This is a genomic window from Ureibacillus thermosphaericus (assembly GCF_012396605.1).
Taxonomy (GTDB): Bacteria; Bacillota; Bacilli; order Bacillales_A; family Planococcaceae; genus Ureibacillus; species Ureibacillus thermosphaericus.
The window spans coordinates 1-103,874 of the sequence record NZ_JAAXPW010000006.1 but is presented as its reverse complement, the minus strand read 5'-3'; the positions used below and the strand labels follow the sequence as shown (position 1 = coordinate 103,874).

The 103,874-nt window shown below is 36.4% G+C and carries 128 protein-coding genes, 1 tRNA gene, 1 riboswitch and 2 other annotated features; of the genes, 114 read left to right on the top strand and 15 right to left on the bottom strand.

Annotation, left to right across the window (positions count from 1 at the left end; all coding sequences use genetic code 11):
• Positions 1 to 245 precede the first annotated feature (245 nt).
• The 15 genes from hflK to HF990_RS04370 all read left to right on the top strand — a co-directional run bounded on the left by hflK (position 246) and on the right by HF990_RS04370 (position 15,822).
• The gene (gene hflK, locus HF990_RS04440; protein ID WP_184656213.1) at positions 246 to 1,214 is read left to right on the top strand and encodes an FtsH protease activity modulator HflK; all 969 of its coding nucleotides are present in this window, start codon (positions 246 to 248) and stop codon (positions 1,212 to 1,214) included.
• Positions 1,211 to 2,260 (top strand): protease modulator HflC, encoded by a 1,050-nt coding sequence (gene hflC, locus HF990_RS04435; RefSeq protein ID WP_016837137.1) that lies wholly within the window; start codon positions 1,211 to 1,213, stop codon positions 2,258 to 2,260. Before hflK ends, hflC begins: the two co-directional genes overlap by 4 nt.
• Before the next feature lie 112 nt (positions 2,261 to 2,372).
• Positions 2,373 to 2,795: a hypothetical protein gene (locus tag HF990_RS04430; RefSeq protein ID WP_016837138.1), complete on the top strand. Its 423-nt coding sequence runs from the start codon at positions 2,373 to 2,375 to the stop codon at positions 2,793 to 2,795.
• Between the two features lie 133 nt (positions 2,796 to 2,928).
• Complete coding sequence (polA, locus tag HF990_RS04425) at positions 2,929 to 5,556, top strand: DNA polymerase I (RefSeq protein ID WP_168412068.1); 2,628 nt, start codon at positions 2,929 to 2,931, stop codon at positions 5,554 to 5,556.
• 15 nt (positions 5,557 to 5,571) lie between these two features.
• Positions 5,572 to 6,444, top strand: a complete 873-nt coding sequence (gene mutM, locus HF990_RS04420; protein WP_016837140.1) for a bifunctional DNA-formamidopyrimidine glycosylase/DNA-(apurinic or apyrimidinic site) lyase — start codon at positions 5,572 to 5,574, stop codon at positions 6,442 to 6,444.
• Between the two features lie 13 nt (positions 6,445 to 6,457).
• Positions 6,458 to 7,054, top strand: a complete 597-nt coding sequence (coaE, locus tag HF990_RS04415) for a dephospho-CoA kinase (protein ID WP_016837141.1) — start codon at positions 6,458 to 6,460, stop codon at positions 7,052 to 7,054.
• Positions 7,055 to 7,341: 287 nt separating this feature from the next.
• On the top strand, positions 7,342 to 8,361 hold the full coding sequence (locus HF990_RS04410; protein ID WP_016837142.1) for a glyceraldehyde-3-phosphate dehydrogenase: 1,020 nt from the start codon (positions 7,342 to 7,344) through the stop codon (positions 8,359 to 8,361).
• A gap of 318 nt (positions 8,362 to 8,679) precedes the next feature.
• Positions 8,680 to 9,144 carry a transcriptional regulator NrdR gene (nrdR, locus tag HF990_RS04405; protein WP_016837143.1) on the top strand — a complete coding sequence of 155 codons (465 nt, stop codon included), beginning with the start codon at positions 8,680 to 8,682 and terminating at the stop codon, positions 9,142 to 9,144.
• 19 nt (positions 9,145 to 9,163) lie between these two features.
• Positions 9,164 to 10,534 carry a replication initiation and membrane attachment family protein gene (locus HF990_RS04400; protein WP_016837144.1) on the top strand — a complete coding sequence of 457 codons (1,371 nt, stop codon included), beginning with the start codon at positions 9,164 to 9,166 and terminating at the stop codon, positions 10,532 to 10,534.
• A 10-nt stretch (positions 10,535 to 10,544) separates the two neighbouring features.
• Entirely contained in the window at positions 10,545 to 11,480 is a 936-nt protein-coding gene (gene dnaI, locus HF990_RS04395; protein ID WP_026018972.1) for a primosomal protein DnaI, read from the top strand.
• A gap of 413 nt (positions 11,481 to 11,893) precedes the next feature.
• A complete protein-coding gene (thrS, locus tag HF990_RS04390; protein WP_016837146.1) occupies positions 11,894 to 13,825 on the top strand; it encodes a threonine--tRNA ligase in 1,932 nt (643 codons plus the stop codon).
• 248 nt (positions 13,826 to 14,073) lie between these two features.
• Positions 14,074 to 14,220 (top strand) — a sequence feature (ribosomal protein L20 leader region).
• A gap of 92 nt (positions 14,221 to 14,312) precedes the next feature.
• Positions 14,313 to 14,816: a translation initiation factor IF-3 gene (infC, locus tag HF990_RS04385; RefSeq protein WP_016837147.1), complete on the top strand. Its 504-nt coding sequence runs from the start codon at positions 14,313 to 14,315 to the stop codon at positions 14,814 to 14,816.
• Positions 14,817 to 14,848: 32 nt separating this feature from the next.
• Complete coding sequence (rpmI, locus tag HF990_RS04380; RefSeq protein ID WP_016837148.1) at positions 14,849 to 15,049, top strand: 50S ribosomal protein L35; 201 nt, start codon at positions 14,849 to 14,851, stop codon at positions 15,047 to 15,049.
• 53 nt (positions 15,050 to 15,102) lie between these two features.
• Positions 15,103 to 15,462 carry a 50S ribosomal protein L20 gene (rplT, locus tag HF990_RS04375; protein WP_016837149.1) on the top strand — a complete coding sequence of 120 codons (360 nt, stop codon included), beginning with the start codon at positions 15,103 to 15,105 and terminating at the stop codon, positions 15,460 to 15,462.
• 90 nt (positions 15,463 to 15,552) lie between these two features.
• Complete coding sequence (locus HF990_RS04370) at positions 15,553 to 15,822, top strand: DUF1294 domain-containing protein (RefSeq protein ID WP_016837150.1); 270 nt, start codon at positions 15,553 to 15,555, stop codon at positions 15,820 to 15,822.
• A 187-nt stretch (positions 15,823 to 16,009) separates the two neighbouring features.
• Here the strand turns inward: HF990_RS04370 and HF990_RS04365 are convergent, their stop codons facing one another.
• Positions 16,010 to 16,393 (bottom strand): sigma-w pathway protein ysdB, encoded by a 384-nt coding sequence (locus HF990_RS04365; protein ID WP_168412067.1) that lies wholly within the window; start codon positions 16,391 to 16,393, stop codon positions 16,010 to 16,012.
• A 92-nt stretch (positions 16,394 to 16,485) separates the two neighbouring features.
• Between HF990_RS04365 and HF990_RS04360 the strand changes: the two genes are divergently transcribed.
• The 3 genes from HF990_RS04360 (at position 16,486) to argF (ending at position 19,323) form a co-directional block, all read left to right on the top strand.
• A complete protein-coding gene (locus HF990_RS04360; protein ID WP_016837153.1) occupies positions 16,486 to 16,968 on the top strand; it encodes a dUTP diphosphatase in 483 nt (160 codons plus the stop codon).
• A gap of 11 nt (positions 16,969 to 16,979) precedes the next feature.
• Positions 16,980 to 18,068, top strand: coding sequence for a M42 family metallopeptidase (locus tag HF990_RS04355; protein WP_026018973.1), 1,089 nt, complete (start codon positions 16,980 to 16,982; stop codon positions 18,066 to 18,068).
• Between the two features lie 289 nt (positions 18,069 to 18,357).
• Positions 18,358 to 19,323, top strand: a complete 966-nt coding sequence (gene argF, locus HF990_RS04350; RefSeq protein ID WP_016837158.1) for an ornithine carbamoyltransferase — start codon at positions 18,358 to 18,360, stop codon at positions 19,321 to 19,323.
• Positions 19,324 to 19,626: 303 nt separating this feature from the next.
• Here the strand turns inward: argF and HF990_RS04345 are convergent, their stop codons facing one another.
• Positions 19,627 to 20,739 carry an S-layer homology domain-containing protein gene (locus HF990_RS04345; RefSeq protein WP_168412066.1) on the bottom strand — a complete coding sequence of 371 codons (1,113 nt, stop codon included), beginning with the start codon at positions 20,737 to 20,739 and terminating at the stop codon, positions 19,627 to 19,629.
• Between the two features lie 198 nt (positions 20,740 to 20,937).
• On the opposite strand from HF990_RS04345, the gene HF990_RS04340 reads away from it, so the two are divergent.
• Positions 20,938 to 21,360 carry a MarR family winged helix-turn-helix transcriptional regulator gene (locus tag HF990_RS04340; protein ID WP_016837162.1) on the top strand — a complete coding sequence of 141 codons (423 nt, stop codon included), beginning with the start codon at positions 20,938 to 20,940 and terminating at the stop codon, positions 21,358 to 21,360.
• 32 nt (positions 21,361 to 21,392) lie between these two features.
• Here the strand turns inward: HF990_RS04340 and sspI are convergent, their stop codons facing one another.
• The 4 genes from sspI to nadB all read right to left on the bottom strand — a co-directional run bounded on the left by sspI (position 21,393) and on the right by nadB (position 25,227).
• Positions 21,393 to 21,602: a small acid-soluble spore protein SspI gene (sspI, locus tag HF990_RS04335; RefSeq protein ID WP_016837164.1), complete on the bottom strand. Its 210-nt coding sequence runs from the start codon at positions 21,600 to 21,602 to the stop codon at positions 21,393 to 21,395.
• 130 nt (positions 21,603 to 21,732) lie between these two features.
• The gene (gene nadA, locus HF990_RS04330; protein ID WP_016837166.1) at positions 21,733 to 22,836 is read right to left on the bottom strand and encodes a quinolinate synthase NadA; all 1,104 of its coding nucleotides are present in this window, start codon (positions 22,834 to 22,836) and stop codon (positions 21,733 to 21,735) included.
• Positions 22,836 to 23,681 carry a carboxylating nicotinate-nucleotide diphosphorylase gene (gene nadC / locus HF990_RS04325; protein WP_016837168.1) on the bottom strand — a complete coding sequence of 282 codons (846 nt, stop codon included), beginning with the start codon at positions 23,679 to 23,681 and terminating at the stop codon, positions 22,836 to 22,838. The genes nadA and nadC overlap by 1 nt, the downstream gene beginning before the upstream one ends.
• Positions 23,638 to 25,227, bottom strand: a complete 1,590-nt coding sequence (gene nadB / locus HF990_RS04320) for an L-aspartate oxidase (protein WP_016837170.1) — start codon at positions 25,225 to 25,227, stop codon at positions 23,638 to 23,640. The genes nadC and nadB overlap by 44 nt, the downstream gene beginning before the upstream one ends.
• A gap of 136 nt (positions 25,228 to 25,363) precedes the next feature.
• On the opposite strand from nadB, the gene HF990_RS04315 reads away from it, so the two are divergent.
• The 6 genes from HF990_RS04315 (at position 25,364) to HF990_RS04290 (ending at position 33,679) form a co-directional block, all read left to right on the top strand.
• Entirely contained in the window at positions 25,364 to 26,476 is a 1,113-nt protein-coding gene (locus tag HF990_RS04315; protein WP_016837172.1) for a cysteine desulfurase family protein, read from the top strand.
• Positions 26,477 to 26,496: 20 nt separating this feature from the next.
• A complete protein-coding gene (locus tag HF990_RS04310) occupies positions 26,497 to 27,258 on the top strand; it encodes a TrmH family RNA methyltransferase (RefSeq protein ID WP_168412065.1) in 762 nt (253 codons plus the stop codon).
• A 147-nt stretch (positions 27,259 to 27,405) separates the two neighbouring features.
• Positions 27,406 to 27,634: a binding site (T-box leader), on the top strand.
• Between the two features lie 122 nt (positions 27,635 to 27,756).
• Complete coding sequence (gene pheS / locus HF990_RS04305) at positions 27,757 to 28,794, top strand: phenylalanine--tRNA ligase subunit alpha (protein ID WP_168412064.1); 1,038 nt, start codon at positions 27,757 to 27,759, stop codon at positions 28,792 to 28,794.
• 12 nt (positions 28,795 to 28,806) lie between these two features.
• The gene (gene pheT / locus HF990_RS04300; RefSeq protein ID WP_168412063.1) at positions 28,807 to 31,212 is read left to right on the top strand and encodes a phenylalanine--tRNA ligase subunit beta; all 2,406 of its coding nucleotides are present in this window, start codon (positions 28,807 to 28,809) and stop codon (positions 31,210 to 31,212) included.
• A gap of 151 nt (positions 31,213 to 31,363) precedes the next feature.
• Positions 31,364 to 32,254: a UTP--glucose-1-phosphate uridylyltransferase GalU gene (gene galU / locus HF990_RS04295; RefSeq protein WP_016837176.1), complete on the top strand. Its 891-nt coding sequence runs from the start codon at positions 31,364 to 31,366 to the stop codon at positions 32,252 to 32,254.
• 138 nt (positions 32,255 to 32,392) lie between these two features.
• The gene (locus HF990_RS04290; RefSeq protein ID WP_016837177.1) at positions 32,393 to 33,679 is read left to right on the top strand and encodes a glucose-6-phosphate isomerase; all 1,287 of its coding nucleotides are present in this window, start codon (positions 32,393 to 32,395) and stop codon (positions 33,677 to 33,679) included.
• Between the two features lie 6 nt (positions 33,680 to 33,685).
• Here the strand turns inward: HF990_RS04290 and HF990_RS04285 are convergent, their stop codons facing one another.
• Entirely contained in the window at positions 33,686 to 34,147 is a 462-nt protein-coding gene (locus HF990_RS04285) for a hypothetical protein (RefSeq protein ID WP_126434509.1), read from the bottom strand.
• Positions 34,148 to 34,275: 128 nt separating this feature from the next.
• Here HF990_RS04285 and HF990_RS04280 point away from each other — a divergent pair, with 128 nt between their 5' ends.
• Entirely contained in the window at positions 34,276 to 34,815 is a 540-nt protein-coding gene (locus HF990_RS04280; protein WP_016837179.1) for a hydrolase, read from the top strand.
• Between the two features lie 126 nt (positions 34,816 to 34,941).
• Here the strand turns inward: HF990_RS04280 and HF990_RS04275 are convergent, their stop codons facing one another.
• Positions 34,942 to 35,127 carry a hypothetical protein gene (locus HF990_RS04275; RefSeq protein ID WP_016837180.1) on the bottom strand — a complete coding sequence of 62 codons (186 nt, stop codon included), beginning with the start codon at positions 35,125 to 35,127 and terminating at the stop codon, positions 34,942 to 34,944.
• A gap of 313 nt (positions 35,128 to 35,440) precedes the next feature.
• Here HF990_RS04275 and HF990_RS04270 point away from each other — a divergent pair, with 313 nt between their 5' ends.
• The 3 genes from HF990_RS04270 to HF990_RS04260 all read left to right on the top strand — a co-directional run bounded on the left by HF990_RS04270 (position 35,441) and on the right by HF990_RS04260 (position 38,278).
• The gene (locus HF990_RS04270; protein WP_016837181.1) at positions 35,441 to 35,656 is read left to right on the top strand and encodes a hypothetical protein; all 216 of its coding nucleotides are present in this window, start codon (positions 35,441 to 35,443) and stop codon (positions 35,654 to 35,656) included.
• Between the two features lie 268 nt (positions 35,657 to 35,924).
• Positions 35,925 to 36,533, top strand: a complete 609-nt coding sequence (gene safA / locus HF990_RS04265; protein WP_096551448.1) for a SafA/ExsA family spore coat assembly protein — start codon at positions 35,925 to 35,927, stop codon at positions 36,531 to 36,533.
• A 242-nt stretch (positions 36,534 to 36,775) separates the two neighbouring features.
• Positions 36,776 to 38,278, top strand: coding sequence for an ATP-binding protein (locus HF990_RS04260; RefSeq protein ID WP_016837183.1), 1,503 nt, complete (start codon positions 36,776 to 36,778; stop codon positions 38,276 to 38,278).
• A gap of 94 nt (positions 38,279 to 38,372) precedes the next feature.
• Here the strand turns inward: HF990_RS04260 and rnhC are convergent, their stop codons facing one another.
• A complete protein-coding gene (rnhC, locus tag HF990_RS04255; RefSeq protein ID WP_016837184.1) occupies positions 38,373 to 39,317 on the bottom strand; it encodes a ribonuclease HIII in 945 nt (314 codons plus the stop codon).
• 204 nt (positions 39,318 to 39,521) lie between these two features.
• Between rnhC and zapA the strand changes: the two genes are divergently transcribed.
• From zapA to HF990_RS04190, 13 genes are all read left to right on the top strand, one after another.
• On the top strand, positions 39,522 to 39,782 hold the full coding sequence (gene zapA, locus HF990_RS04250; RefSeq protein WP_016837185.1) for a cell division protein ZapA: 261 nt from the start codon (positions 39,522 to 39,524) through the stop codon (positions 39,780 to 39,782).
• Positions 39,783 to 39,787: 5 nt separating this feature from the next.
• Entirely contained in the window at positions 39,788 to 40,330 is a 543-nt protein-coding gene (locus tag HF990_RS04245; protein ID WP_016837186.1) for a CvpA family protein, read from the top strand.
• An 88-nt stretch (positions 40,331 to 40,418) separates the two neighbouring features.
• Positions 40,419 to 42,128, top strand: a complete 1,710-nt coding sequence (polX, locus tag HF990_RS04240; RefSeq protein ID WP_168412062.1) for a DNA polymerase/3'-5' exonuclease PolX — start codon at positions 40,419 to 40,421, stop codon at positions 42,126 to 42,128.
• Positions 42,129 to 42,155: 27 nt separating this feature from the next.
• The gene (locus HF990_RS04235) at positions 42,156 to 44,522 is read left to right on the top strand and encodes an endonuclease MutS2 (protein ID WP_016837188.1); all 2,367 of its coding nucleotides are present in this window, start codon (positions 42,156 to 42,158) and stop codon (positions 44,520 to 44,522) included.
• 5 nt (positions 44,523 to 44,527) lie between these two features.
• Complete coding sequence (locus HF990_RS04230; protein ID WP_026018975.1) at positions 44,528 to 44,947, top strand: DUF350 domain-containing protein; 420 nt, start codon at positions 44,528 to 44,530, stop codon at positions 44,945 to 44,947.
• 384 nt (positions 44,948 to 45,331) lie between these two features.
• Entirely contained in the window at positions 45,332 to 47,023 is a 1,692-nt protein-coding gene (locus HF990_RS04225; protein WP_168412061.1) for a long-chain-fatty-acid--CoA ligase, read from the top strand.
• 93 nt (positions 47,024 to 47,116) lie between these two features.
• Positions 47,117 to 47,701 (top strand): TetR/AcrR family transcriptional regulator, encoded by a 585-nt coding sequence (locus tag HF990_RS04220; protein ID WP_016837191.1) that lies wholly within the window; start codon positions 47,117 to 47,119, stop codon positions 47,699 to 47,701.
• A 13-nt stretch (positions 47,702 to 47,714) separates the two neighbouring features.
• Positions 47,715 to 48,485 (top strand): enoyl-CoA hydratase, encoded by a 771-nt coding sequence (locus tag HF990_RS04215; protein WP_016837192.1) that lies wholly within the window; start codon positions 47,715 to 47,717, stop codon positions 48,483 to 48,485.
• 19 nt (positions 48,486 to 48,504) lie between these two features.
• Positions 48,505 to 49,278 carry an electron transfer flavoprotein subunit beta/FixA family protein gene (locus HF990_RS04210; protein ID WP_016837193.1) on the top strand — a complete coding sequence of 258 codons (774 nt, stop codon included), beginning with the start codon at positions 48,505 to 48,507 and terminating at the stop codon, positions 49,276 to 49,278.
• A 73-nt stretch (positions 49,279 to 49,351) separates the two neighbouring features.
• The gene (locus HF990_RS04205; protein ID WP_096551436.1) at positions 49,352 to 50,329 is read left to right on the top strand and encodes an electron transfer flavoprotein subunit alpha/FixB family protein; all 978 of its coding nucleotides are present in this window, start codon (positions 49,352 to 49,354) and stop codon (positions 50,327 to 50,329) included.
• Between the two features lie 193 nt (positions 50,330 to 50,522).
• The gene (gene trxA / locus HF990_RS04200) at positions 50,523 to 50,837 is read left to right on the top strand and encodes a thioredoxin (protein WP_016837195.1); all 315 of its coding nucleotides are present in this window, start codon (positions 50,523 to 50,525) and stop codon (positions 50,835 to 50,837) included.
• Positions 50,838 to 50,984: 147 nt separating this feature from the next.
• Positions 50,985 to 52,772, top strand: a complete 1,788-nt coding sequence (uvrC, locus tag HF990_RS04195) for an excinuclease ABC subunit UvrC (RefSeq protein ID WP_016837196.1) — start codon at positions 50,985 to 50,987, stop codon at positions 52,770 to 52,772.
• A gap of 37 nt (positions 52,773 to 52,809) precedes the next feature.
• A riboswitch (Lysine riboswitch) is annotated at positions 52,810 to 52,994 on the top strand.
• 121 nt (positions 52,995 to 53,115) lie between these two features.
• Positions 53,116 to 54,342, top strand: coding sequence for an aspartate kinase (locus HF990_RS04190; protein ID WP_016837197.1), 1,227 nt, complete (start codon positions 53,116 to 53,118; stop codon positions 54,340 to 54,342).
• A 20-nt stretch (positions 54,343 to 54,362) separates the two neighbouring features.
• Here HF990_RS04190 and HF990_RS04185 read toward each other — a convergent pair whose 3' ends face one another.
• The gene (locus tag HF990_RS04185) at positions 54,363 to 54,779 is read right to left on the bottom strand and encodes a YslB family protein (RefSeq protein WP_016837198.1); all 417 of its coding nucleotides are present in this window, start codon (positions 54,777 to 54,779) and stop codon (positions 54,363 to 54,365) included.
• A 293-nt stretch (positions 54,780 to 55,072) separates the two neighbouring features.
• Here HF990_RS04185 and HF990_RS04180 point away from each other — a divergent pair, with 293 nt between their 5' ends.
• From HF990_RS04180 to HF990_RS04130, 11 genes are all read left to right on the top strand, one after another.
• On the top strand, positions 55,073 to 55,684 hold the full coding sequence (locus HF990_RS04180) for a succinate dehydrogenase cytochrome b558 subunit (RefSeq protein WP_016837199.1): 612 nt from the start codon (positions 55,073 to 55,075) through the stop codon (positions 55,682 to 55,684).
• A 50-nt stretch (positions 55,685 to 55,734) separates the two neighbouring features.
• Positions 55,735 to 57,495: a succinate dehydrogenase flavoprotein subunit gene (gene sdhA, locus HF990_RS04175; RefSeq protein WP_016837200.1), complete on the top strand. Its 1,761-nt coding sequence runs from the start codon at positions 55,735 to 55,737 to the stop codon at positions 57,493 to 57,495.
• Positions 57,496 to 57,497: 2 nt separating this feature from the next.
• Complete coding sequence (gene sdhB, locus HF990_RS04170) at positions 57,498 to 58,280, top strand: succinate dehydrogenase iron-sulfur subunit (protein ID WP_016837201.1); 783 nt, start codon at positions 57,498 to 57,500, stop codon at positions 58,278 to 58,280.
• A gap of 261 nt (positions 58,281 to 58,541) precedes the next feature.
• Complete coding sequence (locus tag HF990_RS04165; protein WP_016837202.1) at positions 58,542 to 58,988, top strand: acyl-CoA thioesterase; 447 nt, start codon at positions 58,542 to 58,544, stop codon at positions 58,986 to 58,988.
• Between the two features lie 71 nt (positions 58,989 to 59,059).
• Positions 59,060 to 59,281, top strand: coding sequence for a helix-turn-helix domain-containing protein (locus tag HF990_RS04160; protein ID WP_016837203.1), 222 nt, complete (start codon positions 59,060 to 59,062; stop codon positions 59,279 to 59,281).
• 297 nt (positions 59,282 to 59,578) lie between these two features.
• On the top strand, positions 59,579 to 60,373 hold the full coding sequence (gene racE, locus HF990_RS04155; RefSeq protein ID WP_016837204.1) for a glutamate racemase: 795 nt from the start codon (positions 59,579 to 59,581) through the stop codon (positions 60,371 to 60,373).
• Between the two features lie 261 nt (positions 60,374 to 60,634).
• Positions 60,635 to 61,393, top strand: a complete 759-nt coding sequence (rph, locus tag HF990_RS04150; protein ID WP_016837205.1) for a ribonuclease PH — start codon at positions 60,635 to 60,637, stop codon at positions 61,391 to 61,393.
• The gene (locus tag HF990_RS04145; protein WP_026018976.1) at positions 61,393 to 61,986 is read left to right on the top strand and encodes an XTP/dITP diphosphatase; all 594 of its coding nucleotides are present in this window, start codon (positions 61,393 to 61,395) and stop codon (positions 61,984 to 61,986) included. Before rph ends, HF990_RS04145 begins: the two co-directional genes overlap by 1 nt.
• 93 nt (positions 61,987 to 62,079) lie before the next feature.
• On the top strand, positions 62,080 to 62,409 hold the full coding sequence (locus tag HF990_RS04140) for a zinc ribbon domain-containing protein YjdM (RefSeq protein ID WP_016837207.1): 330 nt from the start codon (positions 62,080 to 62,082) through the stop codon (positions 62,407 to 62,409).
• Positions 62,410 to 62,661: 252 nt separating this feature from the next.
• Positions 62,662 to 63,171: a metallophosphoesterase gene (locus tag HF990_RS04135; RefSeq protein ID WP_016837208.1), complete on the top strand. Its 510-nt coding sequence runs from the start codon at positions 62,662 to 62,664 to the stop codon at positions 63,169 to 63,171.
• 103 nt (positions 63,172 to 63,274) lie between these two features.
• Positions 63,275 to 63,348: transfer RNA gene (locus HF990_RS04130), tRNA-Arg, on the top strand.
• Between the two features lie 95 nt (positions 63,349 to 63,443).
• Here HF990_RS04130 and HF990_RS04125 read toward each other — a convergent pair.
• The gene (locus HF990_RS04125; RefSeq protein WP_168412060.1) at positions 63,444 to 64,652 is read right to left on the bottom strand and encodes a tyrosine-type recombinase/integrase; all 1,209 of its coding nucleotides are present in this window, start codon (positions 64,650 to 64,652) and stop codon (positions 63,444 to 63,446) included.
• 41 nt (positions 64,653 to 64,693) lie between these two features.
• Positions 64,694 to 65,122: an ImmA/IrrE family metallo-endopeptidase gene (locus HF990_RS04120; RefSeq protein ID WP_168412059.1), complete on the bottom strand. Its 429-nt coding sequence runs from the start codon at positions 65,120 to 65,122 to the stop codon at positions 64,694 to 64,696.
• 60 nt (positions 65,123 to 65,182) lie between these two features.
• On the opposite strand from HF990_RS04120, the gene HF990_RS04115 reads away from it, so the two are divergent.
• Positions 65,183 to 65,377: a PGDYG domain-containing protein gene (locus tag HF990_RS04115; RefSeq protein ID WP_168412058.1), complete on the top strand. Its 195-nt coding sequence runs from the start codon at positions 65,183 to 65,185 to the stop codon at positions 65,375 to 65,377.
• Here HF990_RS04115 and HF990_RS04110 read toward each other — a convergent pair.
• The 3 genes from HF990_RS04110 to HF990_RS04100 are packed head-to-tail and all read right to left on the bottom strand — an operon-like array spanning position 65,374 to position 66,675.
• Entirely contained in the window at positions 65,374 to 65,775 is a 402-nt protein-coding gene (locus HF990_RS04110; RefSeq protein WP_168412057.1) for a TIR domain-containing protein, read from the bottom strand. The genes HF990_RS04115 and HF990_RS04110 overlap by 4 nt on opposite strands.
• A complete protein-coding gene (locus tag HF990_RS04105; protein ID WP_210730749.1) occupies positions 65,776 to 66,234 on the bottom strand; it encodes a DUF4231 domain-containing protein in 459 nt (152 codons plus the stop codon).
• 3 nt (positions 66,235 to 66,237) lie between these two features.
• The gene (locus HF990_RS04100; protein WP_168412056.1) at positions 66,238 to 66,675 is read right to left on the bottom strand and encodes a helix-turn-helix domain-containing protein; all 438 of its coding nucleotides are present in this window, start codon (positions 66,673 to 66,675) and stop codon (positions 66,238 to 66,240) included.
• Between the two features lie 174 nt (positions 66,676 to 66,849).
• On the opposite strand from HF990_RS04100, the gene HF990_RS04095 reads away from it, so the two are divergent.
• From HF990_RS04095 to HF990_RS03800, 60 genes are all read left to right on the top strand, one after another.
• Positions 66,850 to 67,083 carry a helix-turn-helix domain-containing protein gene (locus HF990_RS04095; protein ID WP_168412055.1) on the top strand — a complete coding sequence of 78 codons (234 nt, stop codon included), beginning with the start codon at positions 66,850 to 66,852 and terminating at the stop codon, positions 67,081 to 67,083.
• 10 nt (positions 67,084 to 67,093) lie between these two features.
• Positions 67,094 to 67,840 carry a phage antirepressor KilAC domain-containing protein gene (locus HF990_RS04090; protein ID WP_168412054.1) on the top strand — a complete coding sequence of 249 codons (747 nt, stop codon included), beginning with the start codon at positions 67,094 to 67,096 and terminating at the stop codon, positions 67,838 to 67,840.
• A gap of 125 nt (positions 67,841 to 67,965) precedes the next feature.
• A complete protein-coding gene (locus tag HF990_RS04085; protein ID WP_168412053.1) occupies positions 67,966 to 68,343 on the top strand; it encodes a hypothetical protein in 378 nt (125 codons plus the stop codon).
• 104 nt (positions 68,344 to 68,447) lie between these two features.
• The gene (locus tag HF990_RS04080) at positions 68,448 to 68,735 is read left to right on the top strand and encodes a helix-turn-helix domain-containing protein (protein WP_168412052.1); all 288 of its coding nucleotides are present in this window, start codon (positions 68,448 to 68,450) and stop codon (positions 68,733 to 68,735) included.
• Entirely contained in the window at positions 68,726 to 68,986 is a 261-nt protein-coding gene (locus HF990_RS04075) for a hypothetical protein (RefSeq protein ID WP_168412051.1), read from the top strand. The genes HF990_RS04080 and HF990_RS04075 overlap by 10 nt, the downstream gene beginning before the upstream one ends.
• A gap of 472 nt (positions 68,987 to 69,458) precedes the next feature.
• Complete coding sequence (locus HF990_RS04070; RefSeq protein WP_168412050.1) at positions 69,459 to 69,662, top strand: hypothetical protein; 204 nt, start codon at positions 69,459 to 69,461, stop codon at positions 69,660 to 69,662.
• 75 nt (positions 69,663 to 69,737) lie between these two features.
• On the top strand, positions 69,738 to 70,670 hold the full coding sequence (locus HF990_RS04065; protein WP_168412049.1) for a YqaJ viral recombinase family nuclease: 933 nt from the start codon (positions 69,738 to 69,740) through the stop codon (positions 70,668 to 70,670).
• A gap of 2 nt (positions 70,671 to 70,672) precedes the next feature.
• On the top strand, positions 70,673 to 71,518 hold the full coding sequence (recT, locus tag HF990_RS04060; RefSeq protein WP_168412048.1) for a recombination protein RecT: 846 nt from the start codon (positions 70,673 to 70,675) through the stop codon (positions 71,516 to 71,518).
• 47 nt (positions 71,519 to 71,565) lie between these two features.
• The gene (locus HF990_RS04055; RefSeq protein WP_168412047.1) at positions 71,566 to 72,471 is read left to right on the top strand and encodes a DnaD domain protein; all 906 of its coding nucleotides are present in this window, start codon (positions 71,566 to 71,568) and stop codon (positions 72,469 to 72,471) included.
• The gene (locus HF990_RS04050) at positions 72,356 to 73,228 is read left to right on the top strand and encodes a DnaA ATPase domain-containing protein (RefSeq protein WP_247595826.1); all 873 of its coding nucleotides are present in this window, start codon (positions 72,356 to 72,358) and stop codon (positions 73,226 to 73,228) included. Before HF990_RS04055 ends, HF990_RS04050 begins: the two co-directional genes overlap by 116 nt.
• A 5-nt stretch (positions 73,229 to 73,233) precedes the next feature.
• Positions 73,234 to 73,530, top strand: a complete 297-nt coding sequence (locus HF990_RS04045) for a hypothetical protein (protein WP_168412046.1) — start codon at positions 73,234 to 73,236, stop codon at positions 73,528 to 73,530.
• Positions 73,523 to 73,825 carry a hypothetical protein gene (locus tag HF990_RS04040; protein ID WP_168412045.1) on the top strand — a complete coding sequence of 101 codons (303 nt, stop codon included), beginning with the start codon at positions 73,523 to 73,525 and terminating at the stop codon, positions 73,823 to 73,825. Before HF990_RS04045 ends, HF990_RS04040 begins: the two co-directional genes overlap by 8 nt.
• Positions 73,822 to 74,022, top strand: coding sequence for a hypothetical protein (locus HF990_RS04035; RefSeq protein WP_168412044.1), 201 nt, complete (start codon positions 73,822 to 73,824; stop codon positions 74,020 to 74,022). The genes HF990_RS04040 and HF990_RS04035 overlap by 4 nt, the downstream gene beginning before the upstream one ends.
• Before the next feature lie 21 nt (positions 74,023 to 74,043).
• Positions 74,044 to 74,190 (top strand): hypothetical protein, encoded by a 147-nt coding sequence (locus HF990_RS04030; RefSeq protein WP_168412043.1) that lies wholly within the window; start codon positions 74,044 to 74,046, stop codon positions 74,188 to 74,190.
• A 222-nt stretch (positions 74,191 to 74,412) separates the two neighbouring features.
• Positions 74,413 to 74,862 (top strand): YopX family protein, encoded by a 450-nt coding sequence (locus HF990_RS04025; RefSeq protein WP_168412042.1) that lies wholly within the window; start codon positions 74,413 to 74,415, stop codon positions 74,860 to 74,862.
• Entirely contained in the window at positions 74,856 to 75,284 is a 429-nt protein-coding gene (locus HF990_RS04020; protein ID WP_168412041.1) for a YopX family protein, read from the top strand. Before HF990_RS04025 ends, HF990_RS04020 begins: the two co-directional genes overlap by 7 nt.
• A 97-nt stretch (positions 75,285 to 75,381) precedes the next feature.
• Entirely contained in the window at positions 75,382 to 75,849 is a 468-nt protein-coding gene (locus HF990_RS04015; protein WP_168412040.1) for a single-stranded DNA-binding protein, read from the top strand.
• A gap of 13 nt (positions 75,850 to 75,862) precedes the next feature.
• Positions 75,863 to 76,075 (top strand): hypothetical protein, encoded by a 213-nt coding sequence (locus tag HF990_RS04010; protein ID WP_168412039.1) that lies wholly within the window; start codon positions 75,863 to 75,865, stop codon positions 76,073 to 76,075.
• On the top strand, positions 76,053 to 76,664 hold the full coding sequence (locus tag HF990_RS04005) for a dUTP diphosphatase (protein WP_168412038.1): 612 nt from the start codon (positions 76,053 to 76,055) through the stop codon (positions 76,662 to 76,664). Before HF990_RS04010 ends, HF990_RS04005 begins: the two co-directional genes overlap by 23 nt.
• A gap of 13 nt (positions 76,665 to 76,677) precedes the next feature.
• Complete coding sequence (locus tag HF990_RS04000) at positions 76,678 to 77,466, top strand: hypothetical protein (protein WP_168412037.1); 789 nt, start codon at positions 76,678 to 76,680, stop codon at positions 77,464 to 77,466.
• Between the two features lie 76 nt (positions 77,467 to 77,542).
• Positions 77,543 to 77,962 (top strand): DUF1064 domain-containing protein, encoded by a 420-nt coding sequence (locus HF990_RS03995; RefSeq protein WP_168412036.1) that lies wholly within the window; start codon positions 77,543 to 77,545, stop codon positions 77,960 to 77,962.
• Positions 77,963 to 78,163, top strand: coding sequence for a hypothetical protein (locus HF990_RS03990; RefSeq protein WP_168412035.1), 201 nt, complete (start codon positions 77,963 to 77,965; stop codon positions 78,161 to 78,163).
• 42 nt (positions 78,164 to 78,205) lie between these two features.
• Positions 78,206 to 78,409 carry a hypothetical protein gene (locus tag HF990_RS03985; RefSeq protein ID WP_210730748.1) on the top strand — a complete coding sequence of 68 codons (204 nt, stop codon included), beginning with the start codon at positions 78,206 to 78,208 and terminating at the stop codon, positions 78,407 to 78,409.
• 45 nt (positions 78,410 to 78,454) lie between these two features.
• On the top strand, positions 78,455 to 78,871 hold the full coding sequence (locus HF990_RS03980; RefSeq protein WP_168412034.1) for a hypothetical protein: 417 nt from the start codon (positions 78,455 to 78,457) through the stop codon (positions 78,869 to 78,871).
• 51 nt (positions 78,872 to 78,922) lie between these two features.
• Entirely contained in the window at positions 78,923 to 79,099 is a 177-nt protein-coding gene (locus tag HF990_RS03975) for a hypothetical protein (protein ID WP_168412033.1), read from the top strand.
• A gap of 92 nt (positions 79,100 to 79,191) precedes the next feature.
• Positions 79,192 to 79,599 (top strand): helix-turn-helix transcriptional regulator, encoded by a 408-nt coding sequence (locus HF990_RS03970; protein WP_168412032.1) that lies wholly within the window; start codon positions 79,192 to 79,194, stop codon positions 79,597 to 79,599.
• 32 nt (positions 79,600 to 79,631) lie between these two features.
• The gene (locus HF990_RS03965; RefSeq protein WP_168412031.1) at positions 79,632 to 79,973 is read left to right on the top strand and encodes a hypothetical protein; all 342 of its coding nucleotides are present in this window, start codon (positions 79,632 to 79,634) and stop codon (positions 79,971 to 79,973) included.
• Positions 79,974 to 80,041: 68 nt separating this feature from the next.
• Positions 80,042 to 80,248 carry a hypothetical protein gene (locus HF990_RS03960; protein ID WP_168412030.1) on the top strand — a complete coding sequence of 69 codons (207 nt, stop codon included), beginning with the start codon at positions 80,042 to 80,044 and terminating at the stop codon, positions 80,246 to 80,248.
• Between the two features lie 50 nt (positions 80,249 to 80,298).
• Entirely contained in the window at positions 80,299 to 80,460 is a 162-nt protein-coding gene (locus HF990_RS03955) for a hypothetical protein (RefSeq protein ID WP_168412029.1), read from the top strand.
• 323 nt (positions 80,461 to 80,783) lie between these two features.
• Positions 80,784 to 80,942 (top strand): hypothetical protein, encoded by a 159-nt coding sequence (locus HF990_RS03950; protein ID WP_168412028.1) that lies wholly within the window; start codon positions 80,784 to 80,786, stop codon positions 80,940 to 80,942.
• Between the two features lie 32 nt (positions 80,943 to 80,974).
• Positions 80,975 to 81,418 carry a terminase small subunit gene (locus HF990_RS03945; RefSeq protein ID WP_247595824.1) on the top strand — a complete coding sequence of 148 codons (444 nt, stop codon included), beginning with the start codon at positions 80,975 to 80,977 and terminating at the stop codon, positions 81,416 to 81,418.
• Complete coding sequence (locus HF990_RS03940) at positions 81,415 to 82,686, top strand: PBSX family phage terminase large subunit (RefSeq protein ID WP_168412026.1); 1,272 nt, start codon at positions 81,415 to 81,417, stop codon at positions 82,684 to 82,686. The genes HF990_RS03945 and HF990_RS03940 overlap by 4 nt, the downstream gene beginning before the upstream one ends.
• 12 nt (positions 82,687 to 82,698) lie before the next feature.
• Positions 82,699 to 84,129 carry a phage portal protein gene (locus HF990_RS03935; RefSeq protein WP_168412025.1) on the top strand — a complete coding sequence of 477 codons (1,431 nt, stop codon included), beginning with the start codon at positions 82,699 to 82,701 and terminating at the stop codon, positions 84,127 to 84,129.
• Complete coding sequence (locus HF990_RS03930; protein ID WP_168412024.1) at positions 84,116 to 85,144, top strand: minor capsid protein; 1,029 nt, start codon at positions 84,116 to 84,118, stop codon at positions 85,142 to 85,144. The genes HF990_RS03935 and HF990_RS03930 overlap by 14 nt, the downstream gene beginning before the upstream one ends.
• Before the next feature lie 129 nt (positions 85,145 to 85,273).
• Positions 85,274 to 85,918 (top strand): phage scaffolding protein, encoded by a 645-nt coding sequence (locus HF990_RS03925; RefSeq protein ID WP_168412023.1) that lies wholly within the window; start codon positions 85,274 to 85,276, stop codon positions 85,916 to 85,918.
• 24 nt (positions 85,919 to 85,942) lie between these two features.
• The gene (locus tag HF990_RS03920; protein WP_168412022.1) at positions 85,943 to 86,914 is read left to right on the top strand and encodes a major capsid protein; all 972 of its coding nucleotides are present in this window, start codon (positions 85,943 to 85,945) and stop codon (positions 86,912 to 86,914) included.
• 50 nt (positions 86,915 to 86,964) lie between these two features.
• Positions 86,965 to 87,108 (top strand): hypothetical protein, encoded by a 144-nt coding sequence (locus HF990_RS03915; protein ID WP_168412021.1) that lies wholly within the window; start codon positions 86,965 to 86,967, stop codon positions 87,106 to 87,108.
• 5 nt (positions 87,109 to 87,113) lie between these two features.
• On the top strand, positions 87,114 to 87,497 hold the full coding sequence (locus HF990_RS03910) for a hypothetical protein (protein WP_168412020.1): 384 nt from the start codon (positions 87,114 to 87,116) through the stop codon (positions 87,495 to 87,497).
• The gene (locus HF990_RS03905; protein ID WP_168412019.1) at positions 87,491 to 87,853 is read left to right on the top strand and encodes a hypothetical protein; all 363 of its coding nucleotides are present in this window, start codon (positions 87,491 to 87,493) and stop codon (positions 87,851 to 87,853) included. Before HF990_RS03910 ends, HF990_RS03905 begins: the two co-directional genes overlap by 7 nt.
• Entirely contained in the window at positions 87,853 to 88,284 is a 432-nt protein-coding gene (locus tag HF990_RS03900; protein ID WP_168412018.1) for an HK97 gp10 family phage protein, read from the top strand. Before HF990_RS03905 ends, HF990_RS03900 begins: the two co-directional genes overlap by 1 nt.
• Positions 88,274 to 88,696 carry a phage tail terminator family protein gene (locus tag HF990_RS03895; protein WP_168412017.1) on the top strand — a complete coding sequence of 141 codons (423 nt, stop codon included), beginning with the start codon at positions 88,274 to 88,276 and terminating at the stop codon, positions 88,694 to 88,696. The genes HF990_RS03900 and HF990_RS03895 overlap by 11 nt, the downstream gene beginning before the upstream one ends.
• 6 nt (positions 88,697 to 88,702) lie before the next feature.
• Positions 88,703 to 88,906 carry a hypothetical protein gene (locus tag HF990_RS03890; RefSeq protein WP_168412016.1) on the top strand — a complete coding sequence of 68 codons (204 nt, stop codon included), beginning with the start codon at positions 88,703 to 88,705 and terminating at the stop codon, positions 88,904 to 88,906.
• Positions 88,906 to 90,219, top strand: a complete 1,314-nt coding sequence (locus tag HF990_RS03885; RefSeq protein WP_168412015.1) for a phage tail sheath family protein — start codon at positions 88,906 to 88,908, stop codon at positions 90,217 to 90,219. Before HF990_RS03890 ends, HF990_RS03885 begins: the two co-directional genes overlap by 1 nt.
• A 14-nt stretch (positions 90,220 to 90,233) precedes the next feature.
• Positions 90,234 to 90,752 (top strand): phage tail tube protein, encoded by a 519-nt coding sequence (locus tag HF990_RS03880; RefSeq protein ID WP_168412014.1) that lies wholly within the window; start codon positions 90,234 to 90,236, stop codon positions 90,750 to 90,752.
• A gap of 60 nt (positions 90,753 to 90,812) precedes the next feature.
• A complete protein-coding gene (locus HF990_RS03875) occupies positions 90,813 to 91,241 on the top strand; it encodes a phage tail assembly chaperone (protein ID WP_168412013.1) in 429 nt (142 codons plus the stop codon).
• A gap of 246 nt (positions 91,242 to 91,487) precedes the next feature.
• Positions 91,488 to 91,859 (top strand): hypothetical protein, encoded by a 372-nt coding sequence (locus HF990_RS03870; protein WP_168412012.1) that lies wholly within the window; start codon positions 91,488 to 91,490, stop codon positions 91,857 to 91,859.
• 313 nt (positions 91,860 to 92,172) lie between these two features.
• On the top strand, positions 92,173 to 94,305 hold the full coding sequence (locus tag HF990_RS03865; RefSeq protein ID WP_168412011.1) for a tape measure protein: 2,133 nt from the start codon (positions 92,173 to 92,175) through the stop codon (positions 94,303 to 94,305).
• A 6-nt stretch (positions 94,306 to 94,311) separates the two neighbouring features.
• Positions 94,312 to 94,971, top strand: coding sequence for a LysM peptidoglycan-binding domain-containing protein (locus HF990_RS03860; RefSeq protein ID WP_168412010.1), 660 nt, complete (start codon positions 94,312 to 94,314; stop codon positions 94,969 to 94,971).
• Positions 94,964 to 95,926: an XkdQ/YqbQ family protein gene (locus tag HF990_RS03855; protein ID WP_168412009.1), complete on the top strand. Its 963-nt coding sequence runs from the start codon at positions 94,964 to 94,966 to the stop codon at positions 95,924 to 95,926. Before HF990_RS03860 ends, HF990_RS03855 begins: the two co-directional genes overlap by 8 nt.
• Positions 95,919 to 96,236, top strand: coding sequence for a DUF2577 domain-containing protein (locus tag HF990_RS03850; protein WP_210730747.1), 318 nt, complete (start codon positions 95,919 to 95,921; stop codon positions 96,234 to 96,236). Before HF990_RS03855 ends, HF990_RS03850 begins: the two co-directional genes overlap by 8 nt.
• A 4-nt stretch (positions 96,237 to 96,240) precedes the next feature.
• The gene (locus tag HF990_RS03845; RefSeq protein WP_168412008.1) at positions 96,241 to 96,642 is read left to right on the top strand and encodes a DUF2634 domain-containing protein; all 402 of its coding nucleotides are present in this window, start codon (positions 96,241 to 96,243) and stop codon (positions 96,640 to 96,642) included.
• Positions 96,642 to 97,727 carry a baseplate J/gp47 family protein gene (locus HF990_RS03840; protein ID WP_168412007.1) on the top strand — a complete coding sequence of 362 codons (1,086 nt, stop codon included), beginning with the start codon at positions 96,642 to 96,644 and terminating at the stop codon, positions 97,725 to 97,727. Before HF990_RS03845 ends, HF990_RS03840 begins: the two co-directional genes overlap by 1 nt.
• Complete coding sequence (locus HF990_RS03835; RefSeq protein ID WP_168412006.1) at positions 97,720 to 98,268, top strand: putative phage tail protein; 549 nt, start codon at positions 97,720 to 97,722, stop codon at positions 98,266 to 98,268. Before HF990_RS03840 ends, HF990_RS03835 begins: the two co-directional genes overlap by 8 nt.
• Positions 98,268 to 99,752, top strand: coding sequence for a glycosyl hydrolase family 28-related protein (locus HF990_RS03830; protein WP_168412005.1), 1,485 nt, complete (start codon positions 98,268 to 98,270; stop codon positions 99,750 to 99,752). The genes HF990_RS03835 and HF990_RS03830 overlap by 1 nt, the downstream gene beginning before the upstream one ends.
• Positions 99,753 to 99,875: 123 nt before the next feature.
• Positions 99,876 to 100,388 carry a Panacea domain-containing protein gene (locus tag HF990_RS03825; RefSeq protein WP_168412004.1) on the top strand — a complete coding sequence of 171 codons (513 nt, stop codon included), beginning with the start codon at positions 99,876 to 99,878 and terminating at the stop codon, positions 100,386 to 100,388.
• The gene (locus HF990_RS03820) at positions 100,345 to 100,779 is read left to right on the top strand and encodes a type II toxin-antitoxin system PemK/MazF family toxin (RefSeq protein ID WP_168412003.1); all 435 of its coding nucleotides are present in this window, start codon (positions 100,345 to 100,347) and stop codon (positions 100,777 to 100,779) included. The genes HF990_RS03825 and HF990_RS03820 overlap by 44 nt, the downstream gene beginning before the upstream one ends.
• A 101-nt stretch (positions 100,780 to 100,880) precedes the next feature.
• Positions 100,881 to 101,189 carry a hypothetical protein gene (locus HF990_RS03815; protein WP_168412002.1) on the top strand — a complete coding sequence of 103 codons (309 nt, stop codon included), beginning with the start codon at positions 100,881 to 100,883 and terminating at the stop codon, positions 101,187 to 101,189.
• Positions 101,179 to 101,433 carry a phage holin gene (locus HF990_RS03810; protein ID WP_168412001.1) on the top strand — a complete coding sequence of 85 codons (255 nt, stop codon included), beginning with the start codon at positions 101,179 to 101,181 and terminating at the stop codon, positions 101,431 to 101,433. The genes HF990_RS03815 and HF990_RS03810 overlap by 11 nt, the downstream gene beginning before the upstream one ends.
• A complete protein-coding gene (locus tag HF990_RS03805) occupies positions 101,433 to 102,095 on the top strand; it encodes a M15 family metallopeptidase (RefSeq protein WP_168412000.1) in 663 nt (220 codons plus the stop codon). The genes HF990_RS03810 and HF990_RS03805 overlap by 1 nt, the downstream gene beginning before the upstream one ends.
• Positions 102,096 to 102,293: 198 nt before the next feature.
• Positions 102,294 to 102,971 (top strand): DUF3800 domain-containing protein, encoded by a 678-nt coding sequence (locus HF990_RS03800; RefSeq protein WP_168411999.1) that lies wholly within the window; start codon positions 102,294 to 102,296, stop codon positions 102,969 to 102,971.
• Positions 102,972 to 103,874 lie beyond the last annotated feature (903 nt).

The following is a 103,874-nucleotide window of genomic DNA, read 5'->3' as shown; positions in this document are numbered from 1 at the left end:
AGAGAACAGCTATTCACGGAAGTTATAAAGACTTGCGTCAATCATCTTAATTGAACCGCCGTATACGGAACCGTACGTACGGTGGTGTGAGAGGACGGGAGTTAATCGCTCCCTCCTACTCGATTAACTTATATTAATAATAAGACAATAATTTTATTAATTTTTTTCATTTATGTGAAACTTTATTTGTAAATGTTACGTAAATTAGCTAACGTAATTTTAGAAAAGAAAGAGAGGGAGAGATTATGAGTGTAAAAAGAGCGTTGCTTACAACAGGGCTAGCAATTATTTCAATTATAGGTATTATTGCGATATTTACTACTTGGTATACGGTCGATGAATCAGAGCAAGCCGTTGTTATCACGTTTGGACAAGCAACAGAAACCATTACAGATGCCGGTTTGCATTTTAAATTGCCATGGCCAGTACAAAAAGTAGAAATTCTTTCGAAAGAAACATACAGCTTACAGTTCGGTTATAAGACGACAAAAGATGGAGAAATAGTAACAAAAGATAGCGAAACGAAAATGATTACTGGGGATGAAAATATTGTGCTCACCGATTTAGTTGTACAATATAAGATTTCTGATCCAGTGAAGTATTTATTCCAATCCGAAGACCCTAAACAGCTTCTACATCATGCTACTTCAAGTGCGATTCGTTCCATTATTGGAAGTTCAACAATTGATGAAGCATTGACGGATGGACGTGCAGATATCGAGCAAAAAACAAGGGACTTACTAGTATCTGTCATGGAAGATTACGATATCGGCGTGACGATCTTGGCAGTGAAACTAAAAGACGTCGAATTGCCGAATGCGGAGGTTCGTGCTGCCTTCACAGCTGTAACGGATGCCCGCGAAACGAAAAATACTAAAATTAACGAAGCAAAAAAATATGAAAACCAAAAAATTAGCGAAGCTCAAGGGGAAAAAGATGCAATCATTTCCCGTGCCGAAGGGGAAAAAATAGCACGTATTCAACAGGCGGAAGGGGACGTAGCCCTTTTCAATAAACTTTATAATGCATATGTTGGTAACCGAGAAATTACACGCCAACGACTTGTGTTAGAAACATTAGAGGAAGTATTACCGGGTGCGCAAATTTACATTATGAACGATAACGGAGAAACATTAAAATATTTGCCGCTACAACCTCAAACTGTACAACAAAATACAGAAAAAGAGCGTAAAGAAGGAGGCGGTAGTCAATGAGCAACAATTACTATGACGGGGATTTAGAAAAGTTCATCCGCAACCTTTTTGGAAAGAAAAATAAGGAAAAGAAAAATAAAGAAGCGAACCATATTCCAAATGTTGAAATCATTAATAAAAAGCCATCATTTAATCCGAAAAAATATGGAAAGCTAGCAATCATACTTACCGTAATAGTAGCAGTCATTGCAATTTTATTAGCAAATTTATATATTGTGAAAGAGAATGAATATAAAGTCGTTCGCCAATTTGGTGAAGTCATTAAATATCAGGATCAGCCGGGACTTTATATGAAAATTCCATTTATTCAAAGTGTCACTACATTACCGAAAAACTTAATGATCCATAACATGTCTGAAGAAGAAATCAATACGTTGGATAAAAAACGAATCATTATTGACAACTATGCGGTTTGGCGTGTGACAGATCCAAAATCTTTAATTACGAATGCGAGATCCTTAGTCAATGCAGAAGCGCGCATGGAAGAGTTCATTTATTCGGTGTTGCGCACGGAACTTGGACAAATCAATTACGATGATATTATTAATGATGAAAATTCTGATCGGGGCAGCCTTTCAGAAAAAATTACAACGAAAGTAAACGAATTATTGCAAACGGACAACTATGGAATAGAAGTTGTAGACGTTCGCATTCGCCGTACTGACTTACCAGAGGAAAACGAAGAGTCTGTTTATAAACGAATGATTTCTGATCGAGAATCGATCGCTCAAAAGTATTTATCTGAAGGGGATGCAGAAAAAAATCGTATCGTGGCAAATACCGATCGACGAGTGCAAGAAATGATTTCGACAGCCAAAAAAGAAGCTGCTTTGATTATCGCTGAAGGGGAAGCAGAAGCTGCAAGAATCTATAACGAAGCTTTCTCAAAAGATCCGGAATTTTATCAATTATATCGGACATTAGAAACTTATAAGAAAACGATTGGTGATGATACAGTTATTATTATTCCTTCAGATTCACCTTACGCCAAAATATTATCGGGCTACATTGAAAATAATGAGTTAGTAAATGGATTAAATGAATAATGGATTAGGGAAATTTTATTCCTTTGAGTGTATTAGCAATAATTACAACTTTATCAACCTATTAGCCTCATTATATAATACTATACAGTAATAATAGAATTGAGGCGAAAGGATGTACCGTTTAAATAAATGGATTCAAAACACATTGCTTGCTGTAATGATGGCATGCAGTATGACAGCATTATATTTTTCAACACCTTACGCTTTATTAAAAATTAAATTATTTCATATCCCTGTTTTATTTATCATTATCTTCATCTTCTCTATCATTATTGCGGAAGATGTTCGAAATAGTTTTAAGAAAGTGTTCCGTTTTAACAATCGTGATAATAAACGCTCCATCTGGCAAGTGGGAGTTGGCATGATCTTTTACTTTACTCAAGTAGGGATTGTGGAAGTATTTTTCCGTTCTTGGATGGAGCCTGAATTAGGTGGCATGCCCCTTTATCTTGTGATTGCCTTCTTGAATGCCTTTATCATGACAGTTATTTATGAAGAAATATTTTATTTCGAAGAAATGAATCAAACGAATTAAAATGATCGCAAACTAAATAAAAGTTAAGAAAAAAACACGTATTTGTCGTATTTCGGCAAATACGTGTTTTATAATGGGATTAACTGTGTAAAAGTAATGGAAGATGATTTATACGTTGAAGGAGTGCAAATGAGTGGGGAAAGAGAAATTATTATTACTAGATGGAAATAGTTTAGCCTACCGAGCATTTTTTGCATTACCCCTATTATCGAATGATAATGGGATTCATACAAATGCGGTTTATGGCTTTACAACGATGCTTCAAAAAATTTTAGAAGAAGAACAACCGACGAAGATGCTCGTTGCATTTGATGCTGGAAAAACGACGTTCCGCCATCAAACTTTTGAAGAATATAAAGGCGGGCGTCAAAAAACGCCGCCGGAATTATCTGAACAATTTCCGTATTTACAAAAGTTAATTGACGCTTATCGCATCAAAAGATACGAACTAGAAATGTATGAAGCCGATGACATCATTGGTACGCTAGCTCGACAAGCGGAAAAGGAAAACATCGATGTTGTCATTGTTTCGGGTGATAAGGACTTAACACAACTCGCTACAGAGAAAGTAAAAGTTTATGTTACTCGAAAAGGAATGACAGATATTGAACAATATACACCAGAACATATTCAGGAAAAATATGGACTATCTCCAATACAAATTATCGATATGAAAGGTCTTATGGGAGATGCATCTGATAATATTCCGGGAGTTCCTGGCATTGGAGAAAAGACGGCTATTAAATTGTTAAAGGAATATGGAACAATCGAAAATTTATATGAACAAATCGATGAAATGAAACAATCAAAAATGAAAGAAAAGCTTATCGCAAATGAAGAGCAAGCGAAAATGAGCAAACAATTGGCGACAATTAATACAAATGCACCAATTGAAATTTCTCTTAATGATTTAAATTATCCAGGTCCAGATCAGGAAGCGGTTCTTGAAGTATGGAAAGAGTTACAATTTAAATCGTTAATCGAAAAATCAGATTTTGAAATTGAAGAAAAAGAAACAGCTACCCTTTCATTTAAAATCGTTCGTGAAATTGCGGAAGATCTTTTTACTGATACGATGGCTGTTCATGTTGAGCTGGAAAATGAGCATTATCATACATGTAATATATTAGGTTTTGGCTTTACAGATGGTTCAAATACCTTTTTCGTTCCAACAGAAGTTTTGCAAAAGAGCGAAAGATTAAAATCTTACTTTGAAGATGAAACGAAGAAAAAATATATGTCGGATTTAAAAGCTGCGCAATGTATATTAAAACGTCATGGCATCAATTTGCGAGGCGTGGAATTCGACTTGCTACTTGCATCTTATATTGTCAATCCTGCCATTTCAGGTGATGATGTAGCCACATTGGCAAAGGAATTTGGCTATACAGATGTGCGTTCCAACGAAGCTGTTTACGGAAAAGGGGCAAAATGGGCATTACCAAGTGAAGAAGTTCTTGCTGAACATGTTTGCCGAAAAGCATTTGCGATTTGGAGCTGTAAGGAACGGGTATCAAATAAGTTAAAAGAAAATGAACAGTTTGATTTGTACCATGATTTAGAATTACCTTTGGCTGTTATTTTAGGAAAGATGGAAAGCGAAGGAATTAAAGTTAATATTTCTACCCTTGAAACTATGGGACAAGAATTAGAAGATAAAATCGCGAAGCTTGAAACAGAAATTTATGAGTTGGCTGGTGAAACATTTAATATTAATTCACCAAAGCAGTTGGGAGTAATTTTATTCGAAAAATTAGGATTGCCGGTCATAAAGAAAACGAAAACAGGTTACTCCACGGCAGCGGATGTACTTGAAAAACTAAAGTCGGAACATCAAATTGTTCAGTTGATTTTAGAATATAGAACTCTTGCGAAATTACAATCCACTTATATTGAAGGATTAATCAAAGAAGTTCATCCAAAAGACAGCAAAGTTCATACTCGTTTTATGCAAGCATTAACATCAACAGGAAGGCTTTCTTCTACAGATCCGAACTTGCAAAACATACCGATTCGTTTAGAAGAGGGAAGAAAAATACGGAAAGCATTCGTACCTTCCCATGATGGATGGCTGCTATTTAGCGCCGATTACTCACAAATTGAATTGCGCGTGCTTGCACATATGTCGAAGGATAAAAATTTAGTGGAAGCTTTCAATCAAGGGATGGATATTCACACACGAACAGCAATGGAAGTATTTCATGTATCCCAAGACGACGTTACTTCTAATATGCGAAGAGCGGCAAAAGCGGTTAACTTCGGAATTATTTATGGAATCAGCGATTATGGACTATCCCAAAACCTCGATATTTCAAGAAAAGAAGCTGGAGAATTTATCGAAAAGTATTTTGAAAGTTTTCCAGGGGTAAAAGAATATATGGATAACATCGTGCAAGAAGCAAAATTGAAAGGTTATGTAACAACGATCTTAAACCGCCGACGTTATTTACCTGATATTACGAGCAAAAACTTTAATTTAAGAAGTTTTGCAGAGCGCACAGCAATGAATACGCCAATTCAAGGTAGTGCGGCAGATATCATTAAAAAGGCGATGCTTGATATTGATGCAAGATTGAATTCAGAAGGATTACAAGCGAAACTGCTTTTGCAAGTACATGATGAATTGATTTTTGAAGCACCGAAAGAAGAAATAGAAAAGTTAGAAAAAATTGTACCAGAAGTGATGGAAAGTGCCATTTTACTTGATGTGCCATTAAAAGTGGACATCTCTTATGGTGAAACATGGTACGATGCAAAATAATAAGGAAGTGAAGACATGCCTGAATTACCAGAAGTGGAAGGTGTTGTTCGGGCGCTATCCCCGAAAATAGAAGGTAAGACAATTTTAGAAGTTGCCCTATCTAAAACGGTTTGTGATGCTCATCAACAAGGAAAACAATGCATAGTGAAAAATATGGAGCCAAGGGAATTTGAAGAACAGATGCGCGGCATGACAATCAAAAAGGTGCTTCGCCGCGCCAAATATATCTTTATTGATTTAGAAAAAAATAATACACCATATCTTTTCGTTAATCATTTAGGAATGACTGGTGCTTGGTTTATTGTTCAGAACGAAAATGAAATTTTAGAAGAAAAGTTTCGAAATCATATTCATGCCACATTTCAACTATCTACTGGTGAGTTGCTCATATTTTCAGATATTCGTAGATTTGGCGAATTGAGATTGCTAAATACAATTGATGAGCACCCACCTCTTTTACAAATGGCTCCTGAACCTTTTGATGAAATTGCATTAAACTACTTTTTAGAAAAATGTGAGCTTACTAAATATAAAAACAAACCGATAAAGGAAGTCATTATGGATGGGCAAGTGATTTCCGGCTGCGGCAATATTTATGCAACGGAAGCGCTTTTTCGAGTAGGCATACATCCTGCGAGAAAGGCTGGGCGAATCAGTATAATGCGGAAAATCGCATTATTTGAAGAGATTCAGAAAATTTTACTTGAAAGTATTGAAAGGGGAGGCTCAACAATCTCTGATTATCGCAATATCAATGGCGAAGCAGGCGGGATGCAGCATCGATTGAAAATGTATGGTAAAAAGGTTTGTCCAGCATGTAATGCAAGTACGAAATCGATGATTATCGGAGGAAGAACAAGCGTTTATTGTCCAAAATGTCAACGTTAAAAGGGTGTTATATATGATTATTGGTTTAACTGGAAGTATCGCAAGTGGAAAAAGTACAGTAAGCAACATGTTAAAAGAATATGGATTGCCAATAGTTGATGCAGATGTGGTGGCTCGTCTCGTAGTGGAACCTGGCAGCGAAACGTTAAAGAGAATTGTTGAAGCTTTTGGAGAAGAGGTACTAACAGAGACGGGAGAATTAAATAGGCAAAAGCTAGGATCCATTATCTTCAATGATGAAGAAAAACGTCAAACGTTAAATGGCATTATTCATCCTGCTATTCGGAAAGAAATGTTGCGACAGCGGGATGAATATATCGCTAATGGTGAAAAAACCGTCATTATGGACATTCCATTATTATTTGAAAGTAAACTTCAACATTTTGTTGATAAAATTTTAGTCGTGACGGTATCGGAAGATGTACAATTGGAAAGATTAATGAAAAGAAATCAATTAACTGCGGAAGATGCAAAAGCCCGCATTCGTTCTCAGCTGCCATTAGCAGTGAAGGAACAAGGAGCCGATGCGGTTATAAATAATAATGGAACAATTGAAGAGACGCGAAAACAATTAGAGCATATATTGAAAGAATGGGGAGTTCTTTCTTAAGCTTTACATCGATTGATGATCAAATTATTGATTTCTAAACATTGTGTGAAGTGAATTTTTTCCATTTCATTCACGTAATGAAAACAGCAATCGATGGAAAAGTTAGACTTTAAGCGGTAATTTTAAACAATTTTCTCATAGTAATACCATTTTCCCTTTAATCATTTATTTTTCTGAAAATAATAACTTTTTTATTATTAGAATTATTGGTACACCTTTTATAATAATGTGCTATACTAATTGAGAAATAGTAAACATAATTGAAGTAAAACGGGAGGCTTATATTAATGACAGTTTCTATTGCAATTAACGGCTTTGGACGAATTGGCCGCATGGTGTTCCGACAAGCGATTGTTCAAGAGGATTTAAATATAGTGGCAGTTAATGCTAGCTATCCTGCAAAAACATTAGCACATATGGTTAAGTATGACACAATTCATGGACATTTTGATGGAACTGTAGAGTATGAGGAAGATGCTTTAATCGTCAACGGTAAACGTGTTCAATTAATTGCTGAACGCGATCCTGCAAAATTACCGTGGAAAGAACTTGGAGTAGACTTAGTTATCGAAGCAACAGGTAAATTCAATGATCGCGAAAAAGCAGCTCTTCATTTAGAAGCAGGTGCAAAAAAAGTAATTTTAACAGCGCCAGGTAAAAACGAAGACGTAACAATTGTAATGGGTGTTAATGATGATGTATTAGACGTGTCAAAACACCACATCATTTCAAATGCATCTTGTACAACAAACTGCTTAGCTCCGGTTGTAAAAGTGTTGCATGAACAATTTGGTATTGAAAACGGTTTAATGACAACAGTTCACGCATATACAAATGACCAAAAAAATCTAGACAACATGCATAAAGATTTACGCCGTGCTCGTGCATGTGGTCAAAGCATTATTCCAACTACGACTGGTGCAGCAAAAGCATTAAGTAAAGTAATTCCTGAAATGGAAGGAAAAATCCATGGTTTAGCTCTTCGTGTACCAACTCCAAATGTTTCATTAGTAGACTTAGTAGTCGACTTAAAACAAGATGTAACAGCTGAACAAGTAAACGAAGCTTTCAGAAAAGCAAGTGAAGGTTCATTAAAAGGTATCCTAAACTATAGCGAAGAACCACTTGTATCTGTTGATTACAATACAACAACATATTCATCTACTATTGATGCACAATTAACAATGGTAATGGGTACAAGAAAAGTTAAAGTAATGGCTTGGTACGATAATGAATGGGGTTACTCTGCACGCGTAGTTGATTTAACGAAAAAAGTTGTAAAAGCACTTGAAGCGGTAACTGCATAATAAATAGTTGATAAAGTGTAGACATCGTCTGACAACGACTTTGTCTACACTTTTTTATATAATCTGTAGTTATGTAATATCACTTGTAAAAATAATCTTTCATTACTATTTATATACAAAACTCCCGAAAAATATGCATTGAAAGTGCTAGCAATCATTCTAATGAAATTCATTATAAATAACCTCGATTTTTGGTTGGAAGTATATTAAAATGAAAACCTATCATCTTCTATTAGAGATTATGTACTAGGAAAAGTGTTACTTCCTATGTTTATTTGATATAATAATGATAAATATACTAGACAGGGAGAAATTTTTATGAGATGTCCAAGTTGTTATTACAATGGAACGCGTGTCATAGATTCCAGACCCGTTGATGATAATAAAGAGATACGTAGACGTCGTGAATGCGAATCTTGCGGTTTCCGATTCACTACTTTTGAAAAAATAGAAGAAACGCCATTAATTGTAGTGAAAAAAGATGGGTCCAGGGAAGAATTTAGCCGAGAAAAAGTGTTAAGAGGGCTAATTCGCGCTTGCGAAAAACGTCCAGTATCATTAGAACAACTTGAACAAATCGTCTTTTCTATTGAAAAAGAATTAAGAAGACTAGGAAATTCGGAAGTAAGTTCTGTAGATGTTGGAGAAATGGTAATGGATGAGCTTGCAAAGGTGGATGAAGTGGCTTATGTTCGTTTTGCATCTGTTTACAGACAATTCAAAGATATTAATGTATTTATGCAAGAGTTAACAGAATTATTGAATCGACAGCCAAAAAAGTAGTTATAGGGGGAAAGCAAAATTGGTTCATTTATATAAAGAGCTTCAACCGAAGGATCATTTTGACATTATTCTCCCTCATTCTCTATCTTCCCATGAACGACAACTATTAACGCTTTTCTATCAGCCACTTACTGGTCCGGAACCCATTAGCTTATATTTAACTTTATGGGCAGAAGGTGAAGATGCTCATAGGGAAACTTTAAATCATTATTATTTAATGAATGTGTTAGATATGCCGATTGGTAAAGTGTTTCAAGCCCGTATTTCATTAGAAGCAATCGGTTTATTAAGAACATATCGAAAAGAAGAAGGAGAAAATCGTTTCTTTATATATGAATTAGTGCGTCCTCTTGATGCAGAGACATTTTTTCAAGATCCGTTATTATCAATGTTTCTTTTCAGTAAAATTGGAGAACAAGCATACCGTAAACTTCGGAAACGATTCATCAAGCGAATGAACATGGATTCTTTTAAAGAAGTATCAAGAACATTTATGGATGTGTACAAACCCATTCATACGAATGTTCCCCAAGAATTCATCGAACCCAACCTAGAAACAAAAAATCGCAATTATCCATTCTATTATGAACAATTTGATTTTGCTTTATTGCAAGCTGGGTTATCGGAACAATTGATTCCTACCAGTGTATTTACAATTGAAGTAAAAGAATGGATTGCAAAGATAGCCTTCCTCTATCAATTCTCTCCACTTGATATGCAGAAGGTTGTTATTTTAGCGATTGATGATGAAATGCGAATTTCGTTAGATAGATTAAAAAAAGCTGCATCAGATTATTATAAATTAACGATTTCTAAAGAAGTGCCGAAACTTGAAAAAACTTTTGAAATGAAACCGCAAGAAATACAAAATCAGCCTTTAACGAAAGAACAAGAGTTAATTGATTACCTTGAAACGACCCCACCCGTTCAAGTGTTAAGAGACATTAATAACGGAAAAGAGCCAGTACCATCTTCTGTCGAAATAGCAGAAGATTTAATATTGAAACATGGCATGCCCGTCGGAGTTGTCAATGTATTGCTTGAATATGTTATGCTAACTACAGACATGAAATTACCACGCAAATATGTTGAACGAATTGCGGACCATTGGATGAGGAAAAATGTTCGAACGGCGAAGGAAGCAATGGAACTTGCTCGCACAGAACGGGATCAATATAATAAGTGGAAGCAAGAAAACGAAGAGAAAAAGTCTTCTGCTTTAAACTATAGAAAACAGCCATACAGAAATATAAGGGAAGAAAAGATACCAGAATGGTTCTATAAACGAAACGAACCTCGGAAAGAGGAAGAACAGTCCACAAAACAAAAAATTAACTTTGAAGAAGAACGTAAAAAAATATTGCAAAAACTTGGAGTTGTAGACGGGTAGGTGACCAACCATCGAATCGATCAAAAAATCTTTAAATAAAGTGCAAATTCCATCCTTTCAAGAGAGATACAATGCCATCCGAAATCAAATTTTAGAACATCCGAACGTTCAAAAATTTTTAGCAGAACATGATGATGTGGTTAATAAAGAGATGGTTGAACGCAGTTTAGCAAAGCTATATGAATATATTAGCCAAACGAGCGAATGTTGCAACTGCGGTTCGACAGAAAAATGCACTAATTATTTAAAAGGGTTTGTTCCAAAACTGTATATCACTCAAAATTCCATAGATGTTGAATATGAACGATGCAAACAAAAAATCATTGAGGATGAACGCAGAGAAATTGAATCGATGATTTCAAGCATGTACATGCCAAAAGATGTATTATCTGCAACATTGAAAGATTTAGAAATTGATGATGAATCGCGGGTTGAAATACTTAATTATGCAGCTGATTTTGTTGCTCATATCAAAAATTCAGGGGAATTACCGAAAAAAGGGTTTTACTTGTATGGAGAGTTTGGTGTTGGGAAATCCTTTGTACTAGGTGCGATTGCCAACGAACTCGCAAGTTTAAAAGTCCCGTCAGTTCTTGTATTTGTACCTGAATTTTTAAGGGAATTAAAAAATTCCATCCACGATCAAACACTTCAGGAGAAAGTGGATTATGTGAAACAAGCTCCAGTGTTGATGCTCGATGATATTGGTGCAGAATCATTAACAAGCTGGGCGAGGGATGAAATCTTAGGATCCATTTTACATTATCGAATGAGTGAGCAACTACCAACCTTTATTACATCGAATTTAGATTATAAACAATTGGAAATTCATCTAGCAGAAACTTCTCGTGGTGAGATGGATGTAGTGAAAGCGGCAAGAATTATGGAGCGAATTAAAGCCGTGACGTTTCCTATTCGAATGACAGGAAGAAATAGGAGACTTTAAAAAGCTTTGTCTATTTCGATAGTTGCATTTCTAAAAAACTCAGCGTATACTTTCATTATGATGATGAAAAATATTTTGCGGTGAAGAGGACACGAAGTTTGTGAAACGGCTTATAGAGAGGGAAACCTAGGCTGGAAGTTTCCTAGTACGACGCAACACTTTACTACCTCGGAGCATTAGCGGGGAACAATCCGCTAACGTTTTCGGTACGTTACACCGACCTAGAGCTTCGTCTGAAATTTTATTTCGGAAGGAAGAAGGGTGGAACCACGAGCGATCGCGTCGTCCCTTTATTGGGATGGCGTTTTTTTATTTTAGGTTTCAACTGTTTAGCTTTATTAATTTTTGATTTCTATGAATACAGAATAGCTAAAAATTTTGCATCAAAAAATATAGTAAAGGAGAATTTGAGTATGTCTGAAGTGATTCAATTAACATTTCCAGACGGTGCTGTAAAGGAGTTTCCTAAAGGAACTTCTACTGATGATGTGGCAGCTTCCATCAGCCCAGGATTACGTAAAAAAGCGTTAGCAGGTAAAATCAATGGTAAGTTATTAGATTTAAAAACACCAATTGAGGAAGATGGTGCAATTGAAATCATTACACCAGAACATGAAGATGCATTAGAAATATTGCGCCACTCTACTGCTCATTTAACAGCTCAAGCAGTAAAACGTTTATTCCCTGGTGTGAAACTTGGGATTGGTCCTGTAATTGAAGGTGGGTTTTACTACGATATCGACTCACCAACACCAATTTCTGCAGATGATCTTCCAAAAATAGAAAAAGAAATGAAAAAAATCATTTCTGAAAACCTTGAGATCGTACGTAAAAACGTTACTCGCGAAGAAGCGCGCAAAATTTATGAAGAAATCGGCGATGAATATAAATTGGAATTACTTGATGCGATTCCAGAAGGGGAACAAGTCTCTATATACTATCAAGGGGAATTTTTCGATCTTTGCCGTGGAGTGCACGTTCCATCTACAGGCAAATTAAAAGAGTTTAAATTGCTTTCTTTAGCTGGAGCATATTGGCGTGGCGATTCTAACAACAAAATGCTTCAACGTATTTACGGCACAGCATTCTTCAATAAAGAAGATTTAAAACAACACTTACAAATGCTTGAAGAGGCAAGAGAACGAGATCACCGTAAAATTGGTAAGGAACTTGAGCTATTTACTTTATCTCAAACTGTAGGTCAAGGGTTACCAATTTGGTTGCCAAATGGGGCAACAATTCGTCGTATCATCGAACGCTATATTGTTGATAAAGAAATCAGTCTTGGATATCAACATGTATATACTCCAGTGCTAGGTTCTAAAAGTTTATATGAAACATCTGGACATTGGCATCACTATTCTGAAGATATGTTCCCTCCAATGGAAATGGATAACGAAACACTTGTGCTTCGTCCAATGAACTGTCCACACCATATGATGGTGTACAAGAACAGCATGCACTCTTACCGTGAGTTGCCGATTCGAATTGCCGAACTTGGTATGATGCACCGTTATGAAGCATCTGGTGGTTTATCTGGATTACAACGTGTGCGCGGAATGACGTTGAATGATGCCCATATCTTCGTTCGTCCAGACCAAATTAAAGATGAGTTTAAACGAGTAGTTAACTTAATTTTAGATGTTTATAAAGATTTCGATATTAAAGATTATCGTTTCCGCTTATCTTACCGTGATCCAGAAGATACAGAAAAGTATTATGACGACGATGAAATGTGGGAACGTGCTCAAAGCATGTTAAAAGAAGCAATGGATGACCTAGGCCTTGAATATTTTGAAGCGGAAGGCGAAGCGGCATTCTATGGTCCTAAATTGGACGTACAAGTTAAAACTGCTATTGGTAAAGAAGAAACATTATCAACTGTGCAACTTGACTTCTTGCAACCAGAGCGCTTTGATTTAACATATATCGGAGAAGATGGAGAAAAACATCGTCCAGTTGTAATTCATCGTGGTATTGTATCGACAATGGAACGCTTTGTTGCATTCTTAATTGAAGAGTATAAAGGTGCGTTCCCAACTTGGTTGGCACCAGTTCAAGCAGTAGTGATACCTGTATCAAACGAAGTGCATTTTGATTATGCAAAACAAGTGGAAGAAACACTTCGTAAAGCTGGTATTCGCGTAGAATTGGATGTTCGTGAAGAAAAGTTAGGATATAAAATCCGTGAAGCACAAATGAAGAAAATCCCTTACATGTTGGTATTAGGAGATAAAGAAGTGGAAGCGAATGCGGTAAATATTCGCAGATATGGATCTAAAGATTCCGAAACAGTTTCATTCGAACAATTCCTTGAAGATATCAAAAAGGACGCAAGAGTGTAAACGGGATACAAAAATGATTTGTATTTTTGATTAGTGTGGAAGATGCCCGGAGCTTAGCAAAGGGCATCTTGATTTTTTAAAATACTTTAGTTTATAATTCTAATCATTGCACGATAGCTAGTATTCGTTAAAGAATTTTAGATTTTAAAGTTTTCTATTTTTTTTCTTTCAAAGGAATGTATTGATAAAAAACTTGACATTCTAAAATATGAATGTTACGATAACAAAGGTTAAGAATACAAGTTTGTGGTTGAAAGTAGAGGCTGCCCGCTTCTCACCTGTTTCGACGCTTCAAGCAGTTGGCAGGTTTGGAATACATGAAAAATGAATACGCTCTTTTTGCGTATTTTTCGGCGGGCGGACATCTTCTGAAATGTCCGTCTTTTTTTATGGACATAACAGAATCAACAGCGACGTTCAACCAGGGATGTTTCCAAACCGTGTATTCGCGACACAACCTTGGAGGTGGATTTTTATTAGCAAAGACATGTACGTCAACGAAGGGATACGTGCACGTGAACTTCGTGTAATTGATCAAAACGGTGAACAATTAGGAATTAAATCCCGTAATGAAGCGTTAGAAATGGCTGCTCGTGTAAACTTGGATCTTGTCCTAGTAGCACCACAAGCGAAGCCACCTGTCGCTCGTATTATGGACTATGGCAAGTTTAAATTTGAGCAGCAAAAGAAAGAGCGCGAGATTCGCAAAAATCAAAAAGTCATCCACATGAAAGAGGTACGTTTAAGCCCAACAATTGATGAGCATGACTTCCAAACAAAACTTCGAAACGCAATCAAGTTCCTTCAAAAAGGAGATAAAGTAAAATGTACGTTGCGTTTCAAAGGTCGCGCAATTACGCATACAGATATTGGTCAGCGGGTATTAGATCGTTTTGCTGAAGAATGTGCAGAATATGCAACAGTAGAACAAAAGCCGAAATTAGAAGGCCGAAGCATGTTTTTAGTACTTGCACCAAAAAATGAAAAATAATGATTACGAAATAAGGTTTAGGAGGAAATACTATGCCAAAAATGAAAACTCATCGTGGCGCTGCTAAGCGTTTCAAAAGAACGGGTACAGGTAAATTTAAATTTGACCGTGCTTACGGTAGCCACTTAGCTGCAAACAAAACGACAAAACAAAAACGTCAACTGCGTAAAGCTAAAGTGATGACTGCAGGTGACTACAAACGCATTAAAACTTTACTTGCGTACAAAAAATAATTGAACGTTATATAAAAATTTAATTTACGAGAGAATAGCAGGAGGTAATTAATATGCCACGCGTAAAAGGTGGAACAGTAACGCGCAAGCGTCGTAAAAAAGTATTAAAATTAGCTAAAGGTTATTTCGGTTCAAAACACACTTTATATAGAACAGCAAATCAAGCGGTAATGAAATCCGGTTTATACGCATACCGTGACCGCCGTCAGAAAAAACGCGATTTCCGTAAATTATGGATTACTCGTATCAACGCAGCTGCTCGTCAAAACGGCCTTTCTTACAGCCGTTTAATGTACGGTTTAAAACAAGCTGGTATCGAAGTAAACCGCAAAATGTTAGCTGACTTGGCAGTAAACGATGCACAAGCGTTTGCTCAACTTGCTGAAGAAGCGAAAAAAGCAATTGCGAAATAAGAAATTGACTCATTTTTTCACGAATTTAAACAACAACTTTAAAGGCTGGTAGGACATCCTATCAGTCTTTTTCTATTAGGAGAAGCGCATATGAATGAAATTCTTATTGTTTACATGATGATTCTATCAGCGATTTGTTTTACATTGATGGGGATTGATAAATCAAAAGCGAGAAAAAAGAAGTGGCGTATTTCAGAAAGAACATTATTGTTCGTTGCAATCATCGGTGGTGCTTGTGGTGGGCTAATCGGGATGTATCTATTCCGCCATAAAACGAAACACTCAGTATTTGCATTTGGATTGCCATTTTTGTCTGCAATACAGATTATATTAATCATGTATATAAATCGTTCATTCTAATTTGATGGAGTATGTTGTGATGATCCACTTCGCTCTTTAAAGAATTAAACGGCTTAAGCCCATAAAGATTTAGAGCTCAAGCCGCTTATTTTTCAAATGATTCACTCAACAGAGAGTTTACTAATATTATTTGGACAAGCCCCCTGTCCATCAACGAACAATTAAAACATTATTTAGAGGATGATTATTATTCTTCTTTCATCAATTTTTCAATAGGATTTTTCCAATTGATTTTCGCTTTAGGATAATTCATTAAAATTTCCTTCTCTAAAAATTTGAAATCATCTTTCGTCATACCGTGAAGTTTCATTGGATCATGCACCCAGACGAAAATCGAAACAACTTCAAAGGCATCTTCGGTTGTCCCTAAATATTTTTCACCTTCAAATAATGCCCCTTTATAAGAAATAAAGAAGTTTTTTCGTACATTTTTTACATCGTCATAAAAATAAAATTGCCCCTTTTCATAGGCTTCATCTAATTTCCTTTTTGGATCTGTTAAGTAGCGAACAGCTTTATAAAATAAATAGATAATGAGGACAATAACTATAATGCGCAAAAGAAAACCCATAAAAGTTCCCCCTTGTATAAAAGGTATCATATCCTATACGATTAGGATAGATATATAGTTTCATTTTTTATAGAAAATGAGGGATAAAATTAATGGAATTTAAAGAACTGTTTAATATGCAAGCACAACTGGATTCATTTATTCAAAAAAATCAGCAAATCAACCGTGATGTGTTTTTAGAAAAAGGATTGGCGCTAACAATTGAACTAGCAGAGTTAGCAAATGAAACTCGCTGTTTTAAATATTGGAGCACGAAAGGACCTTCTGAACGAGAAGTGATATTAGAGGAATTTGTAGATTCTATTCATTTTCTGCTTTCATTAGGAAATGAGAAAGGCTATCGATTAGATGCTTGGCCGGAAATTAAGAAAAAGGAAAACTTAACGACGTGGTTTTTACAAACACAAGATGTAATATTATCATTTATTCATAATCCGACAGAGGATAATTACTTGCAAGTGTGGAAATATTATGGAGTGCTTGCCTATAATTTAGGTTTCACATTGGATGATATTATCCAAGCATACATTGCTAAAAACGAGAAAAATTACGAGCGGCAACGCAATGGATATTAAGGAGGATATTCATAATGAATTTGGATCAAACTCTGCAAATGTTGAAAGATTTGACTGATGCAAACGGCATCCCAGGAAATGAAAAAGCGCCGAGAGCAGTAATGAAAAAATATATCGAACCGTTTGCTGATAAGATTGAGTATGACAATTTAGGAAGCTTAATTGCTGAAAAATGTGGCGATGAAAAAGGCCCAAAAATTATGATTGCCGGTCACCTAGATGAAGTCGGCTTCATGGTGTCTCAAATTGATGAAAAGGGGTTTATTAAATTTCAAACTGTAGGCGGCTGGTGGGCTCATGTTATGCTTTCTCAGCGGGTAACGATTACAACTCGTTCAGGAGAAGAAATCATTGGCGTAATCGGTTCAAAACCGCCACATATCCTGCCTCAAGAACAAAGAAAGAAAACTGTAGATATAAAAGACATGTTTATCGATGTTGGTGCATCTTCAAAAGAGGAAGCGGAAAGCTGGGGAATACGACCTGGTGACATGATTACCCCTTATTTTGAATTCAATGTGATGAAAAACGAAAAATTGTTACTCGCAAAAGCTTGGGATAACCGAATTGGTTGTGCCATTGCCATCGAAGTGTTGAAACGATTACAAAATGAAAAACATCCAAATATCGTGTATGGTGTCGGCAATGTACAAGAAGAAGTAGGTTTAAGAGGTGCGAAAACGTCCACGTTTAAAATCCAACCGGATATTGGCTTTGCAGTAGATGTTGGAATTGCTGGTGATACGCCGGGGATTACTGCAAAAGAATCGACATCGAAGCTAGGAGCAGGGCCGCAAATCGTTATTTACGATGCTTCGATGGTATCGCATAAAGGATTACGGGATTTTGTAATAGATGTTGCAGAAGAGAACAAGATTCCATATCAATTTGAAACGATGCCTGGTGGTGGAACGGATGGCGGTTCTATTCATTTAACTGGAAGCGGCGTACCAACCCTTTCCATTGGCGTTGCTACTCGTTATATTCATTCCCATGCATCCATTTTGCATCGGGATGATTTTGAAAATGCAGTAAAATTAATGGTCGAAATTGTAAAGCGGCTTGATTGGGATGCGGTGAATAAAATTAAATTTGATTGAGAGGATTAAACATCCTCTCTTTTTTTATTGGCATTTAGAACGCTTGAAGTTATCTTTATGCATAACATATACTATTATGAATAGAATGGAATGGACATCATTTTAATTTGTACGCATAAATATTAATTAAAATCAAAAATAAACTCGTTTTAGTTGAATTTTTATTCGTTTTGATTGAATATTCCTTCGATTGACAAAAAGATTAAAATATAATAAAAATACACTTGATTTAATAAATATGCAATTGTATAATGAATACAACCAAACGTTAAAGGAGCGGTAAGAATCAATGAAACTGTTGGAAGAAGTGCAGCTAAAGCCCGTTTCTAGTTTAAAGGGCAAAGATTTATTGACGCTGCTTGATTATACAAGTGAAGAAGTGCAAGAACTAATTAGTCTTGCAATAAAAATGAAAAAGGTAACGAAAAACGGAAGATGTCCAAAACTATTAGATGGAAAAATAATCGGAATGATTTTTGAGAAGAATTCAACTCGTACTCGTATTTCCTTTGAAGTAGGAATGCATCAATTGGGTGGAAAAGCGATTTTCTTACATGCAAGAGATATGCAACTTGGTCGTGGTGAACCAATTTCTGATACTGGCCTTGTGCTTTCAGGATATTTAGATGGCATTATGATACGTGCAAATTCCCATAAGATGGTAGAGGAGTTAGCTGAATACTCTACAATTCCTGTGATTAATGGATTAACGGATCTTTATCATCCATGTCAAGCATTGGCAGATATTGAAACAATCGTTGAAAATAAAGGAAAATTAAAAGGTTTAAAAACAGCTTATGTTGGCGATGGAAATAATGTTGCCCATTCGCTGGTAGTTGCAGCTGCCCATGTTGGAATGGATATTGTGGTTGCAACTCCTAAAGGGTATGAGCCAGATGAAATCATCATGAAGAAGGCTCAAGCGATTGCAGAGAAAAATGGCAGCACGGTTGTCGTAACAAATGATCCAATTGAAGCTGTGAAAGATGCAGATGTAATCTATACAGATGTATGGACTAGTATGGGGCAGGAAGAGGAAGCGGCTCAGAGATTAATAGACTTTAAAGGTTATCAAATCAATGAGGAACTTGTTGCTCATGCAAAACCTGACTTTATGTTCTTACATTGTTTGCCAGCTCATCGCGAAGAAGAAGTGGCAACATCAGTAATCGATGGACCAAATTCATACGTCTTCGAGCAAGCAGAAAACCGATTACACGCACAAAAAGCAGTGCTATTATCTCTATTAGCATAATAAGAACAGAAGAAAATATGTTGTAGCTCTGCCCCGAAAGCGCAAGCGGTAGGGGCAAGCAGAAAACCGATTACACGCACAAAAAGCAGTATTGTTATCTCTTTTAGCATAATGAAAATAGAAGAGAATCTGCTATAGCTCTGCCCCGAAAGCGGCAGAGGAAACTTTTATCTCTACTACTATGCAGATTAAAACATGTTTTCACTCGATGTGGATTTCTAGGTGGAATGAAGCATCGATATAAATAAAAGATACAAGGCAATCCAGGAGGCGCTGGATTGCCTTTTTACATGAAGGAATATTTTATTTAGAAGACCGTTTCTTTAAATCAATTAATTGATAAACAATCGCATTTGTTTGCAAATCTTTCGTACAAATGTGGCCTAATTCTTTCGAATAATAATATTGGTAACCATCGGAACTAACAATTTCCATTACAGGATGAAAGGTTCCAGCAGGTGTTGTGATTTTTTCCGACATGCTGGTTACGACATAGGTTACTGGTTGATACTCATCCTTAAATGAATAAGACCAACTCGTTCCAAGTTTTACTGGATACGGAATATGAAAATCTGTGATAATTTCTTCATTTTCTAAGTAACCAGTAAAAGTGAAGCCTTTTTTATCGATGCGATTTACATAATGGATGTATTGATTGTTTTCGTCGGAAACTTGCCACCAATCCCCTAGTTCGTCAGATGAAAGATACGAAAAATATTCTCGAGCGGTATAGCCCTCATTTAATTCATATATGTACTGGTACTGTTTATTGTACCCAAATCCACTTGAAACAGGAATAAAATCAGGTTCAATAATCCGAGACATAAAAGTGGAAAAGTGAGCGCGAGTAAGAGGTTGAGAAGGCTTAAAAGTGCCATCTTCGAATCCCGTTGTAATGTTATTTGCAGCTAATATTTTGATTGCTTGATAGAATGTATGGTTTTTGGAAACATCTTTAAACTCTTGGTTTGTTGTACCTTTTAAATGAAATGCATTAACTAATACTTGAGCCATTTCACCGCGCGTAATGGGTTCAAAGGGTCTAAAAGTATCTCCTTTTGGAAAAATTCCTTCATCCACGACTGCTGCGATGGCCTTATAAGTAACTTCATCGATTTTTCCTAAATCTTGAAATCCTGGAGCTGGTCGATTCTCTACATTAAGATTTAATGCTCTTGTAATCATTAATGCAACTTGGGAATTTGTAACATTGTTAGAAGGTTTAAAGGTTTGATCTTGATAACCTTTAATAATTCCTGAATCCGCAAGAAATTCAATTTCGAATATTGACGGATGGCTTTCAGGAACATCTTTAAAAGTAGCAGCATCTCCATGATTTACTTTTACGCAAAAAATTAACATACAAATGATAAAACTACTCCATAGCCATTGTTTCCAATTGTAATGTACTCCCACTTCACTTTCCCTCCTTCAATACTAGTTTGGATAAACTTATGAAATAATGATATTTTTACTAATTCTCATACTAGTATAAACGCTCTCTTTTTTTTGGTAAATGACGAATTAGAACTATTCAGGTATGATAGTAGTATTAACAATTGAATAATAAATTCATTATTGATATAGTTGCTAGTCTACAAAGGGGTGAGATGATTGAATGATCATAAGGGAGAATTGTTGTTTGATTTAATTAATGGGAAATGGATGTTATTGAAAAAAATAAAGAAAGGAAAATGGCAAGATATTAGTGATATTTACATAACAAATTCAGAATTTGCTATTTTATCAATAGTTTATAAGGATAAGCCATTAATTTCTCATGTAGCGAAACAAGTTCATTTTACAAGGCAAGCAACCCATAAATTTATCAAACAATTAGAGCAAAAAGGTTTGGTGGAAACGAATAAAGCGAACTTGAGAGATAAATATATTGAACTGACACCTTCGGGAGAAGCTTGCTATGAAAAATATATCGCTTTAAAAAAAGAATTGGAGAATATCATTGCAGAACATATAGGGGAAGAACAACTAAAAAGCTTGAAGGAAATTTTAAAAATGGAATGGGGGTTATATTAAATAAGGGCATGGAGAATCCATTCTCCAGCCCTTTAATTTTGAAATGCTTTTGATAATGTTTCGGTAAACTTTGCATGCTCTTCTTCAGTAGAAGTTTGCCACCACTTTTCTAAAAAGACACCAAGTCCTGGAAGTAGGTGCTCATCTCCTCGAGCGATTGCATCTTGAATTGTTTCCTGAAAATCTTGTGGGTTGTCTCCTTTAACATTTGCTGTAATGGCTTCTCTTATTTGAAAGTTCATACCATTCGCCTCCTCGAGTAGTAGTTTGTTACCACTCGATGAAATTATGCGTCATTTTCAATAACTCCTTGGAGAAACTTTTTTGGAGTAAAGTTCTTCTTAGCGCAACTTGCGTAATGTGTATGTGATTTTATGCTAATTGAAGCATACGGTTTAATGACAACAATGCTTCTTCCGTTGTTTCTCGGTCCACTTTAATGACATTTCCTTGTTCACCATTTTCAATCATTTCAAGCGCCCAAAGGAAATGTGGCAAATCGATACGGTTCATTGTTAGGCAAGGGCACATATTTTCATTGAGTGAGATGATGTGCTTGTCGGGATGCTCAGCAATAATTCGTTTCACTAAGTTCATTTCCGTTCCGATTGCCCAACTCGAGCCAGCAGGAGCATTTTTGATGGTTTCTACGATATATTTAGTAGAACCTGAAAGGTCTGCTGCTTGTACTACTTCAAAAGAACATTCTGGATGAACAATGACTGTCATTTCAGGATAGTTTTCTCGAACTTCTTGAACATTCTCCACTGTAAATCCTTGATGAACAGAACAATAACCATCCCATAAAATCACTTTTATGTCTTGGACATTGCCTTCATACTTGAATTCTCCAGAAATCGGATTCCATACAGCCATTTGTTCTAAAGGGATTCCTAATTCGTAGGCTGTATTTCTTCCTAAATGTTGGTCTGGTAAGAAAAAGATTCGCTCTTTTTGCGTAAGTGCCCACTCCACCATTTTTTTGGCGTTGGATGAAGTGACACAAGCACCGCCATTCCGCCCGGTGAATGCTTTTATCGCAGCAGTTGAGTTGACATATGTTAATGGGATAATTGTATCGCCGAAAAGGGCTGTTAACTTCTCCCATGCTTCTTCCGTTTGATAAATATTTGCCATATCTGCCATGGAACAACCTGCACGCATATCAGGCAAGTAAACAATTTGCTCATCGGTTGTTAACATATCAGCTGTTTCAGCCATGAAGTGCACACCGCAAAATACAATATGTTTAGCTTGTTTATTTTTAGCAGCTACTTGCGCCAATTGCAAAGAGTCGCCTATTGCATCAGCAAATTGGATTACTTCATCTTTTTGATAATGATGTGCAGGGATAAATAATTGATCACCTAATTTTTCCTTTATTTCACGAACTCTCTTTTCCATTTCATCACGAGACAAGCGACGATATTTTTCAGGCAACATACCTTGAGTTGGAAGTGTGCAAATTGTTGACATTATTCAACATCCTTTCTTTTTACTAATGCACTAATATCTAAAGCGTTAACCGAATGGGTAAGGGAGCCGAGGGAAATCCATTCTACGCCAGATTCTGCGTACTTTCGCAAATTGTCTAACGTAATGCCCCCAGAAGCTTCCGTTGTTATATGTTTTGGAACAAGCGGCAACCATTGTTTAATTTCTTCAGGAGTTCGATTATCAAACATGATAATATCCGCACCAGCTTCAATTGCTTCTAACAATTGTTCTTTCGTTTCAATTTCCACTTCGATTTTTACCGTATGACCAATTTTTGATTTAGCTAATTGTACGGCCTTTGAAATGCTTCCAGCGAAAGCAATGTGATTGTCTTTTAACATAATGCAATCGTATAAGCCGCTTCGGTGGTTATATGCACCGCCTGTCCGCACAGCGTATTTATCGAGCATTCTTAGACCTGGCATCGTTTTTCTGGTATCACATATTTTTGCATTTGTTCCTTTAGTTAATTCAACAGCTTTTCTTGCGTTCGTTGCGATGCCGCTCATCCGTTGAATTAAATTTAAAATGACCCGTTCTCCGCTAAGCAAACTTTGTAAAGAACCCTCTATGATAGCGATTTGATCCCCCTTATGAACTTCATCCCCATCTTCTTTCAGCAAGGTGATGTTAAGGAAAGGGTCGAGCAACTTAAATCCGGTTTCGATTATCGTAGCTCCACAAAAGATTCCGTCCTCCTTTGCATAAAAAGTAAAAGATCCTTGATCTATACGGGAAAAGATGGTTTCGCTTGATAAGTCACCGTCTCCGATATCTTCATTAAAAAACTGTTTCAATATTTCTTGTAATTTGATTTTGTTCATAAAGTCCGTCCCTCACATGTAATTTTCCTTGTTTGAAGATAATCCACTTATTTTGCCAATCCTCATTAATTGATGGAAAGTCATTACGAATATGGGAGCCACGAGATTCTTCTCTAGTAAATGCTCCTTGAACAATTAAAGAGGCGGTAATATGCATAAATAACTGTTCAATCGTTCGTCTGTCTAATGCATCAAAATTGACATTTGCAAATTCCTCATAGGCAGGCAACTGTTCAATTAAATCCGTTAACGCTTTTTTTTCTCTTACGATGCCAGCCTTTAGGAACATTTCTTTTTGTAAGACACTAGGTTGCATTAATTTTGGGATGTTGGACGATTTATTGTCAATTTTTCGAATCGTATAGTTGTTTTGACGGCTGCCGTTATTTAGCAAATGTTCTGCCATCAATTTTCCAAAGGTAATACATTCTAACAATGAATTGCTGGCTAGTCGATTTGCTCCATGGACACCCGTACAAGCGGCTTCACCAATGGCAAGAAGTCTTGGGATATTAGTCCGGCCGTAAACGTCGCTGACGATGCCTCCCATAAGAAAGTGGCTTCCCGGTGCAATGGGTATGCGCTGATTCGATAAATCAATCCCTATCACTTTGCAAATATTAGTAATCGTAGGAAACTTTTCTTCAAAGTGCTCGATGTTCGAAATGTCGATATAAACTTCATGGCCATTTGTACGATGTTTATACATTTCGTAAGCGGTAATATGTCTTGGAGCTAAATCCGCAAGTGGATGAACTCTTTCCATAATTCGATTTCCATTTTCATCAACAAAATAACCGCCTGCTCCTCGAACTGCTTCAGAAACAAGTCCATGCGTTTTTCCATCCAAATAAATTAAGCTTGGATGGAATTGAATAAATTCCATATCAGCGATTTCGGCTCCTGCAAGGTAAGAAAGGGCAATCCCATCACCAAAGCTATCGGAACAATTTGAAGTATATTCATACAATGCTCCTACACCGCCAGTTGCAACAATCACGTATGAGGCTAAGTACGTAATATGATCTTCAAAAGATTTCGTTTTTACACCGATACATTCTCCATCATCATTAATGAGTAGTTCATAAGCCAACTCATATTCGTGAATTATGACGTTTTCAGGCAAAGAATCTACCAAAAAGTTTACTAGAGCTTTGCCCGTTGCATCGCCGCCAGAATGGATGATTCTTGGTTTGCTATGTGCTCCTTCAAGTCCAAGCAAAATCGAGCCATCAGGTGCACAATCAATAGGAAAATGATCGTTAATTAGTTGTTGAACAGTTTGTTTTCCTTCTTTTACAAGTTTTATTACATTTTCCACATCATGATGATGAAGGCCAGCAACAAATGTATCTTCTATGTGAAATCGGATGTTGTCTTCACTGCTTGTGACTGCAGCAATTCCTCCTTGTGCTTTGTATGAACTACCGTTTTTTATGTGATTTTTTGTGACAATGTGTACATCATACTTTTTTGCAAGGAGTTTTGCTGTTTGAAGAGCACTAATACCACTTCCTATAATGACAATGTCTGTGTTGATGATCATAGCATTACCTTCTTTACAGTTGTCTTGACACATATATTTACATAAAATAAATGATAAAACAAGCATTTTCATTCATAATTTCCGTTATGTAAAGTATGCTAAGAGTCCATAATTTTTGTAGAAATGGGGAATATCAATGATTTATCTAGATTATGCTGCGACAACCCCGATGATGGATGTAAGTATTGAGGCTTACAGTCTTGCTGCAAAAAGCGTATATGGTAATACATCCAGTTTGCATGATGCAGGTGGACAAGCAGCCTTTTTGTTAGAAAACGCAAGAGATGTTGTGGCAAATAAATTAGGCGTTAATCGGGACGGCATCATATTTACTGGAAGTGGTACAGAAGGGAATATCCTTGCAATAATATCTTTAGCCCGTGCAGGAAAAGGGAAACATATCATCACGTCAAGCGCAGAACACACGAGTGTACATGCAGCTATAAATACTCTAGAAAGAGAAGGTTATGAAATTACAAAACTACCGTTAACAAAACGAGGTATAGTTGATGTAAGCATGTTAGAACAATCGATTCGCCCAGATACTGTTCTCATTACAATCCAACATGTCAACTCAGAAATTGGTTCTATTCAACCGGTGAAAGAAATTGCCGAAGTTGCACAAAAATACAATATTTCATATCATGTAGATTGTGTTCAGTCCTTCTGTAAATTAGATGTAACGGAATTTTCAAAATTTGTTGATGGCATCACAGTATCCGCCCATAAAATTGGTGGACCAAAAGGCTGTGGTGCGGTATATTTAAATCCACGCAGAAGAATATTGCCACTTTTTCCAGGTGTGACTCATGAAAGGGGCTTAAGAGGCGGTACGGTCGATACCCCGGCGGTTTTTGCTTTTGCCAAAAGCGTAGAGCATTACCAGTATGACTTCAATAAATTTTGGAGTTTGCGAAACCAATTAAAAGAATCAATAAAAGATACAAACTGCTATTTTATTGAAGCAGACGAAGCTCATCAACTCCCAAGCATATGTGGCTTATGTATGAAGGGGGCGGAAGGGCAATACGTGATGTTGCGATTAAATGAAGAAGGAATTTGCATTTCAACCGGAAGTGCTTGCGATATTAACAGTGCATCAGGAACAAAGGCGATACTTGCGATGGGGCATAGCTTATCGGAAGCACGTACATTTTTCCGAATCTCTTTTGGAATGGATACAACAGAAGAACATATTTATCGACTTAGTAAAGCATTAGTAAATTTAGATCAAGATGTAAAAAAATAAATAAAGGCGGTTTATCAATAATGAAACGCATAGAATCGGCTCAAAACGCTTATGTGAAACATTGGAAAAAGCTAGTTACCAATAGGAAAGAGCGAGAAAAAACAGGAGAATTTATTGTCGAAGGATTTCATTTAGTAGAGGAAGCGCTAAAAAATAAGGAGCAAGTCATTCAAATCATTGTACGCGAAGGGGTTGAAATTCCCCGTGAATGGTCATTGAATGATGTAAAGATAGTGGAAGTAACGAATTCCATTGCGAAGGACATTGCAGAAACAGAAACTTCACAAGGTATATTTGCACATTGCAAACAAGCAATGATTTCGGAAACTGAACAGGCATCATGGAAAAAATTATTGCTTATTGATGCAGTGCAAGACCCAGGAAATATCGGAACGATGATTCGTACAGCGGATGCTGCTGGAATCGATGCGGTTGTTTTAGGAAAAGGCTGTGCAGATATATATAATTCAAAGACATTGCGTTCGGCGCAAGGATCCCACTTCCATATTCCGGTAATTCGCGGAAATTTAATGGATTGGGTTGAAAAATTAAAAGAAAGAAACATTCCTTTGTATGGAACTGCTCTTGAAAATGCAGTTGATTATAGAGAATTACATAAGTCAGGAAGTTTCGCCTTAATTGTAGGAAATGAAGGTAGCGGTGTTCAAAAGGAATTGCTCGAGCAAACGACTCAAAACGTGATGATTCCGATTTTAGGACAAGCAGAATCGTTGAATGTGGCGGTTGCTACAGGGATTTTATTATATCATTTCATCGATTAACGAACTCTTACTTTTGCTTCTCGATTGAAGTAAAAGTAAGAGTTTTTCATTAAACGGATTGGATAATTATACAAGGTAGATACTTGAAACATAATCCAATTTATCGTAGAATAGTCTAAGATTTTTCCAATCATATGTGAATAAAGTGGAAATGCGTTGGAGCGGGAAGAGTAAATATTCAATGACTGCATTTCAGGGAGCATAAGCCATGACTGGAAGCTTATGTATGCAGCGAATATTGAAGTTCACCCCGCGAGCAGCATCCAGGACCAGAGTAAAGCTCTGTAAAGGATTGCCGGCGAATGCCGTTATGTCAATGAAGTGATTGCATTTTGCAATAACTAGGGTGGTACCGCGAATGTTCCTCGTCCCTTGATTTGGGGCGAGGTTTTTTATTTGATTTGTAACATGTGAGTGTGTAACAAAAATTGTTAATTTTATAACAAAAACTGGTAATTATTCAAACGAAAAATATTTTTCATTTAAGGAGGTTACATGATGGAACAGCAACTAAAACAAATTGAGCAAGAAGCCATTGAGAAAATTGCTGCATGCACGAACTTAAAAGAACTGAATGATGTTCGTGTTCAATATTTAGGGAAAAAAGGGTCCATTACGGAAGTATTAAAAGGAATGGGGAAACTTTCTCCTGAAGAGCGTCCTAAAATGGGGGCTCTAGCCAATACAGTTCGTGAAAAAGTAACTGAAGCGTTGGAGCAACGTGTCAAAGTATTAGAAGAACAACAAATTCAAGAACAACTAGAAAAGGAATCCGTCGATGTAACACTTCCTGGACGTAAAGTGCGCCTTGGCAACAGACATCCTTTAACGCGTGTTGTTGAAGAATTGGAAGATTTATTCATCTCCATGGGATATGAAATTGCAGAAGGTCCAGAAGTGGAAATGGATTATTATAACTTTGAAGCATTGAATTTGCCAAAAGGGCATCCTGCTCGCGACATGCAAGATACTTTCTACATTACGGAAGAAACGTTATTACGTACGCATACATCGCCGGTGCAAGCTAGAACAATGCTTGCGAAAAAAGGCAAACCGTTCCGTATTATTTGCCCGGGAAAAGTGTATCGTCGTGACACAGACGATGCTACTCACTCACACCAATTTATGCAAATTGAAGGGCTCGTGGTAGGAGAAAACATTCGTATGAGCGACCTAAAAGGTACGTTAGATAAACTCGCGAAAAAAATGTTTGGTGAAGATCGAGAAATTCGTCTCCGCCCAAGTTTCTTCCCGTTCACAGAACCATCTGTTGAAATGGATATTTCTTGTTTCCGCTGTGGAGGAAATGGCTGTAACGTATGTAAACATACAGGATGGATTGAAATACTAGGTGCCGGCATGGTGCATCCTAACGTACTGAAAATGGGTGGATATGATCCGAAGAAATTCTCTGGTTTTGCCTTTGGTATCGGTGTAGAACGTATTGCGATGTTGAAATATGGTGTGGAAGATATTCGAAACTTCTATATCGATGACATTCGATTCTTATCACAATTCCGACGTACAGAAGGGTAAGGGGGTATTAATATGTTAGTTTCATTAAATTGGTTGCAAGAATATGTAGATACACAAGGGCTGTCACCTGAAGATTTAGCAGAAAAAATTACTCGTGCTGGAATTGAAGTCGATTCCGTCATCGATCGATCTCAAGGAATGACGAATATCGTTGTTGGTCATGTCGTATCAAAGGAGAAGCATCCAGATGCAGATAAATTAAGCATTTGCCAAGTAGATGTAGGTACGGATGTAAGACAAATTATTTGTGGTGCACCGAATGTGGAAGCCGGCCAAAAAGTAATCGTTGCATTACCTGGTGCAAAACTTCCGGGTGGAATCAAAATTAAAAAAGCGAAAATGCGCGGTCAAGAATCGAATGGAATGATTTGTTCATTGCAAGAACTTGGAATTGAAGGGCGCGTTGTACCAAAAGCATATTCTGAAGGAATATACGTTTTACCGGAAGATGCAGTTCCTGGCAGCGATGCTTTAGAATTAATCGGTTTACGAGATTCTGTATTGGAGCTTGGTTTAACTCCTAACCGTTCCGATGCACTTTCAATGTTAGGTGTAGCCTATGAAGTGGGAGCAATTTTATCGCAAGATGTCAAATTACCAGAAATTCAATATGAAACTTCAAACGAAAAAGCGGAAGATTACATTAAAGTTAAAGTAGAAGCTACTAAAGAAAATCCATTATACGCTGCAAAAGTCATTAAAAATGTAAAAGTGGCAGAATCGCCATTATGGTTACAGCATTATTTAATGGCGGCGGGTATTCGTCCACACAATAACGTAGTCGATATTACGAACTATGTATTGTTAGAATATGGTCAACCGCTTCATGCCTTTGATTACGATTCACTAGGCACAGGTGAAATCGTTGTTCGATTAGCGAATGAAGGCGAAAAAATTGTTACTTTAGACGATCAAGAGCGCACGTTACAGAGTCATCATTTAGTCATTACAAATGGAAAAGAACCTGTTGCTGTCGCAGGGGTAATGGGTGGTGGCAATTCGGAAGTAACAGAAAACACAACAACGGTTGTACTTGAATCAGCTTATTTTGTTGGTCATTCAGTTCGTCAAACTTCAAAAGATTTAGGATTGCGTTCCGACTCATCAGTTCGTTTTGAAAAAGGTGTCGATCCAAATCGAGTTTTAGAAGCTCAAGAACGAGCTGCACAACTTCTTAGTGAATTAGCTGGTGGAGAAGTATTAGAAGGTACCGTATTAGTTGATGAGCTTGATAAAACACCAGCGCGAATTGTAATTTCACCAGATGAAATTAATGCAAAATTAGGAATGAAAATCTCCCTAGAAGATATGATTTCCATCTTACAACGCTTAAAATTTGAGGTGGAAGCAGCACGAGGTTTATTAATCATTGATGTGCCAACTCGTCGACAAGACATTAAAATAGAGGAAGACATCATTGAAGAAATCGCAAGACTTTATGGTTACGATGAAATTCCAATGACATTGCCAGAAGGTAAAATGCATATTGGTGGCTTAACTCCGTATCAAGAAAAGCGCCGCATTGTGCGCAATTTCTTAGAAGGAGCTGGATTGTATCAAGCAATCACCTACTCATTAACTTCTGCTGAATTGTCTCAAAAATTTGCACTGAAAAAAGAAGAAACAACGAAATTGTTAATGCCGATGAGCGAAGACCGTTCAACTTTACGTCAAAGTTTAATCCCTCACTTATTGCAAGCTGCAAGTTATAACTTGGCGCGTCAAGCGGATTCTGCTAGTTTGTATGAGATTGGGTCTGTATTCCTCGGGAAGACGGAGGAAGGTTTACCATTTGAAGAAGAGCATGTTGCCTTTGTCATTACTGGCAAATGGGTAGACGATGCTTGGTTAGGGGATAAACGCAATGTAGATTTCTTCGCAGCAAAAGGCATTGTAGAAGGATTGCTTGAAAAACTAGGATTAACTGAACGAGTTACTTTTGAGAAAGCAGCAATGGACGGATTACATCCTGGTCAAACAGCAAATATATTACTTGATGGAGAACGTATTGGAGTAATTGGTGGTCTTCATCCATCAGAACGAAAAGAGTGGGATTTAAAAGATACGTATGTAGCGGAATTAAATTTACATGCCCTGTTGCGCACTGATGCAAAAGGAGTAGAATACGAACCGGTTCCACGCTTCCCACTTGTTACACGAGATATTGCCATTGAAGTAGATCGCTCTGTACCTGCTGGAGAACTTGAATCTATCATTCGTACATCAGGTACGAAATTATTAAAAGCTGTAAAAGTATTTGATGTATATGAAGGTGAAAATATCGATGCCAATAAAAAATCAGTAGCCTTCACATTAACATACTTTGATCCTGAAAGAACATTAACAGATGAAGAAGTAACAAATGCACATGAAAAAGTATTGAAAGCATTAAAAGAAGCTGGTGCTATAATTCGTTAAAGGTTTTAAAATTTATATATTTAAAGTAAGGCTGGATTTAGATTCCAGCCTATTTTTATCTCATCATTGCTCTTTGTGTTTAGTATGAGTAGAATGGGAAAATATTGTATAATTTTCTTGATGTAAACCAATGGATGAGGAGTGAAATCGCTTGAAAAAAATTAGAAAAGCCATCATCCCAGCTGCAGGTTTAGGAACACGATTTTTACCTGTAACGAAAGCCATGCCGAAAGAAATGTTACCGATTGTAGATAAACCAACCATTCAATATATTGTTGAAGAAGCGATTGCTTCGGGAATTGAAGATATTATCATCGTTACGGGAAAAGGAAAACGGGCGATTGAAGACCATTTTGATCACGCCTTTGAACTGGAGGCAAATTTAATTGAAAAAAAGAAGTACGATTTGTTAGAAAAGGTACGTGTATCATCGGATATTGATATTCATTATATCCGCCAAAAACAACCTCTAGGCCTTGGACATGCCATTTGGTGTGCCCGTAAATTTATTGGTAATGAACCTTTTGCTGTGTTGCTCGGAGATGACATCGTTCAAAGTGATGTTCCTTGTTTAAAACAATTAATCAATCAATATGAAAAAACCTTTTCTAGCGTAATTGGCGTTATGGAAGTACCTGATAGCGAAATCCATCGTTATGGTGTGATTGATCCAATTTCCACCGATTCACCGTTAATGCAAGTGAAAATGTTCGTAGAAAAACCAACAAAAGAAGAAGCACCTTCCAACTTTGCGATTATAGGACGTTACATTTTAACACCCGAAATTTTCCGCTACTTAGAACAAAAGAAAATGGGGAAAGGCGGAGAAATTCAATTAACAGATGCTATTGAGGAATTGAATACGATTCAACGTGTGTTTGCATATCGCTTTGAAGGAAAACGATATGATGTCGGCAATCAAATGGGATTCATTGAAACGACAATTGATTTTGCGTTGCAGCGTGAAGATTTGCGAGAAGAAGTAAAACGTTTCATTATCGATAAAGCGCAACAATTATCAATACAAACACGTTCCCATTAATGAAATGCTAAATGAAATAATAAATTATAAGTAGTGATTATGTTTAATTGATAATAGAGTTTTGTAAATCACGATGAAAAAATTTCAAGATTCTATAAGAATATTTAAAGTAAAAAAATAAGAAATGAGGCAATTCCATTGACAACTCATTCTGTTCAAACAACATTATTGAATTGTTTATTCGATTATCAAGATATGGAAGCATATAAAGATCGAGTTAAACAAATTCACTTTGAATTAGAAAATTCAAAGGATATGACTGGTTGGATTAATTATCCATTAATGGACCATAAGGCGTTATTTAATGAAATTGAGGATTTGAAAAGTGAAATATGCATAAATGCGGATGTGTTTGTTGTAATTGGTATTGGTGGTTCATTTTTAGGAGCCCGTGCCGTTCAAGAAGCATTATCTCCTTATTTTGGTGTTCTCAAAGAGGGCATTGAGGTTATATACGTTGGTCATCATATGAGCGGGGCTTATTTAGAGCAATTAATTCATTATTTAGATGATAAAGAAATTTATATCAACGTCATTTCAAAATCTGGAAGCACGATGGAGACAGCTTTAGCATTCCGCGTGCTAAGACAGTATATGGAAAAACGCTATGGTGAAAATGCAGTTAATCGGATTATAGTAACAACAGACCCTGAAAGAGGAATTTTGAAAAATATAGCAGAAAAGGAAGGGTATAAACAGTTCGCTATCCCTTCGAATATAGGGGGCAGGTATTCAGTATTAACGCCAGTGGGGCTATTGCCACTCGCTGTATCTGGAATAGATATTCGATCTTTCATGGATGGTGCAAAAAATGCAGCTTTGGAATTAAAAGCGGTAGATTTAATGCGTAATCATGCATACCAATACGCAGTTATAAGAAATATCTTATATAACGAAGGGTACAGTGTGGAAATGCTAGCATCCTTTGAACCTTCATTAAAGAAGTTTCACGAATGGTGGATGCAGTTATTTGGTGAAAGTGAAGGCAAAGAAAGAAAAGGTCTATTTCCTACATGTGTTACGTTCTCCACTGATTTGCATGCAATCGGACAATTTATTCAAGAAGGAAGCCCCATTTTGTTTGAAACGCTTCTCCATTTCCATGAAATCGACGGGGATTATGACGTACCATATGATAGTCGAAATGAAGATGGATTAAATTATTTAGCAGGCCGCTCCTTTAACGAAATCAATGCAACTTCAAAACAAGGCACAGCCCTCGCCCATGCAGAAGGTGGAGTGCCAGTTATTCAACTAGAAATGCAAAAGCTTGATGCCTATCATCTAGGCTATTTAATCTACTTCTTTATGAAAGCATGTGCCATGAGTGCGAAGTTACTGGAAGTAAATCCTTTCGACCAACCTGGAGTGGAAGCGTATAAAAAGAAAATGCTTAAACTGTTAAAAAATGAACCATTAAAATGAAAAATATTATTCTACATTGGATTCTTCTATATTTTCAATTGGTTTTGGTTTCATAACACCATAAAAAGCTCCAAGTATACCACTAATTGTATGGATTAATCCGAATGTATAGATATTAAAAAAGACTAGATTTTTCGAATTGTTAAATTCAGAGAAGTCTCCTTCTATTGATTGCACAGATGAAAAATACACAAATAATCCAAGAAGCAATATTCCACCGGCAATGCCTATAAATTTTTCTATTCTTTTTGCAGAGCTTGTTACAGTTAAGAAATAGCGAAAAGTGGTAATTAAACTCAATATAATAAAAGGGAATAAGAAAATGATGCCAATGAATCCTAAATTACCAGTTGCTCCTTTCGGTTGCACCTCATACAATTGACTAACGAGTACAAAACCGAAAAAGGAAATGGCGATACTTATAAGCCAGCTTAAACGAATCACATACATCATCCATTTCTTTTGCATTATTTTAAGGCTACTAGTATTATAACCTATCTTAAAAACATGTTCTTATTGAAAGAAAATTTATATACAAGGAAATACCAATATTTTGTAGAATTAAATAAAAGGAAGATTGAAGGGGGATGAGGAGTTTGTTGACGAAACAAGATACTGTACTTGTATTGATTGATATTCAAGGAAAACTTGCACGCATCGTGGACAACAGTGAATTTGTGATTCAAAATATCGCCAATATGGTACAAGGTGCTAAAGTGTTAGGTTTGCCTATTTTATGGCTTGAGCAGTATCCGAAAGGTTTAGGGCCAACTGTAGAAGAAATTTCACAGCATTTAGCAGATGAGAAACCAATTGAAAAGATTACGTTCAGCGCATATGATACACCGGAATTTGTCGCTGCACTTGAAGCAACAGGTCGTAAAAAAGTGTTAATTGCCGGTATTGAGACGCATATTTGTGTGTACCAAACGACAGCTCACTTGCTCCAAAATGGTTATGAAGTCGAAGTGTTAGCGGATTGCGTTTCTTCTCGTACAGCTTTAAATACACAAATAGGTTTAGAAAAAATGAAACAATGTGGAGCAAAAATAACGAGTGTTGAAATGGCATTGTTCGAAATGCAACAAATTGCTCGTGGAGATGAATTTAAAGCTATTAGTAAGATTATTAAATGATGATTGAGTGGTTGAAAATAAAAAATTATCATCCGATTTGGATGATAATTTTTTATTTTGAGGTATACCGTATTGTCTTTATTTATAGTCATATTATTGAATGCAGGAGGTTGTTTGTTTCATTTGTTATTCGTTATCCAAAAATTGATCATGTCGTTCACGGATTGATGGATTTTCTTTCTTTTTTGGAATATGAAATTCTTCTTCCATTCCAAATTCTTCGAGACTTGCTCCATTACTTCCCACAGATTGTTTGCCGCGTACAAAATCAAAATGGCGTCTATTGTTTTCTAAATCCATTCGATGATCCATTGTAGAACTCTCCTTTCGTTTTTAATATGAGCATTTTCAACGATGTTATGCATCTCAAAGTTTGTCATAAATTCCTCACAAGCGGAGTTTTAGGTGCACGTGTGTGAATGCTAAATGTACAAGATTGTGTATTAACCACACCAGTTTCACGAGTTAAGCTGGCAATCTCACAAACTGTATTAACTTAACTAATATATATCCATAATTATTTTTAATAAAATAATTTCATATTATTAATGAATAACTTATAGTGAGTAACAATATATTTTAAAGTGTGGATAGATTAATATGTGAAGTTTAGGAGGAAGGAACATTGTCAATTAATAAAGGGCAATTGATTGAGTTAATAGAAAATTTACCAAAGTCAGCACATATTACAACGTACTACTATTTAAAAGATTTAACGAAAAGTAGATTTGTACAATATGAAATAGAAGTTGAAGATTACTCATTCATCAATGAGCAAAATAAACAAATAGAAACGTACTGGATCGATGCTTTTATGGAGTATCATTTAGACTCGAAATAAAATAGCCTCCTATTTATAATCAAATAATTACCAATTCATAAAGAGATTGGTTGTTTCTAATATAAAAATATCTAGTAATTTATTCCTATTTCAAAAATATTTCAATAATTTTACGAGATAAAAAAGAAGAAACTTATTCTATCAAAGGGTTGGTAGATTAATATTTCAACGTAACAAAACTGTAAAAATCCTTCCAAAAATTTTGTGATGAATTCATCAATCATTCCTTTTATGATGAATTTACATCAAGAAGGAAGGATTGAAGGAAATGTACAAAAAATTAAAAAGAGGTGCAGGAGCACTTGTACTATCAATTGGATTATTAGTACCGGCAACGGCTTTAGCTGCAGGAACGTATACGGTTGTTTCAGGAGATTCGCTTTGGAAAATTGCTGTAAAAACACAAACAGGTGTACAAGAATTAATTAATGCGAATCCACAGTTAAAAAACCCTAATTTAATATACCCTGGTCAAAAAATTAATATCCCTGAAAAAGAAGGGTTGGCTTACGAAGAAGAAGTAGTACGACTTGTGAATGTTGAGCGTGCAAAAGCAGGTCTACCAGCATTAAAATCTGATTGGGAACTTGCTAGAGTTGCAAAACATAAATCTCAAGATATGCACGATAAAAAATATTTTGATCATACAAGTCCAACGTATGGTTCACCTTTTACCATGATGAAAAACTACGGAATCCAATATAAATCTGCGGGTGAAAATATTGCGATGGGTCAAAGCACACCAGAACAAGTGGTGAAAGCTTGGATGAACTCATCTGGCCATCGTGCAAACATCTTAAACAAAAACTTCACTCACATCGGTGTTGGTTACGTGAAGGATGGCCATTACTGGACACAAATGTTTATTCAAAAATAATGATAAAAGAGGCGCCTAAAAAGTCATTTTTAGGCGCTTTTCTTTACGTTTGCCGCTCACACTTCATCGCAGATAGAGGTGCGTTTCATATGACCGTCGCAGAGAAATATAATACTAGAGCCTTACTAGAATGTGCAAACTTATTAGTCGGGCTTTTTATCATCAATACCATATTTTGCTTTCAAAGTAGTAATTTTATATAATTCACTTTAAAGTAGCTTTTTCATAAAGGGGATATTATTGTGAAGCCGATCAATTTATTTTCTTTGCTGAATGCAAAAGAAGATTTATATGAAACGAATTTTATACAATATCTGGAGCAGTTCGGAATCAACCCAAGAATCCGAACGAGTGAATTTTATGATTTACATGCTTTCGTTGAAGAGTTGAGAAAGAAATCTAAAGTTATACATATTTACAATGGTTATTACGTCGGCTATATGATTAAGCAAATCGGAAAGGAATTTGATTTATTAAGAATTGGGAAAGACTGTGTCATCAATATTGAATTGAAGCGGGAAGGAAATGTAGAAAAGATAACGAAACAGCTTGTACAAAACCGTCATTATTTAAAATTTCTAGATGTGGATGTATACAATTTTACCTATGTTTCATCAATCAATAGATTATATAAGTTAAACGAAAACCATCAAATTGAAGAAGTTGATTTTCACTTTTTAATTGATAAATTAATACAACAACAAATACAAGTCATAGAAAATTTAGATGATTTGTTTGATCCGTCGAATTACTTAGTATCCCCATTCAATTCAACAGAAGCATTTATGGAAGATAAATATTTTTTAAGTGCCCAACAAAGTACATATAAACGAGAAATCATTCATGCCAAGCCGACGAATCAATCAAAAATATTTGCGATTGAAGGTGGCCCTGGTACAGGAAAATCCTTACTCACTTATGACATTGCGAAAGAGTATATTCGACAATCGAAAAATGTCATCATTTTTAACTGCGGACGATTAAATGGAGGACATTTGAAGCTAATTGAAGAATACAAATGGCCAATTGTGCCAATTAGTAAGTTTCAAAAGGTCATACATAAAGAAACGGATTTATCAAAATATGACTTAATTATTTTCGATGAAGTACAGCGTTTATATATTCATAAATTACAGAGCTTCATTCATCTCTTAGAAAAATCAAAAACGAAATGTATATTCTCGTACGACCCTAATCAAGTATTAACGACTGTTGAAATGAGAAATAAAGTACCAAAAATCATCGAGACGACATTGAAACCTGTGAAGTATGAGTTAACAGAAGTTGTTCGATATAATAAAGAAATCCATTCATTTATTAAGAAGTTGTTTGATCTATCGACGGAAGTGCCTGTACAACAATATTCTAATGTGAGCATTCAATATTTCTCATCCATTCAAGCGACAAAGAGTTACCTGTATTTTTTACAGCAAGCTGGTTGGAAAGTGATTGATTTCACGCCTTCAAGGTTTATTGATCGCTCCAACAATCAAAGCAATCCATTAGCAGTGACAACCGCTGACGTAATCGGGCAAGAATTCGATTATGTTGTAGCAGTAATTGATGATTCGTTTTACTATAAACCGAATCATAAATTAGCAGCCAAAATGAATTTCAAGAAGCCGTATTATCAACCGACGAAAATGCTTTATCAAAACATTAGCAGAGCGAGGAAAAAACTGCATGTAGTTGTTGTCAATAACTTAATTGTAATGGATAAAATTTTAAAGATTTTAAATGGTTAATATCACCCTATTTCTTACCAATTTGTACTTAGATGATTGGAATGAATAGCAATATAAAATGGTCGATTCCACAATCGACCATTTTGAATGTTAGTCATCTACTTGCGAAGTTTTCATAAATCCTTTTGGCTTTTTTAGTGTTCGCAAAATGCCATTTTGCGATAGAACGGAGAACATTTTCACCTTGCTGCAACAAAATTTTTGCTGCCATTTCATCGACCAAATGACTAGCGCCTTTTTGAAGGGGAAACCCAACAATGTCAGATAGGCGATCCATTTCGATTAAAAAAGCATAACGCGCTATGATGGAGGCGGCTGCAACAGCGATATGTTGCTGTTCAGCTTTTGTCGAAAAAAGAACGTTTTCGCGAATGATTTCTTTTTCATTTTGAATATATTGATAGTACGTGTCTCTTTCTGCAAATTGATCAATTAATATATAATCCGGTTTTTCCGGTGAAATTTTATGGAGCACATGTTTTAAAGCTTGATTGTGCAGCATGGCTTTCATTTTTCCTTGAGTTAAGCCGCGGCTTTGCAAATCGTTATACTTGTCATTGCGTAATGTTAAAAGGCTATGAACACAAGTTGCAATTAAATGAGGTGCAATTTCTCGGATTGCTTGATCGTTTAGTTGTTTAGAATCTTTTACTCCCAGTTCTGTTACTAGTTCAATTTTGTCATTTGGTACGTAGACAGCAGCGACTGTAATTGGACCGAAATAGTCTCCAGTTCCTGTTTCATCAGATCCAATAACAGACAATTTTGAAAAGTTTTCCGGAAGTGTATCTCCTATTGAGTTTATGTTTTGTTGATTGTTTTCATCAGTTAGAGCGAATTCGTTAAATCGGCTAGCTTCCCGTTGAGCTCCTAAACCCTGAAACATTACTTTTCCAGAACTGTATACGGTGATGGCTACATCGGGGAGTTTTGCTGCAAATACGACACCAGGTGCATTACGTTCTACCTTATGTTTTAAGTAATACGTTTCTATTTCATTGAGTTGTTGTGGTAATAATTTTAAGACGATATTGTTCATGATACGACCCTTTCTCCCAAGAAAGATTTAAATTGATTTTACCAAAAGGAGATTGAGAATGAAATTCTACAATATCCCTTTTAACTCTAGGTTGTATGACAACGAATAAAGATGATATGATAAACTTATTGATTCTAATAAAACATAAATATATGTAATTAACAGCTCCTATGAAAAAATATCGAGCTTCTAGGAGGTGCCCACTTGGCTGAGCAAGAGAAAAATAAAATAGAAGTCGAAATATATGGCCATACTTATAAATTAGTAGGTAATGAATCCATTGGTCATTTACGATTAGTCGCTTCTATCGTAGATGATAAAATGAGGGAAATTAAATTACATAATCAATCTCTCGATACGACTCAACTAGCTGTGTTAACCGCAGTGAACAGTGTTCATGAGTTTTTAAAGCTCAAAGAAGAAGTTGAGAGATTAGAAGAAGAATTGAAAAAACTGAAGGGTTGAACTGCATGTTAGATATCATATTGCTTTTTGTTTTTGCTGCTAGTTTATTAATAGGAATGAAGCGCGGTTTTATCATGCAAGCAATTAATCTTGTTGGTTTTCTTGTTGCGTTAATCGTGGCTTACATTTACTATAAACCGCTAGCAGAAAAATTTGTGTTATGGATTCCATATCCGGGGTTGCAGCCGGACTCTTCTCTTACATTAGTGTTGGATGCATTGGATGTAGATAAAACATTTTATCGTATTATTGCTTTTGCGGTAATCTTCTTTGTTGTTAAACTTGCCATGCAAATTGTTGCTTCGGTATTTGATTTTTTAACATTTTTACCAGTATTAAAATCTTTTAATCGCATTTTAGGGGCATTACTATGCTTCGTGGAATTTTATTTTATACTTTTTATTTTATTATATGTTTTCGCATTATTACCAATTGATGCTATTCAAAAACTCATGGGAAGTTCGTTTATTGCCAATTTCATGCTTGAACATACCCCAATCGTAACTCAATTATTCCAAAAACTATGGTATATTTATTTGGAAAATTAATAAACAACGAAATGATTGTCAAAAGTATCTTCCATCAACACAGCGGAGATACTTTTTTGCGGTTTAAAATAGAAAAAGGGTGGGACAGTTGAATAAAAAAATTGTCATTCGTACATTGGAAAAAATTGCGTTGTATTTGGAGCTTAAAGGAGAAAATCCGTTTAAAGTATCCGCCTTTCGAAAAGCGGCGAATGCATTAGAGTTGGATGAACGAAGTCTTGAAGAAATTGATGATTTTACGAAAATTAAAGGGATTGGAAAAGGCACGGGAGCAGTCATTGAAGAGCTGATTCAAACGGGAGAGTCCCAACAATTAATCGAATTAGAAAAACAAATACCGAAAGGCTTAATCCCTCTATTAAAAATACCTGGCCTTGGCGGTAAAAAACTTGCAAAGCTATACCAGGAACTTGGAGTGAGTAGTCGTGAAGCGTTGAAGGAAGCTTGTGAATCCAAAAAGGTACGATCGTTGCCTGGGTTTGGACCGAAAACGGAAGAGAAAATTTTGAAGGAACTTGAACAATTTGGAGAACGAACAGGAAGACTTCCTATTTGGTATCTTGAATCGGTTGTGAGAGAAATAAATCAACTACTTGCATCCATTGAAGAAATTGAACGATATTCTGTTGCCGGGAGTTTCCGTCGGGTGAATGAAACGAGCAAAGATTTGGATTTTGTCATTGCCACAAAAAGTCCTGAAAAAGTTAGGGAACAGCTTTTATTTGAATTAACAATAAAAGAAATCGTTAGCAGTGGAGACACAAAAGTGTCTGTCGTATTGGATTTGGACGAGCTTGTCAACGTTGATTTTCGATTAGTGGCAAATGAAGAATTTATCACAACACTTCATCACTTTACCGGTTCAAAAGATCATAATGTTCGCATGCGTCAATTAGCAAAAGAACAAGGGAAGAAAATTAGCGAATATGGTGTGGAACAACCAGATGGACAAATCCTTACATTCCATTCGGAAAAAGAGTTTTTCGCTCTTTTTGGACTTCCTTACATTCCGCCCACTGTTCGCGAAACGGGACAAGAATTGGATCGTTTAAATGAAATTAAAGAATTGGTTACAATAGAAGATATTAAGGCTGATTTACACATGCACACCACTTATTCTGACGGTGCTCATTCCGTAGCAGAAATGGGAGAAGCGCTTATTTCAAAAGGCTATCATTTTGGAGTGATAACAGACCATTCTCAATATTTGAAAGTAGCAAATGGTTTAACACCGGAAAGGTTAAAAAAACAGCGTGAAGAAATTGAAGCTTTTAATGAAGCTCACCCTGATTTTACTTTATTTTCGGGAACAGAAATGGATATTTTGCCTGATGGTTCCCTCGATTATGATGATGACGTATTAAAAAATCTGGATTTTGTGATCGCCTCCATTCATTCAAGTTTTTCTCAACCTCAAGAAAAAATTATGGAACGATTATTTGCGGCGATTCAACATCCCTACGTTCATATGATTGCACATCCAACTGGTCGAATTATTGGTGAACGTGAAGGATATAATCCTAACGTTGAACAATTAATTCATTGGGCGAAAGAGTATGGGAAAATTTTGGAATTGAATGCTAGCCCATACCGATTAGATCTATGTATAGAACATTTGAAACTAGCGATGGAACTTGGTGTTCCTATTGCAATCAATACAGATGCCCATGCGATTGAACAACTTGATTATATGGAAATCGGTACAAAATATGCGCAAAAAGCGTGGTTGAAAAAAGAACTAGTTGTCAATACATGGAGCGTTGAACAGTTCAAAAATTTTATTCGGAAAAATAAGTAAACATATGTACAGACAGGAGTGTTCAGAGTGATTGCTGAACGAGCATTAAAAACCCTTGAATTCGATAAAGTGCGTGAGCAAGTGTCAGACTTTTGTACATCTTCCTTAGGGAAGCAACAAATAGAGCAGCTTGTGCCAGAGCCAAACTTTGAAAAGGTTGTTGAACTTTTAGAAGAAATGGATGAGGGACTAGCCATCCTACGGGTAAAAGGACATGTGCCAATGGGAGGTATTTTTGATATTCGTCCACATACAAAGCGGGCACAAATAGGCGGTATGCTAAGTGCAATGGAATTGATGGAAATTTCAAGTACTATTAGAGCAAGTCGAATTTTAAGAAATTTTATTGAAGATATCGAAAATGATGAAGAAATTCAAATACCACATTTTATTGAAAGAAAAAATAATATGCCGATTTTAACAGCGGTACAGCATGAAATTGATCATTGCATTGATGAAAATGGAACGGTGTTGGATTCCGCTAGCGTGGAATTACGGTCAATAAGACAACAACTGCGCTCAGAAGAAGCGAAAGTGAGACAAAAACTTGATAGTTTAACGAGAGGCCCTAACGCAGCAAAAATGCTTTCGGATACTATCGTAACAATTCGAAATGACCGTTATGTTATCCCGGTAAAACAGGAATATCGAAGCTACTACGGCGGGATTGTTCATGATCAATCTTCTTCAGGGCAAACTTTATTTATTGAGCCGGAATCAGTTGTGCAAATCAATAATGAAATTCAACGTTTAAAGGTTCGTGAAAAGGCTGAAATAGAGAAGATTTTACTTGCCCTTACGGAAAAAGTCCAAGAAGTAGCGAACGATTTATTTGAACTAGTTAAAATACTAGCGGATATCGATGTCATATTAGCGAAGGCGAAATACGGTGTGGCACAAAAATGCTCAAAGCCAAGCGTGAACAATGAAGGATATATTCGTCTAATACAAGCAAGACATCCCCTAATCCCAATGGATGTAGCGGTGCCGAATACAATTGAATTTGGTCGAGAATATACAGCAATTGTGATTACTGGGCCAAACACAGGGGGGAAAACCGTCACATTAAAAACGGTTGGATTGTGCACCTTAATGGCACAAGCGGGAATACCAATACCTGCATTAGATGGCTCAGAGCTTTCCGTTTTCAGTCAAGTATTTGCGGATATTGGTGATGAGCAATCCATCGAACAATCGCTATCCACTTTCTCATCCCATATGGTGAACATTGTCGATATATTAAAACACTTTGATGAAAACTCGTTAATTTTGTTTGATGAACTTGGGGCAGGTACCGATCCGCAAGAGGGGGCGGCACTTGCGATATCAATTTTAGATGAAGTTGTGGATAAAGGGGCGCGCGTTATGGCTACAACCCATTATCCTGAATTAAAAGCATATGCGTATAACCGAAAAGGAGTTATCAATGCAAGTGTTGAATTTGATATTGAAACCCTTAGTCCTACTTATCGATTATTAATAGGCGTTCCGGGACGATCCAATGCATTTGAAATTTCGAAGCGTCTCGGCTTAAAAGATTCCATCATTAATCAAGCGAAATCTTATACAGGTACTGACCGTCGAGAAGTAGAGTCGATGATTGCTTCATTAGAAGAAAGCAGACGCCGCGCTGAACAGGAAGTAGAGGAAGCGCATGAAATTTTAGAAGAAGCACAACAATTGCATGCGCAGTTAGAAGAAAAATTGAGTGCATTTAACGAAAAGAAAGAAAGCCTTGAACAAAAAGCGAAGGAAGAAGCGCGGAAAATTATTGAGGATGCGAAAAAAGAAGCAGAACATATCATTAAAGAATTACGTGAAATGCAGCAAAATGCTAATCAAGTTATTAAAGACCATGAAATCATCGAAGCGAAAAAGCGTTTAGAAGACGCATTACCAGCAGAAAATCCAATTTTGAAAAAACAAGCGAAAATTCGTGAACGAGCACAAAACTTACAACCTGGTGATGAAGTAAAAGTATTAAGCTACGGTCAAAAAGGAACGCTAATTGAAAAAGTTTCCGATAATGAGTGGGTTGTGCAAATCGGTATATTAAAAATGAAAATGGATGAGTCAGACTTAGAATATGTGAAGCCAGAAAAAGAAAAACAAAGAATTACATTGACAACGGTGAAAAATCGCAATAGTCATGTTAAATTAGAATTAGACTTGCGAGGAGAACGGTTAGAAGATGCCATCATGAAAACAGAAAAATATCTTGATGATGCCCTACTTGCCAACTATAGCCGTGTAACAATTATTCATGGAAAAGGTACAGGGGCTTTACGCCAAGGAATTCAAGAATATTTGAAAAAACATAAACGAGTTCGTTCTTTCCGATATGGTGAAGCTGGTGAAGGTGGCTTAGGAGTAACTGTCGTTGAATTAAAATAAAGGGGATGGTGAATGTGGGTACAACTTTTTGGCAACATCCTTTAATAGAAACAGCAGGCTATTTTAGTGTTGTTGTATTATGTTTAATAGTTTCAATGGTCTTATTTGAAATGGTGACAAAATATAAAAATTGGGAAGAAATTAAAAAAGGAAATGTTGCCGTCGCCCTTGCTACTGGAGGAAAAATACTAGGTGTTTGCAATATATTCCGCTATTCCATTGAAAGGCATAATACTTTTTTTGAAATGATTGGTTGGGGGTTGTACGGGTTTATTTTGCTTATCATCGCATATTTTTTATATGAATTTTTAACCCCCCATTTCAATGTCGATCAGGAGATTGCAGCGGATAATCGTTCAGTTGGATTGATTTCATTCACCATTTCACTTGGACTTTCCTTCGTCATCGGTGCCAGCATCATTTAGGAGGTTCCAATGGACAAATTAGCAAAAGTGCTTATCGTTGTAGCTGTCTTATTTTTTATTATAGGATTTTATTATTTACTTTCACTATAATGGTTATTATTAAAATTTTAATACTAGTAGAAACGTTAACATGCGTTTCTACTAGTTTTTTTATTGTTACAAAGTTATTAATAGTTATATCAAAATAGTAAATAACCCTATTATTCGACATTTTTCGTCATAGAAAATAGTATTAAAATTATTGAATGAATAAGAAAAATTAAGAATTAAAGTAGAAAAAAATTATAATTCTAAAAAAATAGTTTGAAAGACCATTTCTTTTCAATTATAATAAATGTAACAATTGCAAGAAAATTTGAACATTTACGCAAGGGGGATGTGTTGATGTCTAGTAAAATTTGGCTTAAACATTATCCTGCTGAGATACCGCATACGCTGGAGTATGAAGAAATTCCCGTCCAAACATTTTTGACAAGAGCATACGAAAAAAATCCAAAAAAATGTGCAATACATTTTATGGGAAGGGAATTGGATTATCAAGAGCTGTATGAATCAGCATTAAAATTTGCCAACTATCTTCGTTTTTTAGGGGTTGAAAAAGGAGATCGGGTAGCAATCATGTTACCAAACTGTCCACAGGCAGTTATAGCTTATTACGGTATTTTATATGCAGGAGGAATTGTCGTTCAAACAAATCCGCTTTACACAGAGAGGGAATTAGAGTATCAAATGCAGGACTCTGAAGCAAAAGTAATTTTGGCATTGGATATTTTATACCCAAGAATCATGAAAGTCATTCATCGAACACAAATTGAAAACGTTATCATCACGGGTATTAAAGATTATCTTCCATTTCCGAAAAATCTCGTATATCCTTTTATTCAGAAGAAACAATATGGCTTTAGTGTCAAAGTAGAACATCGTGGTTCCACACATTTATTCACGGAAATCATGAAGGTTGAAAAACCGAAACCAATTGATGTGCCTTTTAATTTTGAAGAAGATTTAGCCCTTCTTCAATATACTGGTGGTACGACTGGCGTTCCTAAAGGGGTAATGTTGACTCACAAAAATTTAATTGCCAATACAATGATGTGTGATGCATGGTTATATAAATGTGAGGAAGGAAAAGAAATTATATTAGGATTGCTTCCTTTCTTCCATGTATACGGCATGACTACAGTGCTGATTTTATCCGTCATGAAATCAAACAAAATGGTATTGCTTCCTAAATTTGAAGTGGAACAAGTGTTAAAAACCATTGATAAACAAAAACCTACTTTATTCCCTGGTGCACCAACAATGTATATTGGTCTATTAAACCATCCGGATTTATCTAAATATGATTTGTCTTCCATCAATGCATGTATAAGTGGTTCTGCTCCACTACCTGTGGAAGTACAAGAAAAATTTGAAGAAATCACTGGTGGGAAACTTGTAGAAGGCTACGGCTTAACGGAAACTTCACCAGTAACCCATGCAAACTTTATTTGGGGAAAACGAGTAGTTGGCTCGATTGGAGTTCCTTGGCCTGATACAGAAGCGGTGATTATGAAACCAGGAGAAAATGAAATTTTATCACCTGGAGAAGTAGGAGAAATCGCGATTCGTGGACCTCAAGTGATGAAGGGATATTGGAAACGCCCTGAGGAAACTGCAAAAGTGTTTGCAGATGGATGGTTCTTAACTGGAGATTTAGGATATATGGATGAAGAAGGATATTTCTATGTTGTAGATCGTAAAAAAGATGTCATTATCGCTGGCGGATTTAATATTTATCCGCGAGAAGTAGAGGAAGTATTGTACGAACATGAAGCGGTTCAAGAATGTGTTGTAGTTGGAGTTCCAGATCCATATCGGGGAGAAACGGTGAAAGCTTTCATTGTATTAAAAGAGGGTAAAACAGTGACGGAAGATGAATTGAATAAATATTGCCGCAATAATTTAGCTGCTTACAAAGTACCTCGCATTTATGAATTTAGAGATTCACTACCGAAAACAGCAGTAGGAAAAATTTTAAGAAGAACATTAATTGATGAGGAAAAACAGAAAGCTAAGGAGCTTCAAGCGAAATAGCATTAGTTATTGACAGAAAGTTCATGAAATTATAATATGAAAATATGAATGAATAATCATTCATATTTTCTTATTTTTTTGGTGGTGAACATCATGAATCGAGATAAACCGAAATACATGCAAATAATTGAAGCAGCAGTTATTGCGATTGCCGAAAATGGCTATCATCAAACACAAATTTCAAAAATTGCTAAACAAGCAGGTGTTGCAGACGGGACCATTTACCTGTATTTTAAAAATAAAGAGGATATTTTAATTTCCTTGTTTAAAGAAAAAATGAGAGTTTTTATTGAAAATTTAGAAGAAATCATTCAAACTGGTGCTAACGCCTCTGACAAACTATCAAAAATGATAGACAACCATTTTAGTGTGTTGGCCAATAATAAACACCTTGCGACAGTCACCCAATTAGAATTGCGCCAATCAAATAAGGAGCTTAGGTTAAAGATTAATGCAATTTTAAAAGAATATTTGAATCTTCTTGATAATATATTGGTAGAAGGCATGATGAATGGCGAATTTAATCCAACAATGGATGTGAGAGTTGCAAGACAAATGGTATTTGGAACAATCGATGAGACAATTACGTCTTGGGTGATGAATGATTTCAGATACAGCCTCTTAGATAATGCACCTAAAGTAAAGCATCTACTATTGAATGGTCTAAAAAATAATTAAAAGGAGTGTCTTCATGGAATTTCTAAAATGGAGAGCAGAAGACGGTGTTGCGATTGTAACAATCAATCGTCCGCCAGCAAATGCACTAGCACAACAGCTAATCCGTGAATTAGACGAATTGATGACTGAAGTTGAACATAATAATGATGTTCGAGTTGTTTTACTTCACGGTGAAGGACGTTTCTTTTCAGCAGGAGCTGATATTAAAGAGTTCACAGATGTTTCATCTGAACAACAGGCAGTAAATCTCGCAGAAAATGGACAAGCTGTTTTTGATCGCTTGGAATCTTTCCCAAAACCTGTCATCGCAGCAATTCATGGTGCCGCACTTGGCGGTGGATTGGAACTTGCGATGAGTTGCCATATTCGATATGTCGCTGAAGACGCGAAGTTGGGTCTTCCTGAATTAAATCTTGGAATTATTCCTGGATTTGGTGGAACACAAAGATTACCGCGATATGTCGGATTAGCAAAGGCTGCTGAAATGATTTTTACAGGAGAGCCGATTTCAGGGGCAGAGGCCGTACAATGGGGGCTAGCAAATAAGGCTGTACCACAAGAAGAACTTTTACCGCAAGCATTAGAATTGGCGAAAAAAATTGCCAAAAAGAGCCCGGTTTCATTAAAAGCTGCTATTCATGCATTACAATACAGTAAGAAATCATTCGAAGAAGGAATCAAAGCGGAAGCAGAGCAATTCGGCATTGTATTTAATTCAGAAGATGCAAAAGAAGGAATTCAAGCATTTATTGAAAAACGCCAACCTACTTTTAGTGGCAAATAATTTTTAGGAGGTAATTTACATGAACATTTTCGTATTAATGAAACGCACTTTTGATACAGAAGAAAAAATCGTCATTCAAGATGGAAAAATTCAAGAAGACGGCGCTGAATTCATTATCAATCCATATGATGAATATGCCATTGAAGAAGCAATTCAAGTAAGAGATCAACATGGTGGAAAAGTAACGGTAATCTCCATCGGCAATGAAGAAGCGGAAAAACAACTGCGCACGGCTCTTGCAATGGGTGCTGATGAAGCGGTTTTAATCAATACAGAAGATGATTTGGACGAGCTAGACCACAGTGGTGCAGCTTATATTCTCGCTGAATATTTAAAAGACAAAGAGCCAGATTTAATCTTGGCAGGAAATGTTGCAATTGATGGTGGTTCTGGTCAAACTGGACCAAGAGTTGCTGATTTATTAGGCATTAATTATGTAACAACGATTACAAAATTAGAAATTGATGGAAATAACGTGAAAGTTGTTCGTGACGTTGAAGGAGATTCTGAAATTATAGAAACGAGCTTGCCTTTATTAGTTACAGCTCAACAAGGATTGAATGAACCGAGATATCCTTCTTTACCAGGTATTATGAAAGCGAAGAAAAAACCGCTTGAAGAGTTAGAATTAGATGATTTAGACATCGATGAAGATGATGTTGAAACAAAAATTGAAACAGTGGAAGTATTTTTACCACCACAAAAATCTGCTGGTCGCATCTTAGAAGGAGAACTAAAAGACCAAGTGAAAGAATTAGTAAATTTACTTCATACGGAAGCAAAAGTGATTTAAATTTTCTGAACAATTAGAATGGATTGAAGAGTATTAGATTTCATTAGATTCGTACGGTAATGGAGGGAAAACAATGGCAAAAAAAATATTGGTATTAGGAGAAGTACGTGACGGTGCTTTACGTAATGTTTCATTTGAAGCAATCGCTGCAGCAAAGCAAATCTCAGATGGTGGAGAAGTTGTAGGCGCGTTATTTGGCGATCAAGTAGCAGATCTTGCAAAGGAATTAATTGCATATGGAGCTGACCGAGCGCTCGTTGTGGAACATCCACATTTAAAAACATATACTTCAGATGGCTTCAGCCAAGCTTTATTAGCTCTTGTGGAACAAGAAAAACCTGAAGGAATCGTTATTGGGCATACGTCTTTAGGGAAAGATTTATCACCTAAAGTGGCATCTCGCCTGCAATCTGGATTGATTTCAGATGTAACAGAGATTGAAGGAACAGGCGATGATGCACTATTTGTACGTCCAATTTACTCAGGTAAAGCTTTTGAAAAAGTAAAAATTAAAGAAGGACTCGTGTTCGTGACAGTTCGTCCTAACAATATTGCGCCACTTGAACGAGATGAAAGCCGCACAGGAGACGTTCAATCTGTATCTGTAGATATTAAAAACTTGCGTACGATTGTAAAAGAAGTTGTTCGCAATGCAACAACAGGTGTTGATTTATCTGAAGCGAAAGTAATCGTGTCTGGCGGTCGCGGTGTAAAATCAGCAGAAGGATTTGAACCATTAAGAGAGCTTGCCAACTTACTGGGCGGTGCAGTAGGTGCTTCCCGTGGTGCTTGTGATGCGGGTTATTGCGATTATGCAATGCAAATTGGTCAAACAGGTAAAGTGGTAACACCAGATTTATACATCGCGTGTGGTATTTCTGGTGCAATTCAGCACTTAGCAGGTATGTCTAACTCAAAAGTAATTGTTGCAATTAACAAAGACCCTGAAGCAAACATTTTCAAAGTTGCTGATTATGGAATTGTCGGCGACTTATTTGAAGTCGTTCCGTTATTAATTGAAGAAATTAAAGCATTAAAAGTAAATTCTTAAAATCTAAAACTGGTAATCTCCTCACCACATCTCAAATCTCAGAGATGTGGTTATTTATTGTGAAAAAGTAAATCATTAAAGGAATTTGTTTGTTAGATGAACGGATTTCAATTTCTTAAAACACTTTACTACCCTTTGAATTTTTAACGTGCTATACTACTAAAAGATGTTACATTAAGGAGGCATTTTATAAATGGCAATTGTACATGCTACTGATCAAAACTTTTCACAAGAAATCTCTTCTGGTTTAGTATTAGTAGATTTCTGGGCAGCTTGGTGTGGACCTTGTAAAATGATTGCACCTGTATTAGAAGAACTCGATGCCGAAATGGGTTCAGAAGTGAAAATTGTAAAAGTTGATGTTGATAACAATCCAGCAACAGCTGCTGAATATCAAATTATGTCGATTCCATCTTTGCTTTTATTTAAAGATGGCCAATTAATTGCAAAAACTGTTGGCTTCCAACCAAAAGAAGCATTAGTTGAATTCATCAACAACAATAAATAATATTCAACCGAGCACAAAGAATTTGTTTGTGCTCGATTTTTTATTTTGGATATGATTATTGATTTAAAAGAAAACTTATCGATTTTTGCTTTAAGATATTCGTATAATAGAGTTAAAGTAGGTTGATTAAATGTAAGGTGATACTCCATGAATGAAACAATTCAAAATAAATTGGCGCTGTTACCAGATTTGCCTGGATGCTACTTAATGAAAGACCGACAAGGAACGGTTATTTACGTCGGAAAGGCAAAAGTCTTAAAAAATAGAGTTCGATCCTATTTTACTGGTTCCCATGATGGTAAAACTCAACTGCTAGTTAGTGAAATAGAAGATTTTGAATATATTGTTACTTCAAGTGATTTAGAGGCTTTAATTTTGGAGCTCAATTTAATCAAACAATATGATCCAAAATATAACGTAATGTTAAAGGATGACAAGAGTTATCCTTATATTAAAATTACCAATGAAATTTATCCAAGAATTATTACGACAAGAAAAGTGAAAAAAGACAAAGCTAAATATTTTGGACCTTATCCGAATGTATCTGCCGCGAATGAAACAAAGAAGCTCCTCAACCGCATCTATCCATTAAGAAAATGCAACCGACTGCCAGATCGAGTTTGTTTGTATTATCATTTGGGGCAATGTTTAGCTCCATGTGTTAAAGATATAGATCCGAAAATTTTTGAAGAAATGACAAATGAAATCATAAAATTCTTAAATGGCGGCCATGAACAAGTAAAAAAAGAATTAGAGAAAAAAATGATGGAGGCTGCGGAAAAGCTTGAATTTGAAAGAGCAAAGGAATATCGAGATCAAATTCAATATATCGAAACGGTTATGGAAAAGCAAAAAATCGTTTCAGGAGACCAAACGAACCGGGACGTATTTGGATATGCAGTTGAAAAAGGGTGGATGTGTGTTCAAGTCTTTTTCGTTCGACAAGGAAAATTAATTGAAAGAGATGTTTCTGTATTTCCTATTTACCGTGATCCGGAAGAGGAATTTTTAACTTTTGTAGGGCGTTTCTATGATACAGAACATTTAAAGCCAAAAGAAATATTGATTCCAGAAACAATTGATAAAAGCATTTTAGAAAAATTATTAAATATAAGAGTATTGGTGCCAAAACGTGGCACAAAAAAAGAACTGGTGGATTTAGCAAAGAAAAATGCAATGCTTGCAATCGAAGAAAAATTCCAATTAATTGAACGCCAGGAAGAGAGGACAATTGGCGCTTGTCAACAATTAGGTGAGGCTCTAAATATTGAAACGCCTTATAGAATTGAAGCCTTTGATAACAGCCACATGCATGGAGCAGATCCTGTTAGCGCAATGGTCGTATTTATTAATGGAAAGCCGGCAAAAAAAGAATATCGCAAATATAAATTAAAAAATACGGCGAAACATGACGACTATGGAGCGATGCAAGAGGTGATTCGCAGGCGCTATACCCGTGTATTAAAAGAACAATTGCCACTTCCTGATCTAATTATTGTTGACGGTGGTAAAGGGCAAATTGAAGTTGCACGAGAAGTGTTGGAAGATGAGCTTGGATTATCAATTCCCATTGCAGGACTTGCAAAAGATGAGAAGCATCGAACATCTGAACTATTATACGGGGAACCACCTATGTCGATTCCACTGAAAAAAACAAGTGATGCTTTTTACTTGCTTCAGCGAATACAAGATGAAGTCCATCGCTTCGCTATTACATTTTTGCGGCAACAACATCAAACGAACGCTTTACGCTCTGTCCTTGATGAAATTGAAGGAATCGGTCCAAAACGGAAGAAACAATTACTGAGTCATTTTGGTTCAGTGAAAAAAATCAAACAAGCTTCTGTGGAAGAATTAATGGAAGCGAAAATGCCAAAAGTGGTTGCAGAAACAATCTATCAGTATTTCCATAATGACACATTGTCAAAGGAATAACTGTATGATAATGTAATTTTAAAAGTAAATAAGTTTAGATATAGATAGAGGTGCGAGATTCATGAGTACCTAACTGGAGGAGAGGAACAAGTCTGAAGAAGGTTAGGGAAAGGGGAGATTGCCGAAGCGGTAAATTTGCTTGTTCCAGTTTACTGGCTGGTTTTGCATTGAAGAAATGCAAGATTGTCAGAATCTAAATGGTTCTGGAGAGCTATCTCATAAAGTGTTTTCTGAAAATTGAGGCAGCTTTTCACCATCCTTTGTGAAGAGTTGCTTTTTTCTTTAATTATATAAGATTCGGAAACTTCATTTCATGGCTTGTGAAAATAAGGGGAGTGTAGCGATGATTAATATTGTAGTGAAGTTGGATGAATGGAATCTAGCATCACCTGAAAACATTGGAGAAATAGCAAAAAGACTCATCGAAGAGAAGAAGTTTGGACGCAATGTAGTAGCAGTCGTTCCATCCTCTCCACCTGTAAATGAGGGTTTGGAAAAAATTATTTACTCTTTATCGGATGCACCATCCGAAAGAGAGTTAGACGCAATCCATTCTACCAATAATCAAATTGCTAGCAGTTTGCTTTCCATCGCCATTCAAAAAAGAGGATTTAGAGCTGTTTCCCTTACAGGCTGGCAACTTGGAATGAAAACAACACGAAAATTAGCAGGAAATGCTCGCATACATCAAGTCGATGGTAATGTCATTATTGAACGGTTTAAAAAAGGCGAAATAATCATAGTCGCGGGCGGACAAGGTGTTGATGATGAGGGCAACATCACCCTTCTCGGAGCTGGAGGGACTGATGCAACAGCGGTAGCGATTGCAAAAAGCATTGATGCAGAACGTGTGGAAATCTATACGGATCTTGATGGGGTATATACAGGGGATCCTAATGTAGTTCAACAGGCTCGTAAATTGAAAGATATTACATATGATGAGATGTTAGAATTATCTTATTTAGGTTCGAAAATTGTTCATCCGAGAGCGGTCGAATTAGCAAAAAAATTTGATATACCAATTGTTGTTCGTTCGAGTACGAAAAATCTTCGAGGTACATTGATTAAGGGAGAGATTGAAATGGAGAGAAATTTAATTGTTCGTGGTGTCGCCTATGAATCAGATATTATCCGCTTTACTGTTGGATATGAATTACTAGAAAAATCTTCCCTTGCCAACTTGTTTAATACCCTAGCAAAGCATCATGTCAACGTAGATATTATTGTACAATCTGTGATGAGTGAAGTAAAACCGACAATATCGTTTTCAATTGTAAAAGAGGATTTAACAAATGCGGTAAAAGTGCTTGAAGAACATAAAGAGGAGTTAGGTTTTCAATTTGCTGATTTTGAAGTTGGTTTAGCGAAAGTGTCAATCGTGGGTTCGGGCATGGTTTCCAATCCAGGGGTAGCAGGCCGCATGTTCGCACGCTTATGTCAAGAAAATATCCCTGTTAAAATGGTTTCTACATCTGAAATTAAAGTATCTGTCGTTGTGCCACAAGATGATATGATTCGTGCAGCAAATGCACTGCATGATGAATTTAATCTTGCTGAGGAATGGGTATAAAAAGGGGCGAATAAAGCCCCTTAGCGTTCAATTTTTTCTTTTAAATCCATCTTTACTGTAAAAATTACTTCTAGTTGTTTTTCTTTTTTCTCTTCATAGCATTCCGTCAAAACACCTTTAAAGTTTTGGATTTGTTCGGCAATGAAGCCAGCTTCTAAGCGAAAATTTCTTTCATTAATCTTTAGCAACTCCGGTTCATTCGTCAAACTAAACACAAATCCGTCTTTCATTTCTTTTTCAAGGGTAAGATCACCCCATCCGGCATCTTTAAAAAAGGAAATGATTAAAGGAATATCGGTGCATGGAAATTTGCGAGCTAAATCTTTTCCTGCCCAATATAGAATATCTTTTTCATGCTTTCCTAAAATGGATGGCACTAAATAATCTCTTAGCAGTTCGTATCCAAATAAAGGAAACGAATCTTTCGACAATGACATATAATAAGAACCTCTTTCTAGAATTTTTCTTTTTTAACAACAGAGAATTTGAAAAAAGTTAAAATAGAGAAAAATAACATAATAGAGAAAAAATAGAAGGTTTTGTAGCGAATATTAGACAAATTTCGGAAAATAAATATGCACAACTAACCTTGACGGTAATAGTTCGTGGGGGTACAATGAACTTGTCATAATATTGTACCATTATGAATAAAACAGTCAATGCATAAAGCGTTTACAATTTGTGACGACTTATTGACTACTTATTTCTATCATTTAAGGGGGTATCAGTCTTGGCAAAAAATGAGTTTTACTGGCGCCGACTACATTCTTTACTTGGTGTTATTCCTGTAGGGCTATTTTTAGTGTTCCACTTGTCTCTAAACTTTACTGCAACAGGGGGAGAAGAGACATATAACAGTGCAACAGGAGTAATGGATTATATTCCAGGTCCACTATTATTACTTATTGAGTGGATTGTTATCTACATTCCTATTCTGTTCCACGGTTTATATGGAATTTATATTGCCTTTACAGCAACACCAAACAATAAGCGCTTCAGTACATTCCGTAACTGGATGTTCTTATTGCAACGACTTACTGGTGTGTTCCTAGTAATCTTCATTGCTTGGCACATGTTCCAAACTCGCATCCAAAAAGCATTTGGTGCGGAAGTAAGTTTTGAAATGATGGAAAAAATCGTTGCAAATCCATGGATGTTAGGATTCTACATTGTGGGTATCCTTTCCGCTACATTGCATTTATCTAACGGTTTATGGTCATTCTTTGTAAGCTGGGGTATCACACAATCAACACATTCTCAAAAAGTAGTTACGTGGATTACAATGGCATTTTTCGTCATCTTAAGCATTATCGGTGTATCTGCAATTCTAGCATTCGTATGATACAAGCATAGATAGAACGTCCAATTAGAAAAGAGGAGTGAGAAATAATCATGGCCAAAAAGAAATTAATCGTTGTTGGTGGCGGCTTAGCTGGTCTAATGGCAACGATGAAAGCAGCCGAAATGGGTACTGAAGTAGAACTATTCTCATTAGTTCCTGTTAAACGTTCACACTCAGTTTGTGCACAAGGTGGAATTAATGGTGCAGTAAATACAAAAGGTGAAGGGGATTCTCCATGGATCCACTTTGACGATACAATTTATGGTGGAGACTTCTTAGCGAACCAACCACCAGTAAAAGCAATGTGTGAAGCAGCACCTGGTATCATTCACATGTTCGACCGTATGGGAGTTATGTTCAACCGAACTCCAGAAGGTCTACTTGACTTCCGTCGTTTCGGTGGTACATTGCATCACCGTACTGCATTTGCAGGTGCGACAACAGGTCAACAATTATTATATGCGCTTGACGAACAAGTTCGTCGTTACGAAGTAGAAGGTTTAGTAACAAAATACGAACACTGGGAATTCCTTGGAATCGTTCTTGATGACGAAGGAGTTTGCCGTGGAATCGTAGCACAAGATTTAAGCACATCAGAAATTAAAGCATTCCGCTCTGATGCTGTAGTTATGGCAACAGGTGGTCCTGGTATCATCTTTGGTAAATCAACAAACTCAGTAATCAATACTGGTTCTGCAGCATCAATTGTTTATCAACAAGGTGCTTCATATGCAAATGGTGAGTTCATCCAAATTCACCCAACAGCAATTCCTGGCGATGACAAAAACCGTTTAATGAGTGAATCTGCTCGCGGTGAGGGTGGACGTATTTGGACATATAAAGATGGTAAACCATGGTACTTCTTAGAAGAAAAATATCCTGCATACGGTAACTTAGTACCACGTGACATTGCGACACGTGAAATCTTCGACGTATGCGTAAACCAAAAATTAGGTATCAATGGTGAAAACATCGTATATTTAGACTTATCTCATAAAGATCCACATGAATTAGACATCAAACTTGGTGGTATCATCGAAATCTACGAAAAATTCGTTGGTGACGATCCACGTAAAGTACCAATGAAGATCTTCCCAGCGGTTCACTACTCAATGGGTGGATTATGGGTTGACTACGATCAAATGACTGAAATTCCTGGTCTGTTTGCTGCTGGTGAATGTGACTATTCACAACACGGTGCAAACCGCTTAGGTGCTAACTCATTACTTTCTGCGATTTATGGTGGTATGGTTGCAGGACCTAACGCAGTTAAATATATGCAAGGCTTAACAAAACATGCGGAAGATTTACCACAATCTTTATATGATTCTTATGTAAAACAAGAGCAACAAAAATGGGATAACATCCTAAAAATGGACAAAGGTAATGAAAACGCATATTTACTTCACAAAGAACTAGGCGAAATGATGACTGACAACGTAACAGTTGTACGTTACAACGATCGCCTACAAAAAACATATGACACACTTGGTGACATGTTAGAGCGTTGGGAAAACATTAACATCCACGATACTCAAAAATGGAGCAACCAAGGTGCACACTTTACTCGTCAATTGAAAAACATGCTATATCTTGCACGAGTAATTACAAAAGGTGCGTTATTACGTAACGAGTCACGTGGTGCACACTATAAACCAGAATTCCCAGAACGTGACGACGAAAACTTCTTAAAAACAACTATGGCGAAATTTGATCCATCTACAGGTGAGCCAATTATTACTTACCAAGAAGTAGACGTTTCATTAATTCCGCCTCGTAAACGTGACTACTCTTCGAAAGGAGGTAATTAATCGTGACTACACAACAAGTGGAAACTGGAAAAACAGTAAGATTTAGAATTTTACGTCAAGATAATCCAAATGGTGCAAGCCGTTGGGAAGAATTCGAAGTACCTTACCGTCCAGGTATGAACGTAATCTCTGCATTGATGTACATTCGTCAACATCCAGTGACTGCTGATGGAAAACCAACAACACCGGTTACTTGGGACATGAACTGTCTAGAGGAAGTTTGTGGTGCTTGTTCGATGGTAATTAATGGCCGTCCACGCCAATCATGTTCTGCGTTGGTTGATCAACTTGAACAACCAATTCGCTTAGAACCAATGAAAACTTTCCCAGTTGTTCGTGACTTACAAGTTGACCGAAGCCGTATGTTCAACGCATTGAAAAAAGTAAAAGCGTGGATTCCGATTGACGGAAGTTACGATTTAGGAGAAGGTCCACGCATGCCTGAACGCAAACGTCAATGGGCATACGAATTGTCAAAATGTATGACTTGTGGTGTTTGTTTCGAAGCTTGTCCAAACGTTTCTGAGAAATCTAGCTTCATCGGTCCAGCACCACTTTCTCAAGTACGTTTATTCAATACACATCCAACAGGTGCAATGAACAAAGACGAACGTTTAGATGCAATTATGGGTGAAGGCGGACTTGCAAACTGCGGTAACTCTCAAAACTGTGTAGCTGCTTGTCCAAAAGGAATTCCTTTAACAACTTCTATTGCATCATTAAACAGAGCAACGACTGTACACATGTTCCGCAAATTCTTCGGTTCTGACCATATGGTAGACTAATATGTATTAGAAGCAGTCAAAATCGTTTATCGATTTTGGCTGCTTTTAATTTTTTTATAGAACAATTATCCAATTTTCATGATGCTGCATAGTATAGTAAGCAGTTTATTTCTGTACAGTTGCATTGCGAATCCTCTTTCAATAAAAAAATCCATCGTCATCCCCTTCCAATATTCGACATTTTCATTCATTTCCTCGATGAATCTACTATTGTATAATATTTATTATATAAGTAAAACATTGGTTAAAGGGGATGGGAAAATGAAAGAAATGTATATTGAAGATTTTGAACAATGGGAGAAGGAATTTACATTTTACACGGAAGAGATTGTTCGTTTTTCAGATGTTGATATGTATGGACATTTAAATAATGTTGTACCATTTTCATATTTTGAACATGCACGCATTGAATATTTTAAATGGCTGAATGTGAAGAACAATTGGGGTTCACAAGATGAGCAATGTATTCCAGTTGCGGCAGATTTGCAATGCGACTATTTAAAACAAGTTTATTACGGAGAAAAACTGCGAATTTATGTAAAAACAGCACGGGTTGGAAACTCCTCTCTAGATCTTCACTACATGGTAAAAAATGAAAAAGATGAAATCGTTTTAACTGGTAGAGGGGCTTTAGTACAAATCAACAAAGAAACTGGTAAACCTCATCGCTGGACTGAAGAACAAAAAGTAATATTATGTGGGAAATAGTTAAAATGCCCTCACAGCCTCCACCCTCATGACATACTTTACATAGAGAGGAGATAGGAGGGTGTTGCCTTATGAGTAGCCCGCAGCATCGTTCGCTTTTAACGAAAAGAGAGCGGGAAATATTTCAATTATTAATTTTAGATTATTCCACAAAAGAAATTTCACAAAAGTTGGGCATAAGCGAAAAAACGGTGCGTAACCATATTTCAAACACAATTCAAAAACTGGGCGTTTCTAGCAGGTCACAGGCACTGATTGAATTGCTAAGGCTTGACGAGCTTTCATTGCATTAATCGATTTAAGATAGTGGCTTTAAATCCTAAAATGAATTTTAAAAGGCTACAATCGTATTAGTGATGAAAAATACTTATTCAAAAAAATGTCAATTATTATCTGATATACAATTACAACAATCGGGCAGTTGCATGGATCAATGGCGCGATGTTTAACATGAGGGTATTCAAATAAAAAACTGTCTTTTCCTGTTCAATTGTATGAATAAAAGAATCATTGAACTTAGTAAAGAATTAGGTCAAAATAGAATAGATAATAATATATCATACAAATGAAATAGGATAGAGGCGGTATAAGTGAATGCCCCAATAGGCGTTATCGATTCAGGAGTAGGTGGCTTAACTGTTGCAAAACAAATTATCAATGTTTTGCCAAATGAAACGATTTATTACATTGGCGATACTGCAAGGTGCCCCTATGGCCCACGAAAAAGTGAAGAGGTTCTCGCCTTTACTATGCAGTTAGCAAAAGCGTTGGAAAAACAGAATATAAAACTCCTTGTTATCGCATGTAATACGGCAACGGCAGTAGCATTAGATGTTTTAAGAGAACAGCTCTCAATTCCAATAGTGGGCGTCATTAATGCGGGAGCCCGAGCAGCTGTAAAAAAAACGAAGCACAATCGAATTGTGGTTCTTGCAACAGAAGGAACAATTAAAAGTGGCGCATATGAACGTGCACTGCTTGCTTTAAATACGGAGGCGAAAATTATTCCTCTTGCGTGTCCGACATTTGTACCGCTAGTTGAAAGTGGAGAATATGAAGGACAATTTGCATTCGACCTTGTAGCGAATGGATTAAAGCCGCTTGAAAATAAAAGTTTTGACACAGTCATTTTAGGTTGTACTCACTATCCGATGATTCAACATCATATCGAAAAGGTAGTTGGACCTAATGTAACTGTTTTATCATCAGCAGAAGAAACTGCAAAAGAAGTAAAAGAGCTATTAACAAAACATCACTTACTCCGAAATGAAAATCATAAACCACATCATATTTTCTATGTGACCGGCTCGGTGCCCATTTTCCGTACAATTGCTGAAAATTGGTTAGAAATGAAACACTTAGATGTAAGAAAAATTCAATTTTAACAACTCAAAAAATCCATGATGCTCAAATCATTTTGAGTCTCATGCGATTCGGTACATCAAGCAGCAAAATCATTCGGTTATACCGAATTGCATGAGACATGAAGAAAGCTCGAAAGGCACTTTTCGAGCTTTTTTACTTGTAGTACAGTGCTACAAGCTATAAAGATTGTATGCCAAAAAAGTTTCAAAAATGTGCAATGACTTTTTTCTGGAGAAAATGTATGTTAATATATTGTGCGATTATTTGTAGGAGGAAAGTACATGCGAGTAGATGGAAGAGAAGTAAATCAATTAAGACCTGTAACAATCGAAACAGATTATTTAATTCATCCAGAAGGATCTGTTTTAATTCAAGTAGGTAATACAAAAGTAATTTGTACAGCTACGATAGAAGAGAAAGTTCCTAGCTTTCTGCGTGGGCAAGGAAAAGGTTGGATTACTGCAGAATATTCCATGTTGCCAAGAGCAACGCAAGAACGTACTATCCGTGAATCTTCACGAGGTAAAATCGGTGGACGTACGATGGAGATTCAACGTTTAATTGGACGAGCATTGCGGGCAGTTGTTGATTTAGAAGCGTTTGGAGAGCGGACTATCTGGATTGATTGCGACGTTATACAAGCAGATGGAGGAACAAGAACAGCTTCTATTACTGGGGCGTTCGTTGCATTAACACAAGCTCTTGCAAAGCGCCATAAAGAATCTCCATTTGAAAAGTTTCCAGTTACTGATTTTTTAGCAGCAACAAGTGTCGGATTTGTAGAACCGATTGGAGCGGTTTTAGATTTAAATTATTCAGAGGATTTTCAAGCAAAGGTAGATATGAATCTAGTAATGACTGGAAGCGGCAGATTCGTTGAAATACAAGGTACTGGGGAGGAAGCGACATTCTCTCGAGAAGAATTAAATACGTTGCTTGCTCTCGGTGAAAAAGGAATTCGAGAATTAATTGAAATACAAAAGTCCGTACTTGGTGAAGATGCAAAATTCATTCTAGAAGTTGGGGAGTCAAAAGAATGATGAAACAAGTTGTAATTGCAACGAAAAATAGAGGAAAAGCAAAAGATTTTGAAGCGATTTTCAAGCCGCTTCATTATGAGGTTGTAACAATGCTAGATATAGCGAGTGATATGGAAATTGAAGAAACAGGTACAACCTTTGAAGAAAACGCAATATTAAAAGCAGAAGCCCTCTCACAAGCCCTTGGTAAACTCGTTATTGCGGATGATAGCGGTTTGGCAATCGATGCTTTAGGCGGTGAACCAGGGGTATTTTCCGCCCGTTATGCGGGAGATCATGATGATGAAGCAAATATTCAAAAAGTGCTTGAAAAAATGCAAGGGATTCCGGATGAAGAGCGCACAGCACGCTTCGTTTGTGCCATCGCTATTAGCGGTCCAAACATCGAAACGAGAACATTCTTAGGCGCATGTGAAGGCAGAATTTTGCACAAAAAAAGAGGTACTAATGGTTTTGGTTACGATCCAATCTTTTACGTACCAGAATTAGGTCGTACTATGGCAGAACTTACACCAGAAGAGAAAGGTGCAATTTCCCACCGAGGAAATGCGATTCGGAAGTTAACAGAAGAGTTGCCGAATGTATTAAAATAAAGTGGACAGTTTGAAAATTTCCATAAACATTTGAAATCTCGTTAAGACTTCATTATAGTAGTAGGTAATGATGTAAATATGGAGGAAAAAGAAATGATACCAAACTGTCCAAAATGTAATTCAGAATATACGTATGAAGATGGAAACGTATTTATTTGTCCAGAATGCGCTCATGAATGGACTGAAAACGACCATACTGAAGAGGAAGGCTTGGTAGTAAAAGATGCTTACGGCAATCTTTTACAAGATGGCGATACAGTGACAATCATTAAAGATTTAAAAGTAAAAGGAAGTTCTTCCACATTAAAAATTGGCACTAAAGTAAAAAACATCAAGTTGGTAGAGGGAGATCACAACATCGATTGTAAAATTGATGGTTTTGGTGCAATGAAGTTAAAATCTGAATTTGTGAAAAAAGCTTAAAGTAAAGGGGCTCAAGCAGCCTCTTTTTTATTTAGGATAAAGTTGCGAGTATTTTAGTCACAAGTATTTAAGCAAATGTTGCAATTATTTAATGATATGCGAAACAAAGATTTACTTGTGTACATTAAGTAAAACAGCAAGTCGTATTTTGTCAGCAATTAACCTTTTACATTTCAAGCAGATTTTATTAAAATTTTTATTAGGCATATTTTTCATTACTTGGATGCAAAGTAAAAAATAAGGGTGGAGACAATGAAATTATTAGTGATGAGTGATACCCATGGGGATGCAGAAATCATACAAGTAGTTAAGGAGCGACATCCAGGAGTGGATGTGGTCATTCACTGTGGGGATAGCGAACTAGATTATCAACACCCATATCTAGAAGGAGTAAAGCGAGTTCGCGGCAATTGTGACCGGGATAGCCGGTTTCCTGAAGAATTGCAGTTTGAAATTGAGAATAAAAAAGTGTATGTAACGCATGGACATTTATTCAATGTAAAGTCGACAACCATGAATCTGTTTTATCGTGCAAAGGAAGTAGAAGCAGATGCGGTGTTGTTTGGACATTCCCATTTACTTGGTGCAGAATTGATAGACAATATTCTGTTTGTAAATCCCGGGAGCTTGTTAAAGCCTCGGGGCATTGATGAAAAGAGTTACGCAGTGTTAGAGTATAATGATTCAATTTGGAAAGTTACTGCGTATACGGATCAAGGGGAAGAAATATTTCAAAAAGAGTATCCATTGGAAGAATTGTAAAATGGTTCGTAGTGTGAAAATTAGTTGAAAAAATTTTTAAAAAACCGTTGACATTTTCACACTACGCTAATATAATAAATATTGTCCTTTGGGAAAACAAAATGTCTCAGTAGCTCAGCTGGATAGAGCAACGGCCTTCTAAGCCGTCGGTCGGGGGTTCGAATCCCTCCTGGGACGCTACAGAAAAGCCTTACAACCACAACGGTTGTAAGGTTTTTAATTTTTATTCATCGACATGTATCAAAAAATATTTAGCCCAAAATTTGCCCAAATCATTCTTTTTCTTCATCTTCAATGAAGAATTTTTCAAAATGCGAACTTGCTCGTTGATCCGTTTCTTTTAATAGATGTCCATAAACATTCAAAGTAGTACTTATATTTGCGTGTCCTAATCGAGACTGTATAACTTTTGGATGTTCTCCGGCATGAATTAATAAAGTTGCCGATGTGTGTCGTAAGTCATGGAATCGAATGTGAGATAAATCTGGATTACGGTCCATAAAACGCTCCCACCATTGACTAATAGAATCAGGCCGATAAGGTTTACCATACTCATCAGAAAATAGAAATGTATGTTCTTTCCATTTTCTTTCGTTACCTAATTGGGCTAAATGTTGTTTTTTCATGGTTACCCACCGAATTAATTCATCCATTACGTTCTTTGGAATTGTCACAACACGTTTTCTTTTACCTTTGGTTTCTTTTAAAATCAGTCCGTCTTTCGCTTGTTCAAATTCCTCTTTTTTAGCTATAACCAGTGCTTGTTCAATCAAAATGCTGCTATTCTCGGCGTTTAAATGTTTTTCCTCAAGCGCAGCAATTTCGCCTTGTCTTGCGCCACTTACAATTGCTAATTCGACAATTAAGCATTTTTCAGGACTTTCTCTTTTCCTTAATCGTTCAAATAAAAGAGCAACCTCATTTTCGTTATATGCCTTTCCTTCTTCGTATTTCAATTTTGGTAACTTGATATTTTTGCATGGTGATTCATCTATTAATTCCCATTCGACAGCAGCTCTCATGATACTTGCAAATGCTTTGTAAATATTTCTAATAGTTGAAGGGGCAAGATTCCCATCTAACCCATCAAGCCGTTTGTTTTTCTTTTGCAAATCGCTAATAAAAAAAGCTATATCCACTTTTTTTATATCCTTTAATTTCATATCCCCGAAAACTGGTAATATTCGCTTTTCTAAATGAGTGCAATTGTCAACAAAAGTTCTTGGGCTGTAATGTTGTTTAGCATAATGTTCCTTCCATCTTGGGTAAAGTTCATTTAATGTAATGTTTGCAGTTTCTCCAAAATACAATTCTTCTTTTTGTTTTAATTCAGCTTCAAATAAAATTAATTGGCGCTCGGCTTCCTTTTCACTTTTTGCCGTAACAATTTTTGTTTTTCTCAATCTCCTTTTTCCTCTATATCCTAAGTCTGCTACTAATTGATATTTATTTTTTTCTTTAAGTTTTCGAACATAACTCACGTTAACCATCCTTTCAGAATATATGTTCGTTTTTGTGTGTATTAAAAATACTTCTTACATTTCAATTTGACCAGTTCAACTGGTACTTGATATGCAGAAGCGATGTCAAAGATGTTATTGTATTCTATAAAACAATCATCCGGTATTAAGAGTTCAGCAGCAAATCTGTTGGCTTCTCTCTCAATCTTATTAACTGATAATAGAGTATTTTTCTGCATAAATGGCGTGTTAACCCTGGTATGCAATATTGCGTGCCCAAGTTCATGGGCACATACCACACGTTGAAAATCGTCGTCTAAGTTGCAATTAATTACTATGTATCGGTTCCGACGATCGTATTTATAATAACCGTTGATTTGTTCGTGTAAGTCCCATTTGATGACATGGATGTTTTTCTGTGATGCTATTTCAAATGGGTTGAAAGTTTTGTGTTTATTTACCAATTCATGTACTTTAGCTTTCAACCACATACAATCACTTCTTTTCAATCAAAAATACAATTATAATAAAAGAAATAGGAGGTGCTATATATGTCAAAACCTAAACAATTTATAAAAAAACCTATAAAAGTTACTGCTTATCAAACTGAAAAAGTAGAGTATATCGAAACTCTTGAAGGTACAATGCGTGCGGATGTCGGAGATTGGATAGTTACAGGTATAAATGGCGAACGTTATCCTGTTAAACCGGATATTTTTGAAAAGACATATCAAGCGCTTGATTAACTGTCAAGTGCTTTTTTGATTGCATCATAAGTAAATGACATCGCCCATTCTGCTCCAATTCCATACAAATTAGCTGGAGGTGTATAAGATTTATTAATTTTAACTGCCACTATTTTCTTTCCTAATTCCACAGCTTTATCAATTTCCCATTTACACCAATCACTATTATGTGTGTTTTTTCCAACTAAAATTAAAAAAACAGAACTTTCTTTAATTCTATTTTTTATAACGCTTTTTATATAATTTGCATTTTCTGAGTTAATAGAGACTCCTACAGACATGTCATTAAACTTAATATCGAAGTATCCATTATCATTTTCTGACCATGCAACCAATAAATTTTTATACCTTGTATCTTCAGGTTCACTTTTATAGCTTACAAACACTTTTTTGCCCATCTATTTATCCTCCTTATTTTCGCCATGATTTAAATTAGCCCAATTTATATTTTCATTAGAAATAATAGTCTCGATCCGTTCAACCAAAACTTCTAAACTAGAATTCTCAGAATATACACCAGCTTTACCAAGAAACATATACTTTTCGCGTTTTAAAGTTTCACAAATCGATCTATATTCTATCCAGTTTTCGTGGTATTTACCCAAAGATAAAATACCTTCTAAAATAGAAACTAATACTCCTAAGAAACTAACAACATAAATAAAATATTTAAAATCAGCGACTAATGAAGCTAAGAAAGGTATTAGAGCTGCTGAAATAATTTGAAAGGTTTTTAAAAGTTTGTAAATTTTCTGATTCTTAATACTTTTGGTATCATACCAATTGATTTGCTCATCTAAACGTTCTTTAATATATTTAGATTCATCCAAAGTTAAAGAATCTTCCTCTTCTAGCATGTATTATTCATTATCCTCCTCCCTGTACTTCTTAGGAACATATTTCTTATTGATCTTCTGCGTCTGCCGAAAAATATACTCCATCGATTCAATCAGTGATTCTTTCGCTTCTTCGGATAATGGTTCGCCATTAAATGCTAATCCATCCGAATTTTCAATTTCTTCTCGGAATTTTTGTAAGCGTTTGGCGATGTCTTTTGAATCTTTATCTGTTAACTTATTCGATTCGTTTATCATCGAACCTTCACCGGTTAAAAGCCACTTATAAGATACACCATATAGATCTGCAAGAATGGCCAAAGTTGCGGCATCCGGCTCACTTACATTATTTTCATAACCGCTCAAAGTTTTGTTATTAATATTCGTTCTTTCTTTTACTTGTGTTTGTTTTAACCCAGTACGTTCTCTTGCTAATTTTAACCGTTCTCCTAAAGTAGACATCACACTCACCATTTTCTATTAAGAATTATTAAGAATAAAATAGCATGTTCTTAGGTTTTGGGAATGTATTTCTTAAAATATTAGAAAAAAATATTGACTTCTTAATAATTAAGAATTAATATGTAAATAGAAGTTCTTAGAAATTAAGAAAAAATCGAAAGGAGTGATTTTTACATGGAAATACATCAAAGAATCCGCAGCTATATTCAAGATAACGGGATGAAATTTAACTATGTAGCAGAAAAGTCAGGTATAAATACTAAACGTTTTTACCGATTGATGAACGGTGAATCGCCAATTAGTCTTGAGGAATACGAAAAAATATGTACTGGTCTGAATGTAGATCCGGGATATTTTTTTCAAGAAAAATTCTTAGTTTCTAAGAAGTTGAGTGTTAAATCTGCATAGGAGGTATGAAATGAACGAATTAATCAAAACAACCGTAAACGAAAACGGCGAAATTCTTGTAAGCGGCCGTGAGTTACATGAGTTTTTAGAATCAAGCGAACGTTACTCAAAATGGTTTGAAAGGATGTTAGGTTACGGGTTTACGGAAGGTATCGATTATACCCCGTACCAAAAAGTACACCCCCAAAACAAGCAAGAAATTTTAGACCACGCATTAAAGTTGGACATGGCAAAAGAAATTTCTATGCTTCAAAGAAACGAAAAAGGTAAACAGGCTCGTCAATACTTTATTGAAATTGAAAAGCGTTGGAATAATCCAGATATGATAGTTAAACGAGCATATGAAATTCTCCAAAGAAAAGTAGAAAAGTTGACGACTCAAAATTTAATGCTCGAACAACAAGTGAATGAATTAAAACCAAAAGCGGATTATGTTGACACCATTCTGAAAAATAAAGGTTTAGTTACCATCACTCAAATTGCAAAAGACTACGGAATGTCTGGAACAAAAATGAACGAATTGCTTCATGAGTTAAAAGTGCAATACAAACAAAGTGGTCAATGGCTTTTATATGCGAAATATCAAAATAAAGGATATACACATTCGGACACCGTTCCAATCACACGCAAAGATGGAACTCCTGATATAAAGATGAATACAAAGTGGACACAAAAAGGACGACTCTTTTTGTATGACTTGCTAAAAAGAAATGGTATTTTACCGATGATTGAACGCGAATTCCAGGAAGCCAACTAAAAACAAAACCGCATAGGAGGTGAACTGGGCGCGGTCAAATCTATTTCATTAACAAATTTTTATCAAACAAAAAAGTAATATAAAAGGCTGTCGGGCAAACAGCCTTTAGAAAGGAGGGCTAGCAAATGAACCTAAGCCGATTGCTCGAGGATATTCAATCGCAAGAATACGAACTTTTCGAGAAAAGACTCACAGCAGTTATCGAGAAAGCTTATCTCCAGGGCGTTGAAGATGGCCGTGAATATATGAAATCAAAATTCGAATATCCTGAACGAATGAGAAAGTCTGATCTAGCCAAATTCTTTAACTGCTCACTGCCACAAGTGGAAAAAATTATACGCATGGATGGGTTTCCACGAGATAAAGCAGTCCAAGCTCGTTATCCAAGAGATAAAGTGTTCGAGTGGGCAGACAAGAACATCGAATATATGAACGAGCGATTAGGCATTTACATCAGTCAAGCTGAATGGCTCAGACTGATACGAGGGCAAAAAACGAGTTAGAGGTCGGGCAGAACCTCTACTAATATAGTAACTTTTCTAAATTTTAGTAGCTATTCCATAAATGAATATATTCCATTTTGGAATATTCGAAAGGGGTGAGAATGATGCAAATAACCCAGGAATATCACAAGTTACTTCGGCAATTCAGAAAGAAGGCACGAATGACACAGGAAGAGATTGCTTACGAACTTAATATGACACAATCAACTGTTTCGAAGTTGGAAAGTGGTAAGCATATCGTTGATATTCAAACATTCATGAACTGGGTGAGAGTAACGAATTGCGAAGCACAAGCAGCAGTAATGATGTTCGGCGCAGATGTGCTAAACAACGCTTTGACTTTATTACAAATGATTCCAGCATTTATAGGAGGGGTGTTGTTATGGATTTAAAATCTATCAATTTTGAGATAGCAAAAGAAAAAGCGTGTATCGATGATCTGTTGATAATGATTGACATTCACGTTAAAGACGGGAATTTGGATTTAGCAACATCAAGAAGTCGTGATTTAACACGTTCTTTGGAGCGAGTACAGAAGCTCGAAAATCAACGCAGATTCTACATAACGATAAATAGTTTAGCAAAACAAGGCGTTATTTGTGAGGTGGTCAAGCGGTGCGGAAGTTTAAATGGCGTAAGTTGACATTAATTCAAAAGTTGTTGCTATCAGGTAAGGTGATCAGATGAAGTGGCTCAATGATTACTTTTTCGAAGGACAAGGTACCATACCAGATTTCATTTGGTTCTTTGGACCGTTATTATTCGGAATTATCTCAACGGTTTTCTTATATATTCACACTCATTAAAAAACCGCTAACCAAAATGGTTAACGGCAGACTAATATACACTAATTCAATTATAACACAAATGATGATGGGTTGCGAGTCTAACTCGCTCCTATCCAGCAGTTCACAAGCGGTTGGTTAGCCAAATCCTCATTAATAACTGATTCCCCTTTTTGCTTGTGGGCTGCCGGATGGGATTAGCAATCTATCTACAACCGAGCCCAGCTTCGCCAAGACTCCATTCGGACGAGCGGCAGCTACTCTGTAGCCCCAGTGGCCAAGACGTTGTAGGTAGATTGGTGATTCTATCACCAGAAAGGAGGTGACAGTATGAGACCAGTCGATGTTGAAAATCCAATGGTCCTCGGTGGAGTTTATCCGGAAGATGTAGCTAGCCCGATCGGAAAATGTAAAACGTGTCATGAGATTATCTATCCAGGTGATGGCGCCGCAACATTCGATGACGAATTGTTTTGCAGTCCGAGTTGTTTGTGGGAGTATCTCATGGATGATGGTTCTCTCGAAGAAATATAAAAAGACCACCGTGCAAGTGGTCTACGTTTCAAAAAAATTTTTGGTTACTGAAATTATAACACAGGAGGTCTGAAAATGGTATCAGCAATTTCAACGCTCGAAATGAACCGCCAAGAATGGCTGCATGCAAGGAAACGCGGAATCGGCGGCAGCGATGCATCAGTGATTTTAGGATTCAACAAATGGAAATCTCCATTCCAACTATATTTAGAAAAAACCGGTGAATTTACGGAAGAAATCGATAACGAATTTATTTATTGGGGCAACTTACTAGAGGACATTGTGGCGAAAGAATTTGAAAGTCGTACAGGTAAGAAAGTACGTCGTCGAAATCAAATGTTTGTTCATCCAGAACATGACTTCATGATTGCGAATATTGACCGCGATGTGGTTGGTGAAAGAGCGCTACTTGAATGCAAAACAACAAATGCTTTCAACTCTAATGCATGGGATGGAGATGAAATTCCAGCTGAGTATATTTGTCAAGTCCAGCATTACATGGCCGTCTTGGGCTACGAGAAAGCCTATATTGCTGTATTAATCGGCGGAAATAAGTTTGTTTGGAAAGAAGTCGAACGCGATGACGAATTTATCGATATCATGATCCAACGCGAAAAAGAATTTTGGGAAAATCACGTACTTGCAGGTGTACCACCAGCTATAGACGGTAGCCCATCAGCAACCGAACTACTCAATAAATTATATCCGACCGACAACGGCGAAACAGTAATGCTCGATTCCGAAACAGAACAATTAATCGAAGCTATCGAATCACTAAAAGCCGAGAAAAAACAAATTGAAGAGCAGCTTAAAGCGTATGAGAACCAATTAAAAATGACTTTGGAAGATGCTTCGGTTGGCGTTACTAACCGTTTCAAAATCACTTATAAAGCAGTCACTCAAAACCGCATAGACAGCAAGCGGCTGAAAGAAGAACATCCGGAAATTTACGAAAAATACTTGAAGTCATCAATTTCAAGACGTTTAACAATCAAGGAGGTTATTTAATTATGGCAACAACAAAAGCATTAAAAGAACAAATGAAACAAGCTCCGGCGCAACAAAATCCGAAAACGATTGAAGATTATTTGAAACAAATGATGCCGGCTATGAAGCAGGCGCTTCCGAAACATATGGATGCAGACCGTTTGTTCCGATTAGCCATGACAACCATTAGGACAACTCCGGCACTCAAAGAAGCGGACATGGCCAGTCTTTTAGGTGCTGTCATGCAAGCGGCGCAGCTTGGATTGGAGCCTGGCTTGCTTGGACACTGCTACTTACTACCATTCAAAAATAACAAAAAAGACATCACGGAAGTTCAGTTTATCATCGGTTACAAAGGGATGATTGATCTAGCAAGACGTTCCGGTCAAATTCAAAACATCTATGCTCATGCAGTTTATGAAAAAGACGAGTTCGAATATGAATTAGGTCTTGAGCCAAAACTCGTGCATAAACCATCAATGGACGCAGACAGAGGGGAATTTGTAGGAGCTTATGCCGTAGCACATTTCAAAGACGGCGGTTATCAGTTCGAATTTATGCCAAAAGCCGAAATTGAAAAACGAAAAGCACGCTCAAAAGCCGCAAATAGTTCTTACAGCCCATGGGCAACGGACTATGAAGAAATGGCGAAGAAAACAGTGATTCGTCACATGTGGAAGTACTTGCCTATCAGTGTAGAAATTCAACAACAAGTAGCGCACGACGAGGGCACTGCAAGAAGTATCAAGGATATTACTCCTGAGGACGAGGTATTCCTGGATGCACCGGAGTTCGAAGTCGTTGAAGAAGTGGAGCAAGTACAAGAAGAACCAAAGGAACAGGTAACTGAACAACAAACTTTAGTATAAAGCGAGGGGAGAAATCCCCTTGCAATCAAAACAGGAGGGCGGGGCAAATGGCGAAATACAGACAGGTGCATACAACGTTTTGGGATGATGGGTTTGTTATTGATCTAACTCCAGAAGAAAAATATTTCTACTTGTATTTGATGACAAATAACAAAACTACTCAATGTGGCATCTACGAACTTCCATACAGAACAATCGAAATGCAAACAGGCTATAACAGAGATACCGTAATAAAACTACTCAAGCGCTTCGAAGAATATGGAAAAATCGAATACAACGAAGATACTAAAGAAATTTTCATCATTAATTGGGCGAAATATAACTTCATTAATTCACCAAAAGTGAGAAAGTGCATTGAAAAAGAGCTTCAAGAAGTGAAATATAAACCGTTTGTTAAGCAATACATTATTAAATCGAAAGAGTATGGATACCGTATCGATACCCTATCGATAGACTTGGGGGAAGAAGAAGAAAAAGAAGAAGAAAAAGAAGAAGAAAAAGAAGAAGAAAAAGAAGAAGAAAAAGAAGAAGAAAAAGAAGAAGAAAAAGAACAAGAACAAGAAGTCGGTCAGTCGGTTAGTCAGTCGTCTGATTTCGGGAAATTAGCAACCTTCTACGAGCAAAATATAGGACCGTTACTTCCTGTCATATCGCAAGAACTTGGAGATATCTATGACACTTACAAAGATGCGAATCTCATTCAAGAAGCCTTCAAAATCGCGATTCACGTAAACGCAAAAAATAAAATGAAATACGCTGAAGGGATTTTAAAGAATTGGAAGGCTGAATTAATCACTTCTTACGAACAGTTAAAAGCCAAGGAGGCGAGAGAAGAAAATGCAAAGTCTCAACGAAGCCATGCAAACGGACAAATTTCAAGAAATCATGAAAAAAATGCGACTGAAATCCCAACAGACATTGACACAAAACTCCGAAACTTCAGCTCAATATGAATGTCCAAAGTGCAAAGATGAAGGAGGGTACATCGTTCGTAGAAAAGCAGGGGAAATTATTCTTAATTACAAAGGTGAAGAAGTGGAGCTAAAACATGATACGGATCAATGGGTTGAGTGTGAATGCTCCAAGATTAAAAAAATCAATCGCTTAATGAAATCTAGCGAAATTACAGAAGAGTTTCAGAAAATGGGATTCAGCAATTTTATTACTGAAAATAGACCGCAAGTCGTCCAGAATATGAAAGCTGTATGTATGAAATACTATGAATCTTTTAACCAAATTAGAAGTACTAGAAAAAATAGTGTTTTATTAATCGGCCAGCCTGGAAGTGGAAAAACGCATTTGTTAATGGCTGTATCAAACAACTTAATTCAAAAGCGCGTCGTACCTGTTATGTATTTTCCATACAAAGACGGGATGAACGAAATATCAGAGAACAATTTTGAACGTAAATCAGAAATAATGCATCGGATGAAAGATATTGATGTGTTGTTTATCGATGATTTATTCAAACCAATTGGCGGGAAAGTTGACGTGAAGCGATGGCAAGCAGAAATCATCTTCGAAGTGGTCAATTATCGCTATTTGAACAATAAACCGTTGCTTGTTTCTAGCGAACTATCATTAAGCGATTTGCTATATGTGGACGAAGCAACAGCATCCCGGATTTTTGAAATGGCTGAGGATTATACGGTGACGGTACCAAAAGATATGCATAACAATTATCGATTACGAAATGTTGTGGGAGGGTGAATGAAATGGCAAAAGTGTATGTCGTAACTGTATTTGATAGTGGCGAGGGTACAACAAAATCACGGAAAGTTATTGAAAATGAATTTGAAGCATATGACTACGCAGCTCGATTAAACAGAGAATGGGCAGCGAAAGGCGATCATTCGGAAGCAACAGTTTCCGAACATGAATTCGAAAGTAAATTTGAAAAGGCGCTCAAAGAAATCGAAGCTATTACTCGCGGGCTAGGCGACTTCAACCCAACATATGACAAGATTCATAAAATCGCGAGTGAGGCGTTGGGGGTGAATGAGAATGAGTGATAAGGAACTAATGCAGGAAGCGCTAAAATGGCAAGAACATATCAAAGTACTAGCAAACGATCACGCAGAAGATGAATTGTATCAAAAAAGATCGAAAGTGTTTGATTGGCTCATTGAACAAGCCGAAAAAGCGGAGAAGTATCGTGAAGCACTTGAATTTTATGCTGATGAAAATAATTACTTTGTAGATATATCAAAATTAGAATTACCAGAAGATATTTTTTATGCCGAACCGCCGGTCGTAAACGAAAGAGGTATAAAAGCACGTCAAGCATTGGAGGGAAAAATGATATGAAACCAACATACATCGGCTTTAACACACAGCCATACGCAATCATCGTATGGCAATTCGAAAAAAATAGATCGAAAACAATTTGTTACAGTGAAGCGGAGTTGCAAAGCGCATTAGCACGTTACAACGCACCAGGAGACTTATATTACCAAGTTCCTCACAACGTGCATTACTTCAACAAGGTGGCAATTCCAGCTTAATAAACCAAAGGAGTGAGATGTATGATAAGCAAATTCAAACGAGCTTTCTACATCGAGCAACTCAGACTTTTGGGCATCCGTGAAGTAGAGGGCAAACCAGTACAGGAACTTAGTGATCGTGAACTCAAATACGCACTTGCAACAGCAAGGGTTAAGGCAGGTGCTTGATATGCAAATGAACAAAAACGGAATTAGAGTTGTAAATAACAACAAGGACCGAGAGAAACTTCAGCAGGAGTTAAGAAAATTAAATTACAAGGAATATGCAGAGTTTATAGGGTACGAGAACGGAATCGAGGTCACGATCATCGTACCCAATCACAAAGCGTTAGTACAAGCTATGCTACAAGACGGTTTCGTATTACAAAGATTTTCGAGAGGTGAGATTGCGTGAGAGAAATTAAGTTTCGTGCATTTAATAAAGCTGAAAGAAAAATGTGTAGAGTTGTTTCTATTGATTTTACAAGATTTATTACTGTTCGTTTTCCAGAGTTTGAACATGAATCAGACGACTACAATGACCAAATGTTAATTGAAGAATTTGAACCATTAATGCAATTCACAGGCTTAAAAGACAAAAACGGAAAGGAAATTTATGAGGGGGATATTGTATCTTATTTTGGTTTAAAATACGAAGTTTTATTTAAAAATGGTGCTTTTGGTTGGATGGAGGATGGAGAATTTTATTCTTTCAGTGAAATGACTCCTTCAGTGTTTGACGAATTTGAAGTCATTGGCAATGTTTATGAGAATCCAGAGTTGTTGGGGGGAATCGAAATGAATCGCTGGGAACGGATGGAAACTGCAAAGAAAGTATTGGGGAGGGGTAAAATATGGTAAATTCACGGTTTAAGTTTCGAGCGTGGGAAAAGAATCTGAAAGAAATAATTCCAGTCTACAATATAGATTTTGAAAAGAGAATGATAAACACAGACCTTGCATGGAGAACTTTTGATGAAGTTGAATTAATGCAATTTACAGGCTTATACGATAAACATCATAAGCCGATTTATGAAGGGGATATTTTAAGACATCCACCTAAGAATGAATGGGAAGAAAAGAATTTTGTTGCATTCGAAGTTTTTTATCACGATAACAACAATGCAGATAATCACGTTGGTTTCCAAATGAACAGATTACATTTCCATGGTGCATATGCAGGTTATTACATGACTGAAAAGTTTTTACCGAGATATACAGAAGGAATGATAGTGATAGGGAACGTTTTTGAAAACCCAGAATTGGTGGCGAAAAAAGAATGAGTGACCTATTAAACATCTTAGTGCTGCTTATACTCGGATGGGGATTTGCAATATTAATCGGTGCCGAGTGGCAGTACATGAAGGAGCGGAAGAGAAGATGAATCAAGTTCAATTAATTGGTAGGCTGACGAAGGATCCAGAACTACGTATGACACCAAACGGATTGTCAGTTTGTAGATTCACTTTAGCAGTTAACCGAATGAAAAAGGATGAAGCGGATTTTATTAGTTGTATCGCATTCGATAAATTAGCGCAGAATCTAGTGGACTATCAAAAGAAAGGCAATCGCATAGCAATCACGGGTCGAATTCAAACAGGTAGCTATGAAAATCAACAGGGGCAAAGAATTTATACAACAGAAGTAGTAGCAAATAGTATAGAGTTCTTAGATTATCGTTCGGAAAATGTACAGAATAGCCCAAATTCGGCTCAAAACTATCAAGGTAATACAAATTATCAATCTAGCAATCAAAACGCGTCTACGGCTCAAAATCAGCCGAATAATGACCCGTTTAGTGGATACAGTTCGCTTCCGGATGATATCGATGATAATTTACCTTTCTAGCGAGGTGATGTAAATGGAGACGTTAAGCATCTATCATAAACGAAAAATTCTTAAAGGTCGAACAAAACGAGAATTAGAAAAGGAGATCGAACGTCACAAGCAATATGGCTATGTAGAGGCAAGTGAAATGAAATATTTCGAAGCTGATTCAAAACCATATCAAATTCTAGTCGAAAAACGCTGGTTAGCAAAGGAGAATCGAAATGGATTTACAAAAGTTGTTTGAAATACAGGCGGAATTGGACTATCACATTACGAAAGAACATCCGGTGAAAGAAGGCGAAGATCGTCTTACTAAAAAGATATTAGCTTTACAAGTCGAGTTAGGGGAGCTCGCAAATGAATGGAGAGGGTTTAAGTTTTGGAGTAAGGACCAAAAGCCGAGAAGAGCTGTTTATGAAATTTGTAAATATTGCGAAGGTAGAAAAACGTTAGGATTCCAATTTGAATCATGTTGGTATTGTGGCGGAACAGGTTTGCAAGTTGTAAAAAGACCATTACTCGAAGAATATGTCGATTGCTTGCACTTCATTCTTAGCATTGGAAATGACATCACCTACTTGACAGATGATGAAATCGAAGAAGTTTTAACAAACGCAAAAGTTCCAGATGATTACGGAAATATCGTTGATACATTTATCGTTTTAAACAGTTATTCTTGCGAATTGAAGCATTGCGAAAAGCGTGATTATATCAATCTACTAACTATTTTCTTAAATTTGGGATATGAATTAGGTTTTACTGATGAACAAATTGAACAAGCATACTTGAAAAAGAACGAAGAAAACCATAGACGGCAATTGACGAATTATTGAAAAAGGTGATTGCATGAAGAAAAGACATTGGACTCAAGAGGAAATCGATTATTTAGAAGACAGTTGGGGCACTGTATCACTACCCGGGATATGCAAAAAGTTAAATCGTACAGAAAACAGCGTAAAAGTAAAAGCGTATAAGTTAGGACTTGGTGATCCGATTAAATCGTTTGATGGCATAACTGTAAGCGAGTTATCAAAGACGATTAAAGTAGAGTATAACATACTACTAAACTGGGAAGAAAAATATGGTCTCCCTGTTATGTATAAACGTTTTACTAAAGTAAAAAAAGTCAGAGTTATTAAATACTCAGACTGGTGGAAATGGGCAGAAAGAAATAAACAAATGATTGATTTTAGCCGATTTGTGAAGGGGGATTTAGGTCCCGAACCAGATTGGGTGGAAGAAAAACGTAGAGCAGACTATCGCAAAAAGATGTACGTGCCAAAACCGCATAATACACCGTGGAGCAGCCGAGAAGATAATTTGCTAAAACACATGGTTAAAAAGGGATACACGTATCCAGAGATTTGCGATCAATTACAACGAACGCATGGAGCGGTTAAACGTAGATTACTGGATTTGGGGATTAAATATCGGCCGGTTTATTTAGATAATCATCGACCGTACACGCAACAAGAAATTGACTACATTCTCGAAAGTGTAGAAAAGGGTATCAGTTTTCAGGAAATGGCTCGTCATTTAAAACGTAGCGAAGCTGGAGTAAGAGGAAAGTTGGAACGGATGGGATATAAGTTTAGGAATGGCGTTCCTTATATCGAAGAAAAGCAAATTAGTTAAATGAAGGTTTGCTGATGAAGAGGTTTTAACAACCTTTTATCAGCACTCTTGATAAGCGAGTGCTAAGGAGGGCGACATGGCAAAAACAAAATACGGCAACAAGAAAGTGGAAGTTGACGGCATCACATTTGATTCTGCACTTGAAGCACGGTATTACAAGCATTTGAAACTATTAAAAAAGCAAGGTATCGTAAAAGATTTCGAGTTGCAACCAAAATTTGAGCTACTGGAAAGTTTCAAAAAGAACGGAAAAACATATCGAGCCATCACTTACAATGCAGATTTTAAAGTTGAGTATGCAGATGGCCGCATAGAAGTGATTGATGTAAAAGGAATGGTCACACAGCAATTTGAACTGAGAAGAAAACTTTTTGAGTACCGTTATCCTTACGAATTAAAGGTCATAACGTATTCAAAAATTGACGGCGGATGGATAACCCATGACGAGTTGAAAAAAGCCAGAAAAGCCCGTAAAAAAGCAAAAAAGGTGATGTGAATGGCAGTTGTAGATGCAAATGCTCGGTTAAAAGCTCTAGATCGACAAAAGTTACTGTACAACTTACATTGCAAAAAATGCGAAAACTACAACGAAAGAAACAGTCTGAAATGGTGCCCTGGTTGCGCCATTTGGGATGAGTTTCAGAAAATCGGAGAAGTGTTGGATAGCACAATCAGCGAGAAAGAAGAAAGTGCTTAGTGAACAAATGAATCAAAATGCGAAGTAGAGGGAGAGATAATAATGAATTGTAAGTTGCTTTATTATGTTAGTCCGAAAGACGATTTTAAAGCAGAAGGTAGGATTTTTCTAAAGGGTGAAAAATATCCAGTTTACGATGTAGACGGAGATTCTTTATTAATAGCAGAAAATGGAGATTTCCTTTTCACTAATCAGTTAATGAAGCAAGTTATTGAAGAATGGGAATTAGAAGTGACGGAAATTTAATGTCGCACTTGAATCAAAATGCGTAGTAAAGGAAAGGGGAAAATTATGGATAAAAAAGAAATGAAACAAATAGAAATCACTGATGTTATCGTCCACAGGCTGAGTCGCGGTCAAGATATAACTGACGAATGGACTAGCGATGTTAATGTTGATTTCATTATTGATAAGCCACAAACTATCAAAATTTTTGATAAGACCTATGTAATTGACAGAATTAAAATGTTAACACATTGGGGCGATGAAATAGTATTTCGCTTATCAACAGAGGATTTCTTCTTTGAAGAATTAGAAGTCAGTAAAATATTTGTTCATAAAATCTACAATATGTTAGACGAATTGCAAAGTGAAAATAATGTGCTACATGGGTGGAATTTCAAAGAAACGCTATTTGAAATTTTGTCTGACGATTATTACCGTTTTGCGATAAATGCACCATCAAAAACAAACGTATTGGCTATTTAAATTATTGCACACTTCGAAGAAAATGCGAAATAAAAAAGGGGGCATCGATTAATGTTTCCTGCGCTTATGTTCATTGTTGCGGAGCGAAACGGTATACCGCAGTTAATTGACAATAAATTCTATACATCCGAAGTATGGGCGAGAAAGCGATTAGAACGGTTGAAAAAGTCTAACCCAGACTTTAACTACTTTATCGCATACGCAGATTCGTTTAAACGGTTAAGTTGATAACGAAAAAAGCTGTGGCCGCCTTCAACCCACAGCCACAGCTTACCCTCCTAGCAAATGACACTTTAATTATAGCATAGGAGGGCGAACAGATGGGCAAAGGGCAGATTACGAAAGAAAAGTTAGATCAGTGGATTAAAGATTATAGATGGATGATTAATACTGTTGAGCAATTACAAATGGAATATAGATATAATGGCGCAAAAATCGCTCAATATGGCATTGAAGCTACGTTACCAAAAGCAAGTGGGCAGACAAGCGATGTAGTGTTCACAGAGGTCGTAAGGAGAAACAAACATTTAAAACGAATCAATGAATATATTTGTAAAATTCAAGAAGTGCAAAAACGAGTTGATAAAGTAACAGAGCCAAGAGAAGCGGAGGTATTATATTGGCTCCTGGAAGGCAAATCAATGCGTTGGATTGGGCAGCACATGGCATTAAGTCATGTGACGATTAAGAACATAAAAGAGAACATTTTGGAGAGTATGTTGAGTTGAACCACATTGCGTTGTATTAAGGAGGTTTATTTATGAGAGCACGAAAAGGAGACCTAATTCGTGTTGTAGCTGTTCAAGAACCTAAAGATAAACGAATAAAAGTTGGCGACATTTTTGAAGTTGCGATTGCTTGTGATAATGGTGATGTTTATATCGATACGAACGGAGATACTCCTATTTGGCTTGTTGACGAAGAATACGAAGTTATAGACACAAAAAAAGATTTTGAAAACGATTATTACGCTCACATGCCAGAGGATTTTAGAGCAGCGGTAAATGTAATTAAACAATACTGCCAATTCGAAGATTGCATAGATTCTTATTGCGATAAATGTCCATATCCTTTAAAAACTATTAGATGCGGAGACGAATAGTTAATAAATGTACACTTCGAAGATTAAGTGACAAATGAACCAATATGAGAAACAAAGGAGGAAAATTATTGTCTAATTTCATAACTCGTAATGAAGCTGAAAAGGCTTTATCAGAAGGAAAAAGAGTGAAATTTCATTGGAACGGTTTGTCCGTAGAAATTGACAAATTAACTACTTTAAACGATTTGCGTTGGCTATTGAGAGAGAAAAAAGCAATGTTTTATTTAACAGTAAATGACGTTGTAAATGGAAAATATTCAATTATTAATAAATGAACACTCCAATGATTATGTTAATTTGAAAAAAATGAGAGGGAGGAAAAATAATGAAAAATGTGTTTGTGCTTCAAACGAATGATAACGATTTTAAAGAAGCCATTTCGAATTTTCTTGCTAAACATTGTAAGGAAAACGATGTAAAGGTGGCGATTTATGAAACGAATGAAAAAGGTGCGGAAAAAGTGATGAAAATTGTGAACGAAAAATAGCTCGTATTACGAAGATAGATTAACAAACTTACCAAATTTAACACTTTTACCAAAGGTGACAGCTATAATTTTCCAACTGTAAAATATGAGGTAGGTCCGGGGCGGCGTGGAAAACCGCTTCGGCGAATCATTTCCGTAATAAATCAATAAAACACAAGTTTCGTTTTGCTACTATTTTTACCACAATAAAAATATGCGAATAACAAAATTCGACAAAACTTTATAATGCGATCAATGAGGATTTGTGAGACGCCATAAGCAATCGCGTTAGTTTAACTAATGCTGTTGTTTATCGCGTCTTTTCTTTTTGCGAGGTGAGAGTTATGCAATACACAATCAAATGCGAAAAATGCGGAAGACCTGGCGACATTGAAAAACGAACAACGACAACCAACAACTACCAACAACCAACAAGAACGACCACGACATACAAAAAGACATGTGTTGCTTGTGGCGGTAGAGTTAGAGCGTTACTAGACTAATGGAAAGCGATTAGCGTAATGGGGTGATGCCATTGAATGTAAGGAAATTAACGCCGAAACAACAAGCATTTGCTGACTATTACATCGAATTAGGTAATGCTACACAAGCAGCGATTAAAGCAGGATATAGTAAACGTTCAGCAAGACAGATAGGTGAACAAAACTTGTCAAAACATGACATTAAAGCTTATATCGATGCTCGAATGGAAGAATTAAAGTCACAACGTATAGCAGATCAGCAGGAAATACTGGAAACATTGACATCTGTTTTGCGTGGCGAAGCAAGAGCTGCAACATTAGTCGGAGTTGGTGGGGGCGAAGAAGAAATTAATACAGAAATGCCGCCAACTATGAGCGAACGAATTAAAGCGGCTGAATTACTTGGTAAACGTTACGCTATGTGGACTGATAAACAAGACGTTAATGTGCAAGGTGCTGTAACATTCGTGGATGATATAAGCGGTGATGGCGAATGACTGTCATAAGACTATCAGAATTATTGCCAAAAGCATTTCATTCGGTGTGGAAAGCTGCTATTAACCCAAATATATTAAACGTGGTATGCAAAGGTGGACGTGGTTCTGGTAAATCCTCAGGTATTGCTCATATAATTGTACAACTACTCATGCGTTACCCAGTTAATGCGGTGGGTATAAGAAAAGTTGACAATACTATCGAACTATCAATCTTTGAACAAATGAAATGGGCCATAAACGAACAAGGTGTGGCACATTTATTCAAGATTAATAAATCTCCAATGCGAATCACATACATTCCTAGAGGGAATTATATGGTATTCCGTGGAGCGTTAGAGCCAGAGCGTATTAAATCATTAAAAAGCGCTAATTTTCCATTTGCCATTGCTTGGATTGAGGAATTAGCTGAGTTCAAAACAGAAGATGAAGTTACAACCATTACAAACTCTTTATTGCGTGGAGAGTTGAGTAATGGTCTTTTTTATAAGTTCTTCTATTCATACAACCCTCCAAAGCGAAAACAATCATGGGTTAATAAAAAATACGAATCGGCATTTGTTCCTGAAAATACATTTGTTCATCACTCAACTTACTTAGATAACCCATTCATTTCAAAACAGTTTATTGAAGAAGCAAATGCAGCTAAAGAACGAAATGAATTACGTTACAGATGGGAGTACTTAGGCGAGGCAATCGGTTCTGGTGTCGTACCATTTGATAACTTGCACATCGAAAAAGGATGCATAACTGATGAAATGGTGAAGAACTTTGACAACATACGAAATGGTGTTGACTTTGGTTATGCAACGGATCCATTAGCTTATGTTCGTATTCACTACGACAAAAAGAGGAATGGCATCTATATCTTTGACGAAATATACGGTGTGAAAATGAGTAATAGAGAGTTTGCTAAGAAACTACACGATAAAGGGTATCAATCAGATGAAATATTCGCTGATTCAGCAGAACCCAAATCAATCGATGAACTAAAGCATGAGCATGGAATCAAACGAATCAAAGGTGTTAAAAAAGGTCCTGACAGTGTTGAATACGGTGAACAATGGTTAGATGATTTAGATTTTATTTGCATTGATCCATTACGTACACCAAACACAGCTAGAGAGTTTGAAAATATCGATTATCAAACGGATAAAGATGGCAATCCTAAACCGCGTTTAGAAGATAAAGATAACCACAGTATCGACGCAACACGTTATGCAATGAGCGAGGATATGCGTTCTAAGAAACGCATGCAAGTTTTGCGTTAAAGGAGGTTAAAGATGTTTGAAAAAACACATACCGACGAATTAATTCGATATATAGAACAAAATGCACCGACACCATCCGAGATTATTAAAGAGCTCTGCGATTCGTTCGACCCATCACACATGCACGAAGGCGTTCGATACTATAAAGGCGAATCAGACATCTTAAACAGAAAAATATACACTTACGAAGATGGCGTAAAAGTGATTGATACGGAAGCTACTAACGAAAAAGTGGTTTCGGGATTTCATAAAATCTTGGTAGACCAAAAGACAGCTTACTTAGTCGGTGAACCAATGGTCTTTGGTAGTCGAAGTGATAACCAAGAACACCTAGATTTACTGCAAGAACTCATTGGCGAACGGTGGGAAGATACAATACCTGAATTAATCAAGGGTGCAAGCAACAAAGGTCTAGAATGGCTGCATCCTTTCGTGAATGAAGAAGGCGAATTTGATTACATGATAATTCCGGCGGAGCAATTAATTCCGATTTACGACTATTCGAAACGTAAAAAGCTGGTTGCTGCTATTCGATTCTATCAACTTGATGATAATGTAACAAAATTAGAGTTATGGACTTCTGATGATGTGACCTACTACGAAATGATTAACGGACAGATTTATTTAGATGCAACTGTTGAAGTGAATCCAGCACCGCATTTCACAGACGTAGAAGGTGCGGAATGGAAGTCATGGGGACGCGTACCATTCATCAAATTTGCCAACAACGAAGAAGAATTAAGCGATTTACATTTTTACAAATCTATCATCGATGCTTATGATCTATTAGTTTCTGATGCACAGAACACATTATCAGATATGCAATCATTAATTTGGGCTTTAATTGGATACGATGGTGAAGATTTAGGGGAGTTTGTAACCAATTTAAAACGGTATAAAGCAGTCAAGTTAGATGAAGATGGGAACATTAAAACGATTCGGGCAGAAGTACCAGTGGATTCATACAAAACACAAATTGACATCCTAAAAGAAAACATTTATGCATTTGGTCAAGGTGTTAATCCTTCCCCGGATATTATTGGTAATGCTCCATCTGGTGTAGCGTTAACGAACCTTTATTCTTTACTAGACATGAAAGCTAGTATTCTCGAACGTAAATTCACATTAGCTTTACGTGAGTTTATGTGGTTCGTCGGGGAATATGTGAGACATGCGAAACTTGGCAATCTTGATTATCGAGATATTACATTCACATTCAACAAAATGTTACTTACAAATGAGTCTGAAATTATTGACATGGCTCAAAAATCGCAAGGTATCATTTCTCAAACAACGATCCTTGAAAATCATCCTTGGGTTAAAGATGTGGCCCAAGAAATGGCCCGAATTGAAGAAGAACGACAAAAGGAAATGGAATTGTTTGATAACTACAACACTACATTCAACCAGCTGAATGGCGGTGGAGTAGATGACCAAGAGTAGGGAGTATTGGCGTAAACGCTTTGAATTACTGGAAGATGCACAAACTCGAAAAGCTGAATCGTATTACAGGGACTTAGAAAAAGCGTATATTCAAACAATGCGAGCTATTGAAGCAGATATTCTCAAATGGTACAACCGATTCGCTAAAAACAATGAAATCACACTCGAAGAAGCAAAAAGACTGTTAAAATCTGATGAATTAAGAGAGTTTCGTTGGACTGTTGAGGAATACATTAAATATGGTCAAAAGAACGCTATCAATCAACAATGGATGAAGCAACTTGAAAATGCATCAGCAAGAGTCCATATAAGTAGATTAGAAAGCTTACGTATTCAACTTCAACAACACATCGAAAAACTGTATGGTGGTCAAATTGAAGGCTTTGAGCGACTGATGAAAGAGATATATCAGGAGCAATACTATCACACGATATTTGAAGTGCAAAAAGCCTTTAACGTTGGGTTTACTTTACAAGCTCTCGACGAACGAGTATTAACAAAAGTCATTAGTAAACCATGGACAGCCGATAACCTAACGTTTAGCGCTCGAATTTGGCGTGACAGAAACTTACTTATCAACACATTACACACTGAACTAACACAAACCTTTGCTCGTGGAGAAGGTCCAGACAGAATAATCAGTGTGATTCAGAAGAAAATGAATACATCTCGCGCAAACGCTGCTCGATTAGTTCAAACCGAGCAAGCGTTTTTTAGTGCTTCGGCACAGAAAGAAGCGTTTAAAGAATTGGATGTAGAACGCTATGAAATCGTAGCAACATTAGACAGTAGAACATCGGAAATCTGTCAATCTATGGACGGAAAAGTGTTCAAAATTAGTGAATATGAGCCTGGAGTAACAGCGAGTCCTTTCCATCCGAGATGTAGAACGACGACTGCTCCATATTTCGATGATAACTTTGGCGAAAGGTTTGCGCGTAATCGTGATGGTAAGGTGATTTACATTCCAAGCAATATTAAATATTCAGAGTGGAAAAAGAGATTTGTAGTTTAATCTTGACCTGAGCATGTCGTTAAACTGCTTATTTATTTTGCCCTTTTTAAAGGTTTGAGGGTTAATCAAACGGATTCCTTTAGCGAGAGGTGTAACTCGTTAAAAAACATTAAAAGGAGAGGAAAAAACATGGATTTAAAAGAGTTATTAGGTGAAGAACTATATACACAAGTTATGGAAAAGATTGGGGACAACAAGATTGACATTGTATCAAACGGGAATTGGATTCCTAAACAAAAGTTTGACGATCTAAATACAACGGTTAAGGATTTAAAACAACAACTTAAAGACCGAGACACTCAACTTGAAGATTTAAAAGCAAAAGCTACTGGCAACGATGAATTAAAAGCACAAATTGAAGAATTGCAAGCTAAAAATCAGCAAATTCAAGAAGAATATGAAACTAAAATTCAAAAACAACAATTCGACTTTGCTCTCGAAAGCGCGCTAAGAGACGCGAAGGCGAAGAATCCGAAAGCTGTACGAGCTTTGCTTGATACTGAAGCTATTAAGTTCGTAGATGGAAAGCTAGTCGGTTTAGAGGAACAACTTAAAGCACTGAAAGAAACAGATGACTATTTATTTGTTCCTGATGGGTTGAAAGGAAAAACGCCTCCTGGAGCGCAAAATCCAACAGGGAATAACAAACCAAATCCATTCAGCAAAGAACAATTTAATTTAACTGAACAAGGAAGACTTATTCGAGAAAATCCAGATCAAGCAAAACAATTAATCATTCAAGCTGGAGGTAATCCAGCCCTTTACGGACTATAAAAAATATAAAGGAGATGTTGTTAAATGGCAGTAACAAGAGTTTCAGATATTATTATTCCTGAAGTTTTTAACCCTTATGTAATAAATACAATTGAAGAACAAAACGCTTTAATTCGTTCTGGAATTATGGGGCCTGTACCAAATGTAACTGTTCCTAATGGCGGTACTATGGTAAATATGCCTTTCTGGAACGATTTAGAAGGAGATCCAGAAGCGATTCAATCTGACTTTGCGTTAACTCCTGAAAAAATCACAGCAGGAAAAGACGTGGCACGTATATTCGAATTTGGTAAAGCGTGGAGTTCAGAAGACTTGGCAGCAGAATTAGCTGGTTCCGATCCAATGAGAGCTATTGCTAGTCGTGTAGCAGCTTATTGGACACGTCAACAACAACGGATTTTATTGAAAATGCTAGACGGGGTATTTGGTGACAATGCTGCTAATGATGGCGGAGATTTAATTCTTGATGTTTCAAAAGAAGATGGAACTGGTGGAACAGCTAGTGGAGAAGTATTCATTGATGCAGCTCAATTACTTGGGGATGCAAAAGAAAAATTCACTGCAATTGCTGTTCATTCTCGTGTACATGCTAACCTACAAAAAGCGCAATTAGTCGAATATCTGCCAGAAAGCACAATTGACATTGGTTTCGGTACTTACCAAGGTAAAACCTTAATTGTAGACGATAGCTTACCTGTTGTTGATGGTACTACTAGCGGTAAAAAATACACGTCTTACTTATTCGCTTCTGGAGCTGTTGGTTATGTTGCGGGAAGTCCTAAAGTTCCTACTGAAACAGACCGTAACACATTAAAAGGTGAAGACATTTTAATTAACCGCCAAAAATTCATTATGCATGTTCGTGGTTTCCGTTGGACTGAACAAGCAGTGGCGGGCGAAATGCCAACGCTTGCAGAAATCGGAAATGCAGCAAACTACGACCGTGTTTATGATCCGAAGAAAGTTCGTGTCGTAAAAATCGTCACGAACGGATAAGGTTAGGGATTATTCCCTAGCCTTTTTACTTTATGTAAAGGGGGGATTACATGGGAGCAACAACGTTTTATTTGCTCGAAAAAGAACGATTAGAAAGAGAAAAGGCTGAAAAAGCAAAAATTAAGGATGCTCAAGAAAAGAAGAAAGAACCGCAAAAAAGAACTTCTAAATCAAAAACAAAAGAAGGTGAGTGATTCGCGTGTTGAACAAAGTAAAAGAGCGATTAAACTCACTGAAAGTACCGATTACAGATAACGATGATTCGTTGCTTAACTTTTCTATTGATAGAGTGAGAAATCACATTAAAACACAAACAAATCGACAAGATATACCAATCGAATTAAACGAAATCGCGATTGATATGGTCATTGGCGAATTTCTATTTTTAAAAAAGAGTATGGGTCAACTTGACATCGAAACAATCGACTTTTCCCCATTTGCTAAACAAGTGCAAGATGGCGATACAAACGTAATTTTTGCTGTCGAACTTGATGGTACTCCTGAGTCCAAATTCAACGCTATGATTGAATATTTACAACACAACGAAGTCGATTATCGCAAGTTTAGGAGACTTTCATGGTAAGCCCACGTAGAAAAGCGATTCAAAGTTTGTATCGTGGCACTTGCACGGTGAAAGTGTGGGAAGAGTATAAAGATCCAATAACAAAAATCACGAAACATCAAGAAGTAACGAAATTCGAAAACGAACCTTGTAAATTGTCTTATGTAAAACAAACAACAGCTTCAAGCGATGGAGGTCCTGCTATAATTTCTCAAACTATCAAGCTATCTCTAGCGCCCGAATTAGAAATACCTGCTGGAAGCAAAATTATTGTTACACAAGACGGAGTGACAAAAGAATTTACAAGAAGTGGCGAACCAGAGGTACACATGGACCATCAACATATAACACTCGAATTATTTGAGGAGTACGCATAATGGTTAGATGGGGAAAAGTTGATTATCGACAATTAAAACAATTGCAGGAGCGTATGCAAAAACTTGAAAAGATAGAGTTAGAAAAGTTTTGCGAGGCTATGGCAAAGGAAATCGCTGCGAGATTACTGGCGAAAGCCATTAAACGTACACCTGTCGGTCAATATGAAGATGGGCGCGTTGGTGGTACATTAAGACGGGGTTGGACTGTAGGGAGTATTACTAAAAAAGGTAATACGTATGAAATAGAGGTTTTTAACCCAGTTGAGTACGCAATGTATGTTGAGTTTGGCCATAGAACTAGAAATCATAAAGGTTGGGTTCCAGGACGTTTCATGATGACGATATCTGCAGATGAATTACAAAAAGATGCACCAAAAATTATTGAAAAGAAATTAATCAAACTCTTAGGAGATGCGTTCAATGGAAATTAAGGACATTATCACTGCAATCTCCGTTAAATTGGATCAAGTGTTTGGAGAAGGATATACGATATACGACGACGACATACCGCAGGGTTTTAAAACGCCCGCTTTTTTAATTCTCTTTCTGAACTTAGAGAATATCCGACAAATCGGTGGACGATGGCGTGTAAATACACTATTTAACATTCAGTATTTCCCGAGAAACGGGCGCACAGAGGCTTCGAATGCGGCGTTGAAGGTACAACAAGCGTTAAAAGAAATAACGTTGTTAAATGGCGCTGTAATGCTTGGCGCTAACGGGAATACCGAAATTGTAGATGGAAACGCTCATAACTTTATAAACTTCAATTTTTACTTACAAGAAGTCGAGGCGAAAGAGTTTATGGAATCATTAGAACAGCACTCTAATTTGAAAGGGTGATAGTAAGTGTCTGAAAAAAAGACTAAAAATACGACTTCCAAGAAAAAGGAAGTCAAGGAACTTAAATTTTCTAAGGAACAGATTATTAAGAGCAATAAACACACCCATATACGCGATGCTCTTAATGCTATTTTGAAAGATTCGGAGAAATACTCACTCAAAGAAGTGGATGCAAAATTAAAAGAATTTTATGAAGGAGGCAAGAAATAATGGCGCTTGGTGGAGGGTTTTTCATAACTCAAAACAAGGTTCTTCCCGGTACTTATCACAATTTTATTTCTGCAGCACGTGCATTCGTGAATCTATCAGACCGTGGATACGTCGCTTTACCGACGGAACTAGATTGGGGTCCAGATGGTGAAGTATTTACGGTAACTGCTGAAGATTTACAAAAAAATTCATTAAAAATCTTTGGTTATGACTATGCTCACGAAAAGTTAAAAGGCATTCGTGATGTGTTTAAAAATGCTCACACAGCTTATATTTACAAAATTAATGAAGGTGCAGTTGCTGCTCAAAATACTTATGGCACAGCAAAATACAAAGGTGTTCGTGGTAATGAACTAAAAACGGTTATTCGTGCAAATGTAGACGAGCCTGCGAAGTTCGATGTTTTAACTTACTTAGACACGACTCTAGTAGATGAACAAATTGCTGTTGCAGAGGCTAAAGATTTAGTAGATAACGATTTTGTAGTTTGGAATAAAGAAGCTGCATTATCTGAAACAGCAGGTACTCCATTTACCGGTGGCTCAAATGGAACAACACCGACAGCTACACCACACCAAAATGCGCTTGATGAATTCGAATCTTACGGATTCAACGTATTAGCATGTTTAACTAACGATGAAGCTATAAAAGCTCTTTATGTAGCTTATACAAAACGAATGCGTGATGAAGTTGGAGCGAAATTCCAATTAGTTGGCCACAATTTAGGGGCTGCCGATCATGAAGGTGTAATAGATGTACACAATAAAGCTACTGAACTAGATTACGGTTTAGTATTCTGGGTTGCCGGTGCTCAAGCTGGGGTAGCAGTGAATAAATCAAATACAAATAAAGTTTACGATGGCGAATACACAGTAGACTTTGAGGGAGCTAAAAAGCAATTCGAGTTAGCTGAATTAATTAAAAAAGGTAAATATGTATTCCATCGAGTAGGTTCTGATGTTCGAGTTCTTGAAGATATTAATACATTTACATCGTTCACACCTGAAAAGAACGAAGATTTCAGTTTGAATCAAGTTATTCGAGTATTAGACCAAATTGCAATTGATACGGCAAATCTTTTTAACACACGCTACTTAGGTCAAGTTCCAAATGACCAATCGGGGCGTGTATCTTTATGGAATGACATTGTTTCGCATCGTCGAGAATTACAAAGCATTCGAGCAATCGAAAATTTTAATCCAGATGATGTGAAAGTTGAACAAGGGAATTCGAAAAAAGCAGTTGTTGTGAACGAAGCTGTAGAGCCAACTGCGGCGATGTCACAACTTTATATCACAACAGTGGTAGCGTAGAGGAGTGATATGTTATGGAAGAAATGAAAATGCTATTACCGTTAGACATTCAATTCTTTGCAGATGACACAATGCACGCAAAAGATGCGATTCACGGCGCGCAAGGAGAAGCATTTGTAACTATAAATGGGCAGCGCTACAAATTTGCAAACGTAATTAACCTTGAAGCTAGAATGGAAAAGACAAAAACACAAGTTCCAATTATGGGGCGTCCGGGAAAAGGAAATAAAGCTACTGGTTGGGAAGGAACAGGATCGGCTACATTCCATTACAATACATCCATTTTTAGAGAATTACTTTATCACTATCAAGAAACCGGGGAAGATATTTACTTTGACATTCAAGTGACAAACGAAGATCCATCAGCAGACGTAGGGCGACAAACTACTATCCTGAAAGATTGTAATATGGATGGTGGTATTGTCGCCTTAATTGATGCAGATGCTGAATATTTAGAAGATACGTTCGACTTTACATTCGAACGCTTCGAGTTCCCTGAAAAGTTCTCCATTTTAAATACAATGCAATCCTAATTTATAAAGCTCACTTCGGTGGGCTTTCTCTATTAAATAAAATTGAAAAGGGTGGAATGAATGAGTAATTTACAAGCTTTCTTTGCGCAAAATGTTGAAAAGGTCGAAATCGTTGAACGTGTGGTATCGAAACGATTCAAAGATGAAAACGGCAAGCCCATTCCTTGGAAGTTCGGAGCAATTACCTCAGATGTTGACACTGCAATTCGTCGTGAGTGCACGAAACGAGTGCCTGTTCCAGGAAGAAAAGGTGTGACAATGCCGGAAATCGACTTCGAGCTCTATTCATTAAAAACTACAGTAGCAACAATTAAATTCCCAGACTTGCACAATGCAGAGTTGCAAGACAGCTACGGCGTAAAAGGAGCAGAAGCGCTGCTTCAAAAAATGTTATTGCCTGCGGAGTTAACAGAAGTCAAAAAAATCGCTCAAGAGGTCAATGGCTTTGACGTTGACATGAACGAGTTAGTCGAAGAAGCAAAAAACTAATTTTAGACGGCGATAGCGATGCGAATATAGCGCACTACGCACTGCATAAGCTAAAGCTGTTGCCGTCGCAGTATTTGGCTTTGGATAGATATGAGAAAGCCTTCATTATCGCTTCTATTCAAGTGAAAATTGAAGCGGATAAGAAGGCGCAACAAGAGGTTAAAAAAGCTAGTAAAGGAAAACCGAGAAAAAGAAGGTAGAATCTCCTCCTAGTTTTCTATAATCTTAATTCTAGGAGGGATACTTATGTTTAAATATTTTCGAAGGAAGTTTGATTACAAAGAAGAAAAACCTTATGAAAACACAATTTCAAAATTGAATGAGAGTAAATATTGTGATGTAAATGAAGTAGAGTACGAATTTATAAAATTGTTATTTGAATTATTTAATCAACAAAATTTGAATGGTTACATCAAATTAAAACGTTTGAGTAATAGGGCTATTGATTTTTATTACAACGGATATCCCGTTGGTAAAATAAAATTAAATGGTCGAAAAACTTGGTTCACTTATATGGTTAATTTATATGAATTTGAAAAAATTACTGATTTAAAACAAGAAGATTTTAATCGTTTAATAAATCTCTGGATTCATTATATTAAAATGTGCAAATTCTAACAAAGAATAGATATATCCACTCCTGTTTTGTATATTTATGATATAAAGGAGTGATTACAATGTTGGCAACGATTTTTCTATTCATACTTATCATTTTTATCATTAGTTTTATAGTTTCATTAATTGTTCTGGTATTCAAAAAACGCATACCTTGTCCAGAATGTCAATTTAAATTAAAAGCAGTAACAGACTCTGTTAGATGTCCTAAATGTAAAACAAAACTATATAAGCAAAAAGATGGTTCGTATATTTCTCGTAATTAGCACTCGTTAATGAGTGCTTTTTATTATGCCTAAAAAGGCGGTGATAACAGATGGCGACTATTAAAACTAGCATCATGGTCCATGACATGATGTCGCAACAGTTTAGAGCAATGAACATGGCGATGGCGACAGTAATTGACAGTTTCCAAACATTACAGGATTTATCCGGAAAAGCTGTTGATGTGTCTGCATTAGAAGCGGCGCAAAGAGAATTGCAACAGGTTGAAGCTAATTTTAATCAGATTGAAAATGAAATTAGGCAAGCTGAAAACGCACAAGAGAAGTTGAATAGAGATATTCAAAAAGCGGATGATTTAGCAGGTAAATTATTAGGTACAATCAGCGGTGTTGTTGGAGCTTACTTTACTTTGCAAGGTTTATCTAACGCTATTCAGTTATCCGATGAAATGACAAATGTAAACGCGCGTTTAGATTTAATAAATGATAATTTACAAACAAGAGAAGAATTACAACAAATGATATTTGAAAGTGCGAAAAGAACATATTCACCATACCTACAAACCGCTGATCTTGTTGGTAAATTGGCTATGAATGCTAGTGATGCATTTGATAGCACAGCTGAAATTGTAGCATTTTCTGAGTTGTTGAATAAATCGTTTGCCAATGCTGGAACTAATGCGGAAGGAATAGCATCCGCTACACTTCAATTAACTCAAGCATTAGGTGCGGGGGCATTACGTGGAGAAGAGTTGAATGCAGTACTAGAGGCGGCTCCTAGTATTGTTCAAAATATCGAGAAATATTTAGGTATAACCCGTGCGGAATTAAGAGAGATGGCTTCGGATGGTAAGATAACAGCTGATATTATCAAAACATCAATGTTCGCAGCAGCTGATGATATTAACGAAAAATTTGAAAGCATGCCTTTAACATGGTCTCAGTTGTGGATTAACTTCCAAACCGATTCGTTAAGAGCTTTTCAACCTGTATTGCAGGAAATTAATAATTTAGCAAACAGTGAAAAAATTCGAAAATTTGTAGCTAAAGCAACTCAAGCGCTGTTCGTATTAGCAGATGTTGCATTATGGACGATTCAAGTATTATCTTCTATTGGTTCGTTTGTGTATGATCATTGGAATATTATTGGGCCAATTATACTAGGTGCAGCTGGTGCATTCGGTGTGCTTACTGCAGCGTTGATTGGAACGAGAGTAGCGACATTGCTTATGACAGCGGCTCAATGGGCTCTCAATGCAGCAATGGCAATGAACCCGATTTTCTGGATAATTGCAGCGCTTGTACTTCTTATTGGTTTATATTTTGCCGCTGTTAATGCTATAAACTACTTTACAGGGGCGAATTTAAGTGCTGTCGGTATAATTGTTGGAGCATTCGCGTTCATGTATTCTGTTTTCTACAACGTGATTGCTTATATGTTGAATTTGGTCGTTTCATTCGCTGAGTTTTGGATTAATATATGGCGTAATCCGGTTTACACAATAAAACGTTTCTTTGCGAATTTAGCAAACAGCGCAATCGACATGGCAACATCGATGATCGGCTCGTTCGACAGTGTGGCTACAAATCTTGCGAATATGTTTATTGCTGCAGCTAATAAAGCGATTGAGGGGATTAACTGGATTATTGGAGCACTAAATCAAATACCGGGGTTAGACATTGGTAAAGTCGGTAAATTTAGCGCAAGAACATCAATCAAAGCTGATTATAGCGGTTTAAAAAAGCGTATCAACGATTGGGTCGGAGATATGCCAGAAACGTATATCGAGCTTCCGAGACTTGAGTATATGTCTCCACTTGATAATGCACTGAAAGCACATGACTGGGGAGCGAATCTATTTAGTGGTTTTGATTTAGACATCCAAAATCAAGAGCGTTTCGACATGGAAAAATATATGAAAGACATCTTAAATTCGGTAAACGGCTTAGGTGATGCAATCGATGTAGGTAACGGATCCGCAAAAGATACAGCTGGCAATACAGGAAAGTTGGCGGATAGCGTGGACTTGTTAGAAGAAGATATGAAATACTTGAGAGATGCAGCGAACGCCGAAGCAATCAATCGCTATACAACAGGCAATATCACAATTGATATGAGCGGAATGCAGAATAACATCAACAGCGAACTAGATTTAGATGGAATCGTAGATAAATTAGTAGCCAAAACAGAAGAAGCGCTTGATTCATTGCCGGAAGGAGTGTAATGGGGAATGTATAACTTCTTCTTAGACGGGGTACAATTCCCCGTTGCACCGAAGGAACTCATTTTAAAAATCAACAACAAAAACGAAACTTTGACATTAATTGATGACGGTGAAGTCAATTTATTGAAAAAAGCGGGTCTTACCGAAATTGAATTCGAGATATTACTTCCTAACGTAAAATATCCATTCGCTGTTTATCCGAACGGGTATCAACCTGCATCGTACTACTTAAACAAACTTGAACAGTTAAAAGTCAATCAGAAACCATTCACTTTTATCGTCAACCGAATGAAACCGAACGGCCAGCTATTATTTGATACAAATATGCTTGTATCTTTAGAAGATTACGAGATTCAAGAAGATGCCGACAACGGTTTTGATATTATCGTACCCATTAGACTTAAACAATACAGGACTTGGGGAACGAAAGTTTTAAAAGTACAAAGTGCACCGCAAACGCAAGTTAAGTCTGTAAAAGTTGAAAAAAAACGTGATACAAGTACGAAATCAATTCCAAAAACGTATACGGTCAAACAAGGTGATACACTTTGGGCAATAGCGAAAAAAGAGCTTGGAGACGGTTCTAAATATGGAGAAATCGCAAAACTAAACAACTTACCGAATCCTAACCTTATTCGTGTTGGGCAGGTGTTAAAACTTGGCTAATGTTGAACTTATCATTCAGAATGGAAGCAAAATTCAACAATGTGTCGTTGAAGAAGGTGTTGTTTGGGAAACACAACGTCGTAAAGCACCAGGAAAATTAACATTTACAGTCTTGAAAGATGAGGCGTTAGGATTCCAAGAAGGTAATCCAGTTATTTTCAAATATAACGGAAACAAAATATTTTACGGTTTTGTGTTTACAAAAGAGCGTCAAAACAACGACAAAATTAAAGTGACTGCTTATGACCAGTTGCGGTACTTAAAAAACAAAGACACATATGTATTTACGAATAAATCAGCTGTGCAAATTTTAAAAACGATTGCAGCGGATTTTAAACTGAATTTCGGTAGTGCTGATGATACAAGGTATTACATTCCGACATTGACGGCCGACAACAAAGAACTGTTCGAGATTATTCAGATGGCACTCGATGAAACAACTGCCAGCACTGGTGAAGTATATGTGCTGTATGATGAGTTTGGGAAATTAATTTTAAATAATATAAAAGATATGCGATTGAATATTTTAATAGATGAAGAAACCGGAGAAAGCTTTAATTATACAACGAGCATTGACAATGAAACTTATAACAAAGTAAAACTCGTTTATGAAGACAAAAAGAACGGCAAACGAGAGATTTATATTGCTCAAGACACCAATAACATCAATAAATGGGGAGTATTGCAGTATTTTGAGACCATTCAAGAAAGTACGAATGGAAAACTAAAAGCTGACACATTGCTCAAACAATTTAATCGTAAATCTCGTAAACTCTCAGTAAATAAAGCGTTTGGGGATGTACGTGTACGTGGTGGCTCCGTTTTACCAGTCGCGTTATACCTTGGAGATATAACTGTTGCAAATTACATGGTTGTAGAAAATGTCAAACATACATTCGACGAATCGTCGCATTTAATGGATTTGCAATTGATTGGCGGTGAGTTTATTGCGTAATATTAACGATTTAGTGGTGTTAATTAAAAAAGCAGCAGTTGAAGCAGTAAACGCATCGGATCCTACAACAATCAGGTACGGTGAAGTAATAAGTACCAATCCGCTCCAAATCAGGATTGACCAAAAATTAATACTCGGTACCGCCCAACTAAAACTTACCCGGAATGTTACAGATTACGAAACCGAAATGAGTGTCAATGGTGGCGCAAAACAAACCTATAAAGTGTTTAATGCTCTAAAAATAGGTGAAAAAGTACTTCTCATTCGTATGCAAGGCGGACAGCAATATATCGTGGTAGATAGGGTGTGATAACGTGTTACCACAAGTGAATGATGATTTAATCAACGATTTCGAAGAGGTCATTGAACCATCTAAAACATTTTATATAGATTTTGAAAGAGGTCGCATGGTGAGCTTCGTGGATGGCCAAGAAGCTGTAAAACAAGCGATTTTTTTAATGCTCAATATTGAGCGATATGACCATCTAATATTTAGTTGGAATACCGGGGGGGAGTTTAAAGATTTGATTGGTAAACCCACTGCATATGTAGCAAGTGAAGTCCAACGTAGAATAACAGAATGTTTATTACAAGATGATCGTATTACAGATATTACTGATTTTGAAGTGACGACTAGTAAGAATAAAGTCCATGTAACTTGTACAGCACATACGATATTCGGTGAAGTTCAGTTGGAAAGAGAGGTGGAGTACTGATGGCAGAACCGATTAACTTAGACACAACTTACGAAGATTTAATGGCGCAGAAACTTGCGAAGTTTAGCGAAATGGACAAAAGGGAAACAAGTCCCCTTTACATTGCTACTGCAGCCAACAGCGCAGAAACAGCTCAAATGTTAGCAACTATTAAAAATAACATTGATTTAGTTTTCGCTGACACTGCTCCAAGAGAATATTTGATTAGACGGGCAGCGGAAAGAGGTTTATCACCACATCCAGCAACAAAAGCTAGGTTAAAAGGTGAATTTAACATCGACGTACCTATTGGCTCACGTTTTTCTGGTGACGATCTAAATTATGTAGTAGTTGAAAAAATCGGCTCAGGCGAATTTATTTTAGAATGTGAAACAGCGGGAAATGTAGGGAACCTGTATTTAGGCAACTTAATTCCAATTGATTATATTGACGGTTTAACTCACGCGGAACTAACAGAAGTATTGATACCAGGCGAGGACGAAGAGGACACTGAAGCCTTTCGGACTCGCTATTTTAATAGCTTTAAATCAGTAGTTTTTGGAGGGAATCGAGCTGATTACAAAGAAAGAGTAGGTGCTTTAAATGGTGTTGGCGGTGTTCGTGTGTATCGGGCTAAATATGGTCCTGGAACGGTTGGCTTAACAATTATTGATTCCCAATATAACAAACCATCTCAAGCGCTAATCGATACTGTACAAGAAGCTGTTGACCCACTTAGTATGCAAGGTGAAGGTGTTGGAATCGCGCCGATCGACCATATTGTAACGGTCTCGGCGGTTGAAGAAACACCAATTGATATAACTTTGAATATCACTTATCAAGATGGCTGGACTTGGGCTGATATTCAAGACGACGTTTACCGAGTGATTGATGAATACTTTAAAGAACTAGCAAAAGAATGGGCACAAGCGCAAACATACGAAGAAGATTACACTGGTTTGGTTGTTCGGATCTCTCAAATTGAAATCAGATTGCTTGGTGTAGATGGGGTACTCGATATTGCTAACACTCAATTAAATGGCGGAACATCAAACATTGAATTAGATAAAGAAACTATACCTGTTAGGGGCGTTGTGAATGGCTAGGGAAGTCGATATTTTAAGTTATTTTCCGTCAGTATTACATGAAATTAGGGAAATCATTGAAATCGCCAACGTTGAAAATCCGTCTCTTGAATCCGTTTGGCAAGCAATTGAGGACGCATTAAACAATCAATTTATCTTAACAGCTAACGAGGAAGGGTTGGCTCGTTATGAAAAAATGTTAGGCATTAAAGTTCCGGGTACTGATAGCGACGAAACTCGACGTTTTAGAGTGCTTACGAGGTACAACGAACAAGCACCATACACATATAAAGTCGTGAGAATGCTGCTTGACAGTCTTTTGGGTGAGGGGCGCTACGATTTCATTCGAGATACATCGAATAAAACCATTACTGTAAAACTTGAATTAACAGTAAAAGGACAATTCGATGCAGTCGTTGCAATGTTAGAGCGTGTTACACCACAAAACATAGTTCTAACAATCGAGCTTAGATATAACACACATCAAAAATTATCTCAATTTACTCACTCTCAATTAGCTAGCTTTACACACAAACAACTACGAGAGGATGTGTTAATTTAATGGCATCTGAAACAACGAATTACAAATTAGTTAAACCGGATCCGGAAGAATTTTATGATGTTGGAGTTCAAAATAGCAACTTAGATAAAATCGACACCGCTCTAAAAGAACTAGAAGATAGTAAAGCGAGTAATGTAAATTTGATATCTTTAGAACAAACAGTTAATGAACACTTGGCAGATTTTGCGGTAAATGTTAAAGATTTTGGTGCGGTTGGTGACGGTATAAATAACGATCAACCAGCAATTCAAGCAGCAATCGATTATGCACATGCTAACAAAAAGAATGTTTATATTCCAAACGGGAAGTATAGGCTAGAAGATACTATTAAAAGAAAAGGAAATGTAAGTTTATACGGAAAAAGCATGACAGAAACAGAGTTAATATTTGCCAATGTATCAGGTGGAGTTATTATTGATACTGTTAACGAATCTTTACACGGCGTTACAATTCAAGATGTAAAATTATCAAAAGAGAATAATGTAGCTGGCAATGTAATTGGGATACTCGGAGGAAGCACTTTAGAATTATACAATTCAGCTATAGGGACATTTAGAAATATTCAAATTGTTGGTCTTACGCACGGAATATCTGGTAACGGAGTACCAGATGGTGTAGGTATTTTTGATTGTTTATTTGAAAATATTGTCATTAGTAGTTGTTTTATCGGGCTAAGATTGCATGGCAGCGGTAATGTAGTAATTCATCCACGTATTGTTTTATGCGATACAGGTGTGACACTTGAATATTTAAATGGTGAAAGTTTTGCTGGTGTAAAATTTGTAAATGGAGTTTTTGTGCAAAATGGATATGACATTGGTATAACTAATGTTAACGGAATTAGACCATCGTCATTTAATGGAACATGGTTTGAACAAGCAGAGCATGGTATTATCAATATTCCATATGAAAATACAAAAATTATGAGTCTATCGTTCAATGATTGTATGTTAAATGTGAATAGCGAATTAGAATTGATGAATTTTTATAATGCTTTAGGTGTTATTAAAATTGATAATTGTACGATTTTCCAAACAAATAACTCATCTACAAATATTGTTAATCCAGCATCAAAAGATTGTAGGTTAAAAGTAGCAAATACTATTAAAATATTAAATAATGGTGATAGAAGTTTTTTAAATTACTATATTGGTGACGAGTGGAAACAGTTAGACTTGGTAAATGGATGGGTTCATGTAAACGAAAATAGTTTAACAAAATATTTCAAGACAGATGATAACATTGTACACCTACAAATTGCTATGAAAGATGGAACACCAAATGGGGATACAGTTATTGGTACATTACCTATTGGGTATAGACCAAAACAATCAATTAGATTTACTGTTTTAGATGTTACAAACGGTGTTTTGCGTCATTTATACATTACTAATACAGGCAATATAGGTATTCAATCAATACCGAGTATTCAAGATTTGACAGGTGTTTGGGTGGGATATGTGACATTTAAAGCGGATTTATAATTGAACAATCGTCTCAAAGTGTGACGTAAAATACGATTTTTAAAACAGCAAATATTTATTATAAGTAAACTCTTCCCTTTGCCTCCTGTATTTGCTAATATCTAGTCAAAGGGAGGAATAGCTATGGTAAAAGCTAAAGTTTTAGCTAAATACTTAGTGAAAGCTTACGAAGAATTTACTGATAGCTCTTTTGATAACAGCGAACTTAGGTTACACAAGTTGATGTATTTTGCACAAAGAGAGTCATTAGCTGTCTTTGGGGAGCCTATTATTGATGAAGATTTCGAAGGTTGGGTCCACGGACCTGTTCTTCCTGAATTAAGGTCATTTTTTAAAGAGCAAAACCAAGATGATTATGACGATTCACAAATAGGGGAAAGAGAAAAATACATTGTCGCTAATATTTTGGATCAATATGCAAAGTATGCCCCTTGGACATTGCGTGATTTGACTCACAAGGAAATTTCTTGGAAGAGAAGTCGCGCGGGGTTAAGCGAGGATGAGCCAGGAAATGTTAAAATACCGATTGATGATATTATGCTAGATGCGCAAAAAGTTAGATTATATGATCATGTCTGGGGTATGTATTTAGATGAATTTGAAGACGAACCAGAGTACGCAACATTTAATAACTAACGCGCAAGAATTAATCGGTAAAATGTGCGACTCTCGCTACGCTTACTTTGACCCAAGAACACAGTCTTACAAATATAAATTACGACCTGTATTAATTATAGGTGTTGAAAAAGAAAAATTACCTTGTGATATTACAGTTTTCCCTATCTCAAAAGTTAGTAAACAAGAAAATATTAATAAAGAATATGATTACCCAATAACTCAAGAAAATCATAAAAAAATTAAATTGAAGTATGACCCTTCTTATGTAAGGATCCATAAAATATCAACTATTCACTCAAATGATTTATCGTTTGACTATACTAATTATAATCTTAGCGAGGAGTATCCAGAAACGATGTCTGAGATACTAAAAAAATATAGGGATTTTACATCATCAATAACAGGTTAAATTTCAAGAAAGCACTCTCACCCGAGGGTGCTTTTTTATTGCATCCAGTACGAGAAATACACCGTGCCGAGCGGTGTTATTTTGTGTAAGTAGGTGAGTTTATGACAGTTGAATTAGGATTAATATTAACCATTTTATCGGTAGTCGTTGCGATATTAGGCTACCAATTAAATAAACAAAACCAAAAAATGAATCAATTGAAAGAAGTGAAAAGTGAGTCGCACCAAGATGCAAGATTACAAGCTCAATTAGAATATATCAGCAAGGGAGTAGATGATATTCGCATTGATTTAAAAGCTAATGAAAAGCAAATGGCAGTATTCAACGAACGGTTAACTCGTGTTGAGGAATCGTCAAAACAAGCACATAAAAGAATCGATAAAATGGAGGTATTTATCAATGAAAATTAACTGGAAAGTACGTCTACAAAAGAAGTCGTTTTGGGTGTCATTAATCGCATTGTTATTAGTGTTAGCTAATCAAGTAGCTGAAATCTTCGGATATGACATTACTGTTTATAACGACCAAATCACAGCACTTTCTGAAACAATTCTCGGCATTCTAATATTGTTAGGAATCATCGTAGATCCAACAACACAAGGTTTATCTGACAGCGACAGAGCAATGACATACAAAAGGCCAGGTGAGCGATAATGAGTGTTACAACAACTTGTAGAGACATATCTGAATTGCTACCGGTCGCTCAAACAGCTTGTAGATTGCTATTTCAAGAGTGCTATAAAGCAGGGATTCGGGATATTTTTATTACCGAAACATACCGTAGTCAAGCTCGACAAAATTATCTATATCAACAAGGTCGTACTCGTCCAGGGTCAATAGTAACTTGGACACTTACTAGTCGTCATACAAGCAGACTAGCCTGGGATATTGCAGTAGCTCCGCCAAAATCACTCTATGATGTGAATACATTAAATAAAGTCGGCGCCATTGCTCGAAGACTGTGCATTACTTGGGGCGGGGATTGGCCAAACAATATCGACCGTCCACACTTCGAAGTAACTCCATCTTGGACGATGCCAAAGGGGTATAAATTAGAAGGTACGGTGATTGTGCCAACAACGAGCAAGTTAAAAGTGCAGCTGATTGTTGATGATAAAGAAACCGAAAAGGAGGAAACAAAAATGTGGGACCCAAAATCACCGACGATGTATACAGAAGCTGAAAAATTTATTGAACAAGCAGTTAAGGACGGTATCATCCAAAAACAGCACTTAGATGATCTGAAAAATAAACGAATGACGACAGACAGATTGCTTGGATTGTATATCACGATTCAGCAACGTAGAAATAAGTAATTGACTTTAGTTGAAGTATCAATAAAATAAATAGTAACCCTTAAGTTGGAATTTTATAGTCTAAAAAATGAAAACCGCCTTCCGTTTGGAGGGCGGTTTTATAATGATACTTTATTAATATTTGTTAATATAACTTATATATCATTTCTTTCTTAAATGTTATATACTTATAGTATTAAATAATAGACGGTGGTTGTAATGAAATACTATTTATTTTTAGATGATTCGGGACAATTACATAAAAACTATCCGCTAGGAAAGCACTTTGTTTACGGTGGCTTATTAATAAAAGAAAGCGAATATCATAGAATAAACCAAAATTACAAAAAGTTAGTTAAGAAAATCAAACAAGAGAAAGTAATAGAAGGGGAACTAAAAACCTCTCAAATGGATATTCCTACAAGACGTAGGTTATTAAAAAGGCTATCAAAATACCCTTGCGTTCAAGTTTTTGTGACAGTTGATGTTTCTAAATTAGTAAGAATAAATTTCAATAACAAAAAAGATGTTGTTAGATATAAAAATCACATTATTAGAAGATTGATAGAAAAATTAATCAACTTAAATAAAATACCCAAACAATGTGAATTAATTGAAGTGAATATAGATAATCAAAATATTGCACATTCCTCAATTGATTCACTGGAGGATCATTTATTTAATTATTTTAATGAGGATAATTACTATTATATACATAGGCAATATGATACAACGAGCTTTAAATCGGACTTTAAAGTAAACTATAGAGACTCTAAGAGTAATTATATGATACAAGCAGCAGATTTGTTAGCAAATACCGAATTCAATGCATTGGAAAAAGATCCTAGAATAAGAAATGTATACAAAAGCGGGTATGTTGTGTTAAGATTACCGTAAAAAGTTTCGTTTACGAATAAAAAGTTACGTAAAAGTGAATAAAATTTCTTTACACGCATATTATAATAGTGTATTATAAAGTTACAGCATACATGGTATGACTGTCAAACTCCTGGAACAGCTAATAGTTAGTAAGTGTACTGTAAGTACACCTGTCCAGTGAGGCATCCTGTTTTGGGATGTGAAATGCTTTATAATACACCCCTTCCCTTTCGGGAAGGGTTTTATTTTTGTAGAAGTACTACGCAAAATGCATCCAATTTTATTTAGAAAGTGAAGATATTTCCTCATTTTGAAAAGTAAATACTGAATAATCAATAAACAAAAAGCCACTCAACGAGTGACTTCAATAATAACGACATTCGGAAATTTTGAATCCGAATGTCTTGAATTTTCCTTGATATTACTGGATTTATAAACTTTTCGCAAGTCATACTAATATCCCTTTCAATACCCTACATACCTTCCTTTTTAGCAAAAAATAAAACCAGGTCGATGTTTGACCTGGTGTTACAACGATAATAAATAGTGAAATAATGAAATTTTTAGCCCGAAGTTTGCCCAAAAGTATATAAAATAGAATAAATATGAACAAACATTCTTGATGAGGATAATAAAGAAATTTTTGAGAAAGCCGATTTAATAATGTTTTATTAATTAATATAAATGTATAAAAATTTTTTAACAGCCTTCTAAGCCGTCGGTCGGGGGTTCGAATCCCTCCTGGGACGCTAGAAAAAAGCCTTACAGCTACAACGGTTGTAAGGTTTTTATTTTAGGTTCTTTGTCAAATGGTGTTGGTGAATAAATTTTAGTGACATTATTTGGTAATATGTAATGGGATGGCTTAGGGGAAATTCGAGGTTCCCCTAAGCTGTTTTTATTTTCGCTAAGTTTTGGGTA

Excerpts from the sequence above, each read along its gene's own strand:
- HF990_RS04410 (WP_016837142.1), top strand. The coding sequence starts at position 7,342 with ATGACAGTTTCTATTGCAATTAACGGCTTTGGACGAATTGGCCGCATG.
- coaE (WP_016837141.1), top strand. The coding sequence starts at position 6,458 with ATGATTATTGGTTTAACTGGAAGTATCGCAAGTGGAAAAAGTACAGTA.
- HF990_RS04145 (WP_026018976.1), top strand. The coding sequence starts at position 61,393 with ATGAAACAAGTTGTAATTGCAACGAAAAATAGAGGAAAAGCAAAAGAT.
- HF990_RS03820 (WP_168412003.1), top strand. The coding sequence starts at position 100,345 with ATGAATTTGAAGACGAACCAGAGTACGCAACATTTAATAACTAACGCG.
- HF990_RS04075 (WP_168412051.1), top strand. The coding sequence starts at position 68,726 with ATGGATTTAAAATCTATCAATTTTGAGATAGCAAAAGAAAAAGCGTGT.
- HF990_RS03940 (WP_168412026.1), top strand. The coding sequence starts at position 81,415 with ATGACTGTCATAAGACTATCAGAATTATTGCCAAAAGCATTTCATTCG.
- HF990_RS04190 (WP_016837197.1), top strand. The coding sequence starts at position 53,116 with ATGATTAATATTGTAGTGAAGTTGGATGAATGGAATCTAGCATCACCT.
- rph (WP_016837205.1), top strand. The coding sequence starts at position 60,635 with ATGCGAGTAGATGGAAGAGAAGTAAATCAATTAAGACCTGTAACAATC.
- HF990_RS03920 (WP_168412022.1), top strand. The coding sequence starts at position 85,943 with ATGGCAGTAACAAGAGTTTCAGATATTATTATTCCTGAAGTTTTTAAC.
- HF990_RS04070 (WP_168412050.1), top strand. The coding sequence starts at position 69,459 with ATGAGACCAGTCGATGTTGAAAATCCAATGGTCCTCGGTGGAGTTTAT.
- HF990_RS04080 (WP_168412052.1), top strand. The coding sequence starts at position 68,448 with ATGCAAATAACCCAGGAATATCACAAGTTACTTCGGCAATTCAGAAAG.
- pheT (WP_168412063.1), top strand. The coding sequence starts at position 28,807 with ATGTTAGTTTCATTAAATTGGTTGCAAGAATATGTAGATACACAAGGG.
- HF990_RS04010 (WP_168412039.1), top strand. The coding sequence starts at position 75,863 with ATGGAGACGTTAAGCATCTATCATAAACGAAAAATTCTTAAAGGTCGA.
- HF990_RS03965 (WP_168412031.1), top strand. The coding sequence starts at position 79,632 with ATGAGAGCACGAAAAGGAGACCTAATTCGTGTTGTAGCTGTTCAAGAA.
- HF990_RS03985 (WP_210730748.1), top strand. The coding sequence starts at position 78,206 with ATGAATTGTAAGTTGCTTTATTATGTTAGTCCGAAAGACGATTTTAAA.
- HF990_RS04000 (WP_168412037.1), top strand. The coding sequence starts at position 76,678 with ATGAAGAAAAGACATTGGACTCAAGAGGAAATCGATTATTTAGAAGAC.
- HF990_RS04030 (WP_168412043.1), top strand. The coding sequence starts at position 74,044 with ATGATAAGCAAATTCAAACGAGCTTTCTACATCGAGCAACTCAGACTT.
- pheS (WP_168412064.1), top strand. The coding sequence starts at position 27,757 with ATGGAACAGCAACTAAAACAAATTGAGCAAGAAGCCATTGAGAAAATT.
- HF990_RS04105 (WP_210730749.1), bottom strand. The coding sequence starts at position 66,234 with ATGCTAGAAGAGGAAGATTCTTTAACTTTGGATGAATCTAAATATATT.
- rpmI (WP_016837148.1), top strand. The coding sequence starts at position 14,849 with ATGCCAAAAATGAAAACTCATCGTGGCGCTGCTAAGCGTTTCAAAAGA.
- HF990_RS04040 (WP_168412045.1), top strand. The coding sequence starts at position 73,523 with ATGAGTGATAAGGAACTAATGCAGGAAGCGCTAAAATGGCAAGAACAT.
- safA (WP_096551448.1), top strand. The coding sequence starts at position 35,925 with ATGTACAAAAAATTAAAAAGAGGTGCAGGAGCACTTGTACTATCAATT.
- nadB (WP_016837170.1), bottom strand. The coding sequence starts at position 25,227 with ATGATCATCAACACAGACATTGTCATTATAGGAAGTGGTATTAGTGCT.
- HF990_RS03810 (WP_168412001.1), top strand. The coding sequence starts at position 101,179 with ATGAAAATTAACTGGAAAGTACGTCTACAAAAGAAGTCGTTTTGGGTG.
- hflC (WP_016837137.1), top strand. The coding sequence starts at position 1,211 with ATGAGCAACAATTACTATGACGGGGATTTAGAAAAGTTCATCCGCAAC.
- HF990_RS04230 (WP_026018975.1), top strand. The coding sequence starts at position 44,528 with ATGGTGAATGTGGGTACAACTTTTTGGCAACATCCTTTAATAGAAACA.
- HF990_RS03825 (WP_168412004.1), top strand. The coding sequence starts at position 99,876 with ATGGTAAAAGCTAAAGTTTTAGCTAAATACTTAGTGAAAGCTTACGAA.
- recT (WP_168412048.1), top strand. The coding sequence starts at position 70,673 with ATGGCAACAACAAAAGCATTAAAAGAACAAATGAAACAAGCTCCGGCG.
- HF990_RS03875 (WP_168412013.1), top strand. The coding sequence starts at position 90,813 with ATGAGTAATTTACAAGCTTTCTTTGCGCAAAATGTTGAAAAGGTCGAA.
- argF (WP_016837158.1), top strand. The coding sequence starts at position 18,358 with ATGAAACTGTTGGAAGAAGTGCAGCTAAAGCCCGTTTCTAGTTTAAAG.
- HF990_RS03915 (WP_168412021.1), top strand. The coding sequence starts at position 86,965 with ATGGGAGCAACAACGTTTTATTTGCTCGAAAAAGAACGATTAGAAAGA.
- HF990_RS03870 (WP_168412012.1), top strand. The coding sequence starts at position 91,488 with ATGTTTAAATATTTTCGAAGGAAGTTTGATTACAAAGAAGAAAAACCT.
- HF990_RS04285 (WP_126434509.1), bottom strand. The coding sequence starts at position 34,147 with ATGCAAAAGAAATGGATGATGTATGTGATTCGTTTAAGCTGGCTTATA.
- HF990_RS04185 (WP_016837198.1), bottom strand. The coding sequence starts at position 54,779 with ATGTCATTGTCGAAAGATTCGTTTCCTTTATTTGGATACGAACTGCTA.
- HF990_RS03930 (WP_168412024.1), top strand. The coding sequence starts at position 84,116 with ATGACCAAGAGTAGGGAGTATTGGCGTAAACGCTTTGAATTACTGGAA.
- HF990_RS04135 (WP_016837208.1), top strand. The coding sequence starts at position 62,662 with ATGAAATTATTAGTGATGAGTGATACCCATGGGGATGCAGAAATCATA.
- HF990_RS03900 (WP_168412018.1), top strand. The coding sequence starts at position 87,853 with ATGGTTAGATGGGGAAAAGTTGATTATCGACAATTAAAACAATTGCAG.
- HF990_RS04310 (WP_168412065.1), top strand. The coding sequence starts at position 26,497 with ATGAAACGCATAGAATCGGCTCAAAACGCTTATGTGAAACATTGGAAA.
- HF990_RS03950 (WP_168412028.1), top strand. The coding sequence starts at position 80,784 with ATGCAATACACAATCAAATGCGAAAAATGCGGAAGACCTGGCGACATT.
- HF990_RS04275 (WP_016837180.1), bottom strand. The coding sequence starts at position 35,127 with ATGGATCATCGAATGGATTTAGAAAACAATAGACGCCATTTTGATTTT.
- HF990_RS04115 (WP_168412058.1), top strand. The coding sequence starts at position 65,183 with ATGTCAAAACCTAAACAATTTATAAAAAAACCTATAAAAGTTACTGCT.
- HF990_RS03975 (WP_168412033.1), top strand. The coding sequence starts at position 78,923 with ATGTTTCCTGCGCTTATGTTCATTGTTGCGGAGCGAAACGGTATACCG.
- HF990_RS03880 (WP_168412014.1), top strand. The coding sequence starts at position 90,234 with ATGGAAGAAATGAAAATGCTATTACCGTTAGACATTCAATTCTTTGCA.
- HF990_RS04315 (WP_016837172.1), top strand. The coding sequence starts at position 25,364 with ATGATTTATCTAGATTATGCTGCGACAACCCCGATGATGGATGTAAGT.
- HF990_RS03955 (WP_168412029.1), top strand. The coding sequence starts at position 80,299 with ATGAAAAATGTGTTTGTGCTTCAAACGAATGATAACGATTTTAAAGAA.
- HF990_RS03800 (WP_168411999.1), top strand. The coding sequence starts at position 102,294 with ATGAAATACTATTTATTTTTAGATGATTCGGGACAATTACATAAAAAC.
- nrdR (WP_016837143.1), top strand. The coding sequence starts at position 8,680 with ATGAGATGTCCAAGTTGTTATTACAATGGAACGCGTGTCATAGATTCC.
- HF990_RS03895 (WP_168412017.1), top strand. The coding sequence starts at position 88,274 with ATGGAAATTAAGGACATTATCACTGCAATCTCCGTTAAATTGGATCAA.
- mutM (WP_016837140.1), top strand. The coding sequence starts at position 5,572 with ATGCCTGAATTACCAGAAGTGGAAGGTGTTGTTCGGGCGCTATCCCCG.
- HF990_RS04055 (WP_168412047.1), top strand. The coding sequence starts at position 71,566 with ATGGCGAAATACAGACAGGTGCATACAACGTTTTGGGATGATGGGTTT.
- HF990_RS03865 (WP_168412011.1), top strand. The coding sequence starts at position 92,173 with ATGGCGACTATTAAAACTAGCATCATGGTCCATGACATGATGTCGCAA.
- HF990_RS03905 (WP_168412019.1), top strand. The coding sequence starts at position 87,491 with ATGGTAAGCCCACGTAGAAAAGCGATTCAAAGTTTGTATCGTGGCACT.
- HF990_RS03885 (WP_168412015.1), top strand. The coding sequence starts at position 88,906 with ATGGCGCTTGGTGGAGGGTTTTTCATAACTCAAAACAAGGTTCTTCCC.
- infC (WP_016837147.1), top strand. The coding sequence starts at position 14,313 with ATGTACGTCAACGAAGGGATACGTGCACGTGAACTTCGTGTAATTGAT.
- HF990_RS04050 (WP_247595826.1), top strand. The coding sequence starts at position 72,356 with ATGCAAAGTCTCAACGAAGCCATGCAAACGGACAAATTTCAAGAAATC.
- HF990_RS03830 (WP_168412005.1), top strand. The coding sequence starts at position 98,268 with ATGGCATCTGAAACAACGAATTACAAATTAGTTAAACCGGATCCGGAA.
- HF990_RS04020 (WP_168412041.1), top strand. The coding sequence starts at position 74,856 with ATGGTAAATTCACGGTTTAAGTTTCGAGCGTGGGAAAAGAATCTGAAA.
- HF990_RS03840 (WP_168412007.1), top strand. The coding sequence starts at position 96,642 with ATGGCAGAACCGATTAACTTAGACACAACTTACGAAGATTTAATGGCG.
- HF990_RS04215 (WP_016837192.1), top strand. The coding sequence starts at position 47,715 with ATGGAATTTCTAAAATGGAGAGCAGAAGACGGTGTTGCGATTGTAACA.
- rnhC (WP_016837184.1), bottom strand. The coding sequence starts at position 39,317 with ATGAACAATATCGTCTTAAAATTATTACCACAACAACTCAATGAAATA.
- HF990_RS03980 (WP_168412034.1), top strand. The coding sequence starts at position 78,455 with ATGGATAAAAAAGAAATGAAACAAATAGAAATCACTGATGTTATCGTC.
- thrS (WP_016837146.1), top strand. The coding sequence starts at position 11,894 with ATGTCTGAAGTGATTCAATTAACATTTCCAGACGGTGCTGTAAAGGAG.
- nadA (WP_016837166.1), bottom strand. The coding sequence starts at position 22,836 with ATGTCAACAATTTGCACACTTCCAACTCAAGGTATGTTGCCTGAAAAA.
- HF990_RS04365 (WP_168412067.1), bottom strand. The coding sequence starts at position 16,393 with ATGGGTTTTCTTTTGCGCATTATAGTTATTGTCCTCATTATCTATTTA.
- HF990_RS03925 (WP_168412023.1), top strand. The coding sequence starts at position 85,274 with ATGGATTTAAAAGAGTTATTAGGTGAAGAACTATATACACAAGTTATG.
- HF990_RS04095 (WP_168412055.1), top strand. The coding sequence starts at position 66,850 with ATGGAAATACATCAAAGAATCCGCAGCTATATTCAAGATAACGGGATG.
- HF990_RS04110 (WP_168412057.1), bottom strand. The coding sequence starts at position 65,775 with ATGGGCAAAAAAGTGTTTGTAAGCTATAAAAGTGAACCTGAAGATACA.
- HF990_RS04205 (WP_096551436.1), top strand. The coding sequence starts at position 49,352 with ATGGCAAAAAAAATATTGGTATTAGGAGAAGTACGTGACGGTGCTTTA.
- hflK (WP_184656213.1), top strand. The coding sequence starts at position 246 with ATGAGTGTAAAAAGAGCGTTGCTTACAACAGGGCTAGCAATTATTTCA.
- HF990_RS04160 (WP_016837203.1), top strand. The coding sequence starts at position 59,060 with ATGAGTAGCCCGCAGCATCGTTCGCTTTTAACGAAAAGAGAGCGGGAA.
- HF990_RS04090 (WP_168412054.1), top strand. The coding sequence starts at position 67,094 with ATGAACGAATTAATCAAAACAACCGTAAACGAAAACGGCGAAATTCTT.
- HF990_RS04165 (WP_016837202.1), top strand. The coding sequence starts at position 58,542 with ATGAAAGAAATGTATATTGAAGATTTTGAACAATGGGAGAAGGAATTT.
- trxA (WP_016837195.1), top strand. The coding sequence starts at position 50,523 with ATGGCAATTGTACATGCTACTGATCAAAACTTTTCACAAGAAATCTCT.
- sspI (WP_016837164.1), bottom strand. The coding sequence starts at position 21,602 with ATGAACTTTCAAATAAGAGAAGCCATTACAGCAAATGTTAAAGGAGAC.
- HF990_RS03860 (WP_168412010.1), top strand. The coding sequence starts at position 94,312 with ATGTATAACTTCTTCTTAGACGGGGTACAATTCCCCGTTGCACCGAAG.
- HF990_RS04085 (WP_168412053.1), top strand. The coding sequence starts at position 67,966 with ATGAACCTAAGCCGATTGCTCGAGGATATTCAATCGCAAGAATACGAA.
- HF990_RS04225 (WP_168412061.1), top strand. The coding sequence starts at position 45,332 with ATGTCTAGTAAAATTTGGCTTAAACATTATCCTGCTGAGATACCGCAT.
- HF990_RS03990 (WP_168412035.1), top strand. The coding sequence starts at position 77,963 with ATGGCAGTTGTAGATGCAAATGCTCGGTTAAAAGCTCTAGATCGACAA.
- HF990_RS04065 (WP_168412049.1), top strand. The coding sequence starts at position 69,738 with ATGGTATCAGCAATTTCAACGCTCGAAATGAACCGCCAAGAATGGCTG.
- HF990_RS04210 (WP_016837193.1), top strand. The coding sequence starts at position 48,505 with ATGAACATTTTCGTATTAATGAAACGCACTTTTGATACAGAAGAAAAA.
- HF990_RS04140 (WP_016837207.1), top strand. The coding sequence starts at position 62,080 with ATGATACCAAACTGTCCAAAATGTAATTCAGAATATACGTATGAAGAT.
- uvrC (WP_016837196.1), top strand. The coding sequence starts at position 50,985 with ATGAATGAAACAATTCAAAATAAATTGGCGCTGTTACCAGATTTGCCT.
- HF990_RS03995 (WP_168412036.1), top strand. The coding sequence starts at position 77,543 with ATGGCAAAAACAAAATACGGCAACAAGAAAGTGGAAGTTGACGGCATC.
- HF990_RS04370 (WP_016837150.1), top strand. The coding sequence starts at position 15,553 with ATGAATGAAATTCTTATTGTTTACATGATGATTCTATCAGCGATTTGT.
- HF990_RS03835 (WP_168412006.1), top strand. The coding sequence starts at position 97,720 with ATGGCTAGGGAAGTCGATATTTTAAGTTATTTTCCGTCAGTATTACAT.
- HF990_RS03815 (WP_168412002.1), top strand. The coding sequence starts at position 100,881 with ATGACAGTTGAATTAGGATTAATATTAACCATTTTATCGGTAGTCGTT.
- HF990_RS03935 (WP_168412025.1), top strand. The coding sequence starts at position 82,699 with ATGTTTGAAAAAACACATACCGACGAATTAATTCGATATATAGAACAA.
- HF990_RS04430 (WP_016837138.1), top strand. The coding sequence starts at position 2,373 with ATGTACCGTTTAAATAAATGGATTCAAAACACATTGCTTGCTGTAATG.
- HF990_RS04120 (WP_168412059.1), bottom strand. The coding sequence starts at position 65,122 with ATGTGGTTGAAAGCTAAAGTACATGAATTGGTAAATAAACACAAAACT.
- HF990_RS03970 (WP_168412032.1), top strand. The coding sequence starts at position 79,192 with ATGGGCAAAGGGCAGATTACGAAAGAAAAGTTAGATCAGTGGATTAAA.
- HF990_RS04035 (WP_168412044.1), top strand. The coding sequence starts at position 73,822 with ATGAAACCAACATACATCGGCTTTAACACACAGCCATACGCAATCATC.
- sdhA (WP_016837200.1), top strand. The coding sequence starts at position 55,735 with ATGGCCAAAAAGAAATTAATCGTTGTTGGTGGCGGCTTAGCTGGTCTA.
- HF990_RS04005 (WP_168412038.1), top strand. The coding sequence starts at position 76,053 with ATGGATTTACAAAAGTTGTTTGAAATACAGGCGGAATTGGACTATCAC.
- rplT (WP_016837149.1), top strand. The coding sequence starts at position 15,103 with ATGCCACGCGTAAAAGGTGGAACAGTAACGCGCAAGCGTCGTAAAAAA.
- HF990_RS04360 (WP_016837153.1), top strand. The coding sequence starts at position 16,486 with ATGGAATTTAAAGAACTGTTTAATATGCAAGCACAACTGGATTCATTT.
- nadC (WP_016837168.1), bottom strand. The coding sequence starts at position 23,681 with ATGAACAAAATCAAATTACAAGAAATATTGAAACAGTTTTTTAATGAA.
- HF990_RS04015 (WP_168412040.1), top strand. The coding sequence starts at position 75,382 with ATGAATCAAGTTCAATTAATTGGTAGGCTGACGAAGGATCCAGAACTA.
- HF990_RS04045 (WP_168412046.1), top strand. The coding sequence starts at position 73,234 with ATGGCAAAAGTGTATGTCGTAACTGTATTTGATAGTGGCGAGGGTACA.
- HF990_RS04245 (WP_016837186.1), top strand. The coding sequence starts at position 39,788 with ATGTTAGATATCATATTGCTTTTTGTTTTTGCTGCTAGTTTATTAATA.
- HF990_RS04220 (WP_016837191.1), top strand. The coding sequence starts at position 47,117 with ATGAATCGAGATAAACCGAAATACATGCAAATAATTGAAGCAGCAGTT.
- HF990_RS04100 (WP_168412056.1), bottom strand. The coding sequence starts at position 66,675 with ATGTCTACTTTAGGAGAACGGTTAAAATTAGCAAGAGAACGTACTGGG.
- HF990_RS03805 (WP_168412000.1), top strand. The coding sequence starts at position 101,433 with ATGAGTGTTACAACAACTTGTAGAGACATATCTGAATTGCTACCGGTC.